Source organism: Microbulbifer hydrolyticus (assembly GCF_009931115.1).
In the GTDB taxonomy this organism is placed as follows: domain Bacteria; phylum Pseudomonadota; class Gammaproteobacteria; order Pseudomonadales; family Cellvibrionaceae; genus Microbulbifer; species Microbulbifer hydrolyticus.
On sequence record NZ_CP047491.1, the window covers coordinates 1077672 to 1193014 of the forward strand.

Annotated in this window: 98 protein-coding genes and 5 tRNA genes (2 of these 103 cut by a window edge); 57 read left to right on the top strand and 46 right to left on the bottom strand. The window is 58.4% G+C overall.

Annotated features, from left to right (window positions below; genetic code table 11):
- A protein-coding gene (locus GTQ55_RS04520) for an SO2930 family diheme c-type cytochrome (protein ID WP_161857662.1) crosses the window boundary here: on the top strand, positions 1-981 show its 3' portion. It extends 153 nt beyond the left edge of the window; the window shows 981 of its 1134 coding nt (coding positions 154-1134); the start codon falls outside the window, past its left edge; the stop codon is at positions 979-981.
- A 58-nt stretch (positions 982-1039) separates the two neighbouring features.
- Here the strand turns inward: GTQ55_RS04520 and GTQ55_RS04525 are convergent, their stop codons facing one another.
- From GTQ55_RS04525 to rsxA, 8 genes are all read right to left on the bottom strand, one after another.
- Positions 1040-3424 carry an MltF family protein gene (locus tag GTQ55_RS04525; protein ID WP_161857663.1) on the bottom strand — a complete coding sequence of 795 codons (2385 nt, stop codon included), beginning with the start codon at positions 3422-3424 and terminating at the stop codon, positions 1040-1042.
- 248 nt (positions 3425-3672) lie between these two features.
- A complete protein-coding gene (locus tag GTQ55_RS04530) occupies positions 3673-4395 on the bottom strand; it encodes a TetR/AcrR family transcriptional regulator (protein WP_161857664.1) in 723 nt (240 codons plus the stop codon).
- 538 nt (positions 4396-4933) lie between these two features.
- Positions 4934-5647 carry an electron transport complex subunit E gene (locus GTQ55_RS04535; RefSeq protein WP_161857665.1) on the bottom strand — a complete coding sequence of 238 codons (714 nt, stop codon included), beginning with the start codon at positions 5645-5647 and terminating at the stop codon, positions 4934-4936.
- Positions 5647-6345, bottom strand: coding sequence for an electron transport complex subunit RsxG (gene rsxG / locus GTQ55_RS04540; protein ID WP_161857666.1), 699 nt, complete (start codon positions 6343-6345; stop codon positions 5647-5649). Before rsxG ends, GTQ55_RS04535 begins: the two co-directional genes overlap by 1 nt.
- A complete protein-coding gene (gene rsxD, locus GTQ55_RS04545) occupies positions 6345-7397 on the bottom strand; it encodes an electron transport complex subunit RsxD (RefSeq protein WP_161857667.1) in 1053 nt (350 codons plus the stop codon). Before rsxD ends, rsxG begins: the two co-directional genes overlap by 1 nt.
- 25 nt (positions 7398-7422) lie before the next feature.
- Positions 7423-9618 (bottom strand): electron transport complex subunit RsxC, encoded by a 2196-nt coding sequence (gene rsxC, locus GTQ55_RS04550; RefSeq protein ID WP_161857668.1) that lies wholly within the window; start codon positions 9616-9618, stop codon positions 7423-7425.
- Positions 9615-10223, bottom strand: coding sequence for an electron transport complex subunit RsxB (rsxB, locus tag GTQ55_RS04555; protein WP_161857669.1), 609 nt, complete (start codon positions 10221-10223; stop codon positions 9615-9617). Before rsxB ends, rsxC begins: the two co-directional genes overlap by 4 nt.
- Positions 10224-10238: 15 nt before the next feature.
- A complete protein-coding gene (rsxA, locus tag GTQ55_RS04560) occupies positions 10239-10814 on the bottom strand; it encodes an electron transport complex subunit RsxA (protein WP_161857670.1) in 576 nt (191 codons plus the stop codon).
- 424 nt (positions 10815-11238) lie between these two features.
- Between rsxA and GTQ55_RS04565 the strand changes: the two genes are divergently transcribed.
- The 3 genes from GTQ55_RS04565 (at position 11239) to GTQ55_RS04575 (ending at position 14634) form a co-directional block, all read left to right on the top strand.
- The gene (locus GTQ55_RS04565; RefSeq protein ID WP_161857671.1) at positions 11239-11805 is read left to right on the top strand and encodes a transglutaminase-like domain-containing protein; all 567 of its coding nucleotides are present in this window, start codon (positions 11239-11241) and stop codon (positions 11803-11805) included.
- A gap of 58 nt (positions 11806-11863) precedes the next feature.
- Positions 11864-12748 carry a glutathione-dependent disulfide-bond oxidoreductase gene (yghU, locus tag GTQ55_RS04570; RefSeq protein WP_161857672.1) on the top strand — a complete coding sequence of 295 codons (885 nt, stop codon included), beginning with the start codon at positions 11864-11866 and terminating at the stop codon, positions 12746-12748.
- A 146-nt stretch (positions 12749-12894) separates the two neighbouring features.
- On the top strand, positions 12895-14634 hold the full coding sequence (locus GTQ55_RS04575; RefSeq protein ID WP_161857673.1) for an N-acyl-D-amino-acid deacylase family protein: 1740 nt from the start codon (positions 12895-12897) through the stop codon (positions 14632-14634).
- Between the two features lie 24 nt (positions 14635-14658).
- Here the strand turns inward: GTQ55_RS04575 and GTQ55_RS04580 are convergent, their stop codons facing one another.
- The 4 genes from GTQ55_RS04580 to GTQ55_RS04595 all read right to left on the bottom strand — a co-directional run bounded on the left by GTQ55_RS04580 (position 14659) and on the right by GTQ55_RS04595 (position 19063).
- The gene (locus GTQ55_RS04580; protein WP_161857674.1) at positions 14659-15594 is read right to left on the bottom strand and encodes an NAD-dependent protein deacetylase; all 936 of its coding nucleotides are present in this window, start codon (positions 15592-15594) and stop codon (positions 14659-14661) included.
- Between the two features lie 167 nt (positions 15595-15761).
- Positions 15762-16211 carry a cyanase gene (gene cynS, locus GTQ55_RS04585; protein WP_161857675.1) on the bottom strand — a complete coding sequence of 150 codons (450 nt, stop codon included), beginning with the start codon at positions 16209-16211 and terminating at the stop codon, positions 15762-15764.
- Positions 16212-16257: 46 nt separating this feature from the next.
- The gene (locus tag GTQ55_RS04590) at positions 16258-17997 is read right to left on the bottom strand and encodes a bifunctional protein-serine/threonine kinase/phosphatase (RefSeq protein WP_161857676.1); all 1740 of its coding nucleotides are present in this window, start codon (positions 17995-17997) and stop codon (positions 16258-16260) included.
- Between the two features lie 217 nt (positions 17998-18214).
- Complete coding sequence (locus GTQ55_RS04595; protein ID WP_161857677.1) at positions 18215-19063, bottom strand: formate/nitrite transporter family protein; 849 nt, start codon at positions 19061-19063, stop codon at positions 18215-18217.
- 496 nt (positions 19064-19559) lie between these two features.
- Between GTQ55_RS04595 and GTQ55_RS04600 the strand changes: the two genes are divergently transcribed.
- On the top strand, positions 19560-20918 hold the full coding sequence (locus tag GTQ55_RS04600) for a nitrate- and nitrite sensing domain-containing protein (RefSeq protein WP_161857678.1): 1359 nt from the start codon (positions 19560-19562) through the stop codon (positions 20916-20918).
- A 37-nt stretch (positions 20919-20955) separates the two neighbouring features.
- On the opposite strand, the gene GTQ55_RS04605 is transcribed toward GTQ55_RS04600, so the two are convergent.
- The 6 genes from GTQ55_RS04605 to metG form a co-directional block, all read right to left on the bottom strand.
- Complete coding sequence (locus GTQ55_RS04605; RefSeq protein ID WP_161857679.1) at positions 20956-21198, bottom strand: hypothetical protein; 243 nt, start codon at positions 21196-21198, stop codon at positions 20956-20958.
- Positions 21167-21724 carry a hypothetical protein gene (locus tag GTQ55_RS04610; protein ID WP_161857680.1) on the bottom strand — a complete coding sequence of 186 codons (558 nt, stop codon included), beginning with the start codon at positions 21722-21724 and terminating at the stop codon, positions 21167-21169. The genes GTQ55_RS04605 and GTQ55_RS04610 overlap by 32 nt, the downstream gene beginning before the upstream one ends.
- Positions 21725-21792: 68 nt before the next feature.
- Positions 21793-22083 (bottom strand): ElaB/YgaM/YqjD family protein, encoded by a 291-nt coding sequence (locus GTQ55_RS04615; RefSeq protein WP_161857681.1) that lies wholly within the window; start codon positions 22081-22083, stop codon positions 21793-21795.
- A 210-nt stretch (positions 22084-22293) separates the two neighbouring features.
- Positions 22294-24906 carry a zinc-dependent metalloprotease gene (locus tag GTQ55_RS04620; protein WP_161857682.1) on the bottom strand — a complete coding sequence of 871 codons (2613 nt, stop codon included), beginning with the start codon at positions 24904-24906 and terminating at the stop codon, positions 22294-22296.
- A 124-nt stretch (positions 24907-25030) separates the two neighbouring features.
- Positions 25031-25963 carry a D-2-hydroxyacid dehydrogenase gene (locus GTQ55_RS04625; protein ID WP_161857683.1) on the bottom strand — a complete coding sequence of 311 codons (933 nt, stop codon included), beginning with the start codon at positions 25961-25963 and terminating at the stop codon, positions 25031-25033.
- A 189-nt stretch (positions 25964-26152) separates the two neighbouring features.
- The gene (gene metG, locus GTQ55_RS04630; RefSeq protein ID WP_161857684.1) at positions 26153-28192 is read right to left on the bottom strand and encodes a methionine--tRNA ligase; all 2040 of its coding nucleotides are present in this window, start codon (positions 28190-28192) and stop codon (positions 26153-26155) included.
- Between the two features lie 230 nt (positions 28193-28422).
- On the opposite strand from metG, the gene apbC reads away from it, so the two are divergent.
- Positions 28423-29589 carry an iron-sulfur cluster carrier protein ApbC gene (gene apbC, locus GTQ55_RS04635; protein ID WP_272927890.1) on the top strand — a complete coding sequence of 389 codons (1167 nt, stop codon included), beginning with the start codon at positions 28423-28425 and terminating at the stop codon, positions 29587-29589.
- Between the two features lie 151 nt (positions 29590-29740).
- Positions 29741-30133, top strand: a complete 393-nt coding sequence (locus GTQ55_RS04640; RefSeq protein ID WP_161857685.1) for a hypothetical protein — start codon at positions 29741-29743, stop codon at positions 30131-30133.
- Positions 30134-30234: 101 nt separating this feature from the next.
- Here GTQ55_RS04640 and trhO read toward each other — a convergent pair whose 3' ends face one another.
- Complete coding sequence (gene trhO / locus GTQ55_RS04645; protein WP_161857686.1) at positions 30235-31233, bottom strand: oxygen-dependent tRNA uridine(34) hydroxylase TrhO; 999 nt, start codon at positions 31231-31233, stop codon at positions 30235-30237.
- A gap of 208 nt (positions 31234-31441) precedes the next feature.
- Here trhO and GTQ55_RS04650 point away from each other — a divergent pair, with 208 nt between their 5' ends.
- Together GTQ55_RS04650 and GTQ55_RS04655 are read left to right on the top strand one after the other, a co-directional pair.
- Positions 31442-31708 carry a hypothetical protein gene (locus GTQ55_RS04650; RefSeq protein WP_161857687.1) on the top strand — a complete coding sequence of 89 codons (267 nt, stop codon included), beginning with the start codon at positions 31442-31444 and terminating at the stop codon, positions 31706-31708.
- 264 nt (positions 31709-31972) lie between these two features.
- A complete protein-coding gene (locus GTQ55_RS04655; protein ID WP_161857688.1) occupies positions 31973-32653 on the top strand; it encodes a hypothetical protein in 681 nt (226 codons plus the stop codon).
- A 113-nt stretch (positions 32654-32766) separates the two neighbouring features.
- Here GTQ55_RS04655 and GTQ55_RS04660 read toward each other — a convergent pair whose 3' ends face one another.
- From GTQ55_RS04660 to ydiJ, 3 genes are all read right to left on the bottom strand, one after another.
- On the bottom strand, positions 32767-33186 hold the full coding sequence (locus GTQ55_RS04660; protein ID WP_161857689.1) for an RlpA-like double-psi beta-barrel domain-containing protein: 420 nt from the start codon (positions 33184-33186) through the stop codon (positions 32767-32769).
- Between the two features lie 648 nt (positions 33187-33834).
- Positions 33835-34563, bottom strand: a complete 729-nt coding sequence (locus GTQ55_RS04665) for a tetratricopeptide repeat protein (protein WP_237567827.1) — start codon at positions 34561-34563, stop codon at positions 33835-33837.
- A 53-nt stretch (positions 34564-34616) separates the two neighbouring features.
- Positions 34617-37694 (bottom strand): D-2-hydroxyglutarate dehydrogenase YdiJ, encoded by a 3078-nt coding sequence (ydiJ, locus tag GTQ55_RS04670; protein WP_161857691.1) that lies wholly within the window; start codon positions 37692-37694, stop codon positions 34617-34619.
- A 235-nt stretch (positions 37695-37929) separates the two neighbouring features.
- Between ydiJ and GTQ55_RS04675 the strand changes: the two genes are divergently transcribed.
- The 6 genes from GTQ55_RS04675 to GTQ55_RS04700 all read left to right on the top strand — a co-directional run bounded on the left by GTQ55_RS04675 (position 37930) and on the right by GTQ55_RS04700 (position 45394).
- Positions 37930-38949 carry a YbgA family protein gene (locus tag GTQ55_RS04675; RefSeq protein ID WP_161857692.1) on the top strand — a complete coding sequence of 340 codons (1020 nt, stop codon included), beginning with the start codon at positions 37930-37932 and terminating at the stop codon, positions 38947-38949.
- 31 nt (positions 38950-38980) lie between these two features.
- On the top strand, positions 38981-40480 hold the full coding sequence (locus GTQ55_RS04680) for a cryptochrome/photolyase family protein (RefSeq protein WP_161857693.1): 1500 nt from the start codon (positions 38981-38983) through the stop codon (positions 40478-40480).
- Between the two features lie 84 nt (positions 40481-40564).
- Positions 40565-41080, top strand: coding sequence for a DUF2878 domain-containing protein (locus tag GTQ55_RS04685; RefSeq protein ID WP_161857694.1), 516 nt, complete (start codon positions 40565-40567; stop codon positions 41078-41080).
- Between the two features lie 87 nt (positions 41081-41167).
- Positions 41168-43369, top strand: coding sequence for an autotransporter outer membrane beta-barrel domain-containing protein (locus tag GTQ55_RS04690; protein ID WP_161857695.1), 2202 nt, complete (start codon positions 41168-41170; stop codon positions 43367-43369).
- A 243-nt stretch (positions 43370-43612) separates the two neighbouring features.
- Entirely contained in the window at positions 43613-44806 is a 1194-nt protein-coding gene (locus GTQ55_RS04695) for a pyridoxal phosphate-dependent aminotransferase (RefSeq protein WP_161857696.1), read from the top strand.
- 111 nt (positions 44807-44917) lie between these two features.
- Positions 44918-45394, top strand: coding sequence for an Lrp/AsnC family transcriptional regulator (locus GTQ55_RS04700; RefSeq protein ID WP_161857697.1), 477 nt, complete (start codon positions 44918-44920; stop codon positions 45392-45394).
- Between the two features lie 77 nt (positions 45395-45471).
- On the opposite strand, the gene GTQ55_RS04705 is transcribed toward GTQ55_RS04700, so the two are convergent.
- Positions 45472-46485 (bottom strand): HupE/UreJ family protein, encoded by a 1014-nt coding sequence (locus tag GTQ55_RS04705; protein ID WP_161857698.1) that lies wholly within the window; start codon positions 46483-46485, stop codon positions 45472-45474.
- The gene (locus GTQ55_RS04710) at positions 46482-47333 is read right to left on the bottom strand and encodes a peptidyl-prolyl cis-trans isomerase (RefSeq protein ID WP_161857699.1); all 852 of its coding nucleotides are present in this window, start codon (positions 47331-47333) and stop codon (positions 46482-46484) included. The genes GTQ55_RS04705 and GTQ55_RS04710 overlap by 4 nt, the downstream gene beginning before the upstream one ends.
- A 322-nt stretch (positions 47334-47655) precedes the next feature.
- Between GTQ55_RS04710 and GTQ55_RS04715 the strand changes: the two genes are divergently transcribed.
- Complete coding sequence (locus GTQ55_RS04715; protein ID WP_161857700.1) at positions 47656-47973, top strand: c-type cytochrome; 318 nt, start codon at positions 47656-47658, stop codon at positions 47971-47973.
- Between the two features lie 241 nt (positions 47974-48214).
- Here GTQ55_RS04715 and GTQ55_RS04720 read toward each other — a convergent pair whose 3' ends face one another.
- The 4 genes from GTQ55_RS04720 to GTQ55_RS04735 all read right to left on the bottom strand — a co-directional run bounded on the left by GTQ55_RS04720 (position 48215) and on the right by GTQ55_RS04735 (position 52435).
- Complete coding sequence (locus GTQ55_RS04720; RefSeq protein ID WP_161857701.1) at positions 48215-49273, bottom strand: helix-turn-helix transcriptional regulator; 1059 nt, start codon at positions 49271-49273, stop codon at positions 48215-48217.
- Between the two features lie 51 nt (positions 49274-49324).
- Positions 49325-49885: a lytic transglycosylase domain-containing protein gene (locus GTQ55_RS04725; protein ID WP_161857702.1), complete on the bottom strand. Its 561-nt coding sequence runs from the start codon at positions 49883-49885 to the stop codon at positions 49325-49327.
- Between the two features lie 202 nt (positions 49886-50087).
- Positions 50088-51824 (bottom strand): proline--tRNA ligase, encoded by a 1737-nt coding sequence (locus tag GTQ55_RS04730; protein WP_161857703.1) that lies wholly within the window; start codon positions 51822-51824, stop codon positions 50088-50090.
- 179 nt (positions 51825-52003) lie between these two features.
- The gene (locus tag GTQ55_RS04735) at positions 52004-52435 is read right to left on the bottom strand and encodes an HU family DNA-binding protein (RefSeq protein ID WP_161857704.1); all 432 of its coding nucleotides are present in this window, start codon (positions 52433-52435) and stop codon (positions 52004-52006) included.
- Between the two features lie 296 nt (positions 52436-52731).
- On the opposite strand from GTQ55_RS04735, the gene GTQ55_RS04740 reads away from it, so the two are divergent.
- The 18 genes from GTQ55_RS04740 (at position 52732) to nadA (ending at position 66597) form a co-directional block, all read left to right on the top strand.
- Complete coding sequence (locus GTQ55_RS04740; RefSeq protein ID WP_161860010.1) at positions 52732-52989, top strand: FmdB family zinc ribbon protein; 258 nt, start codon at positions 52732-52734, stop codon at positions 52987-52989.
- A 77-nt stretch (positions 52990-53066) separates the two neighbouring features.
- Positions 53067-54845, top strand: a complete 1779-nt coding sequence (gene aspS, locus GTQ55_RS04745) for an aspartate--tRNA ligase (RefSeq protein WP_161857705.1) — start codon at positions 53067-53069, stop codon at positions 54843-54845.
- Between the two features lie 136 nt (positions 54846-54981).
- Positions 54982-55725, top strand: a complete 744-nt coding sequence (locus GTQ55_RS04750; RefSeq protein ID WP_161857706.1) for a YebC/PmpR family DNA-binding transcriptional regulator — start codon at positions 54982-54984, stop codon at positions 55723-55725.
- A gap of 146 nt (positions 55726-55871) precedes the next feature.
- Positions 55872-56402 (top strand): crossover junction endodeoxyribonuclease RuvC, encoded by a 531-nt coding sequence (gene ruvC, locus GTQ55_RS04755; RefSeq protein ID WP_161857707.1) that lies wholly within the window; start codon positions 55872-55874, stop codon positions 56400-56402.
- Between the two features lie 85 nt (positions 56403-56487).
- Complete coding sequence (gene ruvA / locus GTQ55_RS04760) at positions 56488-57099, top strand: Holliday junction branch migration protein RuvA (RefSeq protein WP_161857708.1); 612 nt, start codon at positions 56488-56490, stop codon at positions 57097-57099.
- Positions 57100-57116: 17 nt separating this feature from the next.
- A complete protein-coding gene (gene ruvB / locus GTQ55_RS04765) occupies positions 57117-58136 on the top strand; it encodes a Holliday junction branch migration DNA helicase RuvB (RefSeq protein ID WP_161857709.1) in 1020 nt (339 codons plus the stop codon).
- A 127-nt stretch (positions 58137-58263) separates the two neighbouring features.
- Positions 58264-58671 (top strand): tol-pal system-associated acyl-CoA thioesterase, encoded by a 408-nt coding sequence (gene ybgC / locus GTQ55_RS04770; protein WP_161857710.1) that lies wholly within the window; start codon positions 58264-58266, stop codon positions 58669-58671.
- 1 nt (position 58672) lies between these two features.
- Positions 58673-59365: a protein TolQ gene (tolQ, locus tag GTQ55_RS04775; protein ID WP_161857711.1), complete on the top strand. Its 693-nt coding sequence runs from the start codon at positions 58673-58675 to the stop codon at positions 59363-59365.
- 35 nt (positions 59366-59400) lie between these two features.
- Complete coding sequence (gene tolR / locus GTQ55_RS04780; RefSeq protein ID WP_161857712.1) at positions 59401-59832, top strand: protein TolR; 432 nt, start codon at positions 59401-59403, stop codon at positions 59830-59832.
- A gap of 20 nt (positions 59833-59852) precedes the next feature.
- Entirely contained in the window at positions 59853-60629 is a 777-nt protein-coding gene (gene tolA / locus GTQ55_RS04785) for a cell envelope integrity protein TolA (RefSeq protein WP_161857713.1), read from the top strand.
- Positions 60629-61924 (top strand): Tol-Pal system beta propeller repeat protein TolB, encoded by a 1296-nt coding sequence (gene tolB / locus GTQ55_RS04790; protein ID WP_161860011.1) that lies wholly within the window; start codon positions 60629-60631, stop codon positions 61922-61924. The genes tolA and tolB overlap by 1 nt, the downstream gene beginning before the upstream one ends.
- Positions 61925-62062: 138 nt before the next feature.
- A complete protein-coding gene (gene pal, locus GTQ55_RS04795; RefSeq protein WP_161857714.1) occupies positions 62063-62542 on the top strand; it encodes a peptidoglycan-associated lipoprotein Pal in 480 nt (159 codons plus the stop codon).
- A gap of 9 nt (positions 62543-62551) precedes the next feature.
- On the top strand, positions 62552-63391 hold the full coding sequence (gene ybgF / locus GTQ55_RS04800) for a tol-pal system protein YbgF (protein WP_237567828.1): 840 nt from the start codon (positions 62552-62554) through the stop codon (positions 63389-63391).
- Positions 63392-63542: 151 nt separating this feature from the next.
- Positions 63543-64229 (top strand): 7-carboxy-7-deazaguanine synthase QueE, encoded by a 687-nt coding sequence (queE, locus tag GTQ55_RS04805; RefSeq protein WP_161857715.1) that lies wholly within the window; start codon positions 63543-63545, stop codon positions 64227-64229.
- A gap of 47 nt (positions 64230-64276) precedes the next feature.
- Complete coding sequence (queC, locus tag GTQ55_RS04810) at positions 64277-64951, top strand: 7-cyano-7-deazaguanine synthase QueC (protein ID WP_161857716.1); 675 nt, start codon at positions 64277-64279, stop codon at positions 64949-64951.
- Between the two features lie 125 nt (positions 64952-65076).
- Positions 65077-65152, top strand: a tRNA-Lys gene (locus GTQ55_RS04815).
- A gap of 135 nt (positions 65153-65287) precedes the next feature.
- Positions 65288-65363: transfer RNA gene (locus GTQ55_RS04820), tRNA-Lys, on the top strand.
- 157 nt (positions 65364-65520) lie between these two features.
- A complete protein-coding gene (gene nadA, locus GTQ55_RS04825) occupies positions 65521-66597 on the top strand; it encodes a quinolinate synthase NadA (RefSeq protein WP_161857717.1) in 1077 nt (358 codons plus the stop codon).
- A gap of 69 nt (positions 66598-66666) precedes the next feature.
- Here the strand turns inward: nadA and GTQ55_RS04830 are convergent, their stop codons facing one another.
- On the bottom strand, positions 66667-68172 hold the full coding sequence (locus tag GTQ55_RS04830) for a M48 family metalloprotease (RefSeq protein WP_237567829.1): 1506 nt from the start codon (positions 68170-68172) through the stop codon (positions 66667-66669).
- 165 nt (positions 68173-68337) lie between these two features.
- Here GTQ55_RS04830 and GTQ55_RS04835 point away from each other — a divergent pair, with 165 nt between their 5' ends.
- The 3 genes from GTQ55_RS04835 to GTQ55_RS04845 all read left to right on the top strand — a co-directional run bounded on the left by GTQ55_RS04835 (position 68338) and on the right by GTQ55_RS04845 (position 71045).
- Complete coding sequence (locus GTQ55_RS04835) at positions 68338-68637, top strand: sulfurtransferase TusA family protein (RefSeq protein WP_161857718.1); 300 nt, start codon at positions 68338-68340, stop codon at positions 68635-68637.
- Positions 68638-68708: 71 nt separating this feature from the next.
- A complete protein-coding gene (locus GTQ55_RS04840) occupies positions 68709-69836 on the top strand; it encodes an AI-2E family transporter (protein WP_161857719.1) in 1128 nt (375 codons plus the stop codon).
- A gap of 105 nt (positions 69837-69941) precedes the next feature.
- Positions 69942-71045, top strand: a complete 1104-nt coding sequence (locus GTQ55_RS04845) for a phosphoribosylaminoimidazolesuccinocarboxamide synthase (protein ID WP_161857720.1) — start codon at positions 69942-69944, stop codon at positions 71043-71045.
- A gap of 79 nt (positions 71046-71124) precedes the next feature.
- Here GTQ55_RS04845 and GTQ55_RS04850 read toward each other — a convergent pair whose 3' ends face one another.
- Both GTQ55_RS04850 and GTQ55_RS04855 read right to left on the bottom strand, forming a co-directional pair.
- The gene (locus tag GTQ55_RS04850) at positions 71125-72399 is read right to left on the bottom strand and encodes an aspartate aminotransferase type Ic (RefSeq protein ID WP_161857721.1); all 1275 of its coding nucleotides are present in this window, start codon (positions 72397-72399) and stop codon (positions 71125-71127) included.
- A gap of 175 nt (positions 72400-72574) precedes the next feature.
- Positions 72575-73435 (bottom strand): DUF6279 family lipoprotein, encoded by an 861-nt coding sequence (locus GTQ55_RS04855; RefSeq protein WP_161857722.1) that lies wholly within the window; start codon positions 73433-73435, stop codon positions 72575-72577.
- Between the two features lie 653 nt (positions 73436-74088).
- On the opposite strand from GTQ55_RS04855, the gene nagK reads away from it, so the two are divergent.
- From nagK to GTQ55_RS04875, 4 genes are all read left to right on the top strand, one after another.
- On the top strand, positions 74089-75039 hold the full coding sequence (nagK, locus tag GTQ55_RS04860) for an N-acetylglucosamine kinase (protein ID WP_161857723.1): 951 nt from the start codon (positions 74089-74091) through the stop codon (positions 75037-75039).
- Between the two features lie 115 nt (positions 75040-75154).
- Positions 75155-76153: a glucosamine-6-phosphate deaminase NagB-II gene (gene nagB-II / locus GTQ55_RS04865; protein ID WP_161857724.1), complete on the top strand. Its 999-nt coding sequence runs from the start codon at positions 75155-75157 to the stop codon at positions 76151-76153.
- A gap of 36 nt (positions 76154-76189) precedes the next feature.
- Positions 76190-77314: an N-acetylglucosamine-6-phosphate deacetylase gene (gene nagA, locus GTQ55_RS04870; RefSeq protein ID WP_161857725.1), complete on the top strand. Its 1125-nt coding sequence runs from the start codon at positions 76190-76192 to the stop codon at positions 77312-77314.
- Positions 77315-77401: 87 nt separating this feature from the next.
- On the top strand, positions 77402-78733 hold the full coding sequence (locus GTQ55_RS04875; RefSeq protein WP_161857726.1) for a sugar MFS transporter: 1332 nt from the start codon (positions 77402-77404) through the stop codon (positions 78731-78733).
- Between the two features lie 218 nt (positions 78734-78951).
- Here GTQ55_RS04875 and GTQ55_RS04880 read toward each other — a convergent pair whose 3' ends face one another.
- Entirely contained in the window at positions 78952-81423 is a 2472-nt protein-coding gene (locus tag GTQ55_RS04880) for a TonB-dependent receptor plug domain-containing protein (protein ID WP_161857727.1), read from the bottom strand.
- Positions 81424-81770: 347 nt separating this feature from the next.
- On the bottom strand, positions 81771-82820 hold the full coding sequence (locus GTQ55_RS04885; RefSeq protein WP_161857728.1) for a LacI family DNA-binding transcriptional regulator: 1050 nt from the start codon (positions 82818-82820) through the stop codon (positions 81771-81773).
- A gap of 429 nt (positions 82821-83249) precedes the next feature.
- On the opposite strand from GTQ55_RS04885, the gene pgi reads away from it, so the two are divergent.
- The 12 genes from pgi (at position 83250) to GTQ55_RS04945 (ending at position 99799) form a co-directional block, all read left to right on the top strand.
- Positions 83250-84980, top strand: coding sequence for a glucose-6-phosphate isomerase (gene pgi, locus GTQ55_RS04890; protein ID WP_161857729.1), 1731 nt, complete (start codon positions 83250-83252; stop codon positions 84978-84980).
- A gap of 45 nt (positions 84981-85025) precedes the next feature.
- Positions 85026-86858, top strand: a complete 1833-nt coding sequence (edd, locus tag GTQ55_RS04895) for a phosphogluconate dehydratase (RefSeq protein ID WP_161857730.1) — start codon at positions 85026-85028, stop codon at positions 86856-86858.
- A gap of 61 nt (positions 86859-86919) precedes the next feature.
- Complete coding sequence (zwf, locus tag GTQ55_RS04900) at positions 86920-88377, top strand: glucose-6-phosphate dehydrogenase (protein WP_161857731.1); 1458 nt, start codon at positions 86920-86922, stop codon at positions 88375-88377.
- A 38-nt stretch (positions 88378-88415) separates the two neighbouring features.
- Positions 88416-89126, top strand: coding sequence for a 6-phosphogluconolactonase (gene pgl, locus GTQ55_RS04905; protein ID WP_161857732.1), 711 nt, complete (start codon positions 88416-88418; stop codon positions 89124-89126).
- 42 nt (positions 89127-89168) lie between these two features.
- Positions 89169-89798, top strand: a complete 630-nt coding sequence (eda, locus tag GTQ55_RS04910; protein WP_161857733.1) for a bifunctional 4-hydroxy-2-oxoglutarate aldolase/2-dehydro-3-deoxy-phosphogluconate aldolase — start codon at positions 89169-89171, stop codon at positions 89796-89798.
- Positions 89799-89902: 104 nt separating this feature from the next.
- Positions 89903-90916 carry a type I glyceraldehyde-3-phosphate dehydrogenase gene (gene gap / locus GTQ55_RS04915; protein WP_161857734.1) on the top strand — a complete coding sequence of 338 codons (1014 nt, stop codon included), beginning with the start codon at positions 89903-89905 and terminating at the stop codon, positions 90914-90916.
- A 149-nt stretch (positions 90917-91065) separates the two neighbouring features.
- Positions 91066-92502, top strand: coding sequence for a pyruvate kinase (gene pyk / locus GTQ55_RS04920; RefSeq protein ID WP_161857735.1), 1437 nt, complete (start codon positions 91066-91068; stop codon positions 92500-92502).
- A 380-nt stretch (positions 92503-92882) separates the two neighbouring features.
- Positions 92883-95531 (top strand): TonB-dependent receptor, encoded by a 2649-nt coding sequence (locus GTQ55_RS04925; RefSeq protein WP_161857736.1) that lies wholly within the window; start codon positions 92883-92885, stop codon positions 95529-95531.
- Positions 95532-95593: 62 nt separating this feature from the next.
- Positions 95594-97126, top strand: coding sequence for a tryptophan halogenase family protein (locus tag GTQ55_RS04930; RefSeq protein WP_161857737.1), 1533 nt, complete (start codon positions 95594-95596; stop codon positions 97124-97126).
- A gap of 19 nt (positions 97127-97145) precedes the next feature.
- Positions 97146-97826 (top strand): DUF6445 family protein, encoded by a 681-nt coding sequence (locus tag GTQ55_RS04935; protein WP_161857738.1) that lies wholly within the window; start codon positions 97146-97148, stop codon positions 97824-97826.
- 125 nt (positions 97827-97951) lie between these two features.
- A complete protein-coding gene (locus GTQ55_RS04940; protein ID WP_161857739.1) occupies positions 97952-98668 on the top strand; it encodes a SapC family protein in 717 nt (238 codons plus the stop codon).
- An 87-nt stretch (positions 98669-98755) separates the two neighbouring features.
- Positions 98756-99799: a sulfite exporter TauE/SafE family protein gene (locus tag GTQ55_RS04945; protein WP_161857740.1), complete on the top strand. Its 1044-nt coding sequence runs from the start codon at positions 98756-98758 to the stop codon at positions 99797-99799.
- Between the two features lie 87 nt (positions 99800-99886).
- Here GTQ55_RS04945 and GTQ55_RS04950 read toward each other — a convergent pair.
- The 11 genes from GTQ55_RS04950 to GTQ55_RS05000 all read right to left on the bottom strand — a co-directional run bounded on the left by GTQ55_RS04950 (position 99887) and on the right by GTQ55_RS05000 (position 108784).
- Positions 99887-99961: transfer RNA gene (locus GTQ55_RS04950), tRNA-Gln, on the bottom strand.
- 37 nt (positions 99962-99998) lie between these two features.
- Positions 99999-100075: transfer RNA gene (locus tag GTQ55_RS04955), tRNA-Met, on the bottom strand.
- A 116-nt stretch (positions 100076-100191) separates the two neighbouring features.
- Entirely contained in the window at positions 100192-101106 is a 915-nt protein-coding gene (locus GTQ55_RS04960) for a DMT family transporter (protein WP_161857741.1), read from the bottom strand.
- A gap of 121 nt (positions 101107-101227) precedes the next feature.
- Positions 101228-102319, bottom strand: a complete 1092-nt coding sequence (ychF, locus tag GTQ55_RS04965) for a redox-regulated ATPase YchF (RefSeq protein ID WP_161857742.1) — start codon at positions 102317-102319, stop codon at positions 101228-101230.
- Positions 102320-102373: 54 nt separating this feature from the next.
- A complete protein-coding gene (pth, locus tag GTQ55_RS04970; RefSeq protein ID WP_161857743.1) occupies positions 102374-102973 on the bottom strand; it encodes an aminoacyl-tRNA hydrolase in 600 nt (199 codons plus the stop codon).
- Positions 102974-103014: 41 nt separating this feature from the next.
- On the bottom strand, positions 103015-103647 hold the full coding sequence (locus tag GTQ55_RS04975; protein ID WP_161857744.1) for a 50S ribosomal protein L25/general stress protein Ctc: 633 nt from the start codon (positions 103645-103647) through the stop codon (positions 103015-103017).
- Between the two features lie 161 nt (positions 103648-103808).
- Positions 103809-104741 carry a ribose-phosphate pyrophosphokinase gene (locus tag GTQ55_RS04980; RefSeq protein ID WP_161860014.1) on the bottom strand — a complete coding sequence of 311 codons (933 nt, stop codon included), beginning with the start codon at positions 104739-104741 and terminating at the stop codon, positions 103809-103811.
- Positions 104742-105088: 347 nt separating this feature from the next.
- Positions 105089-105163, bottom strand: a tRNA-Gln gene (locus tag GTQ55_RS04985).
- Between the two features lie 21 nt (positions 105164-105184).
- Positions 105185-106075: a 4-(cytidine 5'-diphospho)-2-C-methyl-D-erythritol kinase gene (gene ispE / locus GTQ55_RS04990; protein ID WP_161857745.1), complete on the bottom strand. Its 891-nt coding sequence runs from the start codon at positions 106073-106075 to the stop codon at positions 105185-105187.
- 83 nt (positions 106076-106158) lie between these two features.
- Positions 106159-106851: a lipoprotein insertase outer membrane protein LolB gene (gene lolB, locus GTQ55_RS04995; RefSeq protein ID WP_161857746.1), complete on the bottom strand. Its 693-nt coding sequence runs from the start codon at positions 106849-106851 to the stop codon at positions 106159-106161.
- On the bottom strand, positions 106835-108784 hold the full coding sequence (locus GTQ55_RS05000; RefSeq protein ID WP_161857747.1) for a tetratricopeptide repeat protein: 1950 nt from the start codon (positions 108782-108784) through the stop codon (positions 106835-106837). Before GTQ55_RS05000 ends, lolB begins: the two co-directional genes overlap by 17 nt.
- Before the next feature lie 471 nt (positions 108785-109255).
- Between GTQ55_RS05000 and hemA the strand changes: the two genes are divergently transcribed.
- Genes hemA through GTQ55_RS05020 form a run of 4 tightly spaced genes read left to right on the top strand, consistent with a single transcriptional unit; the run spans position 109256 to position 113418 of the window.
- The gene (gene hemA / locus GTQ55_RS05005) at positions 109256-110560 is read left to right on the top strand and encodes a glutamyl-tRNA reductase (protein ID WP_161857748.1); all 1305 of its coding nucleotides are present in this window, start codon (positions 109256-109258) and stop codon (positions 110558-110560) included.
- Positions 110560-111645, top strand: coding sequence for a peptide chain release factor 1 (gene prfA / locus GTQ55_RS05010; RefSeq protein WP_161857749.1), 1086 nt, complete (start codon positions 110560-110562; stop codon positions 111643-111645). Before hemA ends, prfA begins: the two co-directional genes overlap by 1 nt.
- Positions 111646-111650: 5 nt before the next feature.
- Positions 111651-112487, top strand: coding sequence for a peptide chain release factor N(5)-glutamine methyltransferase (gene prmC / locus GTQ55_RS05015; RefSeq protein ID WP_161857750.1), 837 nt, complete (start codon positions 111651-111653; stop codon positions 112485-112487).
- A gap of 22 nt (positions 112488-112509) precedes the next feature.
- On the top strand, positions 112510-113418 hold the full coding sequence (locus GTQ55_RS05020) for a cation diffusion facilitator family transporter (RefSeq protein ID WP_161857751.1): 909 nt from the start codon (positions 112510-112512) through the stop codon (positions 113416-113418).
- Between the two features lie 95 nt (positions 113419-113513).
- On the opposite strand, the gene GTQ55_RS05025 is transcribed toward GTQ55_RS05020, so the two are convergent.
- A complete protein-coding gene (locus GTQ55_RS05025; RefSeq protein WP_161857752.1) occupies positions 113514-115046 on the bottom strand; it encodes a succinylglutamate desuccinylase/aspartoacylase family protein in 1533 nt (510 codons plus the stop codon).
- A gap of 109 nt (positions 115047-115155) precedes the next feature.
- Positions 115156-115343: the 3' end of an MATE family efflux transporter gene (locus GTQ55_RS05030; RefSeq protein WP_161857753.1), read on the bottom strand. It continues 1165 nt past the right edge of the window; only the last 188 of its 1353 coding nucleotides appear in the window; the start codon falls outside the window, past its right edge; it ends in the stop codon at positions 115156-115158.

Here is a 115343-nt window from a genome sequence, read left to right on the forward strand (position 1 = left end):
GGTACGCTGTCACTGAATGACCGGGTAACCCCCTATGACCTGAATACCGCGCTGTTTACGGATTACGCACACAAACTGCGCACCGTATGGATGCCGGAAGGGACCAGTGCCGCTTACGGGGAAGAAGACTTTGAGTATCCCGTGGGCACGATCATCAGCAAGACGTTTTACTACCCGCTTGCCGAAGATGGCTCCGTGCGACGCACTGACGATTATTCACAGGACTTTGCTGGTAATGGGCTGAACCTGAGCAAGGTCAAGCTGATCGAGACCCGCATGCTGGTCAAGCGCGTGGACGGTTGGCAGGCGCTGCCCTACGTTTGGAATGAAGCGCAAACCGATGCGGTATTGGAAATCGCCGGTGATGCAAAGCGCTTGCAAATGGTGAGTGATGACGGCAGTAGCACAGGGTTTACTTACGTTGTGCCGGACTTCAACCAGTGTTCCGGTTGCCATGCGGACAACCACACCAAAAAGGCCGTGCGCCCAATCGGACCTCGAGCGCGTCACCTGAATAAAAGCTATGCCTATGAAAGCGGCGGTGAAAACCAGCTGATTTACTGGCAGCAGATGGGCTACCTGAGTGGCCTGCCGGATCTGACGGAAGTCCCTCACAATGTGAACTTCAAGGACGCCACGGCTTCCCTGGAAGAGCGAGCACGTTCTTATCTGGATATCAATTGCGGCCACTGCCATAACCCCAGTGGAGCGGCGGATACCTCGGGGCTGATGCTGTATAGCGCGGAGCAGGACATGCGCAAACTGGGCGTATGCAAGCCGCCCGTTGCTGCGGGTACTGGCTCAGGCGATCGTCGGTTTGCCATCGTGCCGGGAAGCCCTGACGAGTCGATCCTGAATTTCCGTGTAGAGTCTACCGATCCAGGGGCGATGATGCCGGAGCTTGGACGCAGCCTGACGCATGAAGAGGGAACCGAGTTACTGAAGGACTGGATTGCTTCCCTGCCGGGTAACTGCAGCTGATAGTGCCGGCGGAGCGCAAAACGGTTTGCGCTCCGCTATTTGACTCTTAAATGCCAAGTCAGCTATTTGCAGGAACTTCCCCTGCCGCATGCAGGCGCGCGGTACGTAGAAACTCCGGGTAGAAGTGGTCCAGAATTCGCCCGGTTTCACTGCTGTTGCGGCGCTTGTAGTCTTCGAGTAATGCTACATAGGTTCGATAGCGGGCCTGAATCTTGCGAACATAGTCATAGGGCTCCTGGCCCCGCGCATAGCCGTAGCGGGCTTTTTCATAATATTTTTTCTCTGACAACAGCAGCATCGCTTTCTCTACGTTGTCGAACCATACCCGTCTGTCCCAGCCCTTTTCTTCCGCCAGGTCCTGCGCGTCGTAAACATGACCGAGACCCGCATTATAGGACGCGAGGGTAAACCACATCATATTTTCTGGGCTGATACCCTTGTCTTCAAATTTCCGGTGCAGCCACTCCAGGTACTTCAATCCGGCACGTACACTGGTTTCCGGATCGAACAGGTTTTTCTCACCCACTTGCTTTCCGGTGTCCGGCATCACCTGCATAAGGCCGCGAGCACCCACCCAGGACTTGGCTTTGGGGTTGAAAGTGCTTTCCTGGAACATCTGGGCAACTACAAGACGCCAGTCGAAATCGTATTCGTCCGAGTATTTCTTTACTATTTTGTCGTAGGGGGATATGGCACCATTCCTGTTAACCTTGGTGATTTCGGCCCTGGTACGCTTGGGGGAAACGAAATACTTTGTATAGAGAACCTTGCTAAGCTTCTTGGTGCTCTTCTTGTCGAAAAACTTGTTCACGGCTTGTAAAAGTTCCGGATTTCCCTCCCGGACCATCCATGCGTAGACGTTGTCATCTTCGTGCAGGTCGATGAGCTCATCAATATTTTTTCGCCACGCATGTTCAAGCTTGACGGATACATCATCGGCGATCGCCAGGTCGTATTCCTTGTCGGCTACGCGATCGAGAATCTGCTGGATGTTCAGCTCTTCCGGCGCTAGCTCGATGATTACTTCGGGAACTTCCTTCTTGAGCTTGAGCGCCACGTCATACTGGCTGCTCGACTTGCGTACGTAGATTTTACGACCCGCAAGATCCTGAACGCTGTCAATCTTGTCGTCATCCCTGCCGACAACCACCACCTTTTCTTTCATGTAAGGTCGGCCGAAGTCCACGCCGTGTGTGTCGCGACGCTCTGTAATCGAGAGCAGGGCCGCAGCGATATCCGCATCACCTTTATTGATCATGGTAAGCAGATCTTCGTGGGTGGGAGCGACAATGATTTCCAGCCTCAACTTCAACTGCTTGGCGAATGCTTCGGCCAGTTCAAACTCATAACCCATTACACGCCCTTTCCACATGTAATAGGTTCCTGGATGATTCCGGGTAAGGATACGTATGTAACCGCGCTTTTTGATTTCATCCAGGTCGGCTACCGACCGCTCCGTTGTTCTTGTGAGTTTGTGACTGCGCACGAAATCATCGACAGCACTGGTCAGCTCCTTGGCATTCTTGCGCATTGCCCAGGCAAGCTGCTTTTCTTCGGGGAAGATATGGTTTTTCTTAAGGTTGTCTTTAAACTGGGATACCAGGTCAAATGTTTGTTCCTCCACTACCGTGAAGTCCAGTTTCCCCTCGGCTACGTCAATCAGTAATTCCACGTAGTTTTTCTCCGAAACCGTGAAATCCAGGTCGGGGTGTTTCTTGGCGTACTCTCGCACCAGTTGTTCGTAGGCCGTGCCTTTGGTGACTTCCAGAGATTTCCCTTTCAGGTCGGATACTGCGGTGACAGGCTCGACGTCATCTCTGGAAACCAGAATGAAGTGCGTGTTTGCAGTCGGAATCGAGAGACTTACTTCCTGTTCGCGCTCTTTGGTCACGACCAGGTTGTTGGAAATGATGTCGCCCTTGCCTTCCTCCAGTAACGGTATGAGCTGGTCGAAGTTCTCTGCGTACAGAACGACAGGCTCCAGCCCCAGCTGCTCGGCCATCCGCTTGGCCTGGTTCAGCTCGATATCCTGTTGAGTTGCCGAGCGGTGCAATGAATCCGTATTGGAGATGTCCACCAGGATGCGCAGCTTGCCGTGCTTGCGGATATCCTCAAGGTCACCTTTTTCGACATAGTTGTCGAAGGCATTGATCGGGTACTCGCCACTGGTTTCCGGCATCCATTCTGCCTCGGGCCTGAGGTCCTTTTTGCCCGCCGGTCGCATGGCAGGTTGCTCTTCCACATCGTCACTGTTTTTGTCTGGCTGTCGCTTGGGTTCGGGCGGCGATGCAGGCGCAGGCGCGGTCTTGACTGGCTCAGGACTGTTGGCTTTGTCCTGCTCGGCTGCGGGGCTCGAATGGGTGTCGCCCTGGCAGGCGGTTGTTGTCACAAATAGGAGCAATGTAAGACAGAGCAATAGCCTGCGGGGGGAGGGCAGTTCCATGGCGTTGGCTCAATTCCTTGGTGCATTCCCTGAAAGTTTAGACTTGGCACCGGGATTTGTGTGGGGTCGAGTGTTGAGCAAGGCGGGCTGTCCGGATATTCAACGAGTTGCAGGTGATGCAGTTGAGATCTCGGGCGTATCAGGGTAGTCGTCGGTGTACCAGGATGATCTGGTGTTGCCGGGAATGTATATAGGCGTAGGCTGAGCGGCGCGACGGATAATCCCGCTCGCGCGCGCTGGGAGGGCTGCTAGGAGCCGAACGTCTGGCCTGACGGTTCTGGGCTGGCGGCGTCGACGGTCGCAGGGATAAGCCCTTTCATGAGCATGGAGACAGTGCGTTCGAGCAGAGGCGAGTCGACCGACACTGCACCACTCAGCACCTGGAACTCGAGATTGAGGATAGTGCCGTGGACAATTTGCGCGGCAGCGACCGGATCTGCGAGGCGCAATAGTTCAAAAAATTCCACGATCATGTTTTCCGTGGCCTGGTAGGCCATGCGTACGGCGCGGGTAAGTTGCTCATTGCGCAGCGCTTCATTTTTGAAGGCCAGCTCTATGACGCGGTGGTCACGATTGCTGGCTTGTGCGCGAATGTGTGAGAGCACAAAGCGGGTCAGTTGCTGAATCAGCTGGCGGCGACCTGCAGGGGCGGCGAGTTGCTCTGGAGTGAGTTGCCGGGCAGCGGCAAAACTTTCTTCCTGAAGGCTTCGGGTCTGGTCGATGTTCTGTTCGACAAAATAAGTAAACGCGTCGCTGATCAGGTCGTTCAGGTCCTTAAAATAGTAGGTGGTCGCCGCAAGTGGGACAGTCGCTTCTCGGGCGACTGCGCGGTGGCGAATACCGCGAATCCCTTCCTTGACGATCAGACGCAGGGTCGCTTCGAGAATGGCTTTGCGGCGTTGACGGCTGTCAGCGCGCTGGGCTTTGCGCCCGTGATAAACCAGTTCAGACTTTCCATTGTCTAAGGTCATGTTGACGATAATTCCTTTGCGGTGGTAAGCGGAAAGCTATCGGGGATCAGATAATGCGAAATCCAGATAAACATAGCGTGATTACAATTTGTATGGTGCCGTTGCCGGTACACAGTGTTCCGTTACCAGAAAGTGTCGAGCTTATGATTGTTCGATCAGTCTAACGATTCGATCAGTCTAACGAATAGTATCGACCGAATACCATGAGCAGTTCGGACCAGCGAGCCATTCCGGAACGGCCGCGCTATTTTAGCGATGTAGGATGGGTAAGCTACTTAATAATTAAGGATTGTGAAACAAATCCCATTACATTGGCTTACAGGAGGATGTTATTTGAAGGATGCTTCGGAAATTAGATAAATTGGTTTGTAAGCTGCTAAAAAATTGGTCTGAACCGGATAATTAATTGGTCATAAATATTCCGGAATATTCCGGATTGTTTTTGTTATTGGAATACGTGGGCGAGGGTAAACAATTGCCCGCGTAATACATAACAAATAATTCACGACGTTTTTTGACTATCCGGTACTGGCTGCAACTATTGTATTTTTCCGGTGGTACGCACGCGCTTACTACCACTGACAACACTGACATCTGCATTGCGGCGGCGCTCGACCCCTGCGTCAATGGCATTCTTCGCCGCGATCAACAGCCCGGCCACCAGAAAGGCACCGGGAGGAAGTACCGCGACGAGGAAGCCCGAGTAGTCCTGGCCCAGTACTGGCAATGTCCAGTTTGCAGCCACCGGGCCGAGCAGCAGGTCCATATCGCTGAACAGTGTGCCGCGGCCAATGACTTCCCGCACCGCACCGATGACGATCAGCACTGCACTGAAGCCTGCGCCCATCATCAGTCCGTCAACCAGTGAAGGCAGTACCGGGTTTTTGCTGGCAAAGGCATCCGCCCGCCCCAGGATCGCGCAGTTGGTTACTATCAGCGGGATAAAAATACCGAGCACCAGGTACAGCTCGTAGGTAAACGCTTTCATCAGCAGTTCGGCGCAGGTTACGAAGGTGGCAATGATCATCACCGAGGCCGGCAGGCGTACCGTCTCCGGCATCTGGTGCCGCACCAGCGAGACCGCCAGATTGGAACAGGCCAGTACCGCGGTGGTGGCGAGGCCGAGGCCGATGGCATTGACGACCGAGCCGGTCACGGCCAGCAGTGGACACAGGCCCAGCAGCTGCACCAGCGCCGCATTATTTTTCCACAGGCCGTTGTGGGTGATTTCACTGTAACTTGGCGTGGCCATCAGTTGCGCTCCCCGTCATTCTGCTGCGGCTGCTTGTTATCGGGATGTTCTACTTCTACCGCGCGCTTGGACACCGGCGCGCTGAAAATTTCCTGTTGGTGCTCGGCGACGAAGTCCAGCACGGTGCGCACCTGATTGACGACCGCTCGCGGAGTGATGGTGGCACCGGTGAACTGGTCAAACGCACCGCCATCCTTCTCCACCTTCCACAGGTCGCGGGCCGGATTCTGGAGGGACTTGCCGTTGAACGACAGTATCCAGTCGCTTTTCTTTACTTCTACCTTGTCGCCAAGGCCCGGAGTTTCGGAATGGCTGGTGACGCGCACACCGGCCACGGAGCCGTCGCGGTTGACGCCCACGAGCATCCGGATAGGCCCGGAGTAGCCATTCGGCGCCACGGTGGGGATGATCACCGCATTGATGGCGCCGTCGCCCTCCCGTGCAAGATTGATATTTCCACCCTGTTTCAGTCCCAGCATGGCCCAGTACTGCTTCGGGATCGGGTAGGTGTCCACCAGCAGGTCGTTGCTGTGACGTTCGATGGGAATGATTTCCAGCAGCGCCTTGGCCGCGGCCTCGCGGATCGCGCGCTCGATGGGTTCGCGAGTGGTGATCTGGGTGATCGCGAGGGTGCCGGCGGTAACCAGCGCAAACAGGGCGAGTATGGCCGCGTTGCTACCGATGGAGCGTTTCAGCATTACTGTTCCTCCAGGTCCGTAGCCTTGCGCGCGGCCTTGTGGCCATAGGTGCGCGGCAGGGTGTAGTTGTCGATGAACGGCGCCGCAAAGTTCATCAGTAGCACGGCAAAGGCCACCCCGTCGGGGTAGGCGCCCCAGGCACGGATCACGAACACCAGCAAGCCGACCCCGGCACCAAACACGAGTCGTCCCTTGTTGCTGGTACAGCCACTCACCGGGTCAGTAACAATGAAAAAGGCCCCGAGCATGGTCGCGCCGGAGAACAGGTGTAGCAGCGGTGAGCCCTCACTCAGGGAGCTGCCACCGTCGTAGAACACTACCGACAGCAATGCCATGGTCACGAGCATGGCCACTGGTGCGTGCCAGGTAATCAGGCGGCGGAACAGCAGGAACAACCCCCCGAGCAGGAAGCCGAAGTTGGCCATCTCCCAGCCGACGCCGGCGACGGTGCCCTTGTTGAAGATCGGTTCCATCTCGTACAGCTGGGCGAGGATGGTGGACTGGTTGTGACGCACGATTTCCAACGGTGTGGCGCGGGTGAATCCGTCGACGTTCATATTGCCGAAGATCAGGGCAAAGCTTTCATCCAGTCCCGGGGTACCGTAAATCAGTTCCGCCGGCGCCACCCAGCGGGTCATCTCTACCGGGAAGCTGATCAGCAGCACCACATAGCCCACCATCGCCGGGTTGAACGGGTTGTAGCCCATACCGCCGTAAAGCTGTTTGGCGAGCAGGATCGCGCTGACACTGCCGATAACCGGGATCCACCACGGGCAGTAGGGCGGCAGGGCGATGCCCAGCAGTAACGCGGTGACCAGCGCGCTGTAGTCTTTCAGGTAAAAGCCTACCGGGCGGTCACGCAGTTTCATCACGGCGGCCTCGGTGGCCAGTGCCGTGAACGCACACAGCGCGATGTTGATGAGTACGCCGGGACCGAAAAAAATCACCAGCGCCAGAACGCCGGGGACGGTCGCCGCTACGACCTGCAGCATGACCTTGGAGGTGCTCTGGCCGGAGTGGGCGTGGGGAGAGGTGACTCGCATCAGGGACATGGTATTTCTCTTATCGCTCCCGGGTTTATTCGCCGGAGCTCTGCTGGGCGGCCAGTTTTTCCTTCAGCTTGCCCTGCATTTTTTCCAGTGCGGTTGCAAACGCGTCGGTATTGGGGTCATCTTCGCTGCGTGCCTTGGCGAGGCGTGCTTCGGCTTTCTCGACCCGTTTTTTCAAAGCCTCGATCTCGCTCGCCAGTTTTTCTTCCGCACTCATGCCTGCACGGGCCGCGGCTGCGGCCTTGGCTTTTTCAATCGCGGCGCCGGCGGCAGACGATGAGGCGCCGGCGACGGTCAGCTTGTCGTCAGTAATCGAGGGTGTACTCTCGGCTTCGCTCGCGCTGGGCGGGGTGGCCTCAGTCTGACCAGCCTGCTTCGCCGACTGTTTTTCGGCTTCTGCCAGCTTGTCGCGTGCTTCCTGTAATTTCAGCTCTGCCGTTTTGAGCTGCGCTTCCAATTGTGCTTTCTGTGCGTCGTCCGCCTCGGCGAGCTTTTTCTGCATCCGCTCCACGCGGTGCTCGGCGCTGGTTAGCGTGCGCTGGGCGCGTGCCAGCTGCTGCTCCGGTGTTGCCTGTTTGGCTTTCACCCGCGCCAGTGCAGCGGCGACGACGTCCGACTCCTGCCTTGCTGCCGTGGCTTCCGGACTGTCGGCTTCCTGTTCCCGCTTCTTGCGTGCCTCTTCGGCCGCTTTCTTGCGCGCCAGCCGCTTCGCCTCTTTCTCGCGCTCGGCTTTTTCCAGGCGCAGCTTGCGGTACTCGAAACGTTCGCGCGCACGATCCGCCTTTTCTTTTTCGGCGCGGGCTTCGCGGATATCGCCCTTGGCGGCGCGGTAGTACTGCACCAGCGGGATGCTGGAGGGGCATACATAAGAGCAGGCACCGCACTCGATACAGTCGAACAGGTTATAGGCCTGGAGCTTTTCGCGGTCTTCCGCGCGCGCATACCAATAGAGCTGTTGTGGCAGCAGGCTGGCGGGGCAGACCTCGGCGCACAGCCCACAGCGGATGCAGGCCTGGGCCGGCGGTGGCGCAGGTAACTCATCTTTACTGGGGGCGAGGATACAGTTGGTGGTTTTCACCACCGGTGCGCTGTCGTCCTCGATGGTGTAACCCATCATCGGGCCGCCGATAACGATTCGCTGCAGCAGTTTGTGGTCCACATCGTGCTGCTTGAGGATATGGCGAATGGGGGTGCCGAGCGGCACTTCGATATTGCGCTGGCGCCCGAGGGATTCCCCAACCACTGTGGTGACACGGCTGATCAGTGGCTCCCCCAGGGTAATCGCGCGGAACACGGCACGCGCAGTGCCCACGTTCTGACAGACGATACCGACATTGGCCGGCAGGCCTTCATTGGGGACCTCGCGTCCGGTGAGTATCTCGATCAGCTGCTTTTCGCCGCCGGAGGGGTACTTGGTCGGGAATACCACCACATGAAAGCGGGTATCTTTGGCCGCCGCTTTCATCGCCTTGATGGCTTCCGGCTTGTTGTCTTCGATACCGATCAGAACCCGCTCTGGCTGGTCCAGCAGGTGAGCGAGTATTTCCACTCCGCCGATGATTTCGCTGGCGTGCTCACGCATCAGCATATCGTCAGCGGTGATGTACGGCTCGCACTCGGTGCCGTTGATGATCAGGGTGTCGATGGTGGCGCCGCCGCGGGGGTTCAGCTTCACCGCAGTGGGGAAGCCCGCTCCGCCCATACCGGCAATGCCGCAGTCGCGGATTTTTTCCAGTACGTCATCGATGTCCCGGCTCGCGTAATCCTCCAGCGGAGTGAGCGCACACCACTCGTCACGGCCATCAGTGTGAATCTGGATACAGTCCGCCGACATACCGGAGGGATGGGCGACGGGCATGGGCTCGATAGCCACAACCTTGCCGGAAGAGGGCGCGTGTACCGGGCAGCTCACCAGGCCGTCTGCCTCGGCGATCTTCTGGCCCTTCTTGACCAGGTCCCCCAGCTTTACCAGCGGTATGGCGGTGCCGCCGATATGCTGGTTGAGCGGTACGATCAGGTCTTTCGCCAGAGGAATGGTGCCGATGGGCTCGCCGGTGGACTGGTGTTTGTTTTCCGGCGGGTGAACCCCGCCATGAAAGTCGTTGACCTTGAGCTCGCGCGACAGGTCCCGGGCCTTCTCGCTGGCGATCAGGTGGGCCTCGCGGGCGGCGCGGCGTTCATCGGCGGTCTGGCGGTGGCTGGTGCGTTCGTCTACTTGGCTCATGCGGCACTCCGGTCGTCGGCGTGCAGATCGGGGCGGTCGCTGGCGATCAATTGAACTCCGTCGCTGGGCTTGTTCGGGTGCCATTGCTGCAGGGAGGTCTCCAGTGGCACCATGTCGATACAGTCTACCGGGCAGGGCTCCACACACAGGTCGCAGCCGGTGCATTCGTCCACAATCACCGTATGCATCTGCTTGGCGGCGCCGACAATCGCATCTACCGGACAGGCCTGGATACACTTGGTACAGCCGATGCACTCTGCCTCGCGGATAAATGCCACTTTCTTGACATCTTCCACGCCGTGCTCCGCATCCAGCGGCACTGCCTCCACATCCAGCAGGTTGGCCAGCTCGTTGATGGTGGCCTGGCCGCCGGGGGGGCACTTGTTGATGGCTTCGCCATCGGCGATGGCCTGGGCATAGGGGCGGCAGCCCGGATGCCCGCACTGCCCACACTGGGTCTGGGGCAGTATGGCGTCGATCTGGTCGACAATAGGGTCTCCCTCCACTTTGAAGCGGACCGCAGCGAAGCCCAGCAGGGCGCCGAATACCAGGGCCATACCACCAAGGATCAGTAGCGGTGTGGATACTTCAGACAGCCATTCCATCGTCGCCTCCTCGCCTTACACCAGTCCGCTGAAGCCCATAAAAGCCAGCGACATCAGTCCAGCGGTCATCATGCCGATGGCCGCACCCTTGAATGGTTTGGGTACGTCCGCCACTGCCAGCCGCTCACGCATGGCGGAAAACAGGATCAGCACCAGGGAAAAACCCACTGCGGCACCGAAGCCATACAGGGTGGATTGCACGAAATTATTTGCTTTCAGGGTGTTCTGCAACGCCACGCCCAGCACCGCACAGTTGGTGGTAATAAGAGGAAGGAAGACCCCCAGCACCCGGTGCAGTAGCGGGCTGGTTTTTTCGATAAACATGCGCGCAAACTGCACCACCACTGCAATCACCAGAATGAAGGATATGGTGCGCAGATACTCCATGCCGAACGGCTCAAGCAGGTAAGTATTCACCAGGTAGGAGCAGATGGCCGCCAGAGTCAGCACAAAGGTAGTGGCGCCGGCCATGCCGACAGCGGTCTCCAGTTTGTTGGAAACGCCCATAAACGGGCACAGGCCAAGGAACTGCACCAGCACATAGTTGTTCACCAGAATGGTGGAGAGCAGGATGACGGTAAATTCGGTCATAGTGATTCCGTTCGGGCCGCAGTTCCGGTTGTCGGACAGGGTTCCGGGCGTTATTCCGGTTGAACCTCCGGAATAGTACCTCGCTGTACAAAAATCAAGCGGCGGGCCGCTGTTGCTAGACGCGCAGCGAGTCGGCCACCGGCGCGCAGCTCCGCAGCAATGGCGCGGAGATTGCAGTTTTCTGTTGCCAGAGTTGGGGGCGGTATTATGGGCGAGAGGGTATAGGCGTTCAACTTGCCATACCTCCCAGAGTTGCGGCGAGGTTCCTGTCAAGATTGCCGGATAGCGACAGCAATGGGCGGAGCCGTCCCGGTAAGGCGGGCAGTCTCATCCCTTTGGACGATGTACAAAAGGCCCCAACAGCGTATATATGGCACTTTCCCCGCCGAGCGCCTGTTGAGCCCGGAACAAATAGCGATTGAGCATGAAAGAGTATTTACTGACTTCGCCCACCATCGACTGGGAGCATCCGCTGATATTGGAAATGGCGAAAGAACTGGCCTGCCGCTCCGGGGCGCGTTTCGGCACCGCCCGCAATTGTTTCGAGTTTGTGCGCGATGAGATTCGCCACAGCGTGGACTTCGAGCTGGGTCCAGTGACATGCCGGGCATCGGACGTGCTGGAGACCGGTACCGGGTTCTGTTTCTCCAAAAGCCACCTGCTGGCGGCCCTGTTGCGTGCCAACGGCATCCCCGCAGGTTTCCGCTATCAGCGCCTGCTGCTGGATGCAGCCGAGGGCCGCTATTGCCTGCACGGCCTGAACAGTATTTACCTGGACGCCTATGGCTGGTTTCGTATCGATGCCCGCGGCAACAAGCCGGGAATCACCGCCGAATTTATTCCCCCACAGGAACGGCTCGCCTATACCCCTTCAGCGGAAGGGGAGTGGGATCTGCCGGAAAACTACCCAGAGCCCCTGCCCCAGGTATTGGCGCTGCTCAACGATCACGACACCCTTGCCGCCGTACAGCAACATTTACCCGACGTTTGATCTTCAAGCCTGTAGGGTTACTCTTGTGCTCTGAACTTGATTGCAGACAGGAGCGAGTATGTCGGACGCGTATACCCCGCCGAAAGTGTGGCAGTGGGACTCCGAGAATGGTGGCCAGTTCGCCAATATCAACCGGCCCATTGCCGGGCCCACCCACGACCAGGCACTGCCGGTTGGCCAGCATCCGATGCAGCTTTATTCCCTGGCCACGCCCAACGGCGTCAAGGCCACCATCATGCTGGAAGAGTTGCTGGCGCTGGGCCATGAAGGCGCAGAATACGATGCCCATCTGATCCGGATTACCGAAGGGGACCAGTTCAGTAGCGGCTTTGTCGATATCAATCCGAACTCGAAAATCCCGGCACTGGTAGACCACAGCACCACGCCGCCGATTCGCGTGTTTGAATCCGGTTCCATCCTGCTTTACCTGGCGGAGAAGTTCGGCGCTTTTCTGCCACACACGCCCGAGCAGCGCACCGAAACCCTCAACTGGCTGTTCTGGCAAATGGGCGCCGCGCCCTTTCTCGGTGGTGGTTTCGGGCACTTTTATGCCTACGCCCCGGAAAAATACGAATACCCGATCAACCGCTACACCATGGAAGTAAAACGCCAACTGGACGTACTGGACCGGCAGTTGGCCGAACATCCGTTTGTGGCGGGCAAGGAATACACCATCGCCGATATGGCCATCTGGCCCTGGTACGGTGCGGTGGTGAAGAATGAAGCCTACGATGCGGCAGAGTTTCTGGAGGCGCACACGTATAAAAATGTGATTCGCTGGGTGAACGAAATCGACCAGCGGCCGGCGGTGCAGCGCGGCAAAATGGTCAACCGCACCTGGGGGGAGCCCTCCGAGCAATTGCACGAGCGTCACGATGCCAGTGACTTCGAGCTGCGTACCCAGGACAAGCTCGAACAGACTGATGACAACGGCGGTCGCTGACGAAAGGCGGTAACCCCCGGGGTAATCCCGGCTACTACCACCACTTCTTTGCGGGCAGGTTGGCACCAAATAACCAGACTGCCCGCCCAGATCCGATTACGCTATCTGCAGACAAGAAAACAATAAACTGAGTGCCGGTTGGTCGTATGGCGAAATACGATGTATTGATCGAGGGTGGGCGTTATTTCGATGGCACCACCGCGCCTTCTGCGATACGGCAGGTGGCGATCCGTGATGGCCGCATCGCGCGGGTAACGGACCAGCCCATCCCTCACTCGGACGCCGCGCAGGTAATTGATGCCCGCGGGCTCTGGGTAACTCCCGGCTTCCTCGATACCCACACCCATTACGATGCCGAAATGCTGGTGAGCCCGAGCTTGTCGGAGTCGGTGCGCCACGGCGTGACCACGGTACTGGTGGGCAGCTGTTCACTCAGCATGGTGTGCAGCGAGGCCGAGGATGCATCCGATATCTTCACCCGCGTGGAAACGGTGCCGCGGGACAAGGTACTGCCGATTTTGCGCACCCGCAAAACCTGGCGCTCGCCCCGGGAATGGATAGAGCATATCGACCAGTTGCCTCTTGGACCCAATGTGATCAGCCTGCTGGGACACAGCGACCTGCGCGTGCGAGCGATGGGGCTGAGTCGTGCCACGGATAGTTCGCAGAAGCCTTCAGCCGGCGAGATGGGTGTCATGGAGTCACTCTTGGAAGAAGCGCTGGAGTGCGGGTTTGTGGGGCTCTCTACCATGTGCCTCAAGTGGGATAAGGTGGATGGCGAGCGCGCCTGGTCAAAGAGCCTGCCCAGTACCTATGCCCGCTGGGAAGAGGTCGCACGCTTGAACAGGCTGGTACGCAAATACGGTCGCGTGCATCAGGGCGCCCCCAACGCGGCGACGCCGCTGCAGATCACCCAGTATATTCGCGAGTGTATCGGCTGGTTGCGTCGCCCCCTGAAAACCACCCTGATCAGCCAGATGGATCTGAAGGGCAGCGCCTACCTGAATGCGCTCACCCGGCTCACGTCGTGGGTGACCAATGCCTTGCGCGGCGATTTCCGCTGGCAGGTGCTGCCAACGCCGTTCACCGTCTATGCCGATGGTATCGATGTGGTGTTTTTCGAGGAGTTTGGTGCGGGAGAAATGGCGCTCGACCTCAAAGACGCGGTGGAGCGCAACGCACTGCTCAAGGATGAACAGTACCGGCGGGACTTTCGCAAGTTCTATGGTGAAAAGCTGAGCCCACGGGTGTGGCAGCGGGACTTCGGGGATGCGGAGATTATCGCCTGTCCGGAGCCGGCACTGGTGGGGAAAAATTTCGCCGAAATCGCACGCGAGCGCGGCATCCATGTGGTCGATCTGTTTCTGGATCTGGTGGTGGAGCACGGCAACCGGTTGCGCTGGTACACCACGGTGGCCAACCATCGCCCGTCGGTACTGCGCCGGATGGTGCGAGACCGGCGCGCACTGATCACCTTCAGTGACGCGGGCGCACACATCCGCAATATGGCGTTCTACAACCTGCCGCTCAGGCTACTCAAGCTGGTACAGGAAGCCGGCGATGCCGGAGAGCCGGTAATGTCCCCGGAAGAAGCGGTGTGGCGGATAACCGGAGACCAGGCCGACTGGTTCGGTATCGAAGCTGGCCGTATTCGCGAGGGGGATCGTGCGGATGTGGTGGTGCTCGACCCTGAACAGCTGGCGCAAGACCTGGAGCAGGTGCACTGGGCCGAAATGGAAAACTTCGGGCTACAGCGGCTGGTCAACCGCAACCCCGGTGTCATCAGGCATGTATTGATCAACGGCCAATTCGCCGTGCGCGACGAAGCCATACAGCCGGAGTTGGGCAAGCAAGTCGGCTTCGGACAGTTCCTGGCTGCGCACTAGCTGGTTGCTCAACCCATACCCTGCTCAACTCGACGGCGTACTGTTATCGCTGTGCATGTCGTCTTGCGCGGCAGAGAGTTGCACGATCGTTTCCGCCAGCGTAGCGCCAATCGGCGCATCCAGTTTCAGGTCAAGCAAATTATCCGCGCGGGTGCACCCGAGGGTGAGTGCGACGATCGGCTTGCCCCACTCCCTGGCATAGCGACAGAAGCGAAACCCCGAGTACACCATCAGCGAGGAGCCCACCACCAGCAGGCCGTCGCTCTCCCGCAAATTTTCCATCGCCAGTTGCACCCGCTCCGCCGGCACATTGTCTCCAAAGAAAACCACGTCCGGTTTCAGAATACCGGCACAGTTGGGGCAATCCGCCACCTGAAAACTACTGAAATCCACCTCCAGATCCGCATCCCCATCCGGCGCTGTCTCCGCGGTGTAATGGCGAAAGCCCGGGTTCAGGTCGTAGCTGCGGTCGTGCACCAGCTGACGCATCGCCCGGTAGTCACAGTCCATACAGCGGATCTCATCGGCGCGCCCGTGCAGGTCGATCACCCGCTCACTGCCCGCGCGCTGGTGCAGGCGATCCACATTCTGCGTGATCAGCAGGTTGATATGTCCGCGCCGCTCCAGCTCCGCCAGATGGAAGTGCGCCGGGTTTGGCGCCGAGTTGCGGATCAGCGGCCAGCCGATCAACGCGCGGCCCCAGTAGCGCTGGCGGGTCGCCGCGCACTTCATGAAATCGCGGTGATCCACCGGCGGTTTGCGTTTCCACAGGCCGTTGCGATCCCGGTAGTCCGGAATGCCGGAATCGGTGCTCACACCGGCGCCGGTCAACACCGTCAAGCGCGGGTGGCGGTGGATAAAATCGGCCAGCTGTTCCGCGGCCAGCTCCGCAGATAAGGCGGGAGCGACAACGGTGTTTTCACCGGTTTGGGAAGAGAAGGAACGTGTGCTCAGGCTCATGGTTCGGGTCGAATCGCAATGACGTCAGATCCAGTATTGTAACGAGTCTGGCAGAGGAAGGTTGCGCCGGGGTTACGCTAATGGTCCACGCGGAAAGTGGCCGAATTTTCCGCGTGGACCAGCAGCGCCGTAAAAGCCGCCAGCGCAGGATTCTACGGCGGTAAACCTCAGTAAGTCTTGTAGGGCAGGAACTTGCCGGACATCACCATATTTACCCGGTCACCTTTCGGGTCTTCCTCGCGCTGGATGTCCATGGAAAAGTCGATTGCACTCATGATGCCATCACCGAACTCTTCGTGAATCAGTTCTTTCATGGTGGTGCCGTATACATTGACCAACTCATACAGGCGGTAGATAAGCGGGTCCGTGGGTATTGCTGTCGGCAGCGAGCCTTTGTAGGGGGCTATCTGCAGCCACGCCACCGCTTCGTCACTCAGGTCGAACAGCTCACCAACCACCGCGGCCTGTGGCTTGGTAAAGGTCATCTGGCCCAGGCAGGCGGCGGTGGTCCACTCTTTCGACTGGCCCACTGCGTCCGCTACCTGGCTCCATTTGAGATCCTTGCGCACCTTGGCAGAGAGGATCATCTCGGTTACTTGCTCGCGGTTACTGATCATGGATTGGCTCCTGTTTGTGATTTATTTGGTCGAGGGAAGTCATACTTCAGGTTGTGCTGGAAATCAGGCTCAGCAGGTAAACAATTATCAGCAGTAGAATCCCGCTGACCGACTGCCAGAAACGCACCGGGTAGCGCTCCATCAGTGGCGGTCGGGTAGCGTTGACGTACTCGGGGTTGGGGTGGCGAAGGTCGTGTACGAACTCTGATAGCGCCTCGTGGCGGCGCAGAGGATTTGGTTGCAACGCTTTTTTCAGGGTGGCATCGACCCATGCGGGAATTTCCAGTGTTTCATTCAGCACACTGCGGTAGCGCAGCTTGTGCTGTGCCGCTACGGTAGTGCAGCGGGCAACGCGGGTTCCGTAAGGGAATTCACCGGACAGCAGGTGATAGGTGAGTACTGCAAGGGAAAACAGGTCTGAGCGCGGGGTTCCCATATCGCCCAGAAAATATTCCGGTGCGGAGTACATCGCGGTGCCCAGAATCAGCTGGCCCTCTCCGGCGGAACTATCCTGGTAACTCTCTGCAATACCATCGACCCGCGCTGCCCCCAGGTCAATCAGTGTGATGGTGCCCGCGCTGCTGATCATGATGTTTTCCGGGCGCAGGTCCTGGTGCAGGATTTCCGCACGGTGCAGCGCCTGGAGCCCGCGTGCGATCTGCTCGACGATATTGCGCACGGTTTCCAGGCTGGGGTTCGGGTTGTCTGTCATCCATTGCCGCAGGGTCTGACCTTCGACCACCTCCATGGCGGTATAGACAAAATTGCGCGGGCGGTGGGTGGCCGCTGCGCGCACCACATGGGCGCTGTTCACGCGCCGTGCGACCCACTCCTCCATCAACAGCCTTTCCAGGTAGGCCGGGTCATCGGAAAGGTCGATGGATGGCGTTTTCAGGATAACCCTGGCACAGCTGGTCTGATCGACGGCGAGATACACATGGCTGCGGCTGCTCGCGTGAATCTCGCGCTCGATGGTGTAGCCATCGAACTCGTCACCGCTTTTAAGGATTGGCGGTAGTGGCAGGCTCCCTGCCTCCTCGATCAGGTCCGGTGTGGTTTCTGGCAGAGAGGTTACTCGCACCAGCTGTACGGTGAGGTTGTCGTTACTGCCGTTGGCGAGCGCGGCGGTCACCAGATTCCTGGCTGCGGATTCCAGGTTGCCATCACACTGCTCCAAATGTTCCATCAGGCTTTTTTGCGACAGTGATTCGTGCACGCCGTCGGTGGTGAAAATAAACAGGTCGCCGGCTTCCAGCGGCAGGCGCCGGTAGTCCACTTCTACCTGTTGTTCGACGCCGAGGGCTCGACTCAGGTAACTGTGCTGTTCGCCGAGCCACTGGCGATGGTCGTGGGTGAGTTGTTCCAGGGAGCCCCGGCGAAGGCGGTAAATGCGGGAGTCGCCAAGGTGGAACAGGTGCGCTTCCCTGCTTTTGAAAATTGCGGCGCTGAAGGTGCATACATACCCTTTGTCCTTGTCGTAGCGGTAGGGGCTTTGTCGGGTCTGGCCATAGAGCCAGGCGTTGGTGGCCTTGAGCACTTGCTCGGCCGCATTTTGGACACTCCAGCCGTCGGACGTGCAGTAGTAATCGTCGAGAAAACTTTTCACCGCCGTTTCGCTGGCGATGGCACTGACGCTACTGCTACTGATGCCATCGGCAATGGCAAAGGCGGCTCCCTTCAGTCCCAGTTGCGGCTCCGGCGGCAGACGCGCGCCGCAGCTGTCCTGATTTTCTGTCTTTAAACCTGCGCTGGTATGTTGGCCGGCTTCTAGGGTGAGGGAGGTCATAGGTCGTATCGGGTTTCGTAGTTGCCGGTATCCGGAAAGTTCTGTGGCGGCACCGCTACCGGGTATAGCCTTGCAAGACACGTCGTGAACCCATCCATGGGGACTCTTCTAAAACGTCCCTGTTTTAGAAGGTCTTGCAAGGCTATACCCGGCATCGGCGCCTTAGCGGAAACTACTCCAGCTGTCCACAAAGGCCCGAATAGTCCAGGGGGCGATATCAGGCCAGCGCCTCTTTACCCGGCTTGGCGGCAGCAGCCGTCAGCTGACGCTTGGGCGCAGTTTTGTAGTGGGTGCTGTACAGGGTGAGACCGGTAAAGGCGAGGCCGCCTACCAGGTTGCCCAGTGCCGTGGGAATCTCGTTCCAGATCAGGTAATCCATTACCGAGAAATCGCCGCCCATCATGATCGCGGTGGGGAACAGAAACATGTTTACTACGGAGTGCTCGAACGCCATAAAGAAGAACAGCATGATCGGCATCCACATGGCGATGACCTTACCGCTGACATTGGTAGAGACCATCGCACCAACCACACCCATGGATACCATCCAGTTACACAGCATGCCGCGCACGAAAATCGTGAACCAGCCGGCGGTGCCGTATTCGGCGTAGCCCAGAGTACGTGCTTCACCCACGGAGGCCAGCTTGGTTCCCACAGCGCCCGGGTCGGTGTTGAAGCCCATGGTAAATACCCAGGCCATCATCACTGCAACGGTCAGCGCACCGGCAAAATTACCGGTAAAAACCAGGCCCCAGTTGCGCAAGATGCCGCCCCAGGTGACGCCGGGGCGCTTGTCGAGCCACGCCAGCGGGCAAAGTACAAAGACCCCCGTGAGCAGGTCGAACCCCATCAGGTACAGCATACAGAAGCCCACCGGGAACAGAATGGAACCAATCAGATGGGAGCCGGTGGTTACCGCGATGGTTACTGCGAACACTGCCGCCAACGCGAGAATGGCGCCGGCCATATAGGCCCGAACCAGGGTGTCGCGGGTCGACATGAAAATTTTGGATTCCCCCGCATCGACCATTTTGGTCACGAATTCGTTGGGAACGAGATAAGCCATAGTTATCACCTTGTTGAAGTTTGAAGACCGGTTGTCCACCTGTGCTGGCTAGCCGGTACGCGCACTGGTTAAAAATGCGTGTACCAGCTATTCCGGGGCACAAAAAAAGCGCCCACACAGTCCAGCCGAAGCCGGAAAGTGATGGACGCCTTTATCCAGTAAGTCTGTTTGTAAAGGGCCTTTAGCCCCGCAGGACTTGCGCAAACCCCCTGCACAAGATCCCTACATCAAAGTTAATAGCAATCTCGGTGCCAACTTTTATCCAGCGGCGCTATGGGATCTGAACGGGCGATAACGGGGCAAGAACTTATGTCGCTGGCGTAGATAACTACGGCGATGCACAGCGGCTGCACTGTCGCGGTGCATTTGCGCTGTGGTAGTGCAGGGGGCGTGGCCATTCATCGGCACCGGGATATTTTTGAGGGGGCATGTTCCCGGCTGGAATATTTATTGCTGGAACAGGGGTATCCACCATTCTTTGCCGGGAAGTGCCGTTATGCCCAAGCACAGTGAAGATGCAGAAAAATTCCTGCTCGCCGCCAAGCGCTCCGAAATCCGGGCGCTGGAGCGTCTGGCGGAGAGTTGTGAACTGGTAACGACCGTATCCGACCTGGTCCATCAGCTGCAACGGGAGCGCGGAATCAGCAATATCTACCTGGTATCCGCCGGGTTCCGTTTTTCCTCCCTGCGGGCAGAGCAGATGCAATTCAGCGGCAAAAGTGCCGATACCTTCCGGCAGTTGTTGCATGACCATTATCTCCAGGAGGGACGATGCAGCAATCCACGGGACATGCGCCTGTTGAACAGCATTGCCTACTCGTTACATGGCCTTGATGAGCTTGAGGAGCTGCGCCGGCATGTGGATGCGTTTGAAGTGAGTGCACTGGAGTCTACCGATGCATTCTGCCGCTTGATTGCCGGGCTGCTTTCGGTCGTATTTGAAGCCGCGGACGTCGCGGATGACCCCGAGGTGACCCGCCTGCTGGTTGCCCTGTTCAACTTTATGCAGGCCAAGGAGTTTTCCGGTCAGGAGCGGGCCTGGGGCGCTATCGGATTTGCGGGTAGCCAGTTTGACGAGCGCCTGCACCAGCGGTTGGAGCAACTACAGGATTGCCAGCGGCGCAGCCTGGAAGTGTTTCTCGAGTTTGCCGGGGATACCGAGCAGGCCCGCTGGCAGGCCATCGAGGACAGCGACGAAACACGCGACCTCAACCGCCTGCGTCGGGTCATTGCCGGATTGAGTAACGGCGAGCCTATTGCCGCAGAGGTAAGTGAAGTGTGGTACCAACTGGCCACCGCGCGTATTGACTCCATGCACCGGCTGGAGGACGCCATGGCAGCCCGCTTGCTGCGCGTGAGTCGCAAGCGGGTAGCGGATGCGCAATCGGAGTTGGGGCACCACTATGCACAGCTACAGAAAATGAAATCCACCGACTGGAGCCGCTTGCCGGCACTGGCGGTATTGTTTGACCCAGAAGTGCCAGGGTTATACGGCCGTGCGTCCACCGCCGGTGTACCGCCGCTGCACGGTCAGAGTCTGGCGCACTCGCTCTACGACCTGATCCGCTCCCAGGTGGCCCATATCCATCGCGTAAGTGAAGAGCTGGATGAAACCCGTCGGGCACTTACCGAGCGCAAACTGATCGAGCGCGCCAAAGGGGTATTGATGCGCAACTTGCGTCTTAACGAAGATGATGCTTATCGGACAATGCAGCAACGGGCGATGGAGATGAACCTGAAGCTGGCGGATGTGGCGGCGAAGATCATCGAGATCGGAAACCGGCGGGGAGCGCTGGATAGTGACGGGGGTAAATCCCGGCCGGCGGATGCAGCTCGCGGCGGCAGTCCGGCTTAAAATGCGGGGTGGCCGAATATGGCCCCGAGAACGTTCTTCAGAACGCGCGCAGGGCAAGGTACCAGTTAAGCAGGGTATGTGGCGCGGGGGTATTAAAAAACCGTTGCAGGATAAAACCACTGGCAAAGGCAACACCCATTGCCACCGGCAATGGGATTTTTTGTGTCTGCGCCAGAGCCTGCACGCGCTGCTGTTCCAGCAGGCTGACCGTGCTGCGCCGTTGAAGATCTAGATCCTGTCGACACTGTTCAATCTGTCTGTTTAAAGAGCGCAGTGACATCGTTGAGCGCCTCTCTTGCCTGCTTTTTGCTTTCTTCAAAGCCGAGTAATTTGCGAAGGCTGTTTATGGAAAGTCCCAGCCCACCAATAATCAGTAATTGCGACACCATAAAAATGGCGAAGCCGATATACACGGACTGAAAGAAATAGTAGCCGAGCAGCCCGAGCCCGGCACATACGCTGACAATCAGCGCGATGGCCAGGAAAAACAAAAACATCAAAAGCAAGACAATGCGCTTGCCGGCACCCAGCGTACGCTGGAATTCAAGGTGTACAAGGCGGGTGAAGTTTTCAGACCAGGCCGTGGCCAGGGTCATGGTGGCTTCGGCGCGTTGCATCAGCGCATCAATATCGGATCCGGCTTTTGCTGCGGTGTCGGTGGAATCGGTGTGAGAATATTCCGAATCGTAACGGCTGTGGCTGCGGGAACCCGCAGCCGTTTCGGGGGACTCATCCTGAAATGCCGCACGCCCGTCATCGGTAGGTCTACCGTGCGGATGCTTACCGGGTTTGTCAGGTCCAGCCATTCAGTCATCCCCTGCGTCGTTTATATGTGAAGTACAGTCGTGAAGTGATCGATTTGTGTGGCGCGGGATCACTTCAGGATTTTCGCGATCAGCCAGCCCGCCGCAAAGGCGCAGCCAACACTGACAAGCGGATGTGCCTTGATGGAGTTTTCAGCCCGCTCTGCGACGTCATGAGCACGCTGTTTACCGTGTTCCATTGACTGATGGGCCCGGTCTTTTACCTGCCCCGCGGTCTCACGAGCGCGGGTCTTTACCTGCTCCGCGGTATCGTGTGCTGCCTCGCCGGCCAGATTGTAGGCTTGATGCAGCTTTTCGCGTGTTGAGTGTGTACCACTGTTAGGGGATTTTGCAGTTGCCATGACGCTCTCCTCCGATAGCAAGGTGAGCAGAAAGGATAGGGACCGCGGCAGCGGAAAAGCAGGGAAAGGCGCTTAATACAAGCAATCGGTATTAGCCACTGACGGCTTATATCGAAATATGACTGGATTTCGAAAATGTTCCTCGGGGTTTGGGCGGGAGCAGGAGGTCGCCCCAAAAAGGGGGCTGACCTCACATTCACAGTACCTTAATCAGGCCGAGGTGTTGTCTCCGGCATTGCCCGGATTCAGCGCTTCGCGAATAACAAACTGGATGTATTCCTTGTGTGCGCGGGACGCGGGATCGTTGCCATTTGTACTTAGCTGACGGTCGATCTGCTTGAGCGAGTACCTTGCCAGCGCCTGTGCCTGTTGCTGGCGCGCGTCCTCCGCAGAAGGTTTCGACATTTTGATCAGGCGATTCACATACTCCCGCTGCAGGTTCTGGCGGAAGGTGTCCACATTGCCAGTTGCGTCTGCGGCAAAAATCGCGAGGTTGAGATCCGCGTAGAGGTCCGTCATGGAATATTCGTTACCGTAGAGTGACGAATCCTGGACGCGCTTCAGCACCACCGGATTGAGCAGGTGATCCAGGACGGATTTCTGGATGTTCAAGACCAGGTCGTGAACCTTGGGGTCTTCGGTTTTACCATAGAAGAAGAACCAGCGGCGCTGCTGCTGCAATTGCTTAATCAACTCCGCTGGAACCACCAGTGCCTCCGGGGCAAAAACATACTCCTCCAGAATCTTCATCGCCCTTTTTTGCTCCGCAACCGGTACCGGACGGAACGGATCGTTTGCGCCTTCCTGCCCGACCATGGCGCGATCAACCATGACACCGCCGATATAGCGCGACACCGTCTGTGCGGCACTGCCGTAGTTGCCAAGAGCGACGTTGGCGCCGTTGACCAGTTCCTGCCGGGACTCCCCCTGGGTGAGCAGGCGCTCAGGCAAGGTGGCGAGAATTTTCTGACCGAGTTCAAACTGATTCCTGGCATAGCCGATGGCGTCGCCGCTCATATCGTTGATCATGATGCGGGGATCAATACCGGCACCGGGTCTGCGCATATCGTCTGCATCATTACCAAACGCCAGTGCCGGGTCGGTGGAGCGGGCCAGAATATTGGTCAGGCGCTGTTCCTCTTCTTCACTGTCTACTAACGCTGTCGAATAGCCATATTCGATGGCCCAGCGGTCGTAGGCACCCGGCGCCACGTCATAGAATTGCCCCTGCGTATCCGCGTCTGCCGACAGGTTGGCCGCGGGGTAATCCATGACGGAGGCGGTCAGCCCCTGGGCGCGAGTGCGCTCGCCATCGAACACAGACTCGAGAGGCTGGTGCTGACTGGCAATAAAGTTGTGATTCAGCCCCAGCGTGTGTCCGACTTCGTGCAGGATCAGGAAATACAGGAACTCTTCTGAAAACCGGCTGACGGTCGCTGTGTCTGCGCCCATGGCGTTGAGTGCGGCGGAACCGAATGCGCCGCCCATGTAAATGGGGGCATGGGACTGGGCCGCAGGATGAAAGCCGGTATTTGCGGAGGGGGTTATGCTCGCCGGCACGTCATAAATATCCTCCATACGCGACCGGTTTTGCATGGCGACCAGCTCGAGCATGATGTCGGCGCCCAGGATCTGCCCGGTGCGAGGGTCTCCGATACTCGGGCCGAGGCCACCGAACAGCGGTTGCGGCGAGGCGGTCCAACGCAACACGTTGTACTGGAGGTCTCCCGCATCCCATTCCGCATCGTCCGGCTGCACTTTTACCTGTATCGCGTTCTTGAACCCCGCCTGCTCGAAGGCCTGGTTCCAGGCGAGTGTGGCATCGCGGATGGTGTCCCGGTATTCCAGCGGCGTTGTATTTTCGATCCACCAGACAATAGGCTCCACCGGCTCGGAAACCTCTGCCAAGGGGTTCTTCTTGACCAGGTGCCAGCGATTGATAAAGTCGCCGTAGGGGGCCGCGCTGTCAGAGGTCATTACCTGTCGCAGAGCGGTGAAGTAGCCGATGCGGGGATCGTCCCGGCGCGGCGTGAAGTCGTTTTCCGGTGCCTCAATCAGAATATGACGGATACTGAAGGCCAGGCTTCGCTCATCCCCAAGGGCATAGTCCTTGATGTCACTGCCGAATTCTTTTGGCAGCACAGGCTCCGGGTTGTCGTAGACATACTCAACGACAACGTCAGTATTTTTCGGGTAATTGTGCAGGCTGGTGAAACGGGTCTTCTCCGCATTCAGCTTGCCCAGTGCGAGCCGCTCTCCGGGCTTTTCCTCGGGATTTGGGGAGGGTTTCAACTGGCGCAGGGAGTCGTTGAGAAATAGCGAATCCACGTTGACGAAAAAGGCGCCGCTGTCTTTGTCCTTTGCCTCAATCTTGAGTGCTGCTAACAGGGGGCGATTGACATTGGCGTGGTTCGCGCGACTGACGGGATTTGCCTCATCGTGAACAAAAATGGTGTTTTCCTGCCGCACGTGAATTTTGTCGAAGTACTGCTCGAAGCGGAGCACTCGTGGTTCAAAATACATTCCCATGGTGTGGTAGATATTGTTCCCGGGAATGCCGTTGCTGACCTGCATGTGGTGGATGATGTCCTTGCCAAGTTGTTCCGGCAGGATTTTCAGGTACAGGCTGCCGCTTTTTTCGTTCTGGTACAGATCGAACAAGCCGGCGAATTGTTTGGTTTTGTTGGTGATTTCTGCCACCGGTTTGAGATCGCCTTCGGCTTTGGTGGCTTCATCGGAGGGCGATTTTTTCGCGCAGGCAGAGAGCAGCAGTAGAAATGCGGCGGCACAGAGCAGCCTGGCCGCATATGTGAGCTTGGCCATGGGGAAGTCCTTTTATTTTGAGTGGGCTGTTGTCACAGGGTCTGAACAGCCTTACCTCTTCCTGTGGACTGCTTGAGTAAACCAAATTTTTGAAATGGAGGCCAGCGCGCTGCCGCCACCCACACTATGGTTGAAAATGCCGGTTTATATTGCCGACGACCCCGTCGAGTAGCCGCTGGCGGCTCTCGCGACTGACCCAGGCACAGTGCGGTGTGAGGATGAGGTTGGGAATATTCCCCGTAAGTAGCGGGTGATCTTGGGGGGGCGGTTCGACGCTGAGGACGTCGAGGGCGGCGCCGGCGATCTGATGTTCTTTCAGGGCAGTGACCAAAGCGGGTTCGTCCACCAGTCCACCGCGGGCGGTGTTGATCAGGAATGCGGAGTCTTTCATCGCCGCCAGAAAGTCCCGGTTTACCAGCCGGTCGGTCTGTTCGGTGAGGGGGCAGTGCAGGCTGACCACATCGGATTCCGCCAGCAGTGTTTCAAGTGGCGTGCGCCCGGGCTTTTTCTCGCCGGTGAAGGAGGCGGCCACCAGGATCTCCATCCCCAGCGCCTCCCCAAGCCGCGCGACTTTCTGCCCCAGGTCGCCGTAGCCGATGATACCGAGCGTCTTGCCCGCCAGCTCGATTACCGGGTAATCCAGGCGACAGAAAATCGGCGATTGGCTCCAGCGGCCCTGTTGCACATCGTCGTTGTACTGATGCCAGCGAGTGGCGAGTGCCAGCATCAGGGCGAGGGTATGCTGAGCGAGGGAACTGCCGGTGTAGCCGGCCACATTCTTGACCGGAATGTTTTTTTCTGCGGCGGCGTCCAGGTCAATATTGTTGGTGCCGGTGGCGCAGACACAGATGAGCTTCAGGTTGGGGGCGTTGTCGATCAGCGCGCGATCGAGCACGACCTTGTTGGTGATGACAACGTCGGCGTTTGTAATGCGTTCCGCGGTCTGTCGCGGAGACGTGGTCTCAAAAAAATCCCAGTGATCCACCGCGTGTTCGAGCGCGGAAGTATCCAGCTCTTCCAGTTTCATGGTGAGGGTATCGAGAAACACACCGCGCATCTGTCGCTTCCTTTCTGTCTAACCTGCCGAATTTTCCGATAAGGCCCTCAGGGGCTGTTTTCTGCGGAACGATTGCCGATGAGGTTGTGGAGCAGAAAATTGCCCCTGAGGGCCGCCCTGAAGCTAATTCAAGGCGGTTGGCGATGCCCATCCCGGCTACAAGCTTGTACCCGGGATAAGCTTGGTGATTTACATCACCCGCATACCCGGCTGCGCACCCTCGTGGGGCTCCAGAATCCAGATGTCCTTGCCGCCGGGGCCGGCCGCAAGCACCATGCCCTCACTCACACCAAAGCGCATCTTGCGCGGCGCCAGGTTGGCCACCATCACCGTGTGCTTGCCGATCAGGTCTTCCGGGCTGTAGGCGCTCTTGATACCGGCAAACACATTGCGGGTCTCGCCGCCCAGGTCCAGGGTCAGGCGCAGCAGTTTGCCGGCACCTTCCACATGTTCCGCGTTAGCGATCAGCGCGATGCGCAGGTCCACCTTGGCGAAGTCGTCGAACTGGATCTGCTCGGCGAGCGGGTCGTCCGCCAGCGGGCCGCTCGCCGCCTTGGCCTCCGCCTGCAGCTGCGCCAGGGATTCCTTGGCCGCCTCCTGCATCGCGTCCACCTGGGTCTTATCAATACGCTGCATCAGCGGCTTGAACTTGTTGATGGTGTGGCCGGCCAGCGGAGTGGTAGCGGTGTTCCAGTCCAGCGCAACACCGAGGAATTCCTCGGCCTTTTTCGCGGTTTCCGGCAGCACCGGTGCGAGCCAGGTGATCAGCGCGCGGAACATGTTGACGCCCTGGGAACAGATCGCCAGTACCTCTTGCTCCTTGCCTTCTTCCTTCGCCAGCGACCAGGGGGCCTTATCCGCAATCCAGGCGTTGGCGGCATCCGCTAGTGCCATGATCTCGCGGGTGGCGCGGCTGTATTCGCGCGCCTCGAAATGTTCGGTGATACGCGGGGCCGCTTCCACAAACTGGTTCCACAGGGTCTCGTCGGCGAGTTCCGCAGACAGGGCACCGCCGGACTTGCTGACAAACTTGGCGGTGCGCGAGGCGATGTTGACCACCTTGCCCACCAGATCCGAATTCACCTTGGCGATAAAGTCGTCGAGGTTCAGGTCCAGGTCGTCAACGCCACCCGTCAGTTTGGCGGCGAAGTAATAGCGCAGGTATTCCGGGTTCAGGTGGTCGAGGTAGTTGCGCGCATTGATAAAGGTGCCGCGGGATTTGGACATCTTCTTGCCATTGACGGTCAGGAAGCCGTGTACACACACCTTGTTGGGGGTGCGGAAGTCGGCGGAGTCGAGCATGGCCGGCCAGAACAGCGCGTGGAAGTTGACGATGTCCTTGCCGATAAAGTGATACACCTCGGCGGTGCTGTCTTTTTTCCAGTAGTCCTGCCAGTCGAGATTGTTCTGGTCGCAGTAGTTCTTGAGGCTCGCCATGTAGCCGATGGGTGCGTCCAGCCACACGTAAAAATACTTGCCCGGCGCATCGGGGATTTCAAAACCGAAGTAGGGCGCGTCGCGGGAGATGTCCCACTCCTGCAGCCCCTCGTCCAGCCACTCGGAGAGCTTGTTGGCCACTTCGGCCTGCAGGGTACCGGAGCGGGTCCACTGTTTCAGGAAGTCGGTAAACGCGGGCAGGGTGAAGAAAAAGTGCTCGGACTCTTTCTCCACCGGGGTTGCACCGGAGATGGCGGAGATCGGGTTGATCAGCTCGGTGGGACTGTAGGTGGCGCCGCAGGCCTCGCAGTTGTCGCCGTACTGGTCTTCGGTCTTGCACTTGGGGCAGGTGCCCTTGATGTAGCGGTCCGCCAGGAACAGCTCTTTCTCCGGGTCGAAGGCCTGGGTAATGGTGCGCGAGGCAATATGGCCATTCTCCCGCAGGCGCTTGTAGATCATGGCCGACAGCTCGCGGTTCTCCTCCGAGTGGGTGGAGTGGTAGTTGTCCACGCCAATCAGGAAGTCGTTGAAGTCCCGCTGGTGCTCCGCCTGCATATTGGCGATGTGCTGCTCTGGCGTCAGTCCCAGCTGCTCGGCTTTCAGCATGATCGCGGTGCCGTGGGCATCGTCGGCGCACATGTACAGGCACTGGTTGCCCTGGGCACGCTGGAAGCGGGCCCAGATATCGGTCTGGATGTACTCGAGAATATGGCCCAGGTGCAGAGAGCCATTGGCATAGGGCAGGGCGCTGGTGACGAGGATGTTTCTGGGCTGGGTGCGAGTCTGAGACATCGTTGATTCCAAAAGCTGCGAGACTGGGTTGTCCAAGTAAAATCAGGTGTGGCCGCCGATGCATTGGGGCGGCCGGAAAAGAGCGCGGAATATAGCAGAAATGGGCCCTGCAAGGCACCCGGTGGGGCGCCCCGCAGGCTTGTGTTGGCTGCAGACCTTGCCCACAATGCCGCCCGAAACCCAGACCAATAAGCACAGGTAGCAGACCCTGTGTCAGCGAGGACCGCAGCGTGACCGACCATCATCACCACCATGAACACGACCACGAGGATATTCCGGCAGACGTCCAGGCCCAGCTGGAGCGGGTGGCGGAGGTTATCGGCGCACTCGAGGACCCGGCCACTGGCCTGCCGCTGGATCAGCTGGAGGCGGATATCGAAGTGGGCTTTGACGCGGGCACGGTCTACACCGGTGTGACCCTGGGGTATCCCTGCGCCAGTCAGCAGGGGGCGTGGGCGCAGCGGATTCGTACCGCCTGTGAGCCGCTGCTCGCCGAGGGACCACTGGCGGGTTCTGATATTCGCAGTGATCTGTTTTTCGAGGTCGGGCGTACAGAGGTCGGTGAGGTGCCTGAATCACTGCGCGCGGTGAAAAACATCATCGCCGTGGCCTCGGGCAAGGGCGGTGTCGGCAAGTCCACCACCGCGGTAAACCTGGCGCTGGCGCTGGCGGCGGAAGGCGCCTCGGTAGGTCTGCTGGACGCGGATATCTACGGCCCCAGCCTGCCTACCATGCTCGGAACCCATGGGCTGCGCCCGGAAGTGAAGGACGGCAAGTTTTTTGTGCCGATTCCCGCGCAGGGACTGCAGACCATGTCACTGGGCTACCTGCTGACCGAAGACACCCCGGCGGTATGGCGCGGCCCCATGGCCAGCGGCGCACTGAACCAGATGCTGACTCAGACGCTCTGGGGGGTTGGGGCTGAGGACGGAGAACTTGATTACCTGGTGGTCGATATGCCGCCGGGTACCGGCGACATCCAGCTGACCCTGTCGCAAAAAGTGGCGCTTGCCGGTGCGGTAATTGTGACAACACCCCAGGACCTGGCACTGGTGGACGCGATCAAGGGTGTGGAAATGTTCCGCAAGGTTTCGGTACCGGTGTTGGGTATCGTCGAGAACATGGCGCTGCACACCTGCTCCAACTGCGGCCACCGGGAACCGGTGTTTGGCAGTGGTGGCGGAGAACGGATGGCGGCGGAATACGGTACCCGCCTGCTGGGGCAGCTGCCGCTGGCGATGTCGATTCGCGAACAGGCGGATAGCGGAAAGCCGACGGTAGCGGTCGCTCCGGAGGGCGAGGTATCCGCGTTGTACAAAGAAATTGCACGCAAGGCGGCTGCACAGGTGTGGCTCGCCGGCGAAGACGAGGGTATGCCAGAGATCGAGATGGGTTGACCGCTTTAATGCTCTATCGGGAATTTTGGCGGAGTTCGCGCTTTTTCGTATACTGGTTGCCGAAAATAGCCGATTAGAGGTGCATCCCCGTTGGGCTTTCAGGCAATGGCGTCTGAATGGGGAGGGCAGGCGCGGCTCAGGAGATAGACAGTTGAGCTTTCAAATACGTTTCAACCCCGGTACACGCATTGTCTCGGCCATTTTTTTTGGCCGCGTAGAGTTAGCCGACAAGCTGGCGTCTGCGCGGCAGGTAGCGGAAAAATTCGGCCACTTGCACCCATTGATGTTATTGGTGGATGTGCGCAAGGCAGATATCGTTCTATCCATGGAGGAGCGCCGCGCGTTCGGTAGTTTCGCCGCGAACCTCCAGGGTCTGAGCCACGGCAAGGTGGCGGTATTACATGCCCCCGACTACAACGCCAATGTCGTCATTAACGGCGCAGCGCAGGCCGAAGGTATGCGGGTAGTCGAGTTTGTGACTGAGCATGCCGCGCTGGAGTGGCTCACTTCTACCGAAACGCATGAGGACACTTCCCCGCACTGAGACGGTCGCGGCCCATTCTCTGCTTCATTACACGGCCACCTCAAACCACTGCGGATACTCGCCGAAGTGCCCAGCTGAGTGCGCACTCCGGCGAAGGGGGCTCAGGAGCGCTGGGCCTGCTCAGCCTGCTGGCGGCGCAGTTCCTGTTTCTGCTTGCGGCGGGCCTGGGTGGTCGCCTTGGCGTCGTGGCCCAGGTGGTCCTCACCGCGGGCCTTTGCCAGCTGGATCTGCTTTTCACGCTCGCGGAAACGGGCCTTGTCGGCCTCTGAGACCGAGTCGTGGCAGTGGGGGCAACTGACGCCCTGCTCAAACAGTTCGGACTGCATCTCTTCATCGGTTACCGGCATGCGGCACGCATTGCACTGCTGGTAGCTACCTCGCTCCAGCTCGTGGTTGACGGTTACGCGCTCGTCAAACACAAAGCATTCGCCTTTCCACAGGGTCTCCTCCCTGGGAACATCTTCCAGGTATTTCAGGATGCCGCCCTGCAGGTGGTAGACCTCGTCGAAGCCCTGCTCTTTCAAGTAGGCAGTGGATTTTTCGCAGCGGATACCGCCGGTGCAGAACATGGCCACTTTCTTGTGCTTCTGCGGGTCCAGGTGCTCCTTCACATACTGTGGGAACTCACGGAAACTGGTGGTATTCGGGTTTACCGCGTGCTCGAAGGTGCCCACCTGGAACTCGTAGTCGTTGCGGGTATCGATCAGCAGCACTTCCGGGTCGGAGATCAGCGCATTCCAGTCCCGTGGTTTGACGTAGGTGCCAACGGTACGGCGTGGGTCAATCCCCTCCACACCCATGGTGACAATCTCCCGCTTGAGCTTGACCTTGCTGCGCAGGAACGGCATTTGTTCCGTATAGGACTCCTTGTAATCCAGCTCCGCCAGGCGCGGGTCGGACTTGAGGTAGGCGAGCAGGGCATCAATACCCGCGCGGCTGCCCGCCACGGTGCCGTTGATGCCCTCGCGGGCCAGCAGCAGGGTGCCGCGCACCTCGTGCTGGAGCAGGGTTTTGAGCAGCGGTTCGCGCAGGGATTCGAAGTCCTCGAGACTGACAAATTTGTACAGCGCGCAGACCACGATGTTGGTAGTGTGGGTCATGAGGTATGTCCTTTTGCAGGCCGGATCGTAAATCCGGGGCATTGGGGTAAAAAATCGCCGCGCATTTTAACGAAAAATTCGTGTGCTGTCGTACACTTTTTCGACAGCGGGGCACGGTGCCTGACCAGTGGTTCACGGACGGCTGGATCATCTGCCGGCCCTTTTCCCTGCTTCACTTCCTGTCCCTTATGCCAGCGAGGATCTCCCCATGGCCGATGACGTAACTCCACAAGAATCGCCCCTGTGCCGTGCATATAGCGATGGCAATCACACCGTCAGCATCGATATCTACGCGGATGATGAGGGCGGCTGGTTGCTTGAGATCGTCGATGAAAACAACAACACCACCGTGTGGGAGGATGCCTTCGACACCGATGAAGAGGCGCTGCAGGAAGCGCTGGACGCACTGAAAGAGGAAGGCGTGGGGGCGTTTATTGGCCCCGCGGAAGCGAGCGGCAGCTGGGAAGCGCCGTAAATCGCGTGAAGCAGGTTTTCACGGGACTTCCCTAGCGTCCGTGACCGGGTTTCACCAGTACGATTACAAATAATACGCGCCGCACAAAGCAGGTTTTTTGTGGCCTGCTATGGTTATACATAGAAGGGAATCGCGACAGTGTAACAGCACTACCCAATCGCGGCGCCGCCAACGGGCAGCAAGGAAAGTTGCCCTGGCGGAGCCAACTGCTCGCGGTCACCGGGCCGCCACTGTCTGCAGATGTATTAAATGTGGTTGCTCTGCATGAAAAATTTCCTTCCCGTTCTCGCTATTCCCCTGTTGTGTTTTTCGTCGGCCATGCCGGCGCAGTCTGGTATTGAACTCAAACTCTCCGATGACCGGGCGATTGACGTGGATCTCGCCGAAGCCGAACTGATTTCCGAGCTGCGAGGCTACGCGATCATTGCCGGGCGGACGTGTATTGACTGCGACGAAAATACCGCAATTTTTCTCGAAAAAATCGACCATCGACAAGGTCAGGCCGTGCGTTCGCAGCCGGACGGAGAGGATCCCCCGGAGCCGGAAGAGTTTGCCCGGCTGGAGCGCGGCGATTCGACCGAAACCAAAGCGGCACAGCGCGACCGGGCGCAGGCAGAAATGGATGGGGCCGTGGACGGCGTAACCGAAGTTGACCTGTCCGGTGAGCGCTTTACCTATCCGGGAAAGTACCGGGACTACCTCACGAAAGAACTGGTGGAAAAAACCCGTATGTTTTACGGCAAGTGCCACGAGAACTCGCCGGCGCTGTTGTGGTTGAGTGAATACCGCACAGAAAAGGGTTGGGTAAAGGAGGAGTATTTGCTGGTGTTTCGGGATGAGGGCATTGAGCACCGCTACAACCAGGCACGGCAGCCGAGTATCTATTACATTGAAAATGAAGACTGTCGCGAGTTAAAGGGAGTGGAAGCCACCACTGAACCTTGAGTGCTCGCAAGTGGCGCCTGGCAGAAAAAGAAAAACCCCGCAATTGCGGGGTTTTTAATGGCTGTGCGGGCAGTGCCCTGTGATCTATTTATTGTTACTGCTGTTCTGGCGAATTATTTTTTGCTGTCGTGCCAGATGATCTTGAGCTTTTTCTTGCCCCACTTACGCGCTTTTTTAATATCCTCTTCCATCCACACGTCAATGCGGTTTTTGTAGCGCTTGTTCATGCGGTCGCGCACGGTATAAGTACCGGGCAGGCCTTCAATTCGTACCTTGGCGCCGTTGGTCAGGCCGTGTTTCTCCAGGTCGCGGGAAACAGCAATGATCTTGTCACCGGGGCGCAGACGGTTGTTCCAGGCCGCGGTCCAGGGATCGTCATCGGTCTGGCCTTCAACGGAGTTGTAGGCCGTCGCGGTCACGGTCATGGACTTCTTTTCTTTGGCAGGTTTGATCGCGGCAAAGGCGTCGCCACCGGCCAGAGCCGAGAGTGATGCTGCGAGTACGATCACGTACTTTTTAAGACTCTGTCGCATAATATTCAGTACCTCCGAAAGCGCTTTAGTCACAGACTTGTTTTGCCTGTGCGGCCTCCAAGTTGATTTCGTCATAAGTGATCAAACTTTGATCAGGGATGGCCATATTAAAGATCCGTGGAAGGGAATCAATCTTTTCGGTGACAGCGCTCGACTGCTCGACAGGGTATTCGTTTAGCCTCAAGTTTGAGTCTTTTTTGGTGCGTTTTGACAGAAAGTTGGAAAGATAGCCCTGCCTGTTACCGAAATATGACAGCACTGGGTACATCATGTGGATTTCTATTGGCACTCCGTTGCCAATTTGGATTTACGAGTGACAGCGATGTCATCTGGCATTGTTTAATTTTTGTACGATTTGGGGGCAGGGACCCTGTATTCTCTGGAACAAAATTTTTTTCGGTTTATTTGTGACCACTGGTCCAGAGAGTGGCTCAGCGTACCGGTGACAGCGCTGTAACCGGGATCAAACGTGCGAGTAGAGGCTATTGCCGAAATGCTCTGGCAATCAAACTGCCGGAAATCGTCTCCAGAGAGGAGCTGGCTCCACCTCCGCAGCAACGGCCAGCGGGAGAATTTATCCCTCTGATGGGCGTCGCCTTTCGCAGAGAGTGGCGGTTATCGCGGGTATTCTGGCCCCGCCGGGGGGGGTTAGATCGCGGTATTGCCGACCGGGCGCTCGGGGTTGACCAATTCTCGCAGTGCAGTGAGGTATGCCTGGTCCTCCTCCAGGTCCGCGAAGCCATGGCGTCTGTCCAGGGCCACAGCCTGCTCCAGCCACTGGATTGCTTCCTCAAGGTTGCCCTGCCATTCACACACCTGCCCGACATTGAACGACGTGATTGCCAGGTTTTGCCAGTCTTCCTCCCGGCGCAGTTGTTCGGTGGCGCTGGTGTACAGCTGGTAGGCGTGGCGCAGCATGGCGGCGCGCTTGTTGGGGTTGGTCTGCAAGGCGGCTTGCTGGTGGTAAGTGTGGGCGATGGCAGAGCTCACACGTGCCGCGGAGTGTTCGAAGGGCAGACCGGGGGAGGACTCGATATAGGTCAGCACCGCCTCGAACTGGCCGCGCGCCAGTGGGTACAGGTCCGGGCGCTGGGCACCCAGGGCATTGAGGATGATGCCGTAGCGGTAGCGCAGCTGGTTCTGGCGGTGGGGCTCCGACACCAGGCTGGCGATCGCCTGTTCGTACATGGGCAGGGCGGCATCGTAGTTGCCTTCCAGCGCAAACTCCTCCGCCTCCATGATCAGTGAAGTGGGATCGACGGCATTGTTGCCGGATTGGGCGGCGGTTGACGCGGCGAGCGTCAGGCACAGCAGCGCACCTATAAACGCGGGAAGGGCGGGCAACCGGGGGGGGAGGTGTTTGCGCGTGGTCAGCATGGCCAGTCCATCTTCATGATCCGCCGGCGCGCACATGCGCGCCGGCAGACAAGTTAGTGATTACTGACAGTAAACCCTGAATCTTCAATTTGTGCCAGTAGTGCCTGTAGAGGATGGCGCAGGCTGGTGTCTGCGAAGCGCTTGCTCTGGCAACGGCAAGAGTAGCCGGTGGCGAGGATGGCACTGCTGTCGCCATTCAGCTTTGGCGCCCAGGACTGCTGGAAGATAACCCGCGAAGTCTCCCGGTTGGCGACCTCGTGGCCGTAAGTGCCGGCCATGCCACAGCAGCCGGCGGCCTGGGCGTCCAGCTCCATACCGAGGGCGGCAAACACCTGCTGCCACTGACGGGTGGAGCCGGCGGCGTTGGATTGTTCGGTGCAGTGGGGCAGCAGGGTGAACCGGCCACTGTTGAGGCGGTTGCGGTTTGTCGCCAGATGCTCGGTGTGCTGTGACAGCCACTCCTGCAACAGCTGCACCCGGGGTGCTTTGTCACCCAGCAGCTTTTCGTATTCTGAGCGGTAGGTCATGGTCATGGACGGGTCTATGCCCACCAGCGGCACGCCGCATTCCGCCAGGCTGTTCAGCATGGCACTGTTGCCGGCGGCGGTCTGGGCGAACTGGCGCAGGAAGCCATGCACATGCAGGGGTTTGCCATTGGCCCGGTAGGGCGCCACCAGCGGGTTGAAGTCCAACAGTTTGAGCAGGCGCAGGGTGTCGGCCACCACATCCGCGTCGAAGTAGCTGGTAAAGGCATCCTGCACGATCACCACCGCCTTGGCGCGCTGGGCCGGGCCCATTGCCCGCAGGCTTTCGCGGCTGGCATAGGGCACACCCAGTTCGCGCATCACCTTGTCCAGGCGGGTGGCAGAGAGCTTTGGTGAGTCGGCCAGGCCCAGTCCGCGCTCCATGAGCCAGCGCACCGGCTTCAGGCTAAGCGGGGCGTTGTACAGCTGGGGTACCCGCGCCAGGTGGGGCATCACAAATTCGAGGCCGCCGACAAAATAGTCCTTCAGCGGTCGCAGGTAGCGGCTGTAGTAGAGCTCGAGGAACTTGGCGCGGAAAGTGGGTACATCCACCTTGATCGGGCACTGCCCGGCGCAAGACTTACACGCGAGACAGGCCTGCATGGATTCGTTCACCTCGTGGCTGAAGTCGTACTCGCCGCGGGCCCGGGCCAGGGAATTCTTGATGCGCCCGGGCAGGCCGATCAGAAACGACTTCTCGCGGCTTTTGCGCGCCACCGCCTCAGGGTCCACTGCGCGGTCCGCCAGCAGGCGCAGCCATTCGCGGATCAGCGAGGCGCGGCCCTTGGGGGAATGGATGCGGTTGCGGGTGCCTTTATAGGATGGGCACATGGCGTCGTCCGGGTTCCAGTTGAAACAGGCGCCGTTGCCGTTGCAGTAGACGCCCTCGGAGTAGCCTTCCCACACCTGTACCGGGATTTGGCGGTCGTGTTCGCCACGGGTGGGAACCTCGTCGATCTTCAGCAGGCCGGATGCGGCGCTGGGGGTGGCGATCTTGCCCGGGTTCAACTGGTTGCGGGGGTCAAACGCGGCCTTGATCTTCTGGAGTTCCGGGTAGAGTTCACCGAAGAACGCCGGAGAGAACTCCGAGCGCACCCCCTTGCCGTGTTCACCCCACAGCAGGCCGTTGTACTTTTTCGCCAGCTCGACCACCTGCTCGGTGATGATGCGTACCTGTTTGGCCTGTTCCGGGTCTTTCATGTCGATGGCCGGGCGCACATGCAGCACACCGGCGTCCACATGACCGAACATGCCGTAGGCAAAGCCGGCCTGGTCGAGGGCGGCACGGAACTCGGCGATAAAGTCGGCGAGGTTCTCCGGCGGTACCGCGCAGTCCTCCACAAATGGGATCGGGCGCTGCTCGCCCCTGGCGTTGCCCAGCAGGCCCACGGCGCGCTTGCGCATGGCCCAGATCTTGTTCACCTGGGCATGGCCGCGGGCGATGGTGTAGGCGAAGCTCTTGCCGGGCTGGCCGATGAGACTGTCTACGTGGGCGGTGAACCTGGCCAGCGCCGCGTCCAGCTCTTCTTCGGAGTCGGCGGTGTATTCCACCAGATTGATGCCCTGCACAGGCCGATCATCCTGGGGGAAAAACGCGCTGACGCTGTCCCAAACGATATCGCCCATGGCCAGTTGCAGCACCTTGCTGTCCACCGTCTCGATGGAGGTGGGCCCGGCCTTCATCAGGTCGGTGGCGTCTTTGAGGGCATCCTGAAAGTGGTCGTAGTTCAGGTTGACCAGGGCGGCGCACTTGGGGATTTTGAGAACATTGAGTTTGGCCTCGGCAATAAAGCCCAGGGTACCCTCGGAACCGCACAGGATATTGTTGAGGTTGAAGCGGCCGTCGTTGCCCTTTTCACTGTCCCGGATATGCGCGAGGTCGTAACCGGTGAGGCAGCGGTTCAGCTTGGGGAACTTGGCGTCAATCAGGTCGCGCTTTTCGCGTTCGACGCTGTCCACCAGCCGGTGGATCCTGCCCGCGCGGCTGTCACTGCTGGTGATTTCTGCCAGCTCATCATCATCTATTGCGTGCGAGAGCCAGAATTCGCCCCCCATCAGCACGGTTTTCAATTCCAGTACGTGGTCGCGGGTCTTGCCATACAGGCAGGAGCCCTGACCGGAAGCGTCGGTATTGATCATGCCGCCGATGGTGGCGCGATTGCTGGTCGAGAGCTCCGGGGCAAAAAACAGCCCATGCGGTTGCAGTGCCGCGTTCAGCTGGTCCTTCACAACCCCGGTTTGCACGCGAACCCAGCCTTCTTCGGCATTGATTTCGAGGATGCGGTTCATGTGGCGGGACAGGTCCACCACGATGCCATCCGTGAGTGACTGGCCGTTGGTGCCGGTGCCGCCACCGCGGGGGGATAGGACGATCTTGTGGAACGCCTCCTGATCCGCCAGTTCCATCAACAGCTGTAAATCGTGTATATCCCTCGGATACACCACGGCCTGGGGCAATACCTGGTAAATGGAGTTGTCTGTCGAAAGCACCGTGCGGCTGGCATAACTGGGGCTGGAATCGCCGTGGAAGCCGCCCTGTTTGAGTGCTTTGAGGAACTGCAGGTAGAGCGCCTGTACTTCGTTGATTTCGCGCAGTGCTGGAATCATTCCGGGCCCCGGTTTCTGGATCGACTGATCGATATGGCTACATATATAAGGGACTGGCATTTTAGCGGCGGTGGCGGGCTGCGCAACAATTACCGGGAAATCCGCACTCCGGTGCCGGATTGTTGCGGCGGCTGCCCCTGTTCTCGCGTGCCACAGAGAGGGTCATCCACGAACGCCCCGTCAGCGTAGAGTACACTGTGAGAAGTGAATATATGCCTCCCCGGGGCGAGTACCGATGAAAATACAACTGCTAAAGCACAAAATCCCTGTGGGCATCAGCCAGTGCGCGATGGGAGACCCGGTTCGCTTCAATGGCGGGCACAAACACAGCAAGGTGTGCACGGGGCTTTTGGCCCAGTGCTTTGATTACGTGCCCCTGTGTCCGGAAGTTGCCATTGGTATGGGGGTGCCGCGCAAGCCAATCCACCTGCTGGTGGACAAGGCGGGGGCACCGGTCGATGCAGTGCGTGTCATCGGTGTGGAAAATCCCGAGGTAGACGTAACCACGCCATTGCGTGACTACGCCGATTCTGTGGTTCCTGAACTGCAGAAAGTGCGCGGCTATATCTTTATGCAGAACTCGCCCAGCTGCGGTCTGCACGGCGTGCGGCGCTATCTGGATAATGGTCACGGTATCGACAGTGAGGGGGTGGGTGTATTCGCCCGCCGCCTGCAACAGCAGTTCCCGCATCTGCCCATGGAGGAAGTCGGGCGACTGAATAACAGTGAGTTGCGCGAAAATTTCCTCACCCGTGTTTTCGCTTACGACGCCTGGTTTCGGTATGTCGAGGGTGAGGAGGTGGATGAAGCCGTCGCGGAGGAGACCAGGAAAACCTCGCGGATCTCCCGCATTATCGAGTTTTACACCGCCTACAAGTATTTGCTGTTGGCGCACAATCAGGACGCCACCCGGGCGCTTGGTCGTGTTTTGGCGGACTCGAAAGCGCAGTCCGAAGACGACCTGGCGTTCGCCGTTCGCGGCGGCATCATGGACATCCTCTCGCGCCCGGCGAGCCGCAAGGATCGCACCAATGCCCTGATGCACAGCCAGGGGCACCTGAAGGAATTCCTCAGCCGCGAGGAAAAAGCCGAGCTACAGCAGTTGATCGAGGATTACCGCCGTGGCCACAAGCCGCTTTCCTCCGTTCTCACCCTGTTGCGCCACTTCCTCCCGCGCAGCCCGCACGGTTTCATTCACAGCCAGGTGCTGCTGGCGGCTGAGCCGGCGGAGCTTGGGTTGTGTGATTTCCATTGAACCCTTACTGTAGGTCTCCCTGAACCCAAGCATGCGCGAAAAAGCCTATTCACGGGGGCTGGTCTGGTTACGTAACGACCTGCGCCTGCACGACAACACCGCACTCTACCGTGCTGCCCGGGGCTGCAAGGCGCTCGCGGCCGTGTTCATTGCCTGCCCGCAGACCTGGGCCAGCCACGGCGATGGGGATAATGTTGTCGCCATGCGCCTGCGCAGTCTGGCACCACTGCAGCGTTCCCTGTCAGACAAGCAGATTCCGCTCTACTTCCTCGAACTCAACGGGTTTGCCGATGTGCCGCAAGCACTGGCACAGATCGTCTCCAAGCTGGACATCGACGCGGTGTTTGCCAACACGGAATACCCGCTCAACGAATTGCGCCGGGACGATGCCGTCCGCAAAGCGCTTAAAGAAAACGGTGTTCCGATTGAGTTCTGCACCGATCGCACCCTGATCCCTCCCGGTAGCCTTACCACCAACAGCGGCGACGGTTTCAAGGTATTTACCCCGTTCAAGCGCGCGTTTATCGCCCAGCACGGTAACAGCGCCGAGGGTTTCGATCCCCTGCCTGCGCCGCGGGCGCTGGGTGACGAGCACGCGGCGCAGTGGCCAGAGTGGATCTCGCTGGCGGGAGCGAACAACCTGGTGCGGAGCATTCCGGACACCGTCGGTGACTACGGTGTGGCCGCCGGTGGTGAGAAAAAAGTGCTGGACTGGGCGGCCGGGGAGAAAGCGGCGAACAAGCGGTTGCAGGCATTCTCGCAGATCATCGCGGATTACGAGGAGTGGCGGGATTTTCCCGCGAGGGAAAATACATCACGCCTGTCGCCGTATCTGAATTGTGGCGCCATCTCCATTCGGCAGTGCGCGAAAATGGCACTGGACGCCAATGATGGTCGTTGGGCGGGTGGCAAGGGCAGCCAGAGCGAGGGCGCCACCAGCTGGCTGAATGAGTTGTTATGGCGGGAATTCTATCAACACCTGGTGGTGAACTATCCCCGCGTATGCCGCAACCGGCCGTTCAAGCCGGAAACCGAGCGGGTACCCTGGTCCAGGCGGCGCGAAGACTTTGAGCGCTGGTGTGAAGGGCAGACCGGCGTGCCCATCGTAGACGCGGCGATGCGCCAGCTGAATCAGACCGGTTGGATGCACAACCGTCTGCGAATGGTGGTCGCGTCCTTCCTTACCAAAAACCTGCTGACTGACTGGCGCAAGGGCGAGCGCTACTTTATGCAGCATCTGGTAGATGCCGATTTCGCCGCCAACAACGGCGGCTGGCAGTGGGCCGCCTCCACGGGCACCGATTCGGCACCTTACTTTCGCGTATTCAACCCCTATAGCCAGTCGAAACGTTTTGATCCGGAAGGCGAGTTTATCCGTACCTATATTCCGGAGCTTGCGGCGCTTTCCAGCAGGGATGTCCACTGCCCGCCCCAGGACCTTTTCGGGCACGGAGGCTATCCCGAGCCGGTCTGTGATGTGACCGACTCCCGTAAAAAGGCAATCGAGGTGTTTGCCAGCTTGAAGTCTTAGTAAACCTCTGATTTATTCAATGTGCCGGGATCATCCGGCGTGACGCGCTCGCGGTACAGAATCCTTCTGATAAATGAGTCGCCAATGAATTATAAGAAAGTGGCCAATTTCATTCTGTTCGTCGCCGGTTGGTGGACGGCCCTGCTGTATGGCAATGCATTGGCGTTGATCGCATTGTTTATCGTCGTGATGCTGCATTTCGTCATGTGGCGGGATATGCGCGATATCTTCGTCATCCTCGGCTTTATCTTTTGCGGTTTTGGCGTCGAGTGGGCCTTTATGGCCAATGGTGTGCAGGATTACCGCACCAGCCTCCCCCCGGCCTGGTCAATCTGTATCTGGGCCATGCTTGCCACCACAATGCGTTACTCCCTCTCCTGGTTGATCAGCAGGCCTTTGTGGGCGGCGCTGGCGGGCTTGCTGGTAGCGCCCGCGTTCTACTTCAACAGTGTGCAGTTCGGGCCTGCTGGCTGGGGCCGCCCGATGTGGCAGTGCCTTATTGCCATTGCGCTGGTGTGGAGCCTGCTGGCGGCCTTTATCAGTGGCGTGCTGATCCCCCTGATCGAGCAGATGGATTCGACGGATAGCAGTGTTTCCTGATTGATGATGGATCTTTGCCTGAGAAAAACCGGCCTTTGCTGCTGACCTATACTTGCCACGAAATTTCGCCGTGGCAAGGAGGCTGCAGTGTTCTCATCGAGAAAAAAACGCCCAGGATATTTGACCGGTGCCCTGTATTTTCCGGGGGTACTGTCCCTCGCCATTGGTGCGGCGGTGGGCACGTGCCCTGCATACGCGGAAGAACCGCTCTACGGTGCACTGATCGTGTTTGGCGACAGTCTTTCCGACAATGGCAACGCCGGCGTATTCACCAGCGAGGATCCTGAGGGAATCTACCCGCGCCAGCCGGCGGTATCTTTTCTCGCTGACCGGCTGGGGCTCGCCAAACAGAACTCCTGTTACGGACTGGGGCAGGATTTTGGCGGCGCCATCCCCTGCGCGCCGGCGGCGGGAAGCCTGGGGCAGCAGCTTTCCCAGATCACCGGCTCGGTGTTGACCAATGGCCCCAATTGGGCCGTGGGCGGCAATCGCACCGCTGACGTCCTGCTGGACCTGGTGGGCCCGCAACGCTTCCGTCAGCTCTTCCCGGATACCACGGTGGCGGATCACAATACCCTTTCCACCATATTGCCGGACGCCAGCCGTTGCGGCCCGGACGGTGTGTGCGATCCTGCGGCGGGGGAGAGCCCCTATCTGAGTCCTGTGGAAGTGCAGGCTGCCGTTGCGGCATTCAATGATCCGATGGCCCTGCAGGCACTGGTAGACGACCCGAACAACAATATCACCCTCACTGGTGTGCCTTTTGCTACCGGGCAGGGTTATCTCCCGCAGAATGCCGTTTCCAGCACGGATCTCTATTTTCTGAATGGTGGTGGCAATAATATTCTTGACGGCGTGCGCGGCAGTAACCTGAGCCCTATGTCGATGGAGCGTGCTGCGACTTTCCTTTCTACCGCTGGCAGTGAGCTGAAGGCTGCCGGTGCCAAATATATTGTGATGACCAACGCCCCGAGAATCGGGCGGACGCCCGCGATTTACCTGCAGGGGCAGGGTGCGATCAACTATGCCAACTACGGCACCGGGTTGTTTAACGACACACTGCGCCAGCAGGTCAATGCAGTGGGGAACATACTGTTGCTGGATGTGGAAGGTACCCTTGAGCTGCTGATTCAGGACCCGGCAGCGTTTGGCCTCGCCAACATCAACCAGAGTGCAACCTGTTATGTCAACTGCGCCAACCCTCACCCGGTGTACGGCGCCAATGGCACTAATCCCAATGCCGACATGCTGGTGTTTTATGACAGCATTCATCCGACGTTGGCTGTGCAGAGAATACAGGCCGACTACTTTTACGAGGTGCTAACCGCGGCGGTGGGTTTTGGTGTGCTGCCGGACCTGGGGTACCAGAACACCCGTCAGCACCGTGTCAACATCGACCACCACCTTATCTCCCAGCGCTATCGCGAGCCCTATACCACCGTATTTTTTGGTGCCAGTGTCGGGCACACGGAAATGGGGACGGTGCCCGCGATCAACGACGAATACCCGGCCTGGGATGGATTTCTGGGCATGAGCTTCGCAGGCTTTGAGGCGTTTGAATGGGGGCTCGGCATGTCATACGGAGGCAGCGAATACGAACCTGACAATCTGTTCCTCAAGTCCCGCAATTTCAATGTCAGTGCATTCGCTCGCTGGGACGATGGTTTCTGGTTTGCCGATGGTGCCGTCGGTTTTTCCGATATCCAGTACGATGATATCGAGCGAACCATCCATGTCGGTGATACCTTTCGTCACCGCCTGGACGCAGACACAGACGGCGACGGGTTTAACGCTTTCATCCGCGCCGGTTACGATGCCAGCCGCAACCTTGACAGCCAGATGGGGCCGTTTGTCGCCGCTGAGTGGACCCGGATTGATGTCGATGGCTTCAGCGAACGCACCTCGGTTGATCTCACCTACACCGGGGAATACGGGCTGCGCAGAGATCCACTTGGTCTGCGGGTGCAGGGCCAGGACCGCGAGTACCGCCGCTGCCGTGCGGGCTTCTTCTACAACAGTCCCGAGTCCGCCGAGCGCCAGTGGTTCGGGGAGTTCTGGCTGGAGCACACCGCTGGTGACGATTACGCCGACCTTGGTATCGGGGTCAACGCCATCCGCAGCAACTGGGCGCGCCTGCCTTCCTACCGCAGCAGGAATGCAGGTAACTTCCAGAATGGTGTCGGCGCTCTGGTGGGGGTGAATATCAACGAAAAGCTGCGGATCGCGGCGGATTTTCTGGTGCGGCCAGAGGATACGATTGGAGGGCTGAGCCTGAACTATCGGTTTTAACGACCGCCCTTGTTGAACGATACCGGGCAGGCTATAAACCGGAATTACCTGCTCTGCGCGTTGCGGGCTGGCGTCCTGTAGCAGAGCTCTGGCGCTTGACCGCAGTTTCTGCGGCAAACGTGGCAAATAAATCGGCTTGCTGCGAAAAGGCCGGTGGTTAAGCGGCATCGATTACTCTGGCGGTTGTTATCTTTGTTGTCATCTAGACGGTATTGATAACAACCCTGAATATGGATTCCCACGATGTATAGCCCCCGATTCAGCAAACAGAGTCAGGCCCTGCATTCCGCCGACGCCGATGTCTGGGCGGTCAGTGATCGCGCCCACGCCCTGGCGGACAAAGGGGAGGATGTCATCTTCCTGTGTGTCGGCGACCCCAATTTCGACACCCCCGAGCCGATCCTCGATTTCGCGCGCGCCCGCCTCGGCGTTGGCCGTACGCATTATTCCCCGGCGGCTGGTGAAGCCATGCTGCGCCGCGCCATTGCGGATATTGAAAGCAAGGTCTCCCCGCACCCCTGCAGTCCCGACGACGTGGTGGTATTTCCCGGCGGCACCAATGCCATTTTCGCGGTGCTCTCCTGCCTGCTCAACCCCGGTGAACAGATCGTGATTCCCGAGCCGATGTACATCGGCTACGTACCCATCACCGATGCCCTGCAACTGGACGTCAAGAAGGTTGCCTGTACCGCAGAGCAGGGGTTCGCGTTTGATACGGAAAGTATCAAGCAGGCCATCACCGCGGAAACCCGGGTTGTCATGATCAACACCCCGGTCAACCCCACTGGGGCCATGGCGACACCGGAGCAGTTGCGCGAGCTGGCGGCGTATTGCCGTGAGCGGGATATATGGCTTATCTCTGATGAAATGTATTCCATGATCACCTTTGCCCGTCGCCACACGTCCCTGCGCACCGCGGCCGAGCACCTCGACAATGTGATTGTGATCGATGGCCTGTCCAAGTCCCACGCGATGAGTGGCTGGCGCCTGGGTTGGGCCGTGGCGCAGGGCGAGCTGGTGGACCGGCTGGTAGAATTTGCCGGGGCCACCATTTTTGGTGTGCCACAGTTTATTCAGGAGGCCGCGGCATTTGCGCTGGAGTTTGATACCTACTTTGTAAAGCAGATGCGTGACGCCTATGAAAAGCGACGCGACCTGATTGTCGAGCGCATCGGGCGTATTCCGGGGCTCAGCTGCTCTTCCCCGGAAGCGGGCATGTTTGTGATGGTCGATGTGTCCTCCGTGGCGGAGAACGGCGAGGCATTTGCCGATGCGCTGCTGGATGCGGAGCTGGTCTCGGTCTTGCCTGGCAAACCTTTCGGACCGAGTGCGGTAAATCATGTACGCTTGACACTGGCGGCGGAGGAAAGCGAACTGTCACGTGCACTGGACCGTATTGAACGGTTTGTCACGGGCGGTTGTCTGAAGGCAGGGTGAACTCTACCCCCCTGCAGCATTCCGGGCAGAGCACTGGCCCGGAGACGCTTCCGTTAACCTGGCTTAATTGGCCCCGATGTGGGCCGTCGAAACGGCTGAAAGAAAATTACAGTGAAAGTAGACCGTCACAACCTCAAGATCCTCGAAGTTCTGCAGGCGAATGCACGCATCAGCAACCTGAACCTCGCCGACCAGATAGGCCTTTCTGAAAGCGCCTGTCTGGCGCGCGTGAAGAAGCTCACCAGCGAAAAATTTATCCGTGAGTTCCAGGCGGAAGTGAACCTGGAAAAGGTGCGCCACGCGGAGTTTTACGTAAACGTGGCATTGAAGCGCCAGGATTCAAAGACCAGCGAGAGTTTCCGCCGTGCGATCAACAAGATCGAGCAGATCGTCTCCTGCGTGAAAATGTCCGGTGAGTTTGATTACATGCTGCGGTTTGTATGCCCGGACGCGGCTGACTTCAACCGCGTGTCAGAGCAGCTGCTGGCCGATGAAGACGCGGCCATTACCCGCATGACATCCCACCTGGTCATCGAAAAAACCAAACCATTCACAGGTTACCCGCTGGAGTTGCTGTTCCAGGACTAGCCTCTTCGCATGCCTTGTCACGGTTTCAGGCGGGTGCCCGGCTGGCGCAGCACCCGCTTGAAAGTTAACCGCAGCAGTTAAACGATCAGAGCGATTGTGCGGTCAACCAGCCACCAGGCTGAGAGCCCTCCCACCAGGTATGCCACCGGAAGTGCTGACGCGGCCGTAGCGGTAGTACCGGTACGGGTCTCCCACAGTTGCACCGGCTTCACTCGGCGCAGCAAAAACATCAGCCCGCAGACCGCCGCGATAAAGGTGAGTTGTCCCGCTTCTACCCCAACATTGAACAGGCCCAGGGAAAGAGGGATGGCGTGCTCGGGGACCCCGATTTCCGAGAGTGCGCCGGCAAAGCCGAGTCCGTGTAACAGGCCAAACCCGAACGCCACCACCCAGGGCTTGCGTATCGCCAGTGTCTTGCGCCCCTCGAGCTTGTGCAGTATTTCGGTCGCTATAAAGACGATACTGAGCGCAATCACCGCCTCCACCGGAGCCTGGGGCACTGACACCATGCCCAGCACGGCCAGCGCCAGGGTAATGCTGTGCGCGACCGTAAATGCAGTAATGGTGGCAATCAGCTGGCGCCCACCGCTGACCAGAACCACCAGCGCCAATACGAACAGTAGGTGATCGATACCCAGCAGAATGTGTTCGATACCGAGCACAAAATACGTGCCCGCGACTTCAATCATTCCGGCTTCGTCCTCGACGACCAGCTGGGTCTTATCTGGCAACAGGCGGGTCACCTGTTCTCTTCCGTCCAGCCAGCTTACCCGGACCAGTGCATCGGTCATGGTGCTGGCAAGGCCATCGATGGCGATTGTGCTGCCGACCAGGTTGTCGGGGTGTGAAATCTCCCAGCGCTCGACGTAGTAGCCTCCCGCCATCTGGGCCACGGGTAAACTGTTTTCCTGGGTTCGTTGGTCAAACTGTACGTAGAGAGAGAGCCGCATATCCCCGCGCGCGGGGACTCGCCAGGTTACGTCAAATTTCTCCGGTGCCGTCTGTACAACACTGAGGGAGGCCGGTCTTAATTCGTGGGCAAGGGAAAAGGCCGAAAATAGCAGAGTGGCAAAAAGAAGCAGTATTCTCACTGTCCGGTTACCTCCTCGATGGCAGCCGGCTCGTCAATGCGAATCCGGTAGTTTGACCTCAGGGTTTCATACTGAGTCTGCAGGATGTCCTGCTGCGCTTTATGTTGCCAGTCGCGCAGCACATCGGCTTTGATCTCAGCGAAATCTGGCTGTTGCCGGGGTTCGGCTGAGGAAATCCGGACCAGGTGCTCGCCGTAGGCGGAGGTCAGGGGCCCTGTCCATTGCCCCGTTTCGAGCTCGAGAAACTGCAGGGAAAAATCACTGCCAAACAGCCGATCGATGCGGTCGGCGCTGATATTCTCGAACCGGTATTGCAGCAGGTTGCTGTCGCTGAGTGTGCGTGGATCCTTGCCCGCGGTGAGTTTGGTGAGGATGATTCGCGCGTCTTCGGCAACTTCCGTGCGTTTTTCGCTATCGAGAAATACCTGTTCGAAGGTGTAGTGGGCGGGGATCGTATATTTTTCGATATTCTCTGTGTAGTAGTTCTCGAGTACCTGGTCCGCGGGTTCGATGGCGTCGACAAGGTCTTTTGCCAGGAATTCCATTTTCATCCGCATCCTGCGGCGGATCACGGTGTCATTCTCATCCAATCCCATTTTTACCGCTTCACGGTACAACACTTCTTCGCGCACAAAATCGTCAATCAGGCCCTGCAACTCGTCGGGTCCCGGAGGACGCTGCCAGCCGCGCTCGAAAACTGTCGAGAGATGTTGAATACGGTTCTGGGTGATGACGATCTCCTGATCGCCTTCGGCGTTTCCACCCTGAAACAACCCGTTAACCGCGAATAGCATGGCGCCTATTGCGGCGAATTGCACACTGGGATCTCTAATCCAATGCAGATTCATTCACGAACTCCGACTTATGTTCTTATTGCGATGGTTCACTAAGAAAGAATTCCTATGCCACAGAGGATAGTTCAAGAATCGGTATTTACTGTGGCAGTCCGGGAGTCGGGTCTGGTATAGGCGGCTAAATCATTTTCTTGGAGGCCATGGAGGGAGTGCGGGAGTTGGATACGGCGGAGAGTCTCTATACAGTTGGAAGCGGGCGGTGGCCCCTTGCCGGGAGGAGAGATACTGCGCCCACCGAGGCGGCACTTTCCGTACCCCGCTATGTCGACTGATCGTTTTTTACTTACTGGTTTTTACATACTGGATAGGCGAGCGAATGAAATCATTGATACATGCCACGGTCTTTCCCTTCGTAACCGGATGGTTGGTCTGCTTTTCAGGCCTGTCACTGGCGGAATCGGTAGAGGAGAAATACCAGCGGTCCTGCCATGTATGCCATGCTACCGGGGTCGCCAATGCGCCCAAAGTGCATGATCCGGAGGCGTGGAAGCCTCGTCTGGATAAAGGGATGGATGTGCTGGTGAACTCGATTAAAAACGGATTGAACGCCATGCCGCCGGGCGGCCTGTGTGCCGATTGCAGCGACGAAGATTACAAGGCGTTGATCAAGTTCATGTCCACCCCGAAAAAATAAACCCGCGTAGTTTCCGTGGGACTGTGGGCAGCGCTTGTGGTTGAGGAAGCTTGCAGGAACCTGTCCACAGACGAGGTGGTGACTGGGCTATTTGCCTGCGGAGCAGGTCCTGCAAGTTTCAGTGTGGCTCAGGGGGCGGGCTTTGGCTTGCGGATACCGAAAAAAATCTGACGGATTATTAAACCCGCATGGTCACTTCTTCATTTGAATTCCAAAGCACCTTTCCTACCCCGGTTTGCCGTCAAACCGGTAATTGCTCACGCCTGAACTCTGTGGGCGTTTGGTCGTGCCGGCGTTTGAAGGCGGCATTGAACGGGCTCAGTGAGCGATAGCCGATATCCAGCGCGATGGTCAGGACCGGCAGGTGGGCCTCGTCCGGGTCCGCGAGCCGTCGGCTGGCCTCGTCGATGCGAAACTGGTTCAGGTACTCGTTGAAATTGCGGAACCCCAGATGCTGGTTAATGAGCGCGCGCAGCGTATGTTCACGGGAACCCAGCTGTTCCGCCAGCTCGCGAATGGTGAGACCGGTGTGGCGGTAGCCACCGCTGTGCATATGCTGTTGCAGTTTATCCAGCAGCAGTCGCTGATTCTCATCCAGCGCTTGCTGTTGTGCGGGAGCGGCCGGCAACGCGGCTGGTTGCCCTGCCAGTGTTTCAGCGTCATCGGTCATTGGTGGCAGGGATTCTTCCAGCGCCCGCGGGGACAGTGCCAGCAGCCACAGACAGGCGGCGAAGGCCAGGGCGCTGGCCATTACAGCATGCAGGGTGGGGATACCCGCGGGGATAGGGAAGTAGGAAAACAGAAACTCCGCGCAGACCACGACCACCATATAACTGCCGATGGCGATCAGCAGGCCAATACGAATTTGTCGGCGCTCGGCGACCAGGTCGGATTGCAGCTGCTGCAGTAACGTCACCAGTCCGGCACCGATCAGGCCCAGTTTGAACGGCTGCGCCAGCAGATAAAAATACGGGTGGGCATGCAGCTGGCTGGCCAGGTCGACCAGCAGTTCCAGTCCGATCAGGGCCCATCCCCAATGGGGAAATGGCGCTTTGTCGCTGCATAACTGATGGGTAAACAACCAGAACGCGCCGGGTATCAGCAGGGTGGGCAGGTCGATCAGCAGGTCTGCCAGGGTGCCCTGATCATCGAGCAGGGGGCGCAGCAAATACACAATCGCACCGAAGATCAACACCAGAAGCCACACGCTGCCGCGTCTCTGCCTGTACCCGCTCCCGATTCTCGCAGCGGCCAGCAATAACAGGGCACAGGCTGCGCCGGTAAAAAAGCTGTAACTCATCAGGTACCCCGGGTTTATCTTTTTGTAACTGGTTGATTGTTCCCGGTACTTCTACCGCCAGCGGTCGACCCAGGCATCCAGCACTTTGCGGCTGTAGGTGTGGCGGCCGTAGCTGCCGTTATAGTAGGCCAGCGCGTTGGGCATGTTGCCTTTGGCTTTTTTGATGTAATGCTTGAGGATGGTGCAACCGTAACGGAGGTTGGTGTCCATATCGATCAGGTTATCTTCCGGGCGGCCAATCTCATTCTTCCAGAAGGGCATTACCTGCATCATCCCCTGGGCGCCTACGCGGGATACGGCGTAGGGGTCGAACGCGCTTTCTATCTGGATCACCGCAAGCACGATTTCCGGTTGCAGTTCCGCGCGGGTGGCTTCCCGGTGAATCGCCTTGAGTACCCGCATACGCTCTTGGGGCTCTTTGATGTAGCGGGCGAGGGGCTGGGACTTGGACATCAGCCACACTTCGGCATCGAAGCGGTCGACGAAAGAGTCCGCTTCGGTCACCGCGCCTTTCAGCGCTGCCAGCAGCTGAGGGTCCACCTGTTTGACCTGGGCAGACACCGTTGCACTTAGCAGGCACAGCAGTAGTGTGGTGAGGGTTGTTCTTATCATGGGGTGGGATTTTACTGGAAGGGTGCGATTTTCGGTACTGCGGGGCATCGCCGTGTGAGACATACCGCGAACCTATGCTTGAACCTATGCCTGAACCTATGCGCGGGGCGCTACAAAAACATCCATGTTTTTGACGATCTCACAAGCGGGTGCCCCGCAGCCGGCCGTTCGCATCCAGGGGCTGCGAACGACCACCGGCCCTTCAGTGGGCGATTTTTTCCAGGAGGATGTCTACGATCTGGTCCGCCGAAAACTCCTGATTTTCAGCATCGCGGCGCCCCTTGTATTCGATATTGCCTTTCTCCAGGCCGCGATCGCCGATCACGACACGGTGCGGAATGCCCATCAGCTCGGTATCGGCCAGCATGCCGCCGAGGCGCGCCTTGGGTTCGTCCATCAGCAGTACGTCGATCCCTTTTGCGGTAAGCGCCTCATAGATGTGCTCACATTTCTGCTGCACCGCCTCGCTCTTGTGCATATTGATCGGCACGATCGCCAGCTGGAAGGGGGCGATGGCTTCCGGCCAGATAATGCCCGCATCGTCGTGGTTCTGCTCGATCGCAGCCGCCACTACACGGGAAACACCGATGCCGTAGCATCCCATGGTCATCACCCGCTCCTTGCCGTTCTCATCCAGTACTGAGGCATTCATCGCCTCGCTGTACTTGGTGCCCAGCTGGAAGATGTGGCCAACCTCGATACCGCGCTTGATCTCCAGCGTGCCGTTGCCGTCCGGGCTCGCATCGCCCGGCACCACATTGCGCAGGTCCTCGACACGCTTCAGCGCTACATCGCGCTCCCAGTTCACCCCTGTCAGGTGGTAATCGTCCTTGTTGGCACCGCAGACAAAATCGGCCAGGTGCGCCGCGGCGCGATCGACGATTACCTCAATCGCGAGGCCAACCGGCCCCAGGGAGCCGATACCGCAGCCCAGCTCCTTCGCGATGCGCTCTTCCGGTGCAAATTGCAGCGGACTGGCCACGCCCGGCAGTTTCTCTGCCTTCAGTTCATTCAGCTCGTGGTCACCGCGCAGCACCAGGGCGACCAGCGGGGCTTCTTTGCTTTCATCTTCACTGTCCACTTCACCGAGTACGATCAGCGTTTTAACCGACGTATTTGCGGCAATACCGAACGCCTGTTCCAGCGCAGCAATGGTCTTCTGGCCCGGTGTATGCAGCTCTTCCATCGCCTTGCCCGGCGCCGGACGCTCACCCGCAGGTGCTACTGCCTCCGCCAGCTCAACGTTGGCCGCGTAACGACTCTCGGAAGAAAAGGCGATATCGTCCTCACCGCTCTGGGCCAGAACGTGGAACTCGTGGGAGTGGGAGCCGCCAATAGAGCCGGTGTCCGCCAGTACCGGGCGGTAATCCAGCCCGATGCGGTCGAAGATACGGCAGTAGGCCGCGTGCATGACATCGTAGGTTTCCTGTAGCGAGTCCGCGGTCAGGTGGAAGGAGTAGGCGTCCTTCATAGTGAACTCGCGCGCACGCATCACGCCGAAACGGGGGCGGATCTCATCGCGGAACTTGGTCTGGATCTGGTAGAAGTTCGCCGGCAGCTGTTTGTAGCTGTTGACCTCGGTACGGATCAGGTCTGTGATGACTTCCTCATGGGTCGGGCCCAGGCAGAAAGCGTTGTCGTGACGGTCCTGGATCCGCAGCAGCTCCGGGCCATACTGCTGCCAGCGGCCGGACTCCTCCCACAGCTCTGCCGGCTGTACCACCGGCATCAGCACTTCCAGGGCGCCCGCGCTGTTCATCTCCTCGCGCACGATCTTCTCTACCTTGCGCAGTACCCGCAGGCCAGTGGGCAGCCAGGTGTAGAGCCCGGAGGACAGGCGGCGGATCATGCCGGCGCGGAGCATCAGCTGGTGGCTAATGACCACTGCGTCATTGGGGGTTTCTTTCTGGGTGGCGATCAGATAGCGGGATGCGCGCATAGTGCTTTCTTTTTCTGTCGATGAATTTTAAAGGGCGGCCATTTTACGCCGGCGGGGGTGGTTTTTGGTAGGGGCGACCGGATTCGACGCGAAGGTACAGGTGCCGCCATGAGATTATGCGATGCCCAAAACAGAAAACCCCGCAAAAGCGGGGTTTTCGTAGCTGAAAGCGGCGAGTATCAGGACTCGGCCATTTCTTTCAGCTTCTTCAGCGGGCGAATCTTGACCTGGATGCTGGCAGGCTTGGCCTTGAACACAGTCTCTTCGCCAGTGAAAGGGTTGATACCCTTGCGTGCCTTCTTGGCCGGCTTCTTCACGGTGGTGATTTTCATCAGGCCGGGGAGGGCAAACTCGCCAACGGCGCGCTTCTTAACGTGACCTTCGATCAGATCGGTCAGCTCGTCCAGAACAGACTGAACCTGCTTGCGGGACAGCTCGGTGTTCTCGGCGATCTGGTTCAGGATCTGGGTTTTGGTGTACTTATCTTTGATCGCAGTTACTTTCTTGGCCTTGGGGGCGGCCTTGGCTGCTGCTTTCTTGGCTGGTGCCTTCTTGGCTGCAGTCTTCTTGGCGGGTGCTTTCTTAGCTGCGGCTTTCTTCTTTGCGGCCATAGTTAGCTTCCTTCTATATAGGTGTTATAGGTGTTTTTTCCAGTGAAAGTGTTTGTACATCAGGGCGTACCCAGGTACTGAGCTGAAGTATATCCAGTTTTTATCGGTGCGCACGGGGTAAAATCGGAAAAAAAGTGCTTTTTTTTAGGGTTTTGGTCGAATATTGGCCCTAAAACGACCGGCGCCGCACCACCTGCGAGCATCGTGTACCCTTCCGGAACAGCCTTCTTCTGCCGGCGCAGGTGCTCATGTATAATCTGCGCCCCTTTATATTCAGTGAGATCCGGGTACTAGCGATGCCTATCTATGAATACCAGTGCAAGGCCTGTGGCCACCAGTTGGAAGCCCTGCAGCGTATGAGCGATGCTCCGCTGACAGACTGCCCCGCCTGCAACAAAGCGGAACTGAGCAAACAGATCAGCGCCGTCGGCTTCCGCCTCAAGGGCGGCGGCTGGTACGAAACCGACTTCAAGACCGGCAACAAGAAGAACCTTGCCGGTGATAACGCCAAGCCCGCCGGTAGCGGTGGTGGCACAGAATCCAAAGCCAGCTGAGAAATCTGGGCAGGTTGCAACAGGCTGCATTCAGAACAGCAAGCAGAATTGAAACTCTACTAAGGGAATAAGACTCCATGCGCACCGACTACTGTGGCGCCCTGCGATCCGCCGATATTGACCGCGAAGTAACCCTGTGTGGCTGGGTAGACCGCCGCCGCGATCACGGTGGAGTCATCTTCATCGACCTGCGCGACCGCGACGGTATCGCGCAGGTGGTATTCGACCCGGACGCCGCAGAGCATTTCGAACTGGCCGACCGCGTGCGCAGCGAGTACGTCCTGAAAGTCACCGGCCGCGTGCGCGCCCGCGCCCCGGAAGCGGTGAACCCGAACATGGACACCGGTGAGATCGAGGTCTACGGCCTGCAACTGGAGATTCTCAATAGCGCCGAGACTCCGCCGTTCCAGCTCGATGAGCACACTGCCGTGGGCGAAGACGTGCGTCTGAAGTACCGCTACCTGGACCTGCGCCGCAATGAAATGCAGCGCAACCTGCGCTTCCGCTCGCAGATTACCAATGCCATTCGCAACTACCTGGACGGCGAAGGCTTCCTGGACATCGAGACCCCGATCCTGACCCGTGCCACCCCCGAAGGTGCCCGTGATTACCTGGTGCCGAGCCGTACCCATGGTGGCAAATTCTTTGCGTTGCCGCAGTCACCGCAGCTGTTCAAGCAGTTGCTGATGGTGTCCGGTTTCGACCGTTACTACCAGATCGCCAAGTGTTTTCGCGATGAAGACCTGCGCGCAGACCGCCAGCCCGAGTTCACCCAGATCGATATCGAGACCGCTTTCCTCGATGAAAACGCCATCATGTCCATCACTGAAGGCATGATTCGCAAGCTGTTCAAAGAGCTGAAAGGTGTGGAGCTGGGTGAATTCCCGCGCATGCCGTTCAGTGAAGCAATGGAGAAATTCGGTTCCGACAAGCCGGACCTGCGTATTCCGCTGGAGCTCGTCGACATCAAGGACCTGATGACCGAAGTGGATTTCAAGGTGTTTTCCGGCCCGGCCAATGACCCGAAAGGCCGCGTTACCGCGCTGAAAGTACCCGGCGGCAACGACAAGCTGACCCGCAAGCAGATCGACGATTACACCAAATACGTCTCCATCTACGGCGCCAGGGGCCTGGCTTACATCAAGGTCAACGACAAGTCCGACCTGGACAATGGCCTGCAGTCGCCCATCGTCAAGTTCCTGCCGAACGATGTGCGCGCTGCCATCCTCGACCGGGTACAGGCGGAGAACGGCGACCTGATTTTCTTTGGCTCCGACAAGGCGAAAGTGGTATCCGAAGCGCTGGGCGCACTGCGCTGCAAGCTGGGTGAGGACTTGAACCTGTACGTTGCCGAGTGGGCGCCGCTGTGGGTGGTGGACTTCCCGATGTTCGAAGAGAACGACGACGGTAGCATCACCGCGCTGCATCATCCGTTCACGGCGCCGTCCTGCTCGGTGGAAGAGCTGGAAAAGAGCCCGCTGGATGCCCTGTCCCGCGCCTACGATATGGTGCTTAACGGCACCGAGCTAGGCGGCGGCTCTATCCGTATCCACAATCAGGACATGCAGCAGGTCGTATTCCGCGCATTGGGTATCAGCGCCGAAGAGCAGCGTGAGAAGTTCGGCTTCCTGCTGGATGCCCTCAAGTACGGTGCGCCGCCCCACGGTGGCCTGGCCTTCGGCCTCGACCGCCTGGTAATGCTGATGACCGACAGCGATTCCATCCGCGACGTCATCGCTTTTCCGAAGACCCAGAGCGCGGCCTGTGTCATGACCGACGCACCGGGTGCGGTTGACGCAAAGCAGTTGCGCGAGCTGAGCATCCGCCTGCGCGCGAAAGAAGAGCAGGTGGGCTAACGTTTTCCCGGGGTATTCTGCCAGTGGCGGAACCCCGGAAAGCAGCATCCAGGCCCCGGCCGGCGCCGGGGGTAGTGAGCAGTACAATTGAGCAGCACAATAGAGCCACAAACGGAGAATACCGGAGAGAGATTAGATGGCGGGACATAGTAAATGGGCCAACATCAAACACCGCAAAGCGGCGCAGGACGCCAAGCGGGGTAAGGTTTTCACCAAGATCATTCGCGAGCTGACGGTTGCCGCCAAGGCCGGGGCCAACCCGGAAGACAACCCCACCCTGCGGGCCACTATCGACAAGGCCCTGGGTGCGAACATGAAGCGCGACACCATCGACAAGGCGGTCGCCCGAGGTGCCGGCAACGCTGACGGAGACAACTATGAGGCGGTAACCTACGAGGGTTACGGCGTTGGTGGTGTGGCGGTGCTGGTGGAGTGCCTGACGGACAATCGCAACCGCACTGTGGCTGAAGTGCGCCACGCGTTTACCAAGCGCGGCGGCAACCTGGGTACCGACGGCTCTGTGGCCTACCTGTTCTCCCGCAAGGGGCAGATGTACTACGAGCCCGGAGTGGATGAAGACGCGCTGATGGAAGCCGCGCTGGAGTCCGGTGCCGAGGATATCGAGACCAACGACGACGGCAGCATCGAAGTCACCACCGAGTTTACCGATTACATGTCGGTCAAGGACGCGCTGACCGAGGCTGGTTTCAAGCCGGACAACGCCGAGATTGCCATGATCCCGTCCACCACGATTCCGCTGGATAAGGATGGTGCAGAAAAGGTGCTGGCACTGGTGGATATGCTGGAAGACCTCGACGACGTACAGAACGTATACACCAACGCGGACATTGCCGAAGAGCTGATGGCCGAGTTGGGCTGACAGCCCCTGATGCTTCCCCCATGCCCCGCTTGCCGGGGCATTTTTGTATCTGGTGATCGCAGACCCTTCACCCGGCCTTGACGGCCCGCCGCGGCCTTGGGACACTTCCCGCAACAATTGTATAAATGTACAGGGGGCTGCCTGCCGTGACCCGAATTCTGGGAATAGATCCCGGCTCGCGCAAGACCGGTTACGGCCTGATCGATATCGAGCGCTCCCACGCCCGTTATGTGGCCAGCGGCGTGATCAGGCTCCCCGATGGCCCCTTGCCGGAGCGCCTGAAACTGATCTTTGACGCCGTGAGCCAGATCGCCCAGCAGTACCAGCCGCAGCAGATGGCCATCGAGAACGTGTTTATGGCCAAGAGCGCCGGTTCCGCTCTGAAGCTCGGTCAGGCGCGGGGGGCGGCGATTGTCGCGGCCACCCATGCGGATCTGCCGGTGTCGGAATACGAAGCGCGCAAGGTCAAACAGGCGGTGGTTGGTAATGGCGCGGCCGACAAATTGCAGGTACAGCATATGGTCAAAACCCTGCTGAAACTGCCGGCTTCTCCGCAGGAGGATGCCGCCGATGCCCTGGCGGTGGCTCTGTGCCATATGCATACGATGCAGACACTGATCCAGTCTTCCGGGGGTGCCCGGGCGCGTTTCCGCCGTGGGCGATTGAGTATTGGGTAGCCGGGGTCCGCGCCGCCGCCAAATTTGAAAAGAACATATCACAGGGCTTCAAAAACGAAGCCCTGAAAGTGAATCAGGAATAACAATGATCGGAAGACTCACCGGCACCCTCGCCGCAATTCAGCCTCCTCAATTGCTGGTGGATGTCCATGGTGTGGGCTACGAGGTGCTGGCCCCCATGACCACTATCTTTGAGTTGCCCCAGCTCGGCGGCAGCGTTCAGCTCCACACACATCTGGCGGTGTCTGAAACCTCGCAGCAGTTGTTTGGTTTTATCCGTGATTCCGATCGGCAGCTGTTCCGGACCCTGATCAAGGTCAATGGCGTTGGCCCCAAAATGGCGCTGGCCATTCTCTCCGGCCTTGACGGTGCCGCACTGGCCCGCTGTGTGGCCGATGACAATGTCGGCGTGCTGGTGAAGGTGCCAGGCGTCGGCAAGAAAACTGCCGAGCGACTGATCATTGAATTGCGTGGCAAGCTAACCCCGCAGACAGGTGATCTCGGCGATATCCCGCTGATGGCCGCCAACGCCGAGCCCAAATTTGATCATGCCGGAGAGGCGGAAAGCGCGCTTGCCGCGCTGGGCTACAAGCCTACCGACGCCTCCAAAATGGTCGCGCGTGCGGCCAAAGAGCAACCGGAGGCCGACAGCGCCACCCTGATCCGCCTTGCCCTGAAAAGCATGGCGCCAGCCTGACTTGACCGAGATACACCGTGATTGAAGCTGACCGCCTGATTGCCCCAGAACCCATCGGCCCCACCGGGCAGGAAGAGCAGTACGACCGCGCCGTGCGCCCCAAAACCCTGTCCGACTATGTCGGCCAGCCGGTGGTGCGCGAGCAGATGGAAATTTTCATCCAGGCCGCCAAGCTGCGCAAAGAGGCGCTGGACCATACTCTCGTGTTCGGCCCGCCCGGCCTCGGCAAAACCACCCTCGCCAACATTATCGCGGCAGAAATGGGGGTGGCGATCAAGACGACTTCGGGCCCGGTGCTGGAGAAAGCCGGCGATCTCGCCGCCATCATGACCAATCTCGAGCCCGGTGATGTGCTGTTTATCGACGAGATCCACCGTCTGAGCCCCCATGTGGAAGAGGTGCTGTACCCGGCGATGGAGGACTACCAGCTCGACATCATGATCGGTGAGGGGCCGGCGGCCCGTTCCATCAAGCTCGACCTGCCACCGTTCACGCTGGTTGGTGCCACCACCAGGGCGGGCCTGCTCACCTCGCCACTGCGAGACCGTTTCGGCATTGTGCAGCGCCTGGAGTTCTACAATGTTGCCGATCTCACCAGTATTGTCGCCCGCTCCGCGGGATTGATGGGTGTGGCGATGGACGAGGGTGGCGCCCATGAAGTGGCGCGCCGCGCCCGCGGCACCCCGCGTATTGCCAACCGCCTGTTGCGCCGGGTGCGTGATTTTGCGGAAGTGAAGGGCAACGGCCATGTGTGTGCGGAAACCGCCGACGCCGCACTGAACATGCTGAATGTGGATGCCAGCGGGTTTGACCAGCTCGACCGCCGTGTGCTGCTGACCATGATCGAGAAGTTTGATGGTGGCCCGGTGGGTGTCGACAGCCTTGCGGCGGCCGTTAGCGAGGAGCGCGACACCATTGAGGATGTGCTGGAACCCTACCTGATCCAGCAGGGCTACCTGGCGCGTACCCCGCGCGGTCGGGTGGTGACCGCGCTGGCCTATGAACACTTCGGTATTCCCAAGCCCGACCGCACCTGACGAAGCGTTCGCGATCCTGTAGCATGTTTCGTCATCGCCGGTCAGTGGCCTTGAGGTCGCGCCGGCGGACCCCAAACCGCTATTTACTACAAAAACGCGTTCGCGGTCGGCAATTTAAGGACGGTGTGTGTCAGAACCTTTCTCTATTCCCATTCGCGTCTATATCGAGGATACGGACGCTGGCGGAATCGTCTATTACGTCAATTATTTAAAGTATATGGAGCGGGCGCGCACAGAATTGGTCCGCGCGCTCGGCTATGATAAGCCCGCCATGCCGCAGCAGGGGCTATTGCTGGTGGTGCATTCAGCGGAGGTTCAGTACCGCCGGTCTGCAATACTGGACGATCAGTTGCGTGCTTCTGCCAGTATTGGCAAGCTCGGCCGTGCTGCGATCACTTTCGAGCAGAAAATCTGGCGCGGCGATGAAATTATTTGTGAGGGCGTGGTCAAAGTGGCCTGCGTGGATGACGCCAGCCGCAAACCCTGCGCGTTACCTGAAACCATCTATCAAGCATTGAAGGCAGCGAGTCAATAACATGAATGCCGGTGAACAACTTTCTCTGTGGGGCCTGGTTTCCAGCGCCAGTCTGTTGGTGCAGTTGGTGATGCTGATGCTCCTGCTGGCCTCGGTGATTTCCTGGGTAATGATCATCCAGCGCGGTACTTACCTGTCGCGGGCGCGCAAGTCGCTGATCAATTTCGAGCGCCGGTTCTGGTCCGGGTCCGACCTCAACCAGCTTTTCCGGGATGGCAATGCGGCCGCCGAGAAGGGCAAGATCGATGGTGTGGAGTCCTTGTTCCGTGCCGGCTTTACTGAATTTACCCGCCTGCGCCAGCAGGGCAAGAGCAGCCCGGCGGCGGTAATGGAGGGGACCGAGCGCGCCATGCGCGTGGCCATGTCCCGGGAGCAGGAGAAGGTGGAGATGAACCTGCCGTTCCTGGCCACCGTGGGTTCCGTCAGCCCCTATATCGGCCTGTTTGGTACCGTTTGGGGCATCATGAATTCATTCCGCGGCCTTGCCACCATGCACCAGGCCACCATCGCCACGGTTGCGCCAGGTATCTCCGAGGCCCTGGTGGCCACCGCCATGGGGCTGTTTGCCGCGATTCCCGCGGTGATGGCGTACAACCGCTATTCCGCCAAGGCCGAGTGGCTGCTTTCCAGCTATGAGACCTTCGCCGAGGAGTTTTCCTCCATTCTTCATCGCAAAGTGCACGCCGCCAGCTAAGGCGCCGAGAGCGAAACCATGCCAAGAGCGAAACTATGAGCAACTTTCGCAAAGCGCCCAAGCGCAAACTGGTCTCCGAGATCAATGTGGTGCCCTACATCGACGTGATGCTGGTGCTGTTGATCGTGTTTATGGTGACCGCACCGCTGCTGATGCAAGGGGTCAAGGTAGACCTTCCTGACGCACCCTCGGCGCCGATCGATGACACCGATGACGAACCCCTGATCGTGTCCGTACGTGCCGACGGCACCTATTACCTGAATCTCGGTGACGATGAGAAGGTCGCCAAGCCGCTGAAGGAGATCAAGGAAACCGTCGCCAAGGTGCTGCGGCAGAAGCCGAAAACCCCGGTTCTGGTGTGGGGGGATACGGATGCCAAGTATGGCCTGATCGTCGGCGTCATGACCCATCTGCAGCAGGCCGGGGCTCCCAGCGTTGGGCTGGTTACCGAGCCTCCGTCAGAGTGATTCGGGGCAAGAAGCAAGATATGAAAGGCTCCTACGGCCCGGCTATCGTAATCAGTGTGGCATTGCACGCGCTTTTGATCGCGGTGCTTACCTTCGGATGGGAGGCTAAGCAGAGCCACGAGATCAAGCCAATGCCGAAATTCGTGCAGGCCAAGCTGGTTACGATGGAATCAAAATCCAACAAACCCAAAGCGCCACCGAAAGTCGACCTGCGCGAGAAGCGGCGCCAGCAGGAACTGGAGCGTCAGCGCCAGGCAGAGGCTGAGAAGAAGCGCAGGGCTGCGGCTGAACGCAAAAAGAAAGAAGAGGCGGATAAGAAGCGCAAGGCGGAGCAGGCCAAGAAGAAACGCGAGGCCGAAGAAAAAGCGCGCAAGGAAAAAGCGCGCAAGGAAAAAGAGCGCAAGGAAAAGCTGGCCCAGGAGCGCAAAAGTGCTTTTGAAGAAGCGCTTGAAGATGAAGAAGAACTGCAGGATGCCAGTGATGATGCGGTTGCGGTCATGTCAGTCGCCCAGGCGATCCAGCAGCGCATTGAGGCGGTGTGGAGCCGCCCACCCAGTGCCCGCAATGGCATGGTTGTGGAGGTCCAGATCAACTTTGTGCCCACCGGAAGGGTAGTGGCCGCTACCATCACCAAGGGCAGTGGCAACGCTGCCGTGGATAGATCGGTGCTCACTGCGGTCAAGAAAGTAGAAGTATTTCCGGAAGTGGCCGATGTGGCCCGTGAAGAACCGTCGCTGTTTGAGCGTCAGATACGAACCACCAAACTGATATTCAGAGTCGAAGGTCTGCGCCAATGATGAAAAAAACAGTCTCACTACTTTTCGCCACCCTGGTCAGCTGTGTACTGGCCGTGTCCGCCCAGGCACAGCTCGTGGTGGAGATTACCCAGGGAAACCAGGACCCGACGCCCATCGCGATTGTCCCATTTGACTGGTCCGGCAGCGGCGTGCTCCCGGAAGACGTGTCCGCTATTGTCTCCGCCGATTTGCGCCGCAGCGGCCTGTTCGCGCCGGTGCCACGGGAAGACATGCTGTCTTTTCCCAAGACTCCGGAGCAGGTCAGCTTTCGCGACTGGCGCATGCTGGGAACAGAGTATGTGGTCACCGGCCGCATGCAGCCCCAGGCCGGCGGCTACCTGCTGAGTTTTGACCTGGTGAATATCTTTGGTCAGAGCAAAATGTTTACCAAGCAGGTCACCGGGGGTGCCCAGCAGCTGCGGGATATTGCTCACCGCGCGGCAGACGAGATTTTCGAAGCCATTACCGGTATTCGCGGCGCCTTCGGTACCCAGATGGTTTATGTACAGGAGACCCGGCGTGGGGGGCAGCCCAGCTATGCGCTGATGTTGTCAGATGTCGATGGTGCCCGCGCCCGGCAGATCCGCCGCTTCAGTGCGCCGGTGATGTCGCCGAGCTGGTCGCCGAACGGTCAGGAAGTGGCTTATGTGTCTTTCGAGACAGGCCGCCCGGCGATCTTTCGCGAGAACCTGCGCTCCGGTGCGCGCCAGCAGCTTACCAACTTCAAGGGCCTGAACAGCTCGCCGACCTGGTCGCCGGATGGCAGCAAGCTGGCCATGGTGCTGTCAAAAGATGGCAATCCTGAGATCTATGTCCTTGACCTGTCTACTGGCCGGTTCACCCGGATGACCCGCCACTTCTCGATTGATACCGAGCCGAACTGGATGCCAGACGGGAAATCGCTGGTTTTCACTTCTGATAGGGGAGGCAAGCCACAAATTTACCAATTGACTCTTGCCACGGGTCAAGTAGACCGCTTAACCTTCGACGGCGACTACAACGCGCGTCCGCGGGTTTCTCCCGATGGCAAAACGCTGGTTATGGTCCACCGTAGCAGGGGGGTGTTTACCATCGCTACGATGGATATTGTATCCGGTCAAATGCGGGTCCTTACGGAGACGCGCCTGGACGAATCCCCGAGTATTGCGCCTAATGGCGCGATGCTGATGTACGCCACCAAGCGGGGGAGCAAGGGTATTCTGGCTGCGGTGTCGCTGGATGCCGGAGTGAAATACAGCCTGCCTTCGCAGCAGGGTAATGTCCGCGAGCCGGCGTGGTCGCCTTACTTTGATTGATGCAGTACTTGCCGCAGGCCTTATGTTTCTGCGGCAAGTGTGAGATCGAACAAATAAGAAGAAGTAAAACCGAAGTAAAATCTTGGGTTTGAATGATGTCTTACAGGATTTTTCGATAACACTAAAGCGGAGTTGTTTATGTTCAAATCAGTAAAAACCGGCCTCGGCCTGGCTTGCGTACTGGCAGTAATGGCCGGTTGTTCCAGCACCGACACCGACGACAGCGCCAACCAAATGGTTGAGCAAACCCCACCCCCGGTAGTTGAAGAAGCTCCGGCGACCGAAACTGTAGTACCGCTGGACAACGTCGTTTACTTCGACTTCGACCAGAGCCTGCTGAAGCCCTCTACCCGTGAGCTGCTGATCAAGCACGCTGACCGTATGCGCGCTTCCACTACCGGCACCGTGCGTCTGGAAGGCCACGCTGACGAACTGGGCACTCGTGAATACAACCTGGCTCTGGGCGAGCGTCGCGCCAATGCCGTGCGTGATTTCCTGGTGCTTCAGGGCGTAAACGCTGCCAACCTGGAAGTGATCAGCTACGGTGAAGAACGTCCTGCTCAGGAAGGTTCCAGCGAGAGCGCCCGCGCTATGAACCGTCGAGTGGTAATCAACTAATCTGGAAGCATGCAATTGTCTTTTCTGATTAGAAGTATCGCGGTAGCCGCAGCCTTTATGGCTGCGGCTTCGCCCGTATTTTCGCAGGCCCCGATTGTTGACCTGTCCAGTAGCGGCAACGCCAGTCAGGGCTCTGCAACTCCGCCTCCGCCCAGCTATCCTCAGCTGGCCAGCCGTGCCGATGCTTCGGCCGGTCGCTTGCAGGGAAATCCGCAGGCCGAGGCCTACTACCAGATGCAGGTTCTGCAGCAGGAAGTGCAGGAATTGCGGGGTGCTGTGGAGGAGTTGAGGCACGAGGTCAAGCGGTTGCGCCAGCAGCGCACCGAAGATTACATGGACCTCGACCGTCGAATCTCCAAATTGACCGGTGACACACCGGCTAATGGCGCCCCTGATTCCGGCAATGCCGGTGCCGGAGCCTCTACCTCTTCTCCGCAAGCGCCTGTAAACGGTGCTGGTAGCGGGCCGGAAGCCAGTGAAAACGAGCGCGATCGTTATCAGGCGAGCTTTGGTCTTGCCCGGAATGGCGATTACGCCGGTGCCAAAAAGGCCTTCAAGAGCCTGCTCGAGGATTATCCCAGCGGCCAATATGCGCCAAATGCCAATTACTGGCTGGGCGAGATTGCGCTGGTTCAGGGGAACATTGAGGAGGCCCGGACCTGGTTTGTGGCACTGCTGGATGGGTATCCCAATTCGAGCAAGGTATGGGATGGCCGCTACAAGCTCGGCACGGTGTATCACCAGCTGGGAGACAAGGCCAAGGCCAAAGAGTTGCTGGAACAGGTGGCGGCCAGTGATGCCCGCGCCGCCAGCTTGGCAAAGCAGTATCTGAAGGAAAACTTCCAGTAGCGATCGCCGTGGGGCTTTCCTGAATGCTGGTTTTGTGATCAAAAAAACTCTATGATCCCGCGCCCGGGAGGCATTAGCCTCCCGGGCGTTTTTATTTGTGGCGCACGGTTATCAAATAGCTGGTGGGCCTGACAAGGTGCTACGGCGGACTATGGGCGAAATACACACAGTGCAATCCAGTATCGACCTGACCAGTGAGTCGCTCCGTATCAGTGAGCTCTTTTACTCTCTGCAGGGGGAGGCCCGGGATTCCGGTCTGCCGACGGTATTTGTGCGTCTGACCGGCTGCCCGCTGCGCTGTACCTACTGCGACTCCGAATACGCCTTTTATGGTGGCGAGCGCATGACGCTGGCGGAAATCTTGCAGAAGGTACAGAGCCATCCAGCCCGCCATGTGTGTGTGACCGGCGGCGAGCCCCTGGCGCAGCCCAATTGCCTGCCCCTGCTAGAGGCTCTGTGTGACGCCGGTTATCGGGTATCCCTCGAAACCAGTGGCGCCATGCCCGTGGATGCCGTGGATGCGCGCGTGTCACGGGTCGTCGACCTGAAAACACCGGCATCTGGAGAGCAGTCCCGCAATCGCATGGAGAACATCCCCTTGCTCGGGCGCAATGACCAGGTCAAGTTCGTGATCTGCGACCGCGGTGACTACGACTGGGCCAGATTCACCCTGGACCAGTATCAGCTGGCGGACCGGGTAGGGGAGGTACTGTTTTCGCCAAGCTACGAGCAGTTGCCGGCTCGGCAGCTGGCGGAGTGGATCCTGGAGGATGGTCTGCCGGTACGCATGCAGATGCAATTGCACAAGCTACTGTGGGGCGACGTGCCCGGGGTATGACCGGGCACACCAGTTAATCAGAATTTCGGGTGAAATCGGGGTGAGTTATGAGTGATAAAAAGGCGGTTGTTTTGCTGTCCGGCGGGCTCGATTCAGCTACTGTGCTGGCCATGGCGCGTGATGAGGGTTACGAATGCTTCGCCCTGGGATTCGATTACGGCCAGCGCAGCAGTGCAGAACTGATGGCCGCACAGCGCGTGGCGGCAGACCTGGATGCCCGTGAGCACAAGGTGGTGAAGCTTGACCTCCGGGTCATCGGTGGCTCGGCGCTGACCGATGACAGTATCGATGTGCCCGAGGAAGAGACTTCCGGTATCCCGGTGACCTATGTTCCGGCACGCAATACCGTTTTCCTGTCCATCGCCCTCGGTTGGGCCGAGGTGCTGGGCGCACAGGATATTTTTGTGGGCGTAAACGCGGTTGACTACTCTGGATACCCGGATTGTCGTCCCGAGTACATCGAAGCCTTCGAAGACATGGCCAATCTGGCCACCCGCGCCGGTGTCGAAGGCAAAAAGCTGAATATTCGCGCGCCGCTGATGAAAATGAGCAAGTCCGACATCGTCAAGCGCGGTACCGAGCTGGGAGTGGATTACAGCCTGACAGTCAGTTGTTATCAGGCCCAGGCCGATGGCGCAGCCTGCGGTCGTTGTGACAGTTGCCGCCTGCGTGCGGCGGGGTTTGCGGAGGCCGGACTGGCGGATCCGACGGTCTACGCCTGACGGGTTTGCAATTTTCCGCTGAGGGCTCCTAAACCCTTATATTTGCTGGTAATTTTTTTGTAATCGGGTCTTGTGTTTTCGAATTAGATCCGTAAGATACGCAGCTCCTCAGGTTGAGGGGTCAAGGGTCGTTAGCTCAGTTGGTAGAGCAGTTGGCTTTTAACCAATTGGTCGCTGGTTCGAATCCAGCACGACCCACCATCTTCCCTCCTGTTGCTGGCGTTCCGAACGTTTCCGTCGAGCCAGTGACCATTAAAAAACTCGCCGCAAGTCGGGTTATACAAGCAGTTAGCCAGCGTCACAAAGCGAAAGTAGAGAGACGTCAGGCAATCTTAAGGGTCGTTAGCTCAGTTGGTAGAGCAGTTGGCTTTTAACCAATTGGTCGCTGGTTCGAATCCAGCACGACCCACCATTTCCTCAAGATTCCTTCAAATCATTGTCTCCAGTTCTTCGGCGTCCAGGCTTCGCGACGTTAACATTCCACTATCGAATGGCAGTCGGCTCCGAAAATCGGCGAAATTGTCCCGGATCGGTATAATGCCGCCTTTTCCCGGCAGTATCAGAGAATCATGACAGACAGCAGCGAAAAAATTGCCACCAGCCCCGCGCCCAATGCGATCGATGCGCGCGACTTCATCCAGGATCATCTGGCCCATCCGGCGATGCACGAATATACCCCGGAAGAGCTGGATCTGTGGCGCGAGCGTATCAAGCGACTGCTGAAAGAGCAGAACGCGGTACTGGTTGCGCACTACTATACAGACCCTCTGATTCAGCAGCTGGCGGAAGAAACCGGTGGCTGTGTTTCCGACTCCCTTGAAATGGCGCGTTTCGGCGCTGAGCATCAGGCGGACACCCTGATTGTGGCCGGCGTGAAATTTATGGGAGAAACCGCCAAAATCCTGACGCCGAACAAGCGGGTGCTGATGCCGACCCTGGAAGCGACCTGCTCTCTGGACCTGGGCTGCCCGATCGAGGAGTTTTCCGCGTTTTGTGATCAGCACTCCGACCGCACCGTAGTGGTGTATGCCAATACCTCGGCGGCGGTAAAAGCGCGTGCGGATTGGGTCGTGACCTCGAGTATCGCGCTTGACGTGGTGGATTACCTGGATTCCCAGGGCGAGAAAATCCTGTGGGCGCCGGACAAACATCTCGGTAGTTATGTGCAGAAGCAGACCGGTGCCGACGTACTGCTGTGGGATGGTGCCTGCATTGTACATGAGGAATTCAAGGCGAAAGGTGTGGCGGATCTGAAGGCGCTGTACCCGGAAGCGCTGGTACTCGTGCACCCGGAATCGCCAGCTGCGGTAGTGGAGCTGGCGGACGTTGTGGGCTCCACCTCGCAGATCATCAATGCCGCTAAAACCCGGCCGAACAAACAGTTTATCGTGGCGACGGACCAGGGCATTTTTTACAAAATGCAGCAGCAATGTCCGGGCAAGGAACTGATTGTGGCACCCACTGCCGGTTCCGGAGCTACCTGTCGTAGCTGCGCAAACTGCCCGTGGATGGCGATGAATTCGCTGGAAAACCTGTGCGGTGTTCTGGAGCGCGGTGACAATGAAATTCTGGTTGATCCCGAGCTGGGCAAGCGAGCGATGATCCCGCTACAGCGGATGCTGGATTTCCGCAAACCCCTCGACTGAACATAAAAAAGAGCGGCTTTGGCCGCTCTTTTTAGTTGTACCGAAGGTTGGGGAGGGTTTGGTGAACGATCAGAGTTCCTTGGCCTTCTCCTGCATCTTGATCACATCTTTCATGCGCTGTTCCAGGATCGCATGGGTCTGGTAGTCGTTCTTGGCCAGGCGCACACCGTGGCGCAGGTGCTGCAAGGCCTTGTCGAAAACGCCGTTCAGGATGTAGTACTCCGCCCGTGCCTCGTGTACACCGACAATATCACCGGCGAGGCCGTGGGTTTCTGCCAGCAGATACCATACCGCCGGATCCTTGCGGCGCACCCGGCTGTGCTTCTTGAGGATGCGCTCGGCGGCCAGATAGTTTCCGGCTTTGAAGTGCGCGTTGGCCAGCCCCATGATCAGGGCGTGGTTTTTCGGGCTCTGGCTTACCGCGGCCTGCAGCCGCTTGGTGGCGCTGTTGTAATCGTGGCGCACCATGTCGATATCGGCGCGGGCGAGAATAAACGCGTCTTTGTCCGGCTCCCTGTCCAGCAGTGGCTGTAAGGTATCCAGTGCCGTATCCGGCTTGCCCGCGGCGGTCTGCGCCAGAGCGAGGCCATAGCGTGCCGCGTCTTCGTTGTCATTGATGCCGCGCAGTTCTGCCTGGAACCGCTTCACCGCCTGCTGGGGGGTGGCCTCCGCGTTTACCCGGATGCGGGCGCGCATCAGGTGGTATTCACGGCTGTCACGCAGGGGGATCTTGTCCATACGGTTGGCGCGCAGCTTGGCGTCTGCGATCCGCTTTTCCGTCACCGGGTGCGTGAGAAGGAATTCGGGCGGACGGCGGTAGTAACGGGTGGCCTTGAGCATCTGCTCGAACATCTCACCGGCGGCCTGCGGGTCCAGTCCCGCCTTGGCCAGGGTCTCAATGCCGACCCGGTCCGCCTCCTGCTCGTTCTGGCGGGAAAAGCGCAACTGGTTGTCCAGTGCCGCGGCCTGGGTAGCGGTCATCGCGGCAATACCGGCATCGCCACCGGCAGTGGCGGCCAGTACCAGGGCGCCAAGCATGCCAGCCAGCGTGGGGATTGTGCTGTTGCGCTGGGCCTCCAGTGAGCGGGCGTAATGCCGCTGGCTAAGGTGTGCCAGCTCATGGGCGAGCACCGAGGCAAACTGGTCTTCGTTCTCGGCAAACAGGAACAGGCCGGTGTGTACACCGACAACACCGCCAGGTACGGCGAAGGCATTCATGGTGTCATTGTTGACCACCACCACGTCGAGGTTCTTGTCTTCCAGTGGGCTGTATTCGGCGAGGGACTTGAGGGAGTTCTCCACATACTGCTGTAACAGGGCATCGCTGGAGGTGCGTACCTGGCTGCGGAACATGCGCAGCCACATCTCGCCCAGTTCATTTTCCCGTGCCCGGGATACCAGACCGCTACTGGAGTCTCCCAGCTGTGGGAGCTGGATATGGTGGTCGTCCTGGGCGGTGGCCACCAGGGGGCTGGCCCCCAGTAACAGGCCGGCGGTCACACCGGCGGCACCCCGGCAAAGTCGCTGCCAGCAACGCTTCCAGGGATGGCTGAATGTTGTAAGGATCTCGGTCATATTCTTTACTGCGCCTGCCGGGTTGCCTACCGCTAACACTATACGTAACCCTGTGAGACTGTCGAGGTTTTGATCAGTGCCGCGGTAAAAGGTTCCACTGAATGACCCATTGACCTGGCGGCGCCGTTATAATTCGCGGCATTTACGGTTCTTTACCACAGTTTTATGACCGATTCGCCAATATGCGCCACAGATCGCCCGGGGGTCGACTGGGAGTCTGCCTACAGGGTAGATGCCCGGGGGCTGCCCTGCCCGCAGCCCCTGCTGGCGATGCGGCGCGCAATGAAACAACTGGCTCCCGGAGCGCTATTGCATCTGGTGGCCACCGACCCGGCATCCGAGCGGGATATTCGCAGCTTTTGTACCCTCAGTGGTGTACCGTTGCTGCGGGTTGAAACGCAGGGGAAGGAGTTTCACTACTGGCTGCAGCCGGTGGTTGCCGGGAACGGGAAATCGATAATTTAGCCCGCCGGAAAACGGCGAGCGGCACCGGTAAGTGTGCCAATGCATGTAAAAGTCTCGAGAGAACAGGATCTATGTTTGCGATTATTAGGGGTTGGGTAAATCGCTATTTCAGCCAGGAAGAAGTGGTGTTGCTGGTACTGCTGTTGCTGGCGGCACTGGTCGTGCTGGCGACCCTGGGGGTCGTTCTGGCGCCGGTGCTGGCAGCGTTGGTGATAGCCTTTCTTATGCAGGGCATGGTGTTGCGACTGCAATCCTGGAAAGTTCCACACTGGCTCGCAGTGAGCATTGCCTGCATGGTGCTTGTGGGCACCATCGTCGCGCTGCTGTTTGTGGTTATGCCGATCATTTCCCGCCAGACAGTACGGCTGTTCGCCGAGTTGCCGAACATGATCGATCGCGGCCACGAATTGCTGTTGCTGCTTCCTGAGCAGTATCCGCGGCTGGTGTCCGCCCAGCAGATCGACGAGATCTTTACCACGCTTGGCAGCGAGCTGGGTTCCATGGGGCAGACGGTGCTGACATTCTCGCTTGCGAACCTGCCGGTACTCGCGGCGGTTTTGATCTATCTGGTGGTGGTGCCGATCCTGGTGTTCTTCTTCCTCAAGGATTCCAGCAAGCTGCTGGGCTGGTGTGCGTCATTCCTTCCCAACCAGCGTCCCATGCTGCGGCAGATCTGGTACGAAATGAATGACCAGGTAGCCAACTATGTGCGCGGCAAGGTGATTGAGATCGCCATTGTCGCCGTGGTCAGCTACGTGGCGTTCCTGCTGCTGGGAGTCAATTACGCACTGCTACTGGCAGTGGCGGTGGGCCTGTCGGTGTTGATCCCGTATATAGGCGCTGCCGTGGTGACCATTCCGGTGGCGGCCATCGGCCTGTTCCAGTGGGGCTGGAGCAGTGAATTTTTCTGGCTGATGTTCGCCTACGGCATGATTCAGTTACTGGACGGCAATGTGCTGGTGCCTATCCTGTTCTCCGAGGCGGTCAATCTGCACCCGGTGGCGATCATTATGGCAGTGCTGGTATTTGGCGGGATCTGGGGATTCTGGGGGGTGTTCTTCGCGATCCCCCTGGCGACCCTCGCCAAGGCGATTCTCAATGCCTGGCCAACCAGTGAGCATCAGGCGGAATGGCAGGCCCGGGAAGCGGTGGCGGCGCCGCAGGAATCTCGCGAGGCGCAGCAGGAAACTGCCGAGTAGACCGCTCGCTGAGGCACCTGCAGATACTGTCTCGCAACGCTGCTATTTGCTAGAGTTCGCCGCCTGATTCAGGGGCCCGCCCCGGTTAACCAACTAGGAATGTTCATGAGCCTTGCCGACAAAGTACTGGCAGTTAACAACGACCTGCCGATTCGCACCGACAAGCCGGTTCACAGTGGCAAAGTCCGCTCTGTTTACTGGCTGACAGAGGCCGACAGCCGTCGCCTGATTCAGGAGAAAGGCTATCCGGTGGCGCCCGATGCGCCGCTGGCGGTGATGGTTATCTCCGATCGCATCTCAGCCTTCGATTGTATCTGGACCGGGGAGGGTAACCTGCGCGGTGTCCCCGGCAAGGGCGCGGCTCTCAATGCCATTGCCAACCACTGGTTCAAGCTGTTTAAAGAGCAGGGGCTGGCAGACAGCCATATCCTGGATATTCCGCACCCGGCGGTGTGGATTGTGCAGAAGGCGCGCCCGGTGATGATCGAAGCGATTGCTCGCCAGTACATCACAGGCTCCATGTGGCGCGCCTATAGCAAGGGCGAACGCGAATTTTGCGGTATCCAGCTCCCCGATGGCCTGAGCAAAGACCAGAAACTGCCGGAGTTGCTGATTACCCCTTCTACCAAGGGGATCCTGAAGGGTATCCCGGGCGTGCCCGAGGCGGACGATGTCAATATCACCCGCAAAAACATCGAGGATAACTTCGCCGCGTTCAATTTTCGCAGTGCGGGTGACATCGACCGCTACGAGCAGCTGCTGAAAGAAGGTTTCGATGTCATTTCCGCGGAACTGGAAAAGCTGGACCAGGTATTTGTCGATACCAAGTTTGAGTTTGGTTATGTGACCGATGCAGAAGGCAACGAAAAGCTGATCTACATGGATGAAGTGGGGACTCCGGATTCCTCGCGTATCTGGGACGGCGCGCAGTACCGCAATGGCGAGGTGGTGGAGAACTCCAAGGAGGGCTTCCGTCAGGCGCTGCTGAATCACTTCCCGGATCCGGATATTCTGCTCAACAAGGATCGTATGGACGAGCGCGAAGCCCTGGCCCGGGACAATGAACTTCCCGAGTCGATGCTGATGGATGTGTCTGCCACCTACGTAGGGATTGCGGAAAAGATCATTGGTGAAAAACTGGTGATTTCGGACAACCCGAAGGCGGAAATCGTCCAGGTATTGCGAGATGCGTACGGGTTGATCGACTGACGCCAGTTTGCGCAGATAAAAAAACCCGGCCTTTGCCGGGTTTTTTCGTTTTGGGCGCAGAGCCGTTACGTGCGGAAAATCAGGCCGCTTGCAGCGCCTTGCGCACGCTCGCCAGCTTCACGCACAGCACAAATACCGACATGGCCGTATCCAGCTCTTCCAGCGGCGGGAAGCTCGGGGCAATACGGATGTTGGTATTTTCCGGGTCTTTGCCGTAGGGGAAGGTTGCACCGGCAGGGGTGAGTTTTACGCCCGCTTCCGCAGACAGGCGGATGACTTCAGACGCCACACCCGGGCGGGTGTTGAAGGAAACAAAATAGCCGCCTTTCGGGGTTTCCCATTCACCCAGGTCGGAGTCGGCGAAATTCTTGTCCAGGTGCTCCAGCACACAGGCGAATTTCGGACGCAGAATTTCCGCATGCTTCTGCATGTGTTGCTTCAGCTGGGTCAGCTCTGGGAACAGGCGCACATGGCGCAGCTGGTTGACCTTGTCGGGGCCGATCGTCATTGCCGACATCTGCTGTTTCAGCGATGCCAGGTTGGCCGGGCTGGCACTCACAAATGCCACACCGGAACCGGCATGGGTGACCTTGGAGGTGGACGCGAACTGCAGAACCGAGTCTGCGGTCTCGTTACCCAGCGCTGCTTCGCGGATGTTCGGCAGTGCGACCTGGTGATCCAGATCGTGAATGGCGTAGGCATTGTCCCAGAAAATACGGAAGCCGGGGTTTGCAACCTTGCCCAGTTGCGCCAGGCGGTCGACGGTATCCGCGTCGTAGGTTACTCCGGTCGGGTTGGAAAACTTCGGCACACACCACAGGCCGATGATCTGGTCGTCTTCACGAATCTTTTGCTCCACCACGTCCATGTCCGGCCCGGTGGCGGTCATGGGGACGGTTTCCATGGCGATACCCAGCTGCTCGCAGATGGCGAAGTGACGGTCGTAACCGGGAACCGGGCACAGGAACTTGGGTGCGCTCATGTCTTTCCACGGCTGGTTGCCGGCAAAGCCGAACAGGTAGCCGGTCAGTACGGCGTGGTACATCAGGGTGAGTGAGCTACTGCCACCGGCGAGTACTTCTTCATACGGTACCTGCAGCACGTCGGCACCCAGTTCGCGGGCAGCAGCGATGCCTTCGAGGCCACCGTAGTTGCGAGTGTCAGTACCATCCGGCGCGCGGTAGTCACCATTGAGAATACCGTCCAGGTCGTCGGACAGGCTCAGCTGATCTGCCGCCGGTTTACCGCGGGTAATATCCAGGCTCAGGTTATGCTGGCAAATACGCTGGTACTGTTGCTCCAGCTCCTTTTCCCACTGTTGCAGCTGTTCGCGTTGGGCGGTCTCGATACGCACGGAAAGTCCTCATTCAGGCGGTTGATCTTGCGGGTGAGGAGCTTATCAGCCACGGGCGGATTGCGTCATGTTTTCTGGCACTTTTTTAACGTAAATCCCGGTAAAAACAGTCATTGCCGGCAGATAATTTGTTTCGATTGAAACGGTGTGGCGTAATTTGTACCGCCGGGTGGCTTCAGTGCTCTTGTGCGGCGAGGATGCGGAAGTCGGCCGCGTAATCGAGTAGGTTTGATTTCAGGTGTTTGCGTTGCTGAGGGGTGGAACTTTTGAGTATTTCGCTGGCGAGTGACCGGGCCTGGGCTCGCAGCTGATCCTGCATGTTGCGATAGTCTTGTGGCCAGAGAGACTGTGGGTTGATCAGCAGTTCCCGCAGCTTTTTCTCGTAGCCCTCCGGTTTACTGCGCAGGGTGTCGATGAAGGAATTGGCCCATGCCTGGCGCTGGGCATCGCGGCGCTTCGGATCAAATTTTGTGGTGGCGACCTGATGATCGATCATGGCGTCCTGTTCCGGGGTCAGGTCACCCAGCCAGCGCTCGGCCTGCTTGCGAAACTGTTTTTCCCGTTTGTGTTTGGATTTCTCCCATTTCTTCAGGGACTCTTCACGCTCTTCGCGCACGTTTTCTTCGAGCTGATCAATCTGTGGATCGTCCAGTTGGATGACGATAGGGAGTAGTAGATCGGTCAGCATCACCACCGATGAGTGCCAGAAGTTATCTACCTGCTTCTCTATCTGTATCAGCTTTTCTGGTGTGGCATCTGGTGAGTCGACATCGTCGGCAAGTGATTCCAGGTAGTCGGCGTAGCGGGGCAGTTGGGTCTGGCGATGCCAGCGGTGAAACTCATCCACGCGCAGGGAGAGCAGGTCCTCCTGTGCGCCATCCAGGTCGAGGTACTTGTTGAGGTTGCGGTCCATCCACCAGTCCAGGTGGCCATAGACCAGCCGGACGCTGGAGCAGCCACCGGCAAACAGCAGTATCAGCGCCAGTGCAGCGCCGATTATGCGAGTTACCCTTTGGTGATGGTGCGAGGCATTCATGGCGATAAATATAGATCCTGGCTGCCACCCCCGCGACTTTCCAACGGTTAATTAATCCAGACTTCCACGCCCCTGTTTTTTACCAGCCCCTGCTTGCTGTCGGCGGCGCTGTTACAGACAAGCAGGCATATTGCTGTGGTCACGGTTGTTCGTAACGCGCTCCTTGCGGCCTGGCTGAGTCCCATCGATTTCCCCTGTTTGTGTATATTTCCGTCGGCGGCCCTCATCGGCCTATCCATCAGCGGTTGTTGTGTTCCACATCCTTCTGGGCGCGCGCTTTATCGCAGAAAAGTGTAACGAGGTTACTGTTATCAGGCCGAGCTCAGGCGCCAGCTACTGCTACGTGGGAGGAATAGTCTGGCGGTTGGCGGGTTGTTTGTTTTTTGCCCGCCCTTGCCGTACGCTGCTGGCTGCAATGCCCCTATGGCGCTTTTTTCGGCACCCGCAGCATGGGCCGGGCGCATAATTGAACAATTCGAGGGGATTTTTTTGAAAAAGGGCATGACAACGCTGTCATTTGTCTTGTAGTATTTCTCCCATATTGGCACAGACGTCAATGACGGCGTCGCGCCGGATCTCCCAGGGGAGCAGGAATTGCTGTGGGGAATCCGGTAAGGACAGATAACAATAGAAAATCTTAGGGGCCGGATCAGATGGTTGCTTTGAGAGACAGCAGGGACATTCTTTACGTTGGCGTCGACGGAGGTGGCAGCAAGTGCCGTGCCTCGGTTTTCGATGCGAACAATCGCCTGCTGGGTACCGGCGTTTCCGGGCCCGCAAACCCCCTCCATGGGTATGCCCAGACCATTGACTCCATTGTGCGCTCTGCCGCCCTGGCCGTTGCTGATGCCGGTATGCCGGCGGAAACGCTGGGCGAGCTGGTTGCGGGCGTAGGCCTGGCTGGCGTCAATATGCCGCGTCTCTACAACGAGATGAATGCCTGGGCCCATCCCTTCAAACAAATGTTTCTGACAACCGACCAGCACTCTGCCTGCCTTGGCGCCCATCGCGGTGGCGACGGGGCCGTCATCATTGCCGGGACCGGCTCTGTAGGGTACTCGTGGGTCAACGGTCGCAGTGAGATTGTCGGTGGCCACGGCTTTCCGCACGGAGATAAAGGCAGTGGCGCCTGGCTGGGAATGGAGGCGGTGAAATATCTGTTGATGGCAATGGAAGGGCTGGCAGCCGAGTCTATGCTGCAGCGTGAGCTACAGAAGGCGCTGGGTACGGACGACCCCTACGACGTGATTGAAACGATGGCAGGGAAACCCTCCAGTCAATACGCCAAACTGGCGGTGCCGGTGGTGGAATGCGCCGAGGCTGATTGCCCGGTTGCGGTGTCCATCATGCGCGATGGTGCGGCCTACATCAGCGATCTTGCTGAGAAACTGATGGAGAGCAACCCGCCACGTCTGGCCATGATCGGTGGTCTTGCGCCGCGCCTTAAACCCTGGCTGAAGCCTCATGTGGCAGAGCGGGTTTCCGACCCGCTGGATCCGCCCGAGCTGGGTTGTGCCTATTTCGCTCAATACTCGCTGGCAGCGCTGGGAGAGAGTGAATCCCGGTCGGCAGATGAGGTCGATGCAAAAGCGCTCTTTGGATAAGCGAGCGCACTAGCTAGAACACACAGGTTGTTAGACAACAAAAGTCATACGGATATTACGGACAAGTTTTATGAGTGCAGTGACTCCTGCTGAGGCTAACAAGGCGGATACATCTATGGCGATGACAGTAATGGAAACCGAGGCCCGCGAGGCCCCGAGCCGGATTGCGGAACAGCTGCAAAACAATGCTCCGATCATGGAGGCGCTGGGCGAGCGTCTGCGTAACGCGCCGCCGCGCTTTGTGATGATCGTTGGTCGCGGCTCCTCTGATCACGCTGGTGTATTTGCCAAGTACCTGATTGAAATAGAAACCGGTACGCCCACCTTCGCGGCGGCGCCGTCTGTTTCGAGTGTTTACGGCAAAAAGCTCAAGCTCGAAGACGCACTGGTCATCGTAATTTCCCAGTCCGGCCGCAGCCCGGACATCCTCGCGCAGGCGCAGATGGCGAAAGATGCCGGTGCCTACACGGTGGCGTTGGTGAACGATGAGACCGCTCCGATCAAAGATATTGTCGACCAGGTAGTACCACTGAAAGCGGGCCCTGAACTGGCGGTTGCGGCGACCAAAAGCTACCTGTGCACCCTGTCTGCGGTACTGCAATTAGTGGCCAGCTGGACTCAGGATGCAGAGCTGAAGGCCGGTGTGGAAATGCTGCCCCAGACCCTGACGGAGGCCATCGAGTCCGACATACAGCTGCGTCCGGAAGATCTGGCCGCGGTAAAGAACCTGGTTGTTCTGGGACGTGGCCCCGGGTACGGCATTACCCGCGAACTGGCGTTGAAACTGAAGGAAGTATGCAGTGTGCACGCAGAGTCATTCTCCAGTGCGGAATTCCTGCACGGACCGGTCACCCTGGTAGAGCAAAAGCTGACCGTGGTGAACGTGCCCATCGAGGATGAGTCCTACCAGGCCCACAGCGAGCAGATCGCCGACATCATTCGCCGCGGTGGCACGTTGATCAATTTACATGTGCCGAGCAAGGGCGTTCACCCGCGGATTGCACCGCTGGCGCTGTTGCAACGTTTTTATCTCGACGTGGCTCACGTCGCCGTCAGCCGCGGTATCAACCCGGATGAGCCGGCCGGCCTGAAGAAAGTCACCCAGACTGTTTGATGATTTGAATTGGTGACGGGACTCAGGAGCGGGCAAGTGGCACAGGCATTCATTGCAGAGAAGTTATTCGACGGTGAGCAGCTCCACACTGACGTGGCACTGACCGTCGAGAGTGGCAATGTGGTCACTCTCGGAGGCGAGCCGGCAGAGAGTGCCGTGCGCCTCAAAGGCATGCTCGCGCCCGGGCTTATTGATGTTCAGGTCAATGGCGGAGGTGGTGCGCTGTTCAACAACGACACTACCGTCAATGCGCTGGGCAAGATGTCTGTGGCGCACGCCCGTTTCGGCACCACCGGATTTATGCCCACGCTGATCACCGATCGGGTGGAAGTCATGCAGCGCGCGGCGGAAGCGGTCAGCGCTGCGTTGAAGGAAGGTGTACCCGGTGTCCTGGGTGTGCACTTTGAGGGGCCGCATTTGAGTGCACCCAAAAAAGGTACGCACGAAGAAAAATTTATTCGCCCGCTCAGCGATGAAGAGCTGGCGATTTACGGTCGCGATGACATCGGACTGAAAATGGTCACTCTGGCGCCGGAAAATGTATCGCCAGAGGATATCCGCAAGCTGGTCTCTCTTGGTGTGAAGGTCTGTCTGGGCCACTCCAATGCCGATGGCGCTACCGCCGCGGCCGCGGTGGCCGCCGGAGCAAGCGGGTTTACCCATTTGTACAACGCCATGTCGCCACTGCATTCGCGCGATCCGGGTATGGTGGGTACGGCCCTGATCAGTGATGATTGCTGGTGCGGGCTGATCGCCGATGGCCACCATGTGAGTGCCGAGGCCATGACGCTCGCGCTCAAGGCCAAGCCGCGTGGAAAGGTCATGCTGGTGACCGATGCCATGTCACTGGTGGGCAGTGAGGAAATGAGTTTTCCACTGTTCGACCGCATCGTAACCCGACACGGCGACAAACTGACGTCCACCACCGGCGAGCTTGCCGGCTCGCACCTCGACATGATCGGTGCGGTGCGCAATATCGCCGACTGGTGCGATGTGGAACTGAATGAAGCCCTGCGTATGGCGGGCCTGTACCCGGCACAGTTTCTGGGTAGCGATCGTGGGCGCATCAAAGAGGGCGCGCCTGCAGATATGATTTTGATTGATGACGAACGCCGGGTTCAAAAGACCTGGATAAACGGACAGGAAGTTTTCGCAGCATAATAATCCTGTGAAAGCTTTCACTGGAACTGATAACCGGGGAAAAACCCCGCAAGCCAGCAAGGCAAAACGATAATAAAAGGTGAAATTATGAATACCGCAGTTATTGCCCAAAGCGAGACGCGCAGCAGCGTTTTGCCGATGGTTATCATCGGCCTGCTATTTTTTATCTTTGGTTTTGTTACCTGGCTGAACGGTGCCCTGATTCCGTTTCTGCAGACCATCTGTGATTTGACCGGCTTTCAGGCAATGCTGGTGGCCTCTGCCTTCTATATTGCTTACACCGTGATGGCGCTGCCAATGGCCGCGATTATCGAGCGCACTGGTTACAAGACCGGTATGGCGCTTGGCCTGGCGCTGGTCGCTGTGGGTGCCCTGATCTTTATCCCTGCGGCGTACAGCCGGATGTTTGGTATTTTCCTGCTGGCGCAGTTTGTAGTGGGTTCCGGCCTGACTATTCTGCAGACCGCATCCAACCCCTACGTTGTAAAGGTCGGCTCTCCTGAGACTGCCGCAGTACGTATCTGTGTCATGGGCCTGTTGAATAAGGGGGCCGGCATCGTTGCGCCGCTGGTTTTTGCCGCTCTGGTCATGTCCGGTATCTCTGGTATCTCCGAAGCAGAGCTTTCTGCGCTGAGTGCAGCGGCGAAAGATGCCAAGCTGGACGAGTTGGCAGGGCAGCTGGTTTCTCCCTATATCGGCATGGCCATTCTCGGTTTTATTCTGGCTGTGGCGATGATGTTTGCCCCGCTGCCGGATATCGAAGACGAAGTTATCGAAGGTCAGGAAGATGCTGCGGTTACCCTCAGAGGATTGAAGCAATTTCCGCAACTCGTGCTTGGTTCCATCGCACTGTTCTTCTATGTTGGTGTGGAAGTGATCGCTGGTGATGCCATAGGCCTGCTGGGCAAGCAGGCGGGTCTCGATACCGCAGTGGCCTCCGTGCTGACTTCCTACACCATGGTGTTTATGGTGCTGGGCTATATCTGGGGTACAGTCGCTATCCCGCGCTTTATCAGCCAGCAGACAGCGCTGTTGATCTCTGCGGTACTGGGTATTGTGTTTACTTTCGCGGTAATGAGCGGCTCTCTCGATAGCACCGCCATGTCTTCCGCAACGCTCGCCCACTTTGGCCTGCCGGAGATTCCCAATGCGGTGTACTTTGTCGCACTGCTGGGCTTCGCCAATGCCATGTGCTGGCCGGCAATCTGGCCGCTGGCGCTGGAAGGCCTGGGCAAATTCACCTCGAAAGGTGCGGCGTTACTGATTATGGGGATTTCGGGTGGGGCAATCCTGCCGCCCCTGTACGGCCACTTTGCCGATACCGGTGACGGCCAGGGTGCCTACCTCATTGCGATCCCTGCGTACCTGTTCATCCTGTTTTACGCTCTGAAAGGGCACAAGATGCGTAGCTGGAAATAGCTGGCCAGGGATATTCCAGTACGGTTTCCAGTCGCATCGCAATCAGTCAGTTTTTTTGGAAGCGTTTTAGGAAGTGGTTTTAAAACGGATTTTGGTTTTCTGAACTTCTCAGGAAGTTTCTCTCTTTGGTTCTCGTCATCTTTGCCCTCCATTGTGAGGGCTTTTTTTTGCCTATAAAAAAACCCGCTGCAAGCAGCGGGTTTTTATTTCAGTCTCTATCAGAACTCATAACGTGTTCGTAGATAGTAGAAACCACCCTCAAAGCCGAATGGGGAAAACTGACTGTAGCGGTTGCCTACGCCGTCGGCTGCTCCCGGGTTTTCCTCCGGTGTCTGGTCGAGTAGGTTTTGAGCCCCCAAAATCACTGACGCTTTGTCGGTAAACGCATAGGACACTTCAGCGTCTACCAAAGTTTCTCCGCTATATACCTGGCCATCTTCCGAGTCGAACCAGTCATCGTAGTAGCTCACTCGCGCCATCAAGCGCCAGTCGCCAATGAGGGTCGTGCTCGACAGGTTCCAACGGGTTTCCGGCAGGCCCTGTTCCAGTTCGCGGATGCGGGTTGCATCAATGGTTTCCGGAGTAAAGCTGTCCACTGAGGTCTGTGTCTGGTTGAAGGCAAGGCTGATGTCGGTGCTGTCGCCAATAGCTTCGGTCCCGTAGGTCGCGACGATGTCAAAGCCCTTGGTGGTGGTATCGAAATCGTTGGTGAAGAAGCGGAAGTTCTGCAGGTTGGCTGCGCTGGTGACGCCGGATGCGACCAGGCTGTCCACTTCGGTTTGGGTGAGGGAGTAGAGTTGCGACGGAGCAATGCGGTCTTCCAGTTCGATGTTGAAGTAGTCCACGGTCACGTCTATGGCACCCAGTGTGAATACTGCACCGATGGTCCAGTTGGTGGATTTTTCAGGATCCAGGGCTTCACCGCCGCGCAGAAGTGCGACTGGATTGGTGGACGGGATGGTGCCGTTATTGACCAGGTCATTGAGTGTCAGGTCAAACTCCGTCGATACATTAAAGGCGTTGGACTGCCCGGGGGTCGGGGCGCGAAAGCCGGTGCTCCAGGAGCCGCGCAGGGAGAGCGTATCGGTCAGTGCCAGATTGGTCGCCAGCTTGCCGTTGGTGGTGGTGCCGAAGTCTTCGAAGTCCTCAAAGCGCAGGGCCATGCCAACCAGCCAGCCGTCCACCACATCCGCTTCCAGGTCCACGTAGGTGGCGACGTTGGAGCGGCTCCACTGGCCGCCGGCTAATGGGCCAAAGCCTGGGAATCCATTGGAAGCCGCGCTAAACCCCTGGGCGGCGAGGGGGCCAATCTCGTACGAGGCCTGATCACCGGTGGTGATTTCAAAGGTTTCGTCGCGCCACTCGAAGCCGGTGGCCACATTCAGCTCCGAGGCGAGTCCTACCTCGAAACCTTTTACCAGGTCGATATTGAAGTTCTTTTCGAGCTGAGTGTAGGCGCCGGGGTTAAAGCTGGTGGGTGACTGTGGCCCGAGGGAAGCGTTTACGGTGTTGTAAATGAAAAAGTCTACGTCGTTGTAACCGAGAGACGCGCTGACATCGTAAGACCAACCGTTGTCGAGGTCGCCGCGCACACCGGCCAACCCTGCCAGGTCGGTGACCTCACCGCCAAACCGTGGGGTAAAGCCACCTGGAAACATTTCCTGAAAGGAGAAGCATTCGGCGCTCGAGAGGGCCTGGGCATGGGTGAAGCCTGTGCAGCTATCGAGTCCGTTACTTGGGTCCAGGTCGCCAATGAGCGGGCCTGTCCCATTACTGTATACGGCGCTGCGCGTTTCCGGGTTGCGGAAGTAGAAGCCGCCATCGACGGTCTTACCACCGTAGTTACCAAACGCGTAAAATTCCTTGCCGCCCCCGAGGTCCACGCCGAGGTTTACCACGGATTTCAGATCGTCTTTGATTTCGGGGCTGCCCCACACCTGTGCGGGGTTTGCCACGTCGGTATTTCCGGCTGCAATCAGTGCTGCGGCGTCATTGCGCTGGACGCTCCGGTCGGTGTCTTCCTTGCTGCCCACTTCAAAGCTCACGTTGACGAAGCCTTGAGCGGTAAACGGCATTCCGTAATTCCCGGCGACGGTAAACTGGCGTCCATCGCCCTCATAGAACTGGCCGGCTTTTATTTCGACTGCGCCGCCTTCACTGTTGTCCTTGAGCTGGAAGTTGATTACACCGGCGATGGCATCGGACCCGTACTGGGCGGCGGCACCGTCTCGCAGAACCTCGACCTGCTGCAGCGCGATGGATGGAATCTGGGAGATGTCGGGCCCCTGGGCGCCGTCGGACACGCCGTTGCCGAGCCAGGCGATTACCGCCGCGCGATGGCGGCGTTTGCCATTGATCAATACCAATGTGTGATCTGGCGCCAGTCCGCGCAGGTTCGCCGGGCGCACGAGGCTTGCCGCATCACTGATCGGTTGAGTATTGACGTTGTAGGAGGGCACCACATTGCGCAACAGGGAATTGAGGTCTGAGCCCCCCTGATTGACGAAGTCATCTCCAGTAATGATATCGATGGGGACAGCGGATTCGGTGGCCGAGCGGCCCTCAACACGGGTGCCGATGGTGATGACTTCCTCAATGATTTCATCTTCCTGGGCAAGTGCCGGGCTGGATGCCGCGGCGATCGCGATTGCCAATAGTGACGGGTACTTGAACGGCTTGATGATTTCCATAAACGCTTCCTTACTTGTTTTTATGTCGAATGCGCGCGGCGCATCTATTTGAAGTCCAAAAATCCTTATTACCTTGCAAATTCCGTGACAAATATCCTCTCTATATCGCTTTTTGTGGAACCTCGTGACTGAATCGTTCGAATACTACGGTGACGATACTCTCAAAAAGATGGCCGAATAGGTGACTTGGGTCACGTTCGGGGGTATGTGGCGGGTAACGCATTTGCGTGCGAGGTAGATGGGCGCGTAAGAGCACGCTGCGCCCAGGGAAGGGCGCGGCAGGTATCAGGCGGGGCAAATATCCGAAATTGAAGTTGTTGAATCGACCAGGGGGAAGCGGGTGTCGGTTATTGAGATGGAGAGTCCCCGGTTGAGTCTCTTACCAACAGCTCCGGCACAAACTTTTTCTTGATGCCGGCATCCTTGTTGGCCGCGGCACTTTCCGCAGCGCTTTTGCTGCGTGCCTTGTTTAGTACCAGAGCCGCAGCACATTTGGCAATTTCATTATTCGGCTGGTGCGCCGTGGTCAGTTTCGGCCAGGTCTGGCGGGAGAAGGGGCTGTCCTCGAATCCGACAATAGAGAGCTGTTGGGGAATCTCGATGTGCATCAGCCGTGCGGCGAACAGGGCCCCCGCCGCCATCTCATCGTTGCTGGCAAAAATGGCAGTGGGGGGGGTGTCCTTTTCCAGCAGGTGCTTTGCGCCGGACACTCCGGAATCAAAAGAGTATTCACCGGCCACAATCAGCTCGGGGTCGATGGAAATTCCCGCCTGCTGCAGTGCTTCTTTATAGCCGTCCAGTCGCCCATGGGTGGATATGTGTTCCTCGCCGCCGCACAGAAAGCCGATTCGCTTGTGACCGTGCTCGATCAGGTGTTTGGTAATGTCGTACGCTGCGGCGGTATCGTCCACCTGGATGCAGTTTTCTTCATCGCCCTCGGCGGCGCCGCTGGAAACAATGCGCACATAATCAAGGCCGAGCTTTTTGACTTCGTCGATGACCGACTGGGTCTCGGAGAAGGGTGGGGTCAGGACCACGCCCGCCACTTTGGAGTGTTCGACGAGTGCGCGCAGTTCGTCGTTGACAGTTTCAGACTTAGAATTGCTGGGGTGGATCAGCAGTTCGTATCCCCGGGCCTTGCATGCCTCAAGGATGCCGTTTTGCATGTCGATCACATAGTAGGCATTGGGGTTGTCGTAGATCAGCGCAATGGTATAGCTGCGAGTTCCCGCCAGGTTACGCGCAGCCAGGTTCGGTTGATAGTGGAGTTCTTCCACAGCATCCATAACCTTTTTGCGTGTGGCCGGCCGCACCGAGGGCTCATTGTTGATAACCCGCGAAACAGTCTTGATCGACACCCCGGCCCTTGCGGCCACGTCATTGATGGTGCTCTTCATGATCGGCTTTTTTCCTTAATTGGAACCCCCGCGCCGGGAGCTTTCCAGTCCATACCCAGCCGGGCAGTTTACCCGGTTACGCGCGACGCGACGATGGCTTTCTGGTCATTTGTCCGCTGTGCGCTGCCTTGGAGTCAGAACCCGGTCTTTTCGCAGCGGTTTGCTGCCAAGTTTAGGGCTTTTCCGGCGTTCTTGCTGTCGGCGCGAAACGTGCGACCGGTCGTGTTTGCCGCGCGCTGTGGTTGTGAAAGAAAACTACAAAGCGGATTGACAGGCCATGCCCCGTATGTGAATCTCTCGCCAAATTGACAGCGTTGTCATTTTGCTTTGGCACCCACTGGGGTTTTGGGTTTGAACGCTGTCGGTCGGGTAAACAAGAATAACCGGTGCCCGCCACCTCCCGGTAGGCGCCACTTTCAGGGGCACACCATGCAAGATGCACACTCTCACTCCGCAATTTCCCAATCACCTGTGTGGCAGGCTCTGCAAGAGCAGGCTGCGCAGCTGAAGCGCCGCCGTCTTGCGGACCTGTTCGCGGGGGATCCACAGCGCGCTTCGGACTTCTCTCTCGAATTGCCGCAGTTTCTGCTGGATTTTTCCAAAAACCACATTGACCGGTCAGTTTTTGTAAATTTATTACGCTTGGCAGAGGAGGCCGGGCTGGACCAGTGGCGGGCTGATCTCTTTGCCGGTGAACCCATCAACGTGACCGAGGGGCGCCCGGTTCTGCATCCTGCATTGCGCGGTGGCCTGGCCGAGGATCTGGAGATCGGTGGGGTCTCTGTCACAGGGGGGGTGGAGGCCGAGCTGCAGCGCTTGAAAGAGCTTGTAGTTTTACTACATAATGGCGCCCTGACTGGCTGCAGCGGTAAAAGGATTACCGATGTGGTCAATCTTGGCGTCGGCGGCTCGCACCTGGGGCCTCAGACTGCCATTGAGGCGCTGCGTGCCTACAGGAAGGGTGATGTCGCAGTGCACTTTGTCTCCAATGTGGATGGAGCCCAGCTCACGGATGTGCTGGTCGGCCTGGACGCCGAATCGACCTTGTTTATTGTCTCGTCCAAGACGTTCACGACCAGCGAGACGATGACCAACGCGCGCAGTGCCCTCAAGTGGCTGCAGCGCGCGGCGCCGGATGAGGCTGTAGAAGTGCTTTTGCAGCGGCACTTTGTTGGGGTGACGGCCAGCCCGGAAAAGGCGCAGCAGTTCGGCATCTTGCCGGAGCGCACCTATCGCTTCTGGGATTGGGTTGGTGGCCGCTATTCACTGTGGTCGGTCATCGGGTTGCCCATCGCCATCGCCTGCGGGTTCGAGAACTTCCGGGCGCTACTCGATGGTGCGGCCGATATGGATCACCACTTCCGCGAAGCGCCATTTGCGCAGAATGCGCCGGTAATCATGGCGCTGCTGAGTGTCTGGTACTGCACGTTTATGGGGTACCCCGCCCACGCGGTACTGCCCTATGACCAGGCGCTGCATATGTTGCCCGCCTATCTGCAGCAGGCGGATATGGAGAGCAACGGCAAATCTACCAACCGTGCCGGGGTGGAGGTGGACTACGCAACTGGCCCCCTAATATGGGGGCAGACCGGGATCAACGGGCAGCATGCGTTCTATCAGTACCTGCACCAGAGCCCGGAAGTGGTGCCTGCAGACTTCATCGGCAGTGTGACCGCGGGGCACGACCTCGAAGGCCACCACGAGATCCTGTTGGCCAACATGTTCGCCCAGAGCCAGGCTCTGATGAACGGCGTGGACGCCGAGTCGGTTGGTCGTGAACTGGCAGCCAAGGGGTTGTCGCAAGAAGAAATAAAAAGGCTCACCCCATTCAAAGTGCACAGGGGTGGAAAGCCCAGTAACACAATACTCTTGAAGGAGTTGGACCCCCGATCACTGGGAGGCTTGATTGCACTCTATGAGCACAAAATTTTTGTTCAGGGTGTGATTCTGCAAATTTATTCTTTTGATCAGTGGGGTGTGGAACTTGGTAAAGGTCTGGCCAGCAAGTTGGAGCCAAAATTGGCTGCTGCTGACCTGGCTGATGAAGACGATTCCACAGCCCAGCTGATCGAATACTACCGCCGTAACAAATGCGGCGCGGTTACTCCCACGGAGCTACCTGAAGTCGAGGTGGCTGAGTCTGCTGGAGAACAGGCTTAGGAAAAGCGTGCGGCGAACCGATAAAAAACCGAAGAGTTAAGCAAAATGGCAAACAAAACAGTGGTAAACAGTCGGATACAGGCGGTTACCGACAGGATCATCCGCCGCAGCGAGGAAACCCGGGCCAGCTACCTGGCTCAGGTAGAGCAGGCGCAGGGCAAAGGGCGCGCGCGCCACAAACTGTCCTGCGGTAACCTGGCGCATGCCATGGCAGCGTCCAGCGATCAGGATAAAAACCTGATCGCCTCCGGACATGGGCCAAATCTGGCCATTATCAATGCCTACAACGACATGTTGTCTGCGCATCAGCCCTACGGCACCTACCCTGAGATGTTAAAAGCGGAAGCACTGCGCAATGGTGCAACCGCCCAGGTTGCCGGTGGCGTCCCCGCCATGTGTGATGGGGTTACCCAGGGGCAGCCGGGGATGGAACTATCGCTGTTTTCCCGCGATGTTATCGCCATGGCCACCGCTATTTCCCTCTCGCACGATATGTTTGACGGTGGCATGTACCTGGGTATTTGCGACAAGATTGTGCCCGGGCTGGTGATTGGTGCTCTGTCATTTGGTCACTTGCCGGCTGTGTTTGTGCCGGCTGGCCCAATGCCCACCGGTCTCGCCAATGCGGAGAAAGTGCGCGTTCGCCAGTTGTACGCCGAGGGCAAAGTGGGCCGCAAAGAACTGCTCGAAGCCGAGAGTGCGTCCTACCACAGTGCCGGTACCTGCACCTTTTACGGCACCGCCAACAGCAACCAGATGCTGGTGGAAATCATGGGCCTGCAGCTGCCGGGGAGCTCGTTTGTAAACCCCGGTACCGAACTGCGTGATGCGCTGAACAAAGAGGCAGTCAAGCAGCTGGTGCAGATTACCGAGCCAAGTAACTACACGCCCATCGCGAAAATTCTCAGCGAAAAATCTTTCGTCAACGGCATCGTCGGCCTGCACGCTACCGGCGGTTCCACCAACCACACCATGCACCTGATCGCGATGGCGCGCGCTGCCGGTATCCAGATTACCTGGCAGGACATGGCGGAGCTTTCCGAAATTGTCCCGCTGCTGTGCCACGTTTACCCGAACGGCACCGCGGACATCAATCACTTCGCTGCGGCGGGTGGTATGCAGTACCTGATTCGCGAATTGCTCGGTGCGGGTCTGTTGCACAACGATGTCAGCACTGTGCTCGGTCACTCCGGTATGGAGCCCTACACCTACGATCCTTTCCTGAACGAAGACAAGGATGGTCTGGTGTGGCGCCCGACTTCCGAAGAATCCGGGAACCCGGACATTATTCGCCCCGCCAGCGACCCATTCTCCAGCCACGGTGGCCTGCAACTGCTGCAGGGCAATCTCGGCAACAGCGTGATCAAGGTTTCCGCCCTGAAAACCCCGCAGCTGAAAGTGAAGGCGCCGGCGGTGGTGTTCGAAAGCCAGGACGCTCTGCTCGATGCCTTCAAGGCTGGTGAGCTGGAAAAAGATTTTGTCGCCGTGGTGCGTTTCCAGGGACCACAAGCAAACGGTATGCCGGAGCTGCACAAGCTGACGCCGTCTCTGGGTGTGTTGCAGGACCGAGGTTACAAGGTGGCACTGGTTACCGACGGTCGTATGTCGGGCGCATCCGGTAAAGTCCCGGCGGCCATCCATCTTTCCCCGGAAGCACTGGAAGGTGGTGTGGTAGCAAAAATCCAGAATGGTGATGTTATTGAGCTGGATGCGGAAGCCGGCGTTCTCAAAGTACATGTAAGTGATGAAGAGCTGGCTGCACGCGTGCCAGCGGAATGTGATCTGTCCGCCAATGCCGTAGGCATGGGGCGCGACCTGTTCACCAATATGCGCAAGCTCGCAAGCGGCGCGGAAACCGGTGGAAGCATTCTTTTTTAACTGAATCCTGCGCGCGCTCTATCAAGCGTAGAGCGCGCGCAACTGTTTGAGAGCAAACACAATGGCTAATTCATTTGACATGGTACTGTTTGGCGGCGGTGGAGATCTGTCGTTGCGCAAGCTGATCCCGGCGCTGTACCGGGCCTATATTGAAGGTGGCTTGAACAAAGACACCCGCATCCTGCCAGTTTGTCGCCGTCAGGAAGACGCTGATGCCTATCTGAAAACCGCGCAGCAGGCCTTGAAGACGCATCTGCGCGACGGCGAATACAGCGATAAAAGCTGGAAAGAGTTCAGCCCGCTTCTGCGCGCTGTCGCCCTCGATATATCCAAGCCCGACGAGCAGTGGGATGGGCTGGTGGATATCCTGGGCAAAGATACCGAGCGCACCCGACTGTTTTATCTGGCAATTCCCCCGGCGGTGTTCGGTCCCTGTTGTGAAAATCTTTCGATAAAAGGACTGATCCACGAGAACTCCCGCGTGGTGGTCGAAAAACCACTGGGCTACAACGCCAAGACCTCCGATGAGATCAATAGCAAGATTGCTGAGTTCTTCCCGGAAGATAATATCTTCCGCATCGACCATTACCTGGGTAAGGAAACCGTTCAGAACCTGCTGGCACTGCGCTTCAGTAACGTACTGTTCGAACACCTGTGGGATGCGAAAACCATCGACCATATTCAGATCAGTATTTCAGAAACAGTGGGCCTGGAAGGGCGTGCGGGCTTCTATGATGACACTGGTGCAATGCGTGACATGGTGCAGAACCATCTCCTGCAGTTACTGTGCCTGATTGCCATGGAATCGCCCAATAGCATGTCTGCGCGCAATATCCGGTCGGAAAAAATCAAGGTGCTTGAAGCACTGCGCCCGCTGACGGAAGGCAATGTGGATCAAAACATTGTCCGCGGTCAGTACGTGGCCGGCGGTCTCGGCAAGGAACTGGTGCCGGGCTATCTGGAAGAATTGAAGGCTGCCAACAGCACCACTGAGACCTTCGTTGCCATTCGTGCACATATCGACAACTGGCGCTGGACCGGTGTGCCGTTTTACCTGCGTACCGGCAAGCGTATGGAAAAACGCTGTGCGGAAATCGTCATTCAGTACAAGAAGGTTTCCCACAGTGTTTATCAGCCGGAGGCCGGTGAGGTATTGCCAAACCGCCTTGTTATTCGCTTGCAGCCGGAAGAGAGCATCAAACTGGTGTTGATGGCGAAGAAGATGGATAGCCTCACCATGGAATTGCAGCCGGTGGAGTTGAACCTGACTCTGTCCGATACCTACGACAGTTTCAAAAGTGATGCGTACAAACGCCTGATGCTGGATGCGGCGGCCAATAACTCTGCGCTGTTCATTCACCGCGAGGAAGTTGCCGCGGCCTGGGCGTGGGTGGATCCGATCATCGACCACTGGCGCGATACTGCCAATCAGCCGCAACTGTATCGTGCGGGCACCTGGGGTCCACAGGCATCCAACCAGCTACTGGCAGAAAACGGTCACCACTGGTTTAACCCCTGATTGGCCGGGTGAACACCTCTAAGCAAGGTCTGAACGACATGGTTGAAGAAAAATTTTTTGCAGACAGACAACGTCTCACACTGGCCCTGGCCAATGAATGCGCGGCCGTATTGCACGCGGGTATCAAGGCCAACGGTCAGGCCACATTTCTGGTAAGTGGTGGCAGTTCACCGGAGCCGGTGTACCGCGAGCTGTCCCGTCGCCCTTTACCCTGGCAAAACGTGAATGTTGCGCTGGTGGATGAGCGTTGGGTGGAAAAGGAAGAAGCCGGCAGCAATCTGGCGTTCATCTCCAACAGTCTGCTGCAAAACGAGGCCGCCAAGGCCCCGTGTCTGGGAATGAAAAATGCCGCGGCGACCCCGGCCGAGGGCGAGGCCGATTGCGAGCGCGCATACCAGGAACTGCCGCGACCATATGATGTATGTATTTTGGGAATGGGCAACGACGGACACACAGCTTCGTTTTTCCCCTATGCCGAAGGTCTGGATGACGCCCTGGATGCCAAGTCCGAAAAACTGTGCAAGGCGATCACGGCCAAGCAGAGTGCCGTGACCGGCGTACATACCGAGCGCATGACGCTGACCCTATCCGCGATTTTGCAGGCGAAAGAAATCAAACTGCTGATTACCGGTGAAGAAAAACTCAAGGTCTATCGCCAGGCGCTGCTTGGGGATGATGAGCAGGAAATGCCGGTGCGCAGTATTCTCAAGCAGGGGCTGAAGCCGGTTACTGTTTACTGGGCCCCCTAAATTAAATAACGAATGAATTTTGACGAGTTTTAGGACGTGATAATGCAACAGACTCTGGTACCCGTATTGGAACAAGCTGGTGTTGTGCCGGTGATCGTAGTCGATAAAGTCAGCGATGCGCTGCCGCTCGCTCAGGCGCTGGTCGAAGGCGGCCTGAATGTGCTGGAAGTAACCCTGCGCACAGAAGCGGCACTGGCCGCGGTGGAAGAGATTGCCAAGCACCTGCCGGACGCCTACGTCGGTACCGGTACCGTGTTGACTGCAGAGGATATCCGCCGCTCCGTGGATGCCGGTGCGACCTTCATGGTAAGCCCGGGTGCCACCGAAGCGCTGCTGGACGCGGCAGACAATACAAAGGTACCGCTGTTGCCCGGTGCCTCAAACCCGTCAGAAGTCATGCGCTTGCTGGAACGCGGCTATCACTACCAGAAGTTCTTCCCTGCGGAAGCGGCCGGCGGCATCCCGATGTTGAAATCCATCGGTGGTCCCCTGGGTAAAGTGAAGTTTTGCCCCACCGGCGGTATCAGCCCGAAAAACGCAAGCGATTACCTGGGGCTGTCCAACGTAGTCTGTGTAGGCGGTTCCTGGATGGTCGCCCCGAAACTGGTGGCAGAAAAAAATTGGGCGGAAATTACCCGTCTGGCCAGGGAGGCCTCGCTGTTGAAGGGCTGATGCCCTGATCAGAGCTTATTTCGAGTAAGGACATGTGCTGGGGGGGAGTACACCCGGTGCGAAAAAAAATTCATAAATTTTCAATTCACAGAGGGTGTAGCGATATGAAACTCAGAATTGCTATCAACGGCTATGGCCGCATCGGCCGCAACGTAACGCGTGCGATTTACGAGTCCGGCTATAACGATCGTATCCAACTGGTCGCGATCAACGATCTCGCACCAGTGGAAGCGAACGCTCACCTGACCCGGTTCGATACCGTTCACGGTCGTTTCAATACCGAAGTTGCGGTAGAGGGGGAAAACCTGGTCATTGGTGGCGACACCGTCAAGGTATGCCAGGAGCGCAATCCCGCCGCTCTGCCCTGGGGCGAGCTGGAAGTGGATCTGGTGCTGGAGTGTACCGGCCTGTTCACGGGTAAAGAAGCGGCCTCCCAGCACATGCAGGCTGGTGCGAAAGCGGTACTGATCTCCGCACCCTCCGGTGACGCGGATCTGACCGTGGTTTACGGCGTAAACGATGACAGGCTGACTGCAGAGCACAAGGTGGTTTCCAACGCTTCCTGCACGACCAACTGTCTTGCCCCTGTAGCCAAGGTCCTGAACGAGGCGATTGGCATCGAGCGCGGCTTTATGACTACCGTGCACGCGTACACCAACGACCAGAATACCCAGGATGCAGTGCACAAAGATATCTATCGTGCACGCGCCGCTGCCGACAACATGATCCCAACCAAAACCGGCGCCGCTGCCGCTGTTGGCCTGGTGCTGCCAGAGCTGAAGGGCAAGCTGGACGGCATGGCGGTACGTGTACCGGTAAACAACGTGTCTCTGGTGGACTGTCAGTTTATTGCCAGCCGCGAAACGACCGTCGAAGAAATCAACGCGATCATGAGCGACGCAGCCGGCACCATCAAAGGTGGCGTTCTGTCTTTCTGCGAGCAGCCATTGGTTTCTGTGGACTTTAATCACACTTCGGCGTCCAGCCACTTTGATGCCAACCACACCCGGGTGAACGGCAACCTGGTAAAAGTGATGGCCTGGTACGACAACGAGTGGGGCTTCTCCCACCGTATGCTCGACACCAGTCTCGCCATGGCCAAAGCTCTGGGCCTGTAAAGGCGACCGTAACAACAGTCTGATAGCGGTGCACGCTATCGCACCGGAGCGGGTGCAACATCCGCTCCGGTTTTGCATTTGCAGTCAGCGCCGACTGCCATAAAAACAACATCCGTCTCACATCCAACCGATAAACGAATACCGCCAATATGATTCGCCATACCAAAATTGTTGCCACGCTCGGCCCGGGCACAGACAAGCCGCGTGTAATTGACGAGATTATCCGTGCCGGCGTCAACGTCGTACGCCTGAACTTTTCCCACGGCAGTGCCGACGACCACCGCAAGCGGGTCGAGGAAGTACGCCGCGCAGCCGCCGAGCAAAACAAGCTGGTGGCCGTGCTCGGCGATCTGCAGGGGCCGAAGATTCGCATAGCCCGTTTTGCCGAAGGCAGCATCTTTCTTGAGAACAACGCCGAGTTCACCCTCGACGCCGACTGCCCGAAAGAGGGCGGTAACCAGCAGCGCGTGGGTGTGGATTACCCGTCGCTGATCGCCGATTGCAAACCCGGCAATATCCTGCTGCTGGACGATGGCAAGATCCGTCTTGAAGTGACCGGTGGTACGAACAGCAAGCTGTTCTGCCGCGTAATGCAGGGTGGCAAGCTGTCCAACAACAAGGGTATCAACCTGTTGGGCGGCGGTCTGTCAGCGCCCGCGTTGACGGAGAAAGACTACGGGGACATCAAGCTTGCGGCAGAGCTGGATGTAGACTTTCTGGCTGTCAGTTTCCCGCGTAGCGGTGAAGACCTGAATATTGCCCGCAATGCCATGCGTGAAGCGGGCAGTAATGCCGCCATCGTCGCCAAAGTGGAGCGCGCGGAAGCCGTGGGCAATGACGAGCAGATGGACGACATCATTCTGGCTTCCGATGTGATCATGGTCGCCCGCGGTGACCTGGGTGTGGAAATCGGTGATGCGGCACTGGTTGGTGTTCAGAAGAAGCTGATCAATCGTGCCAACGCGCTGAATCGTGGTGTGATTACCGCGACCCAGATGATGGAGTCGATGATCACCAACCCGACTCCGACCCGCGCCGAAGTAATGGATGTGGCCAACGCGGTACTGGATGGCACGGATGCGGTGATGTTGTCCGCGGAAACCGCCGCTGGCGATTTTCCGGTAGCCGCGGTGGAATCCATGGCAGAAGTGGTGGTGGGCGCCGAGCAGTACCTGGGCACTACCACGCGTCCGGCTGCAGACCGGTCGGCATCGGAATCCATCGACACCGTTATCGCGCAGGCAGCGATCGAGTCCGCTGCGCGTGTTGAAAACCTGTGCGCGGTAGCGGCACTCACGGAGTCTGGCCGCACTCCGCGTATCATGTCCCGCGCCACATCCCGGCTGCCCATTTATGCGCTCACACGCCATTCCCGCGTTGCGCGGCAGCTGGTACTGCTGCGCGGTGTGGAGCCCATCGAGTTCGACCCCGCCTCCGTGCCCCTGGGCCACCTGACCGATGCCATCATCGAAGTGCTGGGCTCGCGCGTTACCTTTGAGAAGGGCCAGCGTATCCTGATCACCCAGGGTGAGCGCCTGAACATGGGCGGCGGCACCAGCTCCATGCGCATCAAGGAAATCGAATAAGCGATCGACGCTTTCGAGCCCTGGCGGCAACCACGTCAACTTCATGACTGGCGTGGTTGCCGGCGCGCATCTCCGAACACCCGGGCGGAGCAGATCAGTCAATCGGATTGTGCAATTTTTGTCCTGCTCTGCGTCCAATCCTTGCACTGAAACTACCTCTACTGTCACTAATGGCAGGTCCGGCTCGCGCAAAGCGACAAATTTCCCGGATATTTTCTCCCTTCGCCTGTAGCTTTTTTATTTCATTCTGTGTATTGTCGATCTTGAGAATGACAGCGCTATCATAAAAACTAATGACAGCGCTATCATTTGGCGGTACAAGGTGAATAAAAAAGTTTCTAACCAAACCTTTATATCTATAAAAAAGGAAGGGGAAATCGATGCTTAAGCGCAACAAACTCGCTCTCTCGATCAGTGCAGCTGTACTCGGTGGTAGCCTCGTGGCTCCGCTGGCAGTTGCTCAACAAGACACAGCTCTGGAAGAGATTACCGTTACGGGTATTCGTGGGGCTCTGCAAGACGCCGTAAATATCAAGCGTGATGCGACCGACCTGGTTGACGCCGTATCCGCAGAAGACGTGGGCAAGTTCCCCGATTCTGACGTGGGTGAAGCTCTGGGCCGTATTCCGGGCATCACCGTTGGCCGCGCATTCGGTCAGGGTGCCTCCGTCTCTATTCGCGGTGCTGCACCGTCCATGACTCTGACCCAGCTGAATGGTCAGAACGTTGCATCCACTGGCTGGTTCGACCAAATTCCGGTTGATCGCAGCTTCAACTACTCCCTGCTGCCCGCCGAACTGATCGGTGGCATCGAAGTTTACAAATCTTCCCGTGCCGACCTGAACGAAGGCGGTATCGGCGGTACCGTCATCGTCAACACCCGCAAGCCGCTGGACCTCGACGCGAACACCGCGTGGATTGGCACCACTGCGCGCGTTGGCACGATCAGTGATGAAATTGCCCCGGAAGTTTCTGGCTTGTACAGCTGGAAGAACGATGAGGAGACTTTTGGTGTTCTCGTTGCTGCCGCCAAAGAAGACCGCGAATACGTGCGTCGCGGTACCGAGTCGGACTACCGTTGGTGGGGCGATGTTGCGCCGACCACTTTCATTCAGGATCAAGAGCGCACTGCTCTGGATGTAACCCTGCAGTACGCGCCGACTGAAGAGCTGTCTTTCACCCTGCACGCCATGTCCCTGGACATGCAGGCCGATAACTCCAACACCAGTCTGTACCTGTTCACCCTGAATGGTGACAACGTTACGTGCAACACTACCAATGCTGCTGGCCTGTGTACTTCCAGCACGACCACCAACTCTCAGTTCGGTGATCTGGAAATTGGCTGGGCGGGCGGTGCGCTCGGTAACGAAACTTTTATTCAGACTTGGGGCCGCAAGTCCTCAATGAGCTCTGATACCTTCGATTTCGGTACCGAGTACGAAGGTGAGGGTTTCCGTGTCAGCGGTAATATCGGTTCTACCAAAGCGGAAGGTGGTACGGACTTCACCACTAACTTCCAGCATTTCCCGAGCCTGGGCGATACCATGTCTCTGTGGGAAGGTTCTATTGATGCGACCGGTAACGAGATCATCATTAATCCGACCATGGACCCGAGCCTGACTCTGGACGACTACGCCGCGACTACTTCTCCGCAGGGTTGGGCTGTAGGTAGTGGCCCCGCGCAAGACGAAGAATCCTATGCCCAGGTTGATGTCGAGTTCGACCTGAATGTAGGTATCCTGACTTCCTTCAAAACTGGCGCTCGCTGGACTGACCACGACGTAAACCGTCGTTCCTTCACTGGTCAGATCACCCCGCAGCAGGTGTCTACCTCTGACGTGTACAGCGGAATTTACGAAGTTGGTCAGAACGGTTTCACCGCACCGAAACCCGATCTGGACGCAATGGTTTCCGTTACTCGCAACAGCCTCGATCAGTGGGTTGAAGAGCGCGCTGGTTACTCCGACCTGAACGAAGAGAACACCGCCCTCTACGGTATGTTCACTTTCGAATCCGGTGCCCTGACTGGTAACTTCGGTCTGCGTTACATCTCTACCGACGTGACCCGCACCCAGTACGACCTGGATGGCACTGAGCCGATGGATGGCGAAATCGCAGCGAATGTTGGTTACAGCTACTCCTTGTCCAACTACGGTGCGGACTACAGCGATGTACTGCCCAGCGCTACCGTTCGCTACGAACTGTCTGACGATGTGGTTCTGCGCGCTTCTGCCTCTCAGGCTATTAGCCGTCCGAACTACGATGACATGCTCGTCGCCTACAACGGCTTTGCCGACGACAATGAGTTGAACCAGCAGCTGCGTATCGGTAGCGAAGGTCTTCTGCCGATGAAGGCGACCAGTGCAGACATCGCCATCGAGTACTACTACGGTGATGGCAACCTGGTATCTGCGACTTACTTCGTTAAGTCTATCGACGACTTCGTAACTTCTGACATCATGACCGATCAGCAGATTGGCCTTGAGGATCCGGCGGCTGGTGACGTATGGGCTGTTGAAACCCTGAAGAACTCCGGCGGTGCAGACATCCAGGGTCTGGAGCTGCAAATTCAGCACGCGTTTGATAACGGCTTCGGTGTTGCAGCCAACTACACCTACACCGATGCGGAAGCCCCGAGTGAAGCCTTCATGGATCAGCTGCCGCTGTTCACCGAGTCTTCCGAGCACGCCTACAACCTGGTGGGCTACTGGGAAAATGACACCTTCTCGGCTCGTGCGGCTTACAACTTCCGTTCTGAGTACCTGATTCGTGACGGTGGTTTCTGGTACGGTAACCGCATGCACGATGACTTCGGGTCGCTGGATCTGAGCTTCTACTGGTATGCTACCGAAAACCTGGATGTAACCTTCGAAGCGATCAACGTGCTTGAAGAAGATGACATTCAGTTCGGTGCTGCCGATGCAGCAAGCTCTGCCACTGGCATGAAAGGCTCCCTCCAGGAAGGTTTCCCGGCGTGGTCCTTCCAGGGCGAAGCCGTGTACCAGCTGGGCGCAAGCTACAAGTTCTAAGAACTGAGCGAAAAAAAAGCCCAGCTATTAGCTGGGCTTTTTTTTGCCTTGAGGTAAGTGATATGAAAATAAGAAAAATTGCGATTGTTGGTGGTGGCACGGCTGGTTGGATAGCTGCCAATCACCTGGGGGTCGAGCTATCCAGAGATCCGGATATTCAAATTACACTTATCGAGTCCAAGGATGTGCCGGTCATCGGCGTAGGGGAGGGGACGGTTCCGCGGATTAAGGAAACCCTGCACAAGTTTGGTATTTCTGAAATCGACCTGCTGGCCACTTGTGACGCGACGCTGAAAACAGGGATCAAGTTTTCAAACTGGATGGCACCTGAAAAAGGCGAGGCCGAGCATTTCTATTATCACCCGTTTAGTTCTCCCTATCCCAAGGGATATGACGTTACCGATTACTGGCTGACGATTAAGCGCGATGTCCCATTTTCCCATCTTTCAGATGTGTTTCTGGTTGCGGAAGGGGATAAATGCCCAAAACGCAAGTCTTCACCCCCTTACCTGGGTGCGGTTGACTACGCCTATCATTTTAATGCTGCAAAATTTTCTGAGTTGCTCGCATCTAATGCTAAGCGGCGCTTCGATGTCCAGCATAAATTCGAGACGGTATGTGATGTCCGCCTGGATGATAGAGGAAGCATAGAGAAGCTTGTTTACGCATCTGGCAGCGAAGAGGCTTTTGACTTTTATATTGATTGCAGTGGATTCAATGCTGCGTTACTGGGCAAAGCGCTGGATACCCCGTTCGAGGATAAATCTTCGCAAATTTTGACGGATACCGCGCTGGTTCTGCAGGAAGAAACTGCTCCGGACAGTCCGATTCAACCGTATACCACTGCTCGTGCACACAAAGCGGGCTGGATTTGGGATATTCCGTTGACTACGCGGCGGGGGTTGGGCTGCGTATATTCCAGCGCACATATGAGTGATAGCGAGGCTGCTGAAGAGTTCTCCAGTTACCTGGGGCGCTCGGTAGATTCGGAATCAGTGCGAAAAATTCCGATGAAGATTGGTTACCGGCAGCAATTCTGGAAGAAGAATTGTGTGGCTTTGGGATTGGCGCAGGGCTTTGTTGAGCCATTGGAAGCGACGTCAATTCTGGTGACGGATTTTTCCGCCAGCTTGTTAGCAAAGAGCTTCCCGAAAACGGTGGAAGACATTCCGTTGCTCACGGGCTATTACAACAAGGCCGTTCGATATACCTGGGAAAGGGTGATCGACTTTGTTCAGTTGCATTATTGTATTTCCGATCGGCAGGACTCTGACTTCTGGCTCGATTGCACGCGCGGAGCGCAGAAGTCAGATGTGCTGGAGGAGCGACTGCAGCGTTGGAAGGTCGTGACCCCAAAGTCTTCAGACTTCTTCAGTACTTTCGACATTTTCGGGGTCGAGAATCACCTGTACGTCCTATATGGAATGGACTTCGATACTCGGCCAACACCGATTGCCGAGAAAGAGGGTGAAAGGGCGCATGATATTATCCGCGAATTGCGTGAACATTCGGCGAAGGTGGCCGGTGAGTTGATGCCGCATCGCACCTGGTTGAGTGAGCTACAACGGCATCTCGCGCAAATGGCCGCGCGTTAAGTTTTTTGAGGTGGGTAGTATGCAGGTACTGAGAGTTGGTGAGGAGAGGAATAAAGTCATAATCCTTGATGACTTTCTGGAGAATCCTCAAGAGCTTGTGAAGTTCGCCAAAGGCGCACATTTTACCCCTTACCCCATCGCAGCGGAGCGCAAGGGGTACCCAGGGGTTCGGGCTGCTGCGCCTGCCAGCTATGGCGAGTTGGTGCGCGAGCGTGTTGATTCAATCATCCGCGCTGAGTTCGATGTGCCTTCTACAGCCAGGCTGAACACCTTCCAAGAGGCCCTGAATCTGATTTCCGTGCAGGAAGAGGATCTCGGGCCATTGCAGAGGATCCCGCACTTTGATGCGAGTGACCCAAACTTCTTCGCGGTTTTGTTGTATCTATGCGATGACCAGCACGGTGGAACGGGGTTCTATCGCCACAACAGCACGGGTTTCGAGAGGGTGACTCCTGAGCGGTGTGATGCCTACCTGGACAGGTGCTATGAAGAGCTGAATAGTCAGCGCTGGCCGAAAAGGTACTGTCTCGATGAGCACAAGTTGTTCATGCGGATTGGTTTTGTTCCTGCAAAATTTAACCGGCTCGTCATATATCGTGGTGGTACTTTGCACAGTGCAAACATTCTCGGAGATCACAGTATTAGTGATTGCCCGGAAACTGGCCGGCTGACCGCGAACGTGTTTATTGGGTATCGCTGATCGCCTGGGGGGAAGGGGCTGGTATCCGTCTAGATAGTGGTGTAACTTTTTGCTTCCCTTTTCAAGTATAAAAAATATACTAAGCGGGTTTTTTAGAATAACTTCAAATTTCAATAAGGTGTTGTATGGCCACTGTAGAAGCCCCAAAAATCGTTCCTCTGCGCAGCGACGTCCACGGTAAGCTGAAAGTCCGTGAGTTGGGGACCTTTGAGCACGTTAAGAACGCACACATGGTGCCGGTCACTGCTCACGAATTCTCTCGTCTGGGTGCCGAGTACCCGATCGTGTTCGTCAAGAACTCCGAAACCGACCAGTTCCAGTCTGTTGCTCTTTTGAGCCTGAAAGTAGGCGAAAACCTGTTTGTCGATGGCGAAAAGTGGAAAGGTGTTTTCGTTCCTGGCGCCGTGCGCAATCATCCGTTCGTTCTGGCCCCGGCTGGCGAGAACAAAGAGCAGCTGCTGGTGGGTCTGGTCGAGAACAGCCCGGTTGTTGGTGAAGAGGAGGGCAATGCCCTGTTCGAAGAGTCTGGTGAAGAGTCTGAGTACCTGAAGGCCAAGAAAGAGTCTCTGGTTGGGTACCTGGAGAGCGACCAGATGACCAAGGCATTCATCACCATCCTGGCCGAGAAAGATCTGCTGACCACTCAGAATGTAGCCGTCAACGCGGGTGGCGAGAAGATCAATCTGACCGGTATCTACATGGTCGATGAGAAGAAGCTGGGTGAAATGAGCGAAGAAGACTTCGCGGACTTCCGCAAGCGTGGCTTCCTGCCGCCGCTGTTCGCGCAGCTGGGCTCCATGCACCAGTTCTCCCGTCTGGCGCGGATGCAGGCCGAAGCCTGATATTTACCCGGGGAGCATCCGCTTCCCGGCTTTCCCGGTCTCGCTCTGAGCTGAGGCCGGGAATTTACCCCTCTGGCTATTCCCACCATGTTTTTTTCCCGCTATGCCGCCTGGCTGATCTTCCTCGGAGCTTTTTACGGGCTCTGGGCGTTGTTTGTATTCGGTCAAAACCTGTGGGGGGCGGTTACTGAGCACTGGCCGATGGCGTTGTCCATGGCTATTGGCAGCTACGCTGCGGGCTCTACCCCCATGGGTGGCGGTACCGTGGGCTTTCCGGTGCTGGTGCTGCTATTCGATATGCCTGCCAGCCTGGGGCGGGACTTCAGCTTTGCGGTGCAGTCCATTGGTATGGTCAGCGCCAGCATTTTCATTTTTTGCCGGCGCCAGCTGCTGGCTTGGTCCATGTTGCGCGGTGCCCTGCTGGGGAGTCTGCTGACAACGCCTCTCGGCATCCTCTTTTTTGCACCGCTGGTGCCCGAGTTGTGGGTGAAGCTGGGATTTGCAGTGATCTGGGGCAGCTTCGGGCTGTTGCACCTTTATCGCCTCAATGAGATTACCGGACACGATCACGCCGGTGACCCGCGCTGTCCGAAGGACTTCGGCGTTGGCCTTGTGTTGGGGGCGGTGTCCGGCTTTGTCGCGGTGTCAGTGACCGGGGTGGGTATCGACATGGTGGTCTATGCGGCGCTGGTGCTGTTGAGCAGGGTGGACCTCAAGGTGGCCATTCCGACGTCCGTGGTCATCATGGCGTTCTCTTCTGTGGTCGGGGTGGTGGTCAAAAGCCTGTCCGGCGACTGGCAGCCTGGCGTGCTCGGGAACTGGCTGGCTGCCGCACCGGTGGTGGCCTTGGGAGCGCCACTGGGCGTGTTTGTGGTTGGCCTGATCGGGCGCAAGCCGACGCTGCTGGTGGTGGCGCTACTGTGCATCGTGCAGTTTGTGTGGACCTGTATGTCGGAAAGGGCGACCCTGGGGACTGCGGGTACGGCCGTTGCGCTGCTGTCGGTGCTGGTGTGTCTTGGGGGGTTCGAGGCGCTGCGATCGCTGGGGCTCCGCAGGGAGCGCCGTCGCAAGGGCCTGGCGGCAGCAGCGGGGGCGACCTTCCGTCGGGGCCCGTTGGCTTCCGGAACCTGATCTGGCGGCTATTGCTGGCGTCGATCACGGGCAATTGCAGTGCGCAATAAAAAAGGCGATCTCTTGCGAGATCGCCTTTTTTATATATGGCTGGGGTGGAAGGATTCGAACCTTCGCATGACGGGATCAAAACCCGCTGCCTTACCGCTTGGCTACACCCCAGTATTGGGTTCGTGAAGCTGGATTCACGAGAAGAAAATGGTAGCAAGGGGGAGACTTGAACTCCCGACCTCAGCATTATGAGTGCTGCGCTCTAACCAGCTGAGCTACCTTGCCACTGAAAGTCTCGGCTAACCGAGGGCGCGCATTATCGGGCTACCTTGTGGGCGTGTCAACACTTTTTTAGTAACTTAATCAGTAGCTTAGCGCTTAATACACTTTTTGTCCGGCGATCAGCGCCCGCGGCCAATGGCGGCGAGCAGGGAGCCCAGCACGACGGTAAACGCGCCAACCCAGCTGATCCAGTTCATCGGTTCCACTTCGATATAGGCCGGCCAGAGGGCGCCGATGATGGCGCTCAGCGCCAGCGTCATCAGTGGAACCAGGGCCAGGGTGGCGCTCACACGGGACGCCTCCCATGCGGCCATGGCCTTGGCGAAGGCGCTATAGGCAATCAGGGTGTTGGCTGTCAGAAACAGCAGCAGGCCCCAGCCGAGTGCATCCAGCTGCAGGGCGCTGGTTGGGTTGGATACCGGCAGGAAGCACAGGCTGCCGGCGACATAAATCAGCATCAGCAGGTTCTGTGGGCGTGACTGGGCGAGGATCTTCTTCTGGAACAGGCCGTAAACCGCCCACGTGGCCGCGGCGATCACCACCAGGCCGACGCCGATCAGGTACTGGCGATCTTCCCCTTCGAGCAGCTCCTGGATTCGCAGGTTGAAAAACAGCGGGAGGCCCATGCACACCAGCGCCACACCCATCCACTGGCGGGCGGAAAACCGTTCGCCCAGCCAGATGACACTGAATATCAGCAGAAGCAGCGGCGCCAGCTGGATCAGGACCTGCAATGCGCCGGGAGTGATGTAGTTGAGGCCGGTGGCGTAGGCGATGTAGTTACCGAGCAGGCCGCCTACTGCCAGCAGTGTATAAGGCAGTAGTTTGCCGCGAAATAGCGCACCGAGCTGGAGGTCTCTGCGCCAGCCGTACCAGGCGCCGGCGAACAGGGCTGCGCCAAAAAAGCGGAACCAGGTGACGGTGGTGGAGTCCATGTCGGTAATCAGGCCCTTCATGGCAATGGGCAGCAGTGCCCACAGGAAGGCGGTGATCAGAGCCAGCGGCAGGCCGACTCTCCAGTTGGATTGGTGCATGGCAACCTTTGATGTTGGTGCAGTGGGCGCAGCGCGTGGCGGGCTCCGCGGTAAGCGGGTTGCGCGCCCCGGTGCTCTTGTGGAGCACCGGGTGGTCCGGGTTCGGCAGGAGGGTAGGCGGTCAGACGTTGAAGCGGAAGTGGATTACATCGCCATCCATCACAACGTAGTCCTTGCCTTCAAGGCGCCACTTGCCGGCTTCTTTGGCTCCCGCCTCGCCGTTATTGGCAATAAAGTCGTTGTAGCCGACCACCTCTGCGCGGATAAAGCCTTTCTCAAAATCCGTGTGGATTTTACCGGCCGCCTGCGGCGCGGTGGCCCCCAGGGGAATGGTCCAGGCGCGTACTTCTTTGACGCCGGCGGTGAAGTAGGTGTGCAGGCCCAGCAGCTGGTAACCCGCGCGGATTACGCGGTTCAGGCCCGGCTCTTCCATGCCCAGCTCTTCCAGGAATTCAGATTTTTCGTCGTCATCGAGTTCGGCGATTTCGGATTCCAGCTTGTTGCAGATCGGAACCAGAACGGCGTTCTCCTCTGCGGCGATGGCGGCGACGGCATCCAGGTGCGGGTTGTTCTCAAAACCGTCTTCGTCCACGTTGGCGATATACATGGTGGGCTTGATGGTCAGGAGGCTCAGCTCGCGCAGGCCTGCCAGCTCGTCTTCGCTCAGGGAGAAGGAGCGCAGCGGCTTGGCTTCGTCCAGGTGCGGCTGGACCTTCTCCAGCAGTGCCTTCATCTTGATGGCGTGTTTGTCCTGGCCCTTGGCGGCACGGGTATACCGCTGCAGTGCTTTCTCTACGGTATCCAGGTCGGCCAGCGCCAGTTCGGTGTTGATCACTTCGATATCCGCCACCGGATTGATCTGGTTGGCTACGTGAATCACGTTGTCGTTTTCGAAGCAGCGCACCACATGGGCGATGGCGTCGGTCTCGCGGATATTCGCGAGGAACTTGTTGCCCAGGCCTTCACCCTTGGAGGCACCGGCCACCAGGCCGGCGATGTCGGTGAACTCCATGGTGGTTGGAATTACTTTCTGCGGCTTGACGATCTCGGTGAGCCTGTCGAGGCGCGGGTCCGGCACCGGTACCACGCCGGCGTTCGGCTCGATGGTGCAGAAGGGGAAATTCTCCGCGTCGATGCCCGCTTTGGTCAGGGCATTGAACAGGGTGGATTTGCCCACGTTGGGCAGGCCGACGATGCCGCAAGTAAAACCCATGGTGTGAATCCTGTAGTGCGTTGGGGCAAGGCGCCGGGGTAAGGCGGCCGTTGCCTACTTAGATTTGGTGTGCAGCGTTTTCATGGCGCCGTTCCAGTCGCCGCTGGCGGCAGCGGGGAGCGCATCCACAGCGCGGTCAATGGCCTCTGCCAGTTGATCCTGCTCGACCCGCGGAGCGCGCTGCAGAACATAATTGACGACATCGCGGGCGTTGCCCGGATGGCCTACGCCGAGGCGCAGACGCATGAAATCGCGATTGTTTCCCAGTGCCGCGATGATATCGCGCAGGCCGTTATGGCCCCCGTGGCCGCCGCCGCCTTTCAGGCGTGCAGTACCGCAGGGCAGGTCCAGCTCATCGTGAGCGACCAGAATGGCCTCGACGGGAATCTTGAAGAAGTTCGCCAGCGGGCCCACTGCCTGGCCGCTGCGATTCATATAGGTGGTGGGAATCAGCAGGCGGATATCCTGCCCGCCGATCCGCACGCGGCCGCTGAGGCCGTGATATTTGCTGTCTGGCGCGAGCTGGGCGCCGTGGATGCGGGCCAGCTCGGAGACAAAGTCAGCCCCGGCATTATGTCGCGTCCGGTCGTATTCGGGGCCTGGGTTACCCAGGCCCACGATCAACTGGATGGGCGTGTCCGGAGCCTTGCTCAAGGTGCATTTACCTTTATCAGGAGACCTGAACGAGTGCCGGCTTATTCTTCGCCGGACTCTTCGCCTTCGCCTTCTTCGGCCTCGGCTTCAACGGCACCGCGCGGCTTGTGCACGGAGGCAACAACCAGGTTGTGGTCTTCGCCGTGCGCCAGATCTACAGACTCAACGCCTTCCGGCAATTTGATGTCGGAGATGTGAACGGTCGCGTCCAGTTCCAGGTCCGCCAGGTCTACTTCGATGTACTCGGGCAGCTTGGAGGCCGGTGCGTGGATGTCCAGCTCGGTCAGGGTGTGAGACACGATACCGCCGGCTTTAACGCCTTTGCAGGACTCTTCGTTCAGGAAGTGCAGGGGTACTTTAACGTGTACTTTGGTGTTGGCAGATACGCGCTGGAAGTCAGCGTGCAGCAGGATCGCCTTGGCCGGGTGGCGCTGCAGGTCGCGCAGAATCACGGTTTCTTCCTTGCCGTCGACGTTCAGGGTCAGGACGGAGGAGTACACGGCTTCGCTTTCCAGGGCCTTGAACATATCTTTCTGCAGCAGGGCGATGGATTGCGGCTCAACTTCGCCACCGTAGATGATGGCCGGAACTTTCGCTTCCAGGCGACGCAGGCGGCGGCTCGCACCTTTCCCTTCGTCGCTACGGACGCTGGCATTCAGTTTGAAATCAGACATGGGGTAAACCTCAGGTTGTCTGTCCAGAAGGACCTGCGACCGGAACCTTCTGGCATTGCTATAAAAGGGGCAGAATCTATTGAAACGCCCAATAGTAAACGCCCGGCGGTGCCGGGCGGGCGCGTATTCTAAGGGGTTGCGGTGGGGATTGCCAGCAGATATTACGAGCGGAACATCGCAGAGAGTGACTCTTCGTTGCTGATGCGACGCATGGATTCGGCCAGCATGGCGGAAAGGGTCAGCTGGCGGATTTTGGGGGCCTGCTGCATCTTGTCGCCCAGCGGAATGGAGTCAGTGACTACCAGTTCATCCATCACGGAGTTATTCAGGTTGTCGATCGCCTTGCCCGAGAGTACCGGGTGGGTACAGTAGGCCACCACTTTCTTGGCGCCATGTTCTTTCAGTGCGCTGGCTGCGTTGCACAGGGTGCCCGCGGTATCCACCATGTCATCCACCAGCAGGCAGGTGCGGCCGTTTACTTCACCGATGATGTTCATAACTTCGGCCACATTGGCTGCCGGGCGACGCTTGTCGATGATGGCCAGGTCGCAGCCGAGGCTCTTGGCGACGGCGCGGGCACGGACCACGCCGCCAATATCCGGGGAAACCACTACCAGGTCTTCGTATTTCTGGCGCTCGATATCGTCGAGCAGTACGGAGGAGCCGTACACGTTGTCCACCGGTACATCGAAGAAGCCCTGGATCTGCTCTGCGTGCAGGTCTACGGTCAGTACCCGGTCGATCCCCACGCTCACCATCATGTCCGCCACAACTTTGGCGGAAATCGGTACCCGCTGGGAGCGTACGCGGCGATCCTGGCGGGCGTAGCCGAAGTAGGGGACTACGGCGGTGATACGGCCCGCGGAGGCACGGCGCAGGGCGTCCACCAGCAGAATCAGTTCCATGATGTTGCGGTTGGTGGGCTGGCAGGTGGATTGCACCACGAACACGTCGCGACCGCGCACATTGTCGGTGATCTCAACTGCAATTTCCCCATCGGAGAAGCGTTTGACCACCGCTTCGCCCAGCGGTATCGCCATATGGTCAACAATCTTTTGTGCCAGTTCCGGGTTTGCGTTGCCGGTGAAGACCATTAAGTCAGCCACTGCGAGTACCTTTTTCGTTGGGAGTAGAAGATAGTAGTGAAAATCAGGTGGTTTTTGGAGCGAGAACAGCTTGCAGGGTAGTGTGATGCCGTTTCATTGGGCGACCATTCATTGGTGCAAGAATCGAGTGATGGCGAGGCTGCCAAATTGTTCCGGCAGGGCCGGAGGCTCCACATGCGACCCGCTTGAAGAGCGGCCACAATAAATAAGGAATTGGCTGGGGTGGAAGGATTAGCTTCGCCTGCGGCTCGCTGGTCTCCGCTGGCTGTGCCAGCTTCGGCTCGAACCTGTCAGAGTGCGTCGCTTTCGCCAAGCTCACTGTCAGCCTGAAAATATGGCTGGGGTGGAAGGATTCGAACCTTCGCATGACGGGATCAAAACCCGCTGCCTTACCGCTTGGCTACACCCCAGCAATGTTGCAGCTAGTCAATTTAGACCGTTGCTGCAAATTTCGCGAGTTGCCTGTGAGTGGGTGATTTATCTACCCCCTGGGCAATAAAAGCACTCCACCCTTCAGGTCGCTCGGCGAACACCTGCTGTGCTGCCGATTCAGACTCAAAGCCGGCAAAAACACATGCGCCGGTTCCGGTCAGTTGCGCCTGCCCGTGTCGCGAAAGCCATTCTCTGGCTTCGCCAACCTCGGGGTAGAGGCTCTCAACCAGCGGCTGGAAATCGTTACCGGCGTATTCGTTTAGCCAGTGTGTGTTCAGCCGCCTGTCGCGAAGGGCCGCTAATGTAATTGCGGCGGAATCTCTTGTCAAACGCGGATCGGAAAAAAGCGCGGCGGTGCTTACGTGGCAGGCGGGCGTGAGCACGAGGTACCAGCGCGGTTCAATGGAAACGGCGGTCAGTTGTTCACCAATGCCCTCGGCAAACGCCGAGTGGCCGCGCACGAATACTGGCACATCTGCACCCAGCTGCCTCGCCAGTTCCGCCAGGTCGTCGAGGCTGAGTCTGCACTGCCAAAGGTGGTTCAGCCCCAGAAGGGCTGTCGCCGCATCACTGCTGCCGCCACCAATACCGCCTCCTGCGGGGAGTTTTTTATCCACCGCAATCGTTGCGCCGAGCTGGGGTTTTCCGCAGGCCTGCCGAAGAAGTTGTGCGGCGCGATAAACCAGGTTCTGCTCGGGCGGGAGATCAACGCCGGGGCAGTGCAGTTGAATACTGGCGTCTGAATTTTCCTGAAAACTCAGCGCATCCCCAAAATCCAACAGCTGAAATACCGTCTGCAACTCGTGATAGCCGTCATCGCGGCGGCCCAGAATACGAAGCATCAGGTTCAGTTTGGCGGGGGCTGTAAGGGTCAGGGGAGCGGGGTTCATCGGCGTAGGGAGATTAAAATGCTGGCGGCCAGTGTAACAGCCGCCAGCATTTTTGGGAGTGCGGGTTTATTGGGAAGCCCTTTTTACCTGGGGCTCCATTCCTTGATCACCACGGTGACGCTCACGGGACCTGCGGCGTTATTGGTGGCGGCCTTGATACGGGTGGGAAGCTGGTAAGGACCTACCGTCTGGTAGCCGCCGAAATTCAGCTGCCAGCCGGACTGTTGCAGGCTTTGCAGCTGCCCCTTGGCATTTTTCTGCTGTCCGCCCACGGCACCCGGTGCAGCCAGGCCGCGGACCCAGTAGAACATTTCTGAGACTGGCAGCGGCCAGCCCATCACCTGCTCTGTCAGTTGTGCGGGGTTCGAGGCAAATACGGCGGGATCACTGCCGCGCTGCAGGCTCACCCCGCCTGGAGATCCGCTGATTACGGTCGCGCCGGCGCCGAGAGGGCCGCTCAGGTGAATCCGGTAGTTACCACTGGCCTGTTGCCAGGTCAGGTTGGCACTGCCATTTTCTTTTGGTGAGCGCACGCCGAGCTTGCCGATGGCCTCCCACCGCTGCAGCGCGGCGGCGGACTGTGGCTGTGCAGTTGGCGCGGACGCCTGCTCGGGCTGTGGTTTCTGTGAGCTACAGGCCGCAACGGTCAGCAGTAGCAGCGCGGCAAGTATCTGTTGTGCGCGTATGGCCAGTGCGCTCGGCCCGGTTTTTGGCGCCTGGCCTGATATCAAATCGGAAGGTCGGGACAGAGAGAGAACTTCAGCTTTCCGTAACATGCTGTTCCAGTCGTTGTTGATCCTGCAGCCGCTGTATGGCCTCGGGGATAAGTTTACTTTCCGGGTTGGTCTCCAATCCCTGCTCCAGTACCTGCATGGCCTGCTGTCGTTCTCCCAGTGCCCACAGTGCTTCGCCGAGATGCGCGGCGATCTCATGGTCCTTGAGCAACTCATGCGCTTTTCGCAGGTATTTCACTGCTTCGCTGTGATTGCCCAGTCGGTGATGCGCCCAGCCCATGCTATCGATGATGGCGGGGTCGTCCGGGCTCAGTTCCAGTGCTTTGGAGATTAACACCAGTGCCTCGTTGAGGCGGTCGTCGTAGGAAAGCAGTTTGTAACCCAACGTGTTCAGCAGGTTCGCATTATCCGGGTCGCGGGACAACATCTTGCGTAAACCCAGTTCAAAATTTTCCACATCGCCCAGCTGTTCGCTGGTCATCGCATAGGCGTATATCAGGCGATTGCTGGCGTCATCCGCCTGCATCGCACCGGCTAACAGTGACTGGGCTTCTTTCAGATAGCCGTGCTTGGTAAGCAGCTCGGTCTGCAGCAAATAGAACTGCTCTTTTTGTTCCGGGTGCCGCTGGCGCAGTTCCTCAAACCATTGCTGTGTCTCAACCGTATTGCCGTTGGCGGCGAGCAGGCTGGTGCCTCGGGTAATCGCCTGCACATAGTCGCCGCCCGGGCGCACCATACGATATTGGGTCACCGCCTCTTCAACCTGGTCGGACTGTTCAGCGATACCGGCGAGATAGAAGTGCGCGGCGGATTCGTGTTCCCCGAGGGCCAGTAGCTTTTCCAGTAGTGGCTTGGCGTTGTCGAATTGCTTGGTTTCATACTGGATAAGCGCCAGCGAAAGGATGAGGTTGGCATCGTTGGGGCGCTGTTTTACCAGCTCAACAAACTGGCGCTGGGCGAGGTCCAGATCTTCGCGAATCAGCAAGCGCGCATATTGAAGGCGCAGGCGGCTCTCCTTCGGGTACAGGTTGACGAGATTTTCCAGTAGCCGGCGCGCCTCTTTGTTTCGTCCCATATCGATGAGGATGTGGGATTCCAGTAGCGGCGCATCGAGCAGTGCCGGGTCGCGCTCCTGCACCCGGCGTGTCAGGCTGAGGGCTTCCTGAGAGCGGTTGTTGGCTCGCAGTATCATCGCCAGTGCGAGGGATACTTCATTGTTGTCCGGGTGCTTCTGCGACAGGCGCTGAAATTCCGGCAACATCTTTGCCGCCAGCTCGTCATTATCGACCACGGTGGCCGCGACCGATTGCAGTGGTGCATCGCCGCCGAGGTCGAGCGCCAGTTCCGCATGACGCATCGCCGCGTCCAGCTCACCGGCCAGGGTGAGCTCCGCCGTTGCGGCCAGCTGTGCATCGGCATTATCCGGCTCCAGCTCCACCCAAAGTTGTGCCGAGCGCAGGGCGGCGCGACGCGCATTCAGGAACCGGGCGATACGGGTGGCGCGGGCGGCGATACCTGCGTCTTGGGTGCGTTCGGCCTGGAAGTAGTAGTTGGCGAGAGCCAGGTCGTACTGCTCGCGATTGCCCGCCACTTCCGCCACCAGCAGCGTGTAAAAGGTCTCGATGGGGAAGGGTTTGGCTTTGTTCTCCGGTGCTGCTGCGGCGCTGGTTCCGGAGCCTGCTTCTGGGGCCTCGGGATCGGCTTCGCTCACAGGCTCGGACGGGGTCTTGGGCGATGTCGCTGAATCCTGGACGTTTTCCTCCGCGACCAAGGCCGGGGCGCCGGCAGCCGGAGTGTGGCTCACCTGCTGCGGTTGCTGGGTGCATGCGCACAGGATGGCCATGGAAACTGCTGTGGCGAGCAGCTTCCCTTGCTGACGAGGGTTGTCTGCCTGATGGGACTGCCGCTCGATGGTATTGCGGTCGAGGCGGTGGGCGAACAGGGTGGCAAGCACCGGGGATGAGAAAAGCTGCATATCAACGTGTCCGTACGTTCGCGCCGAGCACTGGTCAGCGGCCTGTATTCGCGGCGCTGAATCCTGGCGCCGCTGTTACTGGGCATGGCTGTGTCCTGGCAGTAACAAGGGGCCTATCCGTGTGGTGAGGCGTATGTTGGCGTATTTTTCCGGGTTATCGCCGTATAATTCTAGTTCTGAATTCTGTGACCGTTGGCGGCCGGGAGGATTCAGCGGCAAAGTCAGCATCTATTTAAACCGTCGCGGAAACCGCCGATGAGGACTGAATTTGCGCCTCATGACCACGCACTGGAAGATTGTTGCGCTCAGCGGCTGCACGCAAGGCGTTGCGGTACGGGCGATTGCCCGGATAGCGTGATACCGCTTGCACGGCGTGCGGCTGCCCCGGACAATGTGCGGCCTTTTAAACGACACAACTTTCGATTTTCGGAACGGGTGCGCTGAGGCGCCCGAGCGATACGACGAGAACCTATGCCGATCCTAGCTCTCGGAATCAATCACGATAGCGCGCCGGTTGCTGTGCGCGAGCGGGTGGCGTTCGCCCCCGAAGTGATGCCCAGCGCACTGGCCGAGGCCCGCACGGCGCTGGATTGCCGGGAGCTGGCGATCCTGTCCACCTGCAACCGCACCGAGATCTACGGTGAAGTGGCCCCGGAGTCACTACTGGCGTGGATCTCCGAATACCATGATGTTCCCATCGAGCAGCTGACCAGCTGCCATTACCAGTTCACCGACGAAACTGCCGTGCGCCATATGATGCGTGTGGCCTGCGGGCTGGACTCGCTGGTGCTCGGTGAACCGCAGATTCTCGGCCAGATGAAGTCGGCCTATGCGGTGGCGCGGGAGTCCGGCAGTGTCGGTTCTACGCTGCACAATGTATTCCAGCAGGTGTTTTCGGTGGCGAAGAAAGTCCGCACCGAAACCGCCATCGGCGAAAACCCGGTTTCTGTGGCGTTTGCCGCGGTGTCTCTGGCGTCGCGTATCTTCACCGACCTGGGGCAGCAGACCGCGCTGTTGATTGGTGCCGGGGAAACCATCGAACTGGTGGCCCGGCATTTGCTCGATAAAGGGGTGAAGCAGCTGATCGTCGCCAACCGCACACTGCACCGGGCGCAGCTGCTGGCGCAGGATTTCGGTGCCGAGGCGATTCTGCTGGCGGATATCCCGGAATACCTGCCGCGCGCGGACATCGTTATCAGCTCCACGGCCAGTCAGCTGCCGATTCTCGGCAAAGGTGCGGTAGAGACTGCGCTCAAGCAGCGCCGCCACAGCCCGATGTTTATGGTGGATATCGCAGTGCCGCGGGATATCGAGTCTCAGGTAGGCAAGCTGGACGATGTATACCTGTATACCGTGGACGACCTGCGCGGGGTGATCGACGAGGGCAAGCGGTTGCGTGAACAGGCCGCTGAGGCGGCCGACCAGATCGTTGATTTGGCGGCGCGCGACTTTATGCGCGAGCACCGCAGTCTGCGCGCGGTAGATTCCATCCGCAGTTACCGTCAGCAGGCCCAGGGCATCAGTAAGGATGAGCTGGAAAAAGCGCTGATCCAGCTGCGCGTTGGTGGCGACCCGGAGCAGTTGCTGGAGCAGCTGGCTCGCTCCCTCACCAACAAATTGATTCACGCTCCAACTGTGGCATTGCGCCAGGCCACCGCCGACGGTGATCTGGAGCGGTTGCGTATTGCGCGGGAAATCGTTGGCCTGGCCCCGGAAAACAGTGGCCAGGAATCAGATGTATCGGCCTCTGTGCCTGAAAAAAAGAAACTCAAGTAATGAAAGCTTCTGTACAACAGAAACTCGACAACCTGGTAGAGCGCCACGAGGAAGTGTCCGCCCTGCTGGGGGATGCGGAAATCATCAGCGATCAGGACAAGTTTCGCGATCTCTCGCGGGAGTATTCCGAACTCGAGGAAGTGGTGAAATGCTACAGCCGCTATAAAACCCTGCAGGATGATATGGCTGCTGCCCGTGAAATGCTCGACGAGAGCGATGAAGAAATGCGGGAGATGGCCCAGGAGGAGCTGCGCGAGGCAGAAGCCGAACTCGACCCGCTTGAAAAAGAGTTGCAGACCCTGTTGTTGCCGCGTGATCCCAACGACCGCAAGAACGTGTACCTCGAGATTCGCGCCGGTACCGGCGGCGATGAGGCGGCGATATTCTCCGGCGACCTGTTTCGCATGTACTCCCGCTACGCGGAAAAGCAGGGCTGGCGCATCGAGGTCATTAGCGAAAATTCCGGTGAACACGGTGGCTACAAAGAAATCATCACCCGGGTAGCCGGTGAGGATGTCTATGCGAAGCTGAAATTCGAGTCCGGCGCGCACCGGGTACAGCGGGTCCCGGAAACGGAATCCCAGGGCCGTATCCACACGTCGGCCTGCACGGTCGCGGTGATGCCCGAGCCGGACGAGCGCGATGCGATTGAGATCAACAAAGCCGATCTGCGCACCGACACCTACCGCGCCTCCGGGGCTGGCGGTCAGCACGTCAACAAAACTGATTCCGCGGTACGCCTTACCCATATTCCCACGGGCATCGTAGTGGAGTGCCAGGATGAGCGCTCCCAGCACAAGAACCGCGCCAAGGCCATGGCTCTGCTGCAGGCAAAATTGAATAGCGCCCAGGAATCCGCCGCCGCCCAGGAAATTTCCGATGCACGCAGGAACCTGGTGGGCAGTGGTGATCGCTCCGAGCGTATTCGTACCTACAATTTTCCCCAGGGGCGCGTCACCGATCACCGTATTGGACTGACGCTCTACAAACTGGATGAAGTGATGCAGGGTGCGCTGGACGAAGTCATTGGCCCCCTGCGTACCGAATACCAGGCGGACCAGCTGGCAGCTCTGGGGCAGCACTGACCGCCATGGCCACGGTGAAGGAAAACCTGCAGCGAGCAACAGAGCTCCAACACAGTGACAGCCCCCGGCTAGACCTGGAAGTACTGCTCTGTCACCTGTTGGGGAAGTCCCGCGCCTGGCTGTACACCTGGCCCGAGCATCAACTCGATGCCGGGCTGCAGGCCCAGTTCGAGCAGCTGCTGGAGCGCCGTATCGCCGGCGAGCCGGTTGCCCATCTCACCGGCAGCCGTGAATTCTGGTCCCTTCCTCTCAAGGTCAACCGCTCCACACTGATTCCGCGCCCGGACACCGAAGTGTTGGTGGAGGTGGTGCTCGCGCTGTGCCCGCAGGAGAAGCTGGCGTTGCTGGACCTTGGTACCGGCACCGGCGCGATTGCGCTGGCGTTGGCCAGTGAAAAGCCCGGCTGGTCCATCACCGCCGTGGACAAGATGCCGGCGGCAGTGGCACTGGCGCAGGAAAACCGGGACCGGCTCGGGTTTGATCACGTCAGCGTTTTACAGAGCGACTGGTTCAGTGCACTCGATACGCAGCGCTTTGATGTGATTGTCAGTAATCCCCCCTATATCGACACCCAGGATCCGCACCTGCGCGAGGGCGATGTGCGCTTTGAACCCCGCTCGGCGCTGGTGGCGGAAGAGCAAGGGCTTGCAGATATCCGCCGTATCGCTGCGGATGCACGTACCTTTCTTGCGGCGAACGGGCTCCTATTGGTCGAGCACGGCTGGGAGCAGGGCAAGGCGGTGCGCGGGATATTTACCGAAGCCGGCTACGACGAGGTGGAAACACGGCTTGACTATGCCGGGCGGGAACGTGTCACTCTGGGGCGATACCGCAGACCCTGATTGCTTGCGAGGATAGGACGCCATGCACGAACATGCCCATCACCATCACGGTGGCAACCACTTGAAGCCCCTGGTCTGGGGGCTTGTCATCACCCTGGCTTTCGCCGTGGTGGAAGCGATTGGTGGCTGGGTTTCCGGCTCCCTCGCACTGCTCGGCGATGCCGGGCACATGATCACCGACTCCTTTTCTCTCGCCCTTGGCGCGGTCGCCGCACTGCTAGCGCAAAAGCCTGCCAGCCGGGAAATGTCGTTTGGCTGGGGGCGCGCGGAAGTGCTCGCGGCGATCGTCAATGCGGTGCTGATGCTGCTGATTGTCGTGGGTATTGCGATCGCCGCCTTCGATCGCCTGCGCGAACCGCAGCCGGTGCAGGGTGGCATGGTGATGGTGATCGCGAGTATTGGGTTACTGGTGAATATTTCGGTTGCGTGGGTGCTGCACCGCGGCGAGCAGACACTGAATATTCGCGGCGCACTGCTGCATGTGATGGGAGACCTGCTCGGCTCGGTGGCGGCATTGGTAGCGGGTGCGGTGATTTATTTTACCGGCTGGACGCCGATAGATCCGCTGTTGTCAGTGTTGATTTGTGTGCTGATTCTTTTTTCCAGCCTGAAGCTGCTGCGGGATGCGGTGGATGTGTTGATGGAGCGGGTGCCGCGTGAGCTGAGCCTGCCGGTGGTGGGGGAGGCCCTTGCGGCGGTGGAGGGGGTGCGCTCGGTGCACGACCTGCATATCTGGCGGCTGGACAGCCGCATGATTTCGCTGTCGGCGCATATTGTTGTTGACGATCTGTCCGCCTGGCCGAAGGTACTGGATCGATTGCGAAAAGCGTTGATCCAGCGTTTTGACATCCACCACATTACGCTGCAGCCGGAACCGCTGCATATTGATTCCACGCCGATCATCGACCGGGTCAGCGGGCCTCACAATTAGCGGTTTTGGTGGCGGTCCCATGCAGGAGTCACGCGGGAGTCACGCGGGAGTCACGCGGGAATACAGGGGCGCCGGCCCCACAACCTGGCCCGCAGCTAGTCTTCTTCTCTCTCCTCTTCGCGATCCACAGTGGGGGTGCTTTCCTCTGCAGTCGGCGCCGATGGCTCTCCGGCGCTTGCCTCCCGCTGCTCTTCCGAGCCGGTTTCCGCGTTCTGATCCAGCGGCGCCGGCTCGTCTTCGGCCGTCACTTCTTCCGGTGCCGGTATCTGCTCCTGCGGTGCCTGGATGCCGATGTGGTAGGCGGCAAAGCCGGGTTGCACCACCTGGTTCATCGCCATGCCAAGGATACGGCCGTTGTGCTGGGAGCGGATTTCCTTGCGCACATTGGTGATTGGATTGGTGACCGTGCCCAGCAGGTCACCCTTGCTAACAAACTCACCCAGTTGCACCTTGCTGAAAATGATTCCGCCAGTGGTGGCGCGCTGCCAGGTGGACGTGTAGTACACCGGCTCGGGGTCGCCCCACAGGCGGAATTTATTCACCATGCCCAGCTGGTTCAGCAGAGTGCGAATACCTTTTACGCTGTGGCTCACCGATAGCTCGTCCAGCACCATGGGTGCGCCGGCTTCGAGGGTAACCGTGGGGATACCCGCTTCCACGGCGGCACGGCGCAACGTGCCCTTGGCGCCGTCACTGTGCAGCACCACCGTGGAGCCAAAACCCTTGGTGAGTTTTACCACCTTGGGGTTTTTCAGGTCGCCGCGCAGCTGCGGCAGGTTGGTGCGATAAAAGGAGCCGGTGTGCAGGTCGACAATCGCGTTGCAGTTGGTTACTACCTCGTCAAAAAACGAGCGCGCGATACGCGACGCGGATGAGCCGTTGGTATCTCCGGGAAAATGCCGGTTGAGGTCGCGGCGGTCGGTCAGGTAGCGGGAGCCGCGGTGAAAGCCCTGCATATTGACGATGGGCACACCGATCACGGCGCCCTTCAGGGTTTTCGGGTTCAGGTTGTACATCACCCGGCGTACCGTCTCGATCCCGTTCAGTTCGTCACCGTGGATGGCGGCGGTGAGGCACAGGGTCGGACCCGTTTCTGCACCGTTGACCACCAGTACCGGGGTGGCGCTGTAGACCCCTTCAAAGTGCTGGCTGGGTGACCAGGCCAGGCGCGTTGACGTAGCGGGGGGGACTTCCGCGCCGAGTAATTGCAGTGCTTTCCCCTCTGCAGTCTCGGGCTCTGGCGCAGCCGCGGCCGGGGGCTCCGTCGGTGCAGCGGCTTCGGCAGCACTGCTGTCTGCTGTGTCTGCTTTCGGTGGCGTCGCCAGCTCGATTTCGCTGACCGGCTTGTCGAGTTCGATGCTTTTTGCCTTCGGCATCGGTTTTTCCGGTTTATCGGATGCGCCCGCATTGGCTCCAGTGGCGGGTCGGCTTGTGCTGTCGGGTTCTGTGGGAGGCTCAGGCTCCTGTGCCGGCGTTTCCGATTGTTGCGCGGGGGACGTGCCTGTGGCCAGCGTCGCGGCGGACTCCACCGGCTCGCCTTGTTCGCCGGATTCTTCCGCTACAAGGTTTGCGGTGTAACAGGCGAGGGTAACTAGTACTAGGAAAAAGCTCAGAGAGCAGCGACGCATGAAAAACTCCATTGCGGAAACTCGGGGGAATCTGGTGTCAGGTTGCTGAGATCGCGAGTATAGCCAATCGGTTCCCCGCAAGTTGCGCGGCAATTGGCGAAACTGCCGATCAGGCGCCGATAAGTGCGCGCGCACTGGTGCGTCTCAGTCTCAACAGTAGCAGCACCGCCGCCGCACCCAGGCCGACACAGATGCCGGTCCAGTAGCCGTATACACCCCAGTACTGCTCGCCGAGCCAGTAGGCCGCGGACAGGCCCACCAGCCAATAGGAGAACAGCTGTATGTACATGGGCACGC

What these genes read in the sequence shown, in the direction of transcription:
- GTQ55_RS04715 (WP_161857700.1), top strand. Translation starts at nt 47,656, where the DNA reads ATGAAATCATTGATACATGCCACGGTCTTTCCCTTCGTAACCGGATGG.
- gap (WP_161857734.1), top strand. Translation starts at nt 89,903, where the DNA reads ATGAAACTCAGAATTGCTATCAACGGCTATGGCCGCATCGGCCGCAAC.
- cynS (WP_161857675.1), bottom strand. Translation starts at nt 16,211, where the DNA reads ATGATCAGTAACCGCGAGCAAGTAACCGAGATGATCCTCTCTGCCAAG.
- GTQ55_RS04605 (WP_161857679.1), bottom strand. Translation starts at nt 21,198, where the DNA reads ATGTCACTGCGCTCTTTAAACAGACAGATTGAACAGTGTCGACAGGAT.
- GTQ55_RS04655 (WP_161857688.1), top strand. Translation starts at nt 31,973, where the DNA reads ATGAAAAATTTCCTTCCCGTTCTCGCTATTCCCCTGTTGTGTTTTTCG.
- GTQ55_RS04650 (WP_161857687.1), top strand. Translation starts at nt 31,442, where the DNA reads ATGGCCGATGACGTAACTCCACAAGAATCGCCCCTGTGCCGTGCATAT.
- nagB-II (WP_161857724.1), top strand. Translation starts at nt 75,155, where the DNA reads ATGGCGATGACAGTAATGGAAACCGAGGCCCGCGAGGCCCCGAGCCGG.
- GTQ55_RS04730 (WP_161857703.1), bottom strand. Translation starts at nt 51,824, where the DNA reads ATGCGCGCATCCCGCTATCTGATCGCCACCCAGAAAGAAACCCCCAAT.
- trhO (WP_161857686.1), bottom strand. Translation starts at nt 31,233, where the DNA reads ATGACCCACACTACCAACATCGTGGTCTGCGCGCTGTACAAATTTGTC.
- GTQ55_RS04665 (WP_237567827.1), bottom strand. Translation starts at nt 34,563, where the DNA reads ATGCTGACCACGCGCAAACACCTCCCCCCCCGGTTGCCCGCCCTTCCC.
- rsxB (WP_161857669.1), bottom strand. Translation starts at nt 10,223, where the DNA reads ATGGAATGGCTGTCTGAAGTATCCACACCGCTACTGATCCTTGGTGGT.
- GTQ55_RS04735 (WP_161857704.1), bottom strand. Translation starts at nt 52,435, where the DNA reads ATGGCCGCAAAGAAGAAAGCCGCAGCTAAGAAAGCACCCGCCAAGAAG.
- pyk (WP_161857735.1), top strand. Translation starts at nt 91,066, where the DNA reads ATGATTCGCCATACCAAAATTGTTGCCACGCTCGGCCCGGGCACAGAC.
- GTQ55_RS04575 (WP_161857673.1), top strand. Translation starts at nt 12,895, where the DNA reads ATGGCGAAATACGATGTATTGATCGAGGGTGGGCGTTATTTCGATGGC.
- GTQ55_RS04960 (WP_161857741.1), bottom strand. Translation starts at nt 101,106, where the DNA reads ATGCACCAATCCAACTGGAGAGTCGGCCTGCCGCTGGCTCTGATCACC.
- ispE (WP_161857745.1), bottom strand. Translation starts at nt 106,075, where the DNA reads ATGAACCCCGCTCCCCTGACCCTTACAGCCCCCGCCAAACTGAACCTG.
- aspS (WP_161857705.1), top strand. Translation starts at nt 53,067, where the DNA reads ATGCGCACCGACTACTGTGGCGCCCTGCGATCCGCCGATATTGACCGC.
- rsxG (WP_161857666.1), bottom strand. Translation starts at nt 6,345, where the DNA reads ATGCTGAAACGCTCCATCGGTAGCAACGCGGCCATACTCGCCCTGTTT.
- GTQ55_RS04615 (WP_161857681.1), bottom strand. Translation starts at nt 22,083, where the DNA reads ATGGCAACTGCAAAATCCCCTAACAGTGGTACACACTCAACACGCGAA.
- GTQ55_RS04695 (WP_161857696.1), top strand. Translation starts at nt 43,613, where the DNA reads ATGTATAGCCCCCGATTCAGCAAACAGAGTCAGGCCCTGCATTCCGCC.
- GTQ55_RS04720 (WP_161857701.1), bottom strand. Translation starts at nt 49,273, where the DNA reads ATGAGTTACAGCTTTTTTACCGGCGCAGCCTGTGCCCTGTTATTGCTG.
- GTQ55_RS04590 (WP_161857676.1), bottom strand. Translation starts at nt 17,997, where the DNA reads ATGACCTCCCTCACCCTAGAAGCCGGCCAACATACCAGCGCAGGTTTA.
- metG (WP_161857684.1), bottom strand. Translation starts at nt 28,192, where the DNA reads ATGTCTCAGACTCGCACCCAGCCCAGAAACATCCTCGTCACCAGCGCC.
- GTQ55_RS04625 (WP_161857683.1), bottom strand. Translation starts at nt 25,963, where the DNA reads ATGCGCGGTGTGTTTCTCGATACCCTCACCATGAAACTGGAAGAGCTG.
- GTQ55_RS04880 (WP_161857727.1), bottom strand. Translation starts at nt 81,423, where the DNA reads ATGGAAATCATCAAGCCGTTCAAGTACCCGTCACTATTGGCAATCGCG.
- GTQ55_RS04835 (WP_161857718.1), top strand. Translation starts at nt 68,338, where the DNA reads ATGACCGATTCGCCAATATGCGCCACAGATCGCCCGGGGGTCGACTGG.
- GTQ55_RS04855 (WP_161857722.1), bottom strand. Translation starts at nt 73,435, where the DNA reads ATGAATGCCTCGCACCATCACCAAAGGGTAACTCGCATAATCGGCGCT.
- GTQ55_RS04680 (WP_161857693.1), top strand. Translation starts at nt 38,981, where the DNA reads ATGCGCGAAAAAGCCTATTCACGGGGGCTGGTCTGGTTACGTAACGAC.
- rsxD (WP_161857667.1), bottom strand. Translation starts at nt 7,397, where the DNA reads ATGTCCCTGATGCGAGTCACCTCTCCCCACGCCCACTCCGGCCAGAGC.
- zwf (WP_161857731.1), top strand. Translation starts at nt 86,920, where the DNA reads ATGGCTAATTCATTTGACATGGTACTGTTTGGCGGCGGTGGAGATCTG.
- queE (WP_161857715.1), top strand. Translation starts at nt 63,543, where the DNA reads ATGGGCGAAATACACACAGTGCAATCCAGTATCGACCTGACCAGTGAG.
- GTQ55_RS04580 (WP_161857674.1), bottom strand. Translation starts at nt 15,594, where the DNA reads ATGAGCCTGAGCACACGTTCCTTCTCTTCCCAAACCGGTGAAAACACC.
- ydiJ (WP_161857691.1), bottom strand. Translation starts at nt 37,694, where the DNA reads ATGATTCCAGCACTGCGCGAAATCAACGAAGTACAGGCGCTCTACCTG.
- GTQ55_RS04535 (WP_161857665.1), bottom strand. Translation starts at nt 5,647, where the DNA reads ATGGCCACGCCAAGTTACAGTGAAATCACCCACAACGGCCTGTGGAAA.
- GTQ55_RS05025 (WP_161857752.1), bottom strand. Translation starts at nt 115,046, where the DNA reads ATGCGTCGCTGCTCTCTGAGCTTTTTCCTAGTACTAGTTACCCTCGCC.
- GTQ55_RS04620 (WP_161857682.1), bottom strand. Translation starts at nt 24,906, where the DNA reads ATGGCCAAGCTCACATATGCGGCCAGGCTGCTCTGTGCCGCCGCATTT.
- prfA (WP_161857749.1), top strand. Translation starts at nt 110,560, where the DNA reads ATGAAAGCTTCTGTACAACAGAAACTCGACAACCTGGTAGAGCGCCAC.
- GTQ55_RS04660 (WP_161857689.1), bottom strand. Translation starts at nt 33,186, where the DNA reads ATGCGACAGAGTCTTAAAAAGTACGTGATCGTACTCGCAGCATCACTC.
- GTQ55_RS04830 (WP_237567829.1), bottom strand. Translation starts at nt 68,172, where the DNA reads ATGACCGAGATCCTTACAACATTCAGCCATCCCTGGAAGCGTTGCTGG.
- GTQ55_RS04600 (WP_161857678.1), top strand. Translation starts at nt 19,560, where the DNA reads ATGCCCAAGCACAGTGAAGATGCAGAAAAATTCCTGCTCGCCGCCAAG.
- nadA (WP_161857717.1), top strand. Translation starts at nt 65,521, where the DNA reads ATGACAGACAGCAGCGAAAAAATTGCCACCAGCCCCGCGCCCAATGCG.
- hemA (WP_161857748.1), top strand. Translation starts at nt 109,256, where the DNA reads ATGCCGATCCTAGCTCTCGGAATCAATCACGATAGCGCGCCGGTTGCT.
- pal (WP_161857714.1), top strand. Translation starts at nt 62,063, where the DNA reads ATGTTCAAATCAGTAAAAACCGGCCTCGGCCTGGCTTGCGTACTGGCA.
- GTQ55_RS04975 (WP_161857744.1), bottom strand. Translation starts at nt 103,647, where the DNA reads ATGTCTGATTTCAAACTGAATGCCAGCGTCCGTAGCGACGAAGGGAAA.
- GTQ55_RS04980 (WP_161860014.1), bottom strand. Translation starts at nt 104,741, where the DNA reads ATGGTCTTCACCGGCAACGCAAACCCGGAACTGGCACAAAAGATTGTT.
- ychF (WP_161857742.1), bottom strand. Translation starts at nt 102,319, where the DNA reads ATGGGTTTTACTTGCGGCATCGTCGGCCTGCCCAACGTGGGCAAATCC.
- ruvA (WP_161857708.1), top strand. Translation starts at nt 56,488, where the DNA reads ATGATCGGAAGACTCACCGGCACCCTCGCCGCAATTCAGCCTCCTCAA.
- rsxC (WP_161857668.1), bottom strand. Translation starts at nt 9,618, where the DNA reads ATGAGCCAAGTAGACGAACGCACCAGCCACCGCCAGACCGCCGATGAA.
- GTQ55_RS04940 (WP_161857739.1), top strand. Translation starts at nt 97,952, where the DNA reads ATGGCCACTGTAGAAGCCCCAAAAATCGTTCCTCTGCGCAGCGACGTC.
- GTQ55_RS04935 (WP_161857738.1), top strand. Translation starts at nt 97,146, where the DNA reads ATGCAGGTACTGAGAGTTGGTGAGGAGAGGAATAAAGTCATAATCCTT.
- ybgF (WP_237567828.1), top strand. Translation starts at nt 62,552, where the DNA reads ATGCAATTGTCTTTTCTGATTAGAAGTATCGCGGTAGCCGCAGCCTTT.
- GTQ55_RS04565 (WP_161857671.1), top strand. Translation starts at nt 11,239, where the DNA reads ATGAAAGAGTATTTACTGACTTCGCCCACCATCGACTGGGAGCATCCG.
- tolQ (WP_161857711.1), top strand. Translation starts at nt 58,673, where the DNA reads ATGAATGCCGGTGAACAACTTTCTCTGTGGGGCCTGGTTTCCAGCGCC.
- GTQ55_RS04930 (WP_161857737.1), top strand. Translation starts at nt 95,594, where the DNA reads ATGAAAATAAGAAAAATTGCGATTGTTGGTGGTGGCACGGCTGGTTGG.
- rsxA (WP_161857670.1), bottom strand. Translation starts at nt 10,814, where the DNA reads ATGACCGAATTTACCGTCATCCTGCTCTCCACCATTCTGGTGAACAAC.
- GTQ55_RS04740 (WP_161860010.1), top strand. Translation starts at nt 52,732, where the DNA reads ATGCCTATCTATGAATACCAGTGCAAGGCCTGTGGCCACCAGTTGGAA.
- prmC (WP_161857750.1), top strand. Translation starts at nt 111,651, where the DNA reads ATGGCCACGGTGAAGGAAAACCTGCAGCGAGCAACAGAGCTCCAACAC.
- GTQ55_RS04885 (WP_161857728.1), bottom strand. Translation starts at nt 82,820, where the DNA reads ATGAAGAGCACCATCAATGACGTGGCCGCAAGGGCCGGGGTGTCGATC.
- GTQ55_RS04845 (WP_161857720.1), top strand. Translation starts at nt 69,942, where the DNA reads ATGAGCCTTGCCGACAAAGTACTGGCAGTTAACAACGACCTGCCGATT.
- eda (WP_161857733.1), top strand. Translation starts at nt 89,169, where the DNA reads ATGCAACAGACTCTGGTACCCGTATTGGAACAAGCTGGTGTTGTGCCG.
- tolR (WP_161857712.1), top strand. Translation starts at nt 59,401, where the DNA reads ATGAGCAACTTTCGCAAAGCGCCCAAGCGCAAACTGGTCTCCGAGATC.
- pgi (WP_161857729.1), top strand. Translation starts at nt 83,250, where the DNA reads ATGCAAGATGCACACTCTCACTCCGCAATTTCCCAATCACCTGTGTGG.
- GTQ55_RS04875 (WP_161857726.1), top strand. Translation starts at nt 77,402, where the DNA reads ATGAATACCGCAGTTATTGCCCAAAGCGAGACGCGCAGCAGCGTTTTG.
- GTQ55_RS04595 (WP_161857677.1), bottom strand. Translation starts at nt 19,063, where the DNA reads ATGGCTTATCTCGTTCCCAACGAATTCGTGACCAAAATGGTCGATGCG.
- GTQ55_RS04675 (WP_161857692.1), top strand. Translation starts at nt 37,930, where the DNA reads ATGAAAATACAACTGCTAAAGCACAAAATCCCTGTGGGCATCAGCCAG.
- GTQ55_RS05000 (WP_161857747.1), bottom strand. Translation starts at nt 108,784, where the DNA reads ATGCAGCTTTTCTCATCCCCGGTGCTTGCCACCCTGTTCGCCCACCGC.
- GTQ55_RS04530 (WP_161857664.1), bottom strand. Translation starts at nt 4,395, where the DNA reads ATGACCTTAGACAATGGAAAGTCTGAACTGGTTTATCACGGGCGCAAA.
- GTQ55_RS05020 (WP_161857751.1), top strand. Translation starts at nt 112,510, where the DNA reads ATGCACGAACATGCCCATCACCATCACGGTGGCAACCACTTGAAGCCC.
- GTQ55_RS04840 (WP_161857719.1), top strand. Translation starts at nt 68,709, where the DNA reads ATGTTTGCGATTATTAGGGGTTGGGTAAATCGCTATTTCAGCCAGGAA.
- GTQ55_RS04925 (WP_161857736.1), top strand. Translation starts at nt 92,883, where the DNA reads ATGCTTAAGCGCAACAAACTCGCTCTCTCGATCAGTGCAGCTGTACTC.
- nagK (WP_161857723.1), top strand. Translation starts at nt 74,089, where the DNA reads ATGGTTGCTTTGAGAGACAGCAGGGACATTCTTTACGTTGGCGTCGAC.
- yghU (WP_161857672.1), top strand. Translation starts at nt 11,864, where the DNA reads ATGTCGGACGCGTATACCCCGCCGAAAGTGTGGCAGTGGGACTCCGAG.
- GTQ55_RS04725 (WP_161857702.1), bottom strand. Translation starts at nt 49,885, where the DNA reads ATGATAAGAACAACCCTCACCACACTACTGCTGTGCCTGCTAAGTGCA.
- GTQ55_RS04710 (WP_161857699.1), bottom strand. Translation starts at nt 47,333, where the DNA reads ATGAATCTGCATTGGATTAGAGATCCCAGTGTGCAATTCGCCGCAATA.
- pgl (WP_161857732.1), top strand. Translation starts at nt 88,416, where the DNA reads ATGGTTGAAGAAAAATTTTTTGCAGACAGACAACGTCTCACACTGGCC.
- edd (WP_161857730.1), top strand. Translation starts at nt 85,026, where the DNA reads ATGGCAAACAAAACAGTGGTAAACAGTCGGATACAGGCGGTTACCGAC.
- tolB (WP_161860011.1), top strand. Translation starts at nt 60,629, where the DNA reads ATGAAAAAAACAGTCTCACTACTTTTCGCCACCCTGGTCAGCTGTGTA.
- lolB (WP_161857746.1), bottom strand. Translation starts at nt 106,851, where the DNA reads ATGTTACGGAAAGCTGAAGTTCTCTCTCTGTCCCGACCTTCCGATTTG.
- GTQ55_RS04525 (WP_161857663.1), bottom strand. Translation starts at nt 3,424, where the DNA reads ATGGAACTGCCCTCCCCCCGCAGGCTATTGCTCTGTCTTACATTGCTC.
- GTQ55_RS04945 (WP_161857740.1), top strand. Translation starts at nt 98,756, where the DNA reads ATGTTTTTTTCCCGCTATGCCGCCTGGCTGATCTTCCTCGGAGCTTTT.
- tolA (WP_161857713.1), top strand. Translation starts at nt 59,853, where the DNA reads ATGAAAGGCTCCTACGGCCCGGCTATCGTAATCAGTGTGGCATTGCAC.
- GTQ55_RS04750 (WP_161857706.1), top strand. Translation starts at nt 54,982, where the DNA reads ATGGCGGGACATAGTAAATGGGCCAACATCAAACACCGCAAAGCGGCG.
- queC (WP_161857716.1), top strand. Translation starts at nt 64,277, where the DNA reads ATGAGTGATAAAAAGGCGGTTGTTTTGCTGTCCGGCGGGCTCGATTCA.
- GTQ55_RS04685 (WP_161857694.1), top strand. Translation starts at nt 40,565, where the DNA reads ATGAATTATAAGAAAGTGGCCAATTTCATTCTGTTCGTCGCCGGTTGG.
- GTQ55_RS04610 (WP_161857680.1), bottom strand. Translation starts at nt 21,724, where the DNA reads ATGGCTGGACCTGACAAACCCGGTAAGCATCCGCACGGTAGACCTACC.